This is a genomic window from Pseudoalteromonas sp. S408 (assembly GCF_005886645.1).
Classification (GTDB): Bacteria; Pseudomonadota; Gammaproteobacteria; order Enterobacterales; family Alteromonadaceae; genus Pseudoalteromonas.
Genome location: NZ_PNDY01000011.1, coordinates 115,343 through 214,900, shown reverse-complemented (window position 1 = coordinate 214,900; position 99,558 = coordinate 115,343). Strand labels below are relative to the sequence as shown.

The window sequence follows — 99,558 nt, the reverse complement described above, 5'->3', positions numbered from 1 at the left end:
ACAACATCTTCACACACAATACAGATTCGATTACTGCCAAAGGCAGGTTTTAATATTATGTGGCCGTTGGGAGGGAATAAAAACAGCCCAAACTAGGTCACCACCTAACTTGAACTGTTTTTCACACTGACAACATCTTCACACACAATAAAGATTCGATTACTGCCAAAGGCAGATTTTAATATTATGTGGCCGTTGAAAGGGAATAAAACAGCCCAAATTAAGTCACCACCTAACTTGAACTGTTTTTCACACTGACAACATCTTCACACACAATATAAAGATTCTTTTCTATATTTATATGAGTCATAAAAACTAAATTGGTTTCAAATTTAGTCTCTTTATATAACAACTCATTCGCCATAAATGCTTTCGTTAAACAGACTTTATGTTGTTTCCTAAATTCAAACAAACGATAAAAATAAAACTGATAAGTGAAAAAATTTAAACCATAAAAAAATTAAATAAAAAAGCCAACCTATTGATAATAAGTTAGCTTTTTCATTAATTTTATGTGAATTTTTTATTAATTATACAGCTGAAGAGTAATTATATTTATGCTGAAAAATGATTATTCTTGTGTTTTTCTAAAAGTATCAACTACCCATTTAGCAAACAGATCGAGAGGGTGATTGGCTACATTCGAGTCATGTTGAACCAAGTAATATTTATCTTTTGTTGTTAATGGCTGTTCAAATAACTTATACAACCATTGCTCGTCTAACCAGCTTTGGCTTATTGGTAAAGGTATTAGCGCAATTCCCATACCTTGCTGTGCAGCTCGTGCTACACCAAACATACTATCTATTTGAATAATCTGCGTAGGCGAGAAGTCATCTATGCCTACTTTTTCAGCCCACTGGTGCCAAGCCCAAGGACGCGCTTTATGGAGAATAAGCGGAACTTGGTTTAATGCTTGTAAATCGTTATTTTTCCATTGTTCAAGTAATTTTTTATTACATGCAGGGATGTATTCTAAATTAAACAATTCAGTCACTGCACCCTCCGTTGGCTTACTCGAAGAAAGCACAATAGATAAATCACTATGGCGGGTAAGTTCTTTGCGTGTTTTGAGCGTATCCATTTGTAAATTTATATTTGGATGCTGAGTAGTCCACTCACTTAATTTTGGCATCAGCAATTCGCTGGCAAAAAATTCTGGCAGAGTAATTGTGATATTCGTGTTTTGTTGTAATTGACTAAACTCGTTAATGGTTCCCTCTAGCATGGTAATAATAGGGGAGATCGCATCAAAAAAGTTTTTTCCAGCCGTAGTTAGGCTTATAGAGCGAGTTTTACGATGAAATAGCTCTATACCAAGTTGTTCTTCTAATTGTTTTATTTGGTGGCTTACCGCCGACGGCGTTAAGTACAGCTCATTAGCTGCATGCTTAAAACTTAGGCTTCTTGCTGCAAAGCAAAAAGAACGAAGACCACGAATAGGAGTTTGCATGTGTTCCAGTATTTAATTGTTAGGATTGCCTGTATAGGCAAAAATCGAACCAGATGTTATTTGCCAATATTATCAATAACTTAATTTTATTGATAGAGTAACTTCACAAATTTGGTGCATCACAACGACAAAATAGTGCAATAACTCTAGCCAAATAACACAGTATCTATGCATCTACTATAGATAAAATTTCATTAAACGTGTATTAATTAACCAAAAAAATAACATTGAGGACAAAAAAAATCCCTCTTACGAGGGATTTTGGGTAACTCAGCGCCATTGGCACTGGGAATGAGGTCGGTACAGGGTGAAACTAAATAAGCTAAGCTTATAAAACCATTTCTGGTACTTCACCGTCAACAAGTAATTTACCTGCTGTTTTACTAATGATTTCATCTACAGATACACCTGGTGCACGCTCTATAAGATGGAATGCGCCGTCTTTAACTTCTAAAACGGCTAAATCTGTTACTATCTTTTTCACACAATTAACACCGGTTAGCGGTAAACTGCATGACTCTAGTAACTTAGACTCACCATGCTTGCTAGCATGAGTCATTGTAACTATTATATTTTTTGCGCCAGCAACTAGGTCCATTGCGCCACCCATGCCCTTAATGAGCTTTTTTGGGATCATCCAAGATGCAATGTTTCCATTTTGGTCTACTTCAAATGCACCTAGAACGGTTAAGTCTACATGACCACCCCGTATCATGGCAAAACTATCTGCACTATTAAATATGGCGGCACCTGTGGCTGCTGTCACGGTTTCTTTACCCGCATTAATCATATCAGCATCAAGTTCTGCTTTAGTCGGGTATTGACCCATTCCTAGCAGGCCATTTTCTGACTGTAGCATAACTTCAATATCATCAGGTACATAGTTTGCGACGAGTGTCGGAATTCCTATGCCCAAATTAACGTAGTAGCCATCTTGTAGCTCTTGCGCAACACGCATTGCAACTTGTTCACGTGATAATGCCATTTTTATGCTCCTGCTTAATCTCGTGTTGTTACACGTTCAATGCGTTTTTCAAAGTTGCCTTTGATCACGCGATTTACATAAATACCAGGGGTATGGATTTGGCTTGGTTCAAGCTCACCTGGCTCAACGATTTCTTCCACTTCTGCCACCGTAATTTTACCTGCAGTTGCAGCCATTGGGTTAAAGTTCATTGCGGTATGTCTAAATACTAGGTTTCCATAGCGGTCAGCCTTCCATGCTTTAACAATGGCAAACTCGCCAGTGATCGACTCTTCTAAAATGTATGGGCGGCCATCAAATTCTTTTACGTCTTTGCCCTCAGCTATTGGAGTACCGTAACCGGTGGCGGTGTAAAACGCAGGAATACCCGCGCCGCCGGCTCGCATTTTTTCAGCAAGTGTACCTTGAGGTGTTAGCTCAACATCTATTTCACCACTTAGTAATTGCTGCTCAAATAGGGCGTTTTCGCCTACATACGAGGCAATCACTTTTTTTATTTGTTTGTCTTGCAATAAAATGCCTAAACCAAAATCATCAACACCACAGTTGTTTGATACAACGGTCAACTCTTTTGTGTTCATCTTTTTAATTTGCTTTATTAACCCTTCAGGTATTCCACATAAACCAAAACCACCGGCGATAATGGTATCACCGTCTTTTAATCCTTCCATTGCAGCTTCGTAGCTTGCAACTACCTTATCAAAACCGGCCATGAGTCTCTCCTCATTGTGTGTTATTTGTTGTTAATCATCATCTCATAAGATAGCTATTTAACCTGAACTCTGGTTAAGAGATTTACTAACATATGAATTAGGGTGATATTTAAGTTTATTTTCTCTAGTCAGAGATTTTCAGTGAAAACAAGGCGAATTTACGCGTCAATAGCTGGCCTATTGCAAGTAAATTCAACGCAGTTAGTGCTGAAAATAGCTGCTAGAGATAGATTTATTATCCAGAGCTCAGGTTATTTTGTGTGTAGTGCCACAGATACTTTGCTCACAGGTTGCTTACCAAGTGCTTTAGTTATTTCCCAGCCAGCATCACTTAACCTTTGTAAATCAATTCCGTGTTCAATGCCAAGCCCTTGCAGTAAGTAAACTACATCTTCGGTGGCAACATTTCCTGACGCACCTTTAGCATATGGGCACCCACCAAGGCCCGCAACTGCCGCGTCAACCGTTGAAATGCCTAGGCTTAGTGCTGCGTAAATATTTGTAAGCGCTTGTCCGTAGGTATCATGAAAATGCACTGCAAGCTTGCTGCTATCTATATGCATCAATAGTAATTCTATAAGTTGAGTTACTTTTTTTGCTGTGCCAACACCAATGGTGTCTCCAAGGCTTACCTCGTAACAGCCCAAATCTAATAGCTTTTGTGTTACGTCAAGCACAGCCTTGGGGTCTATGTCTCCTTCGTAAGGACACCCAACTACACAGCTTACGTAACCACGAACACGAATATTGTGCTGTCTTGCAAAATTCATCACTTCACTGAAACGCGTGATACTTTCGTCAATTGAGCAGTTGATATTTTTATTACAAAACGACTCGCTAGCGGCGGTAAAAATTGCAAATTCCTTAATACCAGTACTATGGGCCGCGTGCGCACCTTTTAAATTAGGTGTTAGTGCACTTAAATTAACATTTGGTAAGTCAAGTGCGTTAATAACATCTGCTGAGTCAGCCATTTGTGGCACCCACTTAGGGGATACAAATGCACCGGCCTCTATATCTTTTAAACCAGCTTGTGCAAGTGCATTAATAAGCAAAATTTTATCTTGAGTGGTGACTATGCTCTCGTTTTGTAGGCCGTCACGCGCACCTACCTCAACAATACGAACTGAGTTAGGAAAGGCGCTCATTAGGCACCTTCCTGAACTGTTGTATCCTCAACAATTGCGAGTAGGGCACCGTGTGATACTAATTCACCTTCACCAAAACAATAGCTTTGTAAAATACCATCATGGGGTGCATTGAGTGTGTATTCCATTTTCATGGCCTCAATAATCACAACAGGATCGCCTTTAGTAATAGTACTCCCAACGCTAACTAAGTGTTTAACCACAGTACCATTGAGTGGTGCAGCTAATGGCAGTGCATCACTTTCGTGTGAACTTATATAATGCTTATTCATTAGCTCAAGTTTGGCTTGCAGTGCTTTATTCATAACAGTGATGGCATCATTACTTTGTGATACATGCGCAATATGCTTATCACCATCAATAAATACAGTACAACCCCCATTGACCACAGTACCTTGAAGGCTAAATACCGTGTTGTTATGGGTAATGTCGTACCCTTTTGCGGTTTTAATTGCACTTAAATGTAAATCTTTAAAGGGTACTTTAATTACGCTTGGAGAATTTAATGTAAATCCGCTAAGTTGCTGCCATGGGCTCGCGTTCTTTTCCTCAGCGTGTTTGTTATTTAATGAACACAAATACGCAAATGCGCCAATTAGCTCGCTAGATTGCACAAGCGTATTATTAACAGCAACTAACGAGTCGCCTTGTTCTGCGATAAAGTGTGTACTCGGTGCGCTTTTATTAAAAGTAGGGTGCTGAGCTAAGTTATTTAAAAAACCAATGTTGGTGCTAAAACCAGCTAGGTGAAACTGCTCGAGCGCTTGGCGTAAGCGCCCTAATGCTTGTTCGCGGCTATCATCATGGACTATGAGTTTAGCAATCATCGGGTCGTAATATGGGCTAATTTCATCCCCTTGCGCAATGCCTGTATCAATACGTACAAACTCATTTTGGTTTGGAGTATGCATCGCCTCAATCGTACCTGAGCAAGGTATAAAATCATTAGCAGGATCTTCGGCATAAATTCGCGCTTCAAAACTATGACCCTGTAACTGAATATCTTCTTGGGCTAAAGGAAGTGGAAGTCCGCCAGCAATATTTATTTGCCAGTTTACTAAATCAACGCCCGTAACCATTTCAGTGACAGGGTGCTCAACTTGAAGGCGCGTATTCATTTCCATAAAGAAAAACTCATCGCCACACAATAAAAACTCAACAGTACCAGCGCCGCGGTAATTGATAGCCAGTGCACAACGCACTGCAGCTTCGCCCATTTCTTTTCGTAGTGCACTACTTAAACCCGGGGCAGGGGCTTCTTCAATTACTTTTTGATGACGACGTTGTAAAGAGCAATCTCTATCCCCTAAATAAACGCAGTTACCGTGGTTATCTGCAAATACCTGCACTTCAACGTGGCGAGGTTGGTTAACATAGCGCTCTAGTAGTACTAAGTCGTTACCAAATCCGGCAATGGCTTCACGCTGTGCACCTTCAAGAGCGCTTATAAAGTCACTTGCTTTTTCAACAACGCGCATTCCTTTACCACCGCCACCAAATGCGGCTTTAATAAGTACAGGGTAGCCAATTTTTTCAGCTTCACTTTGCAAAAAACGAGGGTCTTGATTGTCGCCATAATAACCCGGTACTAACGGTACATTGGCTGCTGCCATTATTTCTTTAGCGCGGGTTTTTGACCCCATGGCTTCAATGCTGCTAGCTAAAGGGCCAATAAACGCAATATTGTTTGCTTCGCACGCTTTAGCAAATTCACTGTTTTCTGATAAAAAGCCATAACCAGGGTGAATACAATCGGCGCCACTATTTTTAGCTACTTGCAAAATTTTATCGGTTACAAGGTACGAGTCTTTACTTGGAGCAGGGCCAATGTAGTAGGCCTCATCAGCCATTTTTACGTGTTGAGCATTTTTATCAGCGTCTGAGTAAACAGCAACAGTGGTTAACCCCATCTGCTTTGCACTTCTCATAATGCGACACGCAATTTCTCCACGATTGGCAATGAGTATTTTTTTTAATGCTTGTGTGTTCATAATTAATCCTACAGTTGCCATTGTGGTGGGCGTTTATCAAAAAAGGCACTCAAGCCTTCTTGGCCTTCTTCAGATACGCGTATGTTTGCAATCCGCTCGGCAGTAAGCTCAATAAGCTTGTCATTAATCGGTTTGTTAGCTACATCGTTAATTAAAGCTTTCGCAGCTTTAACTGCAACTGGGCCGTTATCAATGAGTGTTTGAAGCATATTGTCCAGTGCACACTCCAAGTTCCCCGTTACTTGATGAACTAATCCAAGCTGTTTAGCGGTATGCGCGTCAAACACTTCGGCAGTTAAAAAGTATCTGCGTGCAGCACGCTCACCTATGGCTTTTATTACATAAGGGCTAATAACTGCAGGAATAAGTCCAAGCTTCACTTCACTTAAGCAAAATTGTGCATCGTCTTTACTAAGGGCAATATCACAACAGGCTATTAAACCTAATGCGCCACCAAATGCCGCGCCTTGCACAGCACATACCGTAGGGTGTGGGCTTGTAGCTAATACTTGCATTAGTTTTGCAAGTTGCATCGAATCAGCAAGGTTATCAGCATAATCATTGTCAGCCATGGACTTCATCCATGCTAAGTCAGCGCCTGCTGAGAAGTGTTTACCTTCTGTTTTTAAAACTAATGCTCTAATATCAAGCGTATTAGCATGTTCAATACATTGAATTAATTCGTGTATTACTTCGCTATTAAATGCGTTTCTTTTTTCAGGGCGGCTTAAAACAAGTACAGCCACATTAGATTTTGTTATTTGTAGTGTTACTGACATTTACTGCGCTCCGTTACATTCTAAATACGCCAAATTGAGATTCTTTCGCTGGTGCATTTTTAGCAGCCGACAATGCAAGCCCTAGTACGTTACGTGTGTCGGCTGGGTCAATAATGCCATCGTCCCACAAACGCGCGCTGGCATAATAAGGATGGCCTTGCTCTTCGTACTGGTCGATAATTGGCTTTTTAAATTCGCTAATTTGCTCATCGGTCATACTTTGGCCTTTGCGTTCTAAGCCGTCTTGCTTAACTTGGGCCATAACACCAGCTGCTTGCTCGCCGCCCATTACTGAAATACGTGCATTAGGCCACATCCACATCATGGTTGGTTCGAACGCGCGGCCACACATACCGTAGTTACCCGCGCCATAAGAGCCGCCAATTAATACTGTGAATTTTGGAACGTCAGCACACGATACTGCCATAACCATTTTTGCGCCGTGCTTAGCAATACCTTCTGCTTCGTACTTTTTACCCACCATAAAACCAGTAATGTTTTGCAAAAATACCAGTGGGATATTGCGTTGTGCACACAGTTGAATAAAGTGAGCGCCTTTTTGTGCTGACTCACTAAATAAAATGCCATTATTAGCGACTATGCCAACAGGGTTGCCGTAAATGCTAGCAAAGCCCGTTACGAGTGTTTCGCCAAAGTAGCGTTTAAATTCATCAAACGATGAATCATCAACCGTTCGGGCAATGACTTCGCGTACGTCAAATGGTTTTTTAAGATCGGTACCCACAATGCCGTACAGTTCATTTATATCGTACCGAGGCGCTTTTATATCTTTTAATAACGGCGAAGTAGGGCGTGTATAGTTAATACGCTCAATACATTGGCGTGCAATAGACAGCGCATGCTCGTCGTTTTCGGCAAAGTGATCAGCTACCCCTGATGTTTTACAATGAACGTCTGCACCACCAAGTTCTTCAGCCGTTACCTCTTCACCTGTTGCCGCTTTAACAAGCGGGGGACCTGCTAAAAATATCGTGCCTTGCTCTTTAACAATAATGCTTTCATCTGCCATAGCAGGTACGTACGCACCACCTGCGGTACATAATCCCATTACAACAGCAATTTGTGGAATGCCTTTGCCTGACATACGCGCTTGGTTGTAAAAAATACGCCCAAAATGTAACTTATCAGGAAATACATCATCTTGTTCAGGCAGGTTTGCACCACCAGAGTCTACAAGATAAATACATGGCAAATGGCATCGCTCTGCAATATCTTGCGCTCGTAAATGCTTTTTAACTGTAAGCGGAAAGTAGGTGCCGCCTTTAACCGTCGCATCGTTTGCAATGATCATGCATTCAATACCTTTTACACGGCCAATACCAGCTACGACACCTGCACACGGGATAGCTTGCTCATATACGCCAAATGCCGCAAATTGAGAAACTTCTAAAAATGGTGAACCTTCGTCAATTAATGTACTTATACGGTCTCGTACAAATAATTTACCGCGGCCTTCATGGCGCTCTTTTAAAGCAGCGCCACCACCTAAACTAATTGTTGCTACTTTATCGCGTAAATCATCCACCAGCATCGACATGTTTTTATGATTTTGCACAAAAGTAGGATCGTGTGGATTTACGCTCGATTTTAAAATCGTCATAATCTAATCCTTAGCGGCTTTCAGTGAATAGTTCGCGGCCAATTAGCATGCGGCGAATTTCAGACGTGCCGGCACCAATTTCATATAATTTAGCGTCACGTAGTAATCGGCCCGTTGCGTATTCGTTTATGTATCCGTTACCACCAAGAATTTGAATCGCATCAAGCGCCATTTTGGTTGCAAGCTCAGCGGCGTATAAAATGGCACCCGCGGCATCTTTACGCGTTGTTTCGCCGCGGTCACAGGCTTTAGCTACCGTGTAAACGTATGAACGGGCAGCGTTCATTTGTGTGTACATGTCGGCAACTTTGCCTTGAATAAGCTGGAATTGCCCAATAGGGGTATCAAACTGTTTACGCTCATGAATGTAAGGCACTACTATATCCATACACGCTTGCATAATACCAAGCGGGCCCGCGGCAAGTACAACACGCTCGTAATCTAGACCGCTCATAAGTACTTTTACGCCTTCGTTGAGGTTCCCTAAAATATTTTCTTCTGGTACTTCGCAGTTTTCAAATACTAACTCACAGGTGTTTGAACCACGCATCCCCAATTTGTCGAGCTTTTGCGCTGTAGAAAAACCAGGGAATGTTTTTTCCACAATAAATGCTGTTATGCCTTTAGCGCCGGCGTTTAAATCAGTTTTAGCGTAAATAACCAGAGTGTCTGCATCCGGGCCATTAGTGATCCACATTTTGTTACCGTTTAAAATGTACTTATCGCCTTTTTTCTCAGCTTTAAGTTTCATCGATACCACGTCCGAACCCGCATTTGGCTCGCTCATTGCTAGTGCACCAATATGTTCGCCGCTGATAAGCTTTGGCAGGTACTTTTCTTTTTGCGCTTGGTTACCGTTACGATTAATTTGATTTACACACAGGTTTGAATGTGCGCCATAACTTAAGCCTATAGACGCACTTGCACGGCTAATTTCTTCCATTGCAATTACGTGCTCTAAGTAGCCTAAACCAGCACCACCAAACTCTTCAGGCACAGTCATACCTAATACGCCCATTTCGCCCATTTGCGGCCACAGTTGATTTGGAAATGTGTTGTCAATATCGGTCTGTTCAGCAAGCGGCGCAATTTCTTGGCTTGAAAAACTATTTACATGGTCGCGTATCATATCGGCGGTTTCGCCAAGACCAAAGTTCATCTCTTTATAAAGTGAAATAGTGCTCATGATTCATTCCTGTGTGAGTGTGTGTTATCAGTGTGTTTTTGTTTTTAAAATAAACTACTCGTCTATTTTATTAAGTGTGTCTCTGCAGCGTCTTTCCGCGGTAACGAGTTCCATTAAAACAACTTTAATGTCGTCCATTTGTTGCGAAAGGTCGGCCTTTTTCTCTGAAATCAGATCAAGCATTGTGACTAGCTGTTTAGCGCTTGATTTATCAGCGTCATACAATTCAAACAAACGGCCTGTTTCGGCAAGCGTAAAGCCTAAACGTTTACCACGTAATATAAGCTTTAGGCGTACTTTGTCGCGCTTAGAATAAATACGGGTTTGGCCATTACGATCGGGTGATAAAAGCCCTTGGTCTTCGTAAAAGCGTATAGAGCGCGTTGTAATGTCAAACTCTTTAGCTAAATCGCTAATGCTAAAAGTTTGTTCATTACTGGTTGGTATAGTGGCAGAACTTGCAAAGTTTGTTTGATTATCTGGTTTCATAGTTGAATTTACCTCATTCGAATAACTCCAATATAAGTGAAGTTTACGTAAAGGTAAAGTGCTGGCTGATATGAAATAAATACAAATGCGGTGGTTAACAGTAAATGCAATTTAAATAGTTAAATTACAAACATTTATTGTGCGTGGGGGCTGCATTAACTAAAAGTGGCAAAGAAACCTTACAGTTTAAAAAGTATAATTTTAACTGTTTTTAGTTGACGTTAGCGTAAACGTTAGTATTGTGTATGCTTATTAAATAATAATTTAAAACACAATTAATAGAGTAAATATTCTAACAACTATTTACCTTTAAATACAATGGAGTTAGCAATGTCTTTAGAATCAGTGGTAATTGTAGCTGCAAAACGCACGCCTATGGGTGGTTTTATGGGCGCGCTAAGCGATGCTCAGTCTACTGAATTAGGTGCAACGGCTATTGCAAGTGCATTAGCGCAAACCGGATTAAATAGCGACGCAATTGACGAAGTGATTATGGGCTGTGTACTTCCCGCTGGTTTAGGCCAAGCGCCAGCTCGTCAAGCCATGCTTAAAGCAGGTCTCGCACTAAGTACGGGTGCGACTACAATTAACAAAGTTTGCGGTTCAGGACTAAAAGCAGCCATGCTGGCTAACGACTTAATAAAAGCCGGCTCTATACAAACAGCTATTGCTGGTGGTATGGAAAGCATGACCAACGCCCCTTACTTTATTCCAAAAGCGCGTGGCGGTATGCGCATGGGCCACGGTGAAATTAAAGACCATATGATGAGCGATGGCCTCGAAGACGCTTACGATAACAAAGCAATGGGGTGTTTTGCACAAGGCACCGCCGACGAGTATGGCATTGGCCGTGAACAAATGGATAATTTTGCATTAAGTTCGTTAAGTAAAGCGAATGCTGCAATTGAAAACGGCAGCTTTGAAAACGAAATAGCGCCACACATATTACAAACACGAAAAGGCGATGTAACCGTATCGGTTGATGAGCAACCGGGTAATGCACGTCCTGAAAAAATCCCAAGCTTACGTGCCGCATTTAAAAAAGACGGCACAATCACTGCGGCTAACTCATCATCTATTTCAGATGGTGGTGCCGCACTCATACTCATGAGCGAATCAAAAGCCAAGGCTGAGGGCCTAACACCCCTTTGTAGAATTGTTGCTCACAGCACACATTCTCAAAAACCTAGCGAATTTACCGTAGCACCTGTAGGCGCAATGAATAGTGTGCTTGATAAAGCCGGTTGGACAACGGATGACGTTGACCTTTGGGAAATTAATGAAGCGTTTGCCATGGTAACAATGCTTGCTATTAACGAGCTTAAGCTTGACGAAAGCAAAGTGAATGTAAACGGTGGAGCGTGTGCACTTGGCCACCCAATTGGTGCCAGTGGCGCACGTATTTTAGTTACGCTTATTCATGCACTTAAAAATCGTGGCCTTAAAAAAGGGGTTGCTTCTTTATGTATTGGTGGCGGTGAAGCCGTTGCAATGGCAGTAGAAGCTTTCTAAGTACCAATCACATTAAAAATACGCAGCAACATAACAATAATAAAGCTGCGTTATTTTTAAAACTAACACACTAATATAATAGGATTTACCCATGCACCAAGTTCCACTATTAATAGATGGCGAATTTATTAAATCAACTTCCAAAGAGCTAATCGATGTTATAAACCCAGCAAACCAAGAGGTTTTAGCACAGGTTCCTTGTACCACCGATGCAGAAATGGATGCAGCCATTGCTTCAGCCTCTGAAACATTTAAAACATGGAAAGATGTTCCAATCACAGAACGCGCACGCATCATGATGAAATACGCTGCGCTTTTAAAAGAACACCATGACGAGCTAGCCACTATTATTTGTCACGAATTAGGCAAAACCTTTGAAGATGCAAAAGGCGATGTATGGCGTGGTATAGAAGTTGTAGAACAAGCTGCAAATGCGCCTTCGCTGATGATGGGCGAAACAATGGAAAACGTAGCGCGTAAAATCGATACGTATTCATACATGCAACCATTAGGTGTGTGTGCGGGTGTTACGCCATTTAACTTTCCGGCGATGATCCCACTTTGGATGTTTCCGCTGGCAATTGTGTGTGGTAACACATTTATATTAAAACCATCAGAGCAAGACCCTCTAACACCAATGCGCTTAGCTGAACTATTTATTGAAGCGGGTGCACCTAAAGGCGTACTGCAAATTGTTCATGGTACAAAACCACAAGTAGACCGCTTATTAGAAGATAAAGCCGTTCGTGCTATTTCGTTTGTAGGTTCGTGTGGTGTAGGTGCGTACATTTACTCTAAAGGCACACAAAACCTTAAACGTGTACAAGCGTGTGTGGGCGCAAAAAACCATATGGTTATTATGCCTGATGCGAGTAAGTCGCATGTTGTCAATAACTTGGTTGGTGCATCTGTTGGTGCTGCAGGGCAACGTTGTATGGGAATTTCGGTTGCTGTATTTGTTGGTCAAGCGAGTGAATGGGTAGATGAAATAAAAGCAGGCTTTAAAAAAGTACGCCCAGGTTTATGGGACGACAAAGACGCTGCCTACGGACCGCAGACATCAAAAGCGGCAAAAGAGCGCATTTTATCACTTATCGAAAGCGGTAAAGAACAAGGTGCAACCTGTTTAATAGATGGCTCTCACTTTACAGTAGAAGGTTACGAGCAAGGTAACTGGGTTGGCCCAACTTTATTTACAGACGTTACAAAAGAAATGGACTTATATAAAGAAGAGATTTTTGGTCCTGTTTTAGCGTGTATGTTTGTAGACACATTAGAAGAAGCCATCGCCCTAATTAACGAAAGCCCATATGGCAATGGTACTTCACTATTTACTTCAAGCGGTGCAGTTGCACGTAAATTTCAGCACGAAATTGAAGTTGGCCAAGTGGGTATTAATGTGCCAATTCCGGTGCCACTGCCGTTTTTCTCATTTACGGGTTGGAAAGGCTCTTTTTATGGCGATACTCATACATATGGTAAGCAAGGTATTCGTTTTTACACAGAAACAAAAACCATTACCTCACGTTGGTTTGAAGACGATATCGCTTCAGGGCCTAATATGAGCATTAACTTAAAATAATTAATAATCACACACTAAAAATAATAACAAAGACGGGCGCGAAGGTTTTTCACACACACATAAATAAGCCTTCGCCGCTCTTCACTCACAATCCCGTTACGGGAAAACTGACAACACACAACTAAAGAGGTCTACCATGGACTTTAACTTATCAGAAGACCAACAAGCCTTTGCACAAACTGCTCGCCAATTTTCCGAGTCAGAGCTTGCACCTCATGCGGCTAAATGGGATCGCGAGCATATTTTTCCTAAAGACACAATTAAAGCAGCCGGAGAATTAGGCTTTTGTGGTTTATACACACCAGAAGAAGCCGGTGGCCTTGGTTTATCACGTTTAGACTCAAGCATTATTTTTGAGCAGCTTGCGCTAGGCTGTACGGCAACTACCGCCATGCTTACTATTCATAATATGGCTACGTGGATGGTTGCCAGTTTTGGTACCGACGCAATAAAAGATCAATACGTAGAACAATTAGTAATGGGTGAGTTATTAGCATCATACTGTTTAACCGAGCCAGGGTCAGGCTCAGACGCTGCATCACTTAAAACCAAAGCAGTACGCGATGGCGACGAGTACGTTATTAACGGCTCTAAAATGTTTATATCGGGCGCGGGCGAAACAGAAGTGCTCGTTGTAATGGCGCGTACTGGTGGCGAAGGCGCTGCGGGTATTTCTGCGTTTGTAGTACCTGCTGATGCAAAAGGTGTTGAATATGGCAAAGCAGAAGAAAAAATGGGTTGGAATGCACAGCCTACACGCTTAATTAGCTTTGAAGATGTGCGTATTCCCGCACATAACTTACTAGGGGCTGAAGGCGAAGGTTTTAAGTTTGCAATGCAAGGCCTTGATGGCGGGCGAATTAACATTGCCACCTGCTCAATTGGTACAGCACAGGCCGCTTTAAATACAGCACGCGAATATTTAAAAGAACGCTCACAATTTGGTAAACCGCTGGCTGCTTTTCAAGCGTTACAATTTAAAATTGCTGATATGAATACAGAGCTTGTAGCTGCTCGCCAAATGGTAAGGCTTGCGGCATTTAAACTTGATACGGGCGACAGCGAAAAAACCACCTATTGTGCCATGGCAAAACGGTTTGCAACCGATGTTGGCTTTACAGTTTGTAATGAAGCGCTTCAAATACATGGTGGTTACGGTTACATAAAAGAATACCCATTAGAGCGCCACGTACGTGACGTGCGCGTACATCAAATACTGGAAGGCACAAACGAAATAATGCGTGTGATTATAGCGCGCCGAATTTTAGCTGAGTCTGCAAGCGAAATTTTATAAGGAGCACGGTATGTCTGAATCAAAACCAAGTATTGAGTTAACCACCCAAGGCCATGTTGCTATTTTAACTATGTCTAACCCGCCAGCGAATACCTGGACAAAAGACACGTTAATTGATTTAAAAAATAAAGTTACTGCGCTTAATAATGATAAAAATATTTATGCGTTAGTACTAACCGGTGAAGGCGAGAAGTTTTTTAGCGCAGGCGCCGACCTTAATGTATTTGCCAGTGGCGATAAAGGCATCGCTGCAGACATGTCACGTGTATTTGGCGAAGCATTTGAAGCATTGACTAACTTTAGAGGTGTGTCGGTTGCAGCAATAAACGGGTATGCCATGGGCGGCGGTTTAGAGGTCGCTTTAGCGTGTGATATACGCATTGCTGAACAACAAGCACAAATGGCACTCCCTGAAGCAAAAGTCGGTTTATTACCGTGTGCGGGTGGCACCCAAAATCTCGCTTGGTTAGTTGGCGAAGGCTGGGCAAAGCGTATGATTTTATGTGGCGAGCGATTAAAAGCTGATAAAGCATTACACATTGGTTTAGTCGAAGAGGTTGTTGGCCAAGGTGAGAGTTTTTCTGCTGCGCTTAATCTTGCAAACCTAGTGAGTGAGCAAAGCCCTAGCTCGGTTGCGGCATGTAAAACATTGATTCAAAAAGGGCGCCACCAACCCATGGCGAGCGTTTTACCATTTGAGCGCGAACTGTTTGTTGGTTTATTTGATACTGACGATCAAAAAGAAGGCGTTAATGCCTTTTTAGAAAAACGAAAAGCAAAATGGGTCAATGGCTAATGAGTAATTTAACCTTATTAAATAAAGCGGATGATTCGGTACTTTTTGAGACGGCAACCGCGGCCAATGGCCGTTTAATTGGGCTTATTACACTTAATGCACCTAAGTCGTTAAATGCGCTTAATTTTAACATGATCAAATTGATTACCCCTCAACTAAAGGCATGGGCAAACGACGATGCCATCGCAATGGTCATTTTAAAAGGCGCAGGGGACAAAGCGTTTTGCGCAGGTGGCGATGTAGTCAGCTTATATCATGCAATGGCACAAGGTGAGCCCACAAGTTTAGTTGAAGATTTCTTTACACAAGAATATAAGCTTGACTACCTAATACACACCTACGCTAAACCTATTCTTGTTTGGGGTAACGGCATTGTAATGGGCGGCGGATTAGGGCTAATGGCTGGCGCAAGCCACCGTGTTGTTACCGAAACTTCACGTATAGCCATGCCTGAACAAACAATAGGGTTATACCCCGATGTTGGCGGTAGCCATTTTTTGCACAACATGCCTAAATGTGTTGGCTTGTTTTTAGGATTAACGTCAGCGTCTATTAATTGCGATGATGCATGTTTTGTATCGCTTGCCGATCACTTTATCGACAGCAGTCTATATAACACTATGCTAAATACTATTTTAGCTACCAGCTGGGCTACTACTGCAAGCGACAACCACACGGTATTAACTAATTTATTAAATCAGTTAAATGCGCAGTCTGCAGATATGCCAAAAGGCAACGTTAAGGCTAATTTAGACACCATTCAACAGTTAGGTGATTTAAGTACTTTACAACAACAAGTAGATTACTTATTAAATTTAAACACCGACGATAAGTGGTTGCAACGTGCACAAAAATCGTTAAAACATGGTTGCCCACTAAGTTGTGCGTTAGTCAGTGAGCAACTAAAAGCAAGTAAAGATAAAAGCCTTTTAGATTGTTTTAAAATGGAACTAGGTATGTCGGTTAGAGCCGGTGAAGTTGGCGAATTTCAAGAAGGCGTAAGAGCGCTATTAATAGATAAAGACGGCGCGCCTAATTGGCAATACAAAACACTTAGTGATGTACCACAAACAATAATAGAGAGCTTTTTTGCTAACAGATTTGGCGAAAACCACCCACTTGATGACCTAGACACGGCAACACAAAAATAAAGGAAAGACGATGAGTAAACTTAACATTGGTTTTATCGGTTTAGGAAATATGGGCGGCCCAATGGCGGCTAACTTAATTAAAGCCAGCCACAGTGTTACGGCATTCGATTTAAACCAGTCGGTCTTAAATGAACTTGCAAGCAAAGGTGCACACGTAGCTGAAAATGCAAAAGCATGCGCAACCAATGCCGATATACTTATTAGTATGTTGCCAGCGGGCAAGCATGTTAAATCGCTTTATTTAGGCAATAACGACGATAGCGGCTTGATTAATGTGCTTAGTAAAAACACCTTAGTGATTGATTGCTCCACAATAGATGCAGAGTCGGCCCGTGTGGTTGGCAGCGCACTTGGCGAGCAGGGCATTAGCTTTGTAGATGCACCAGTATCAGGCGGTGTTGCAGGTGCAGCGGCTGGCACGTTGACCTTTATTGTTGGTGGTGAACAAACAGCATTTGAAAAAGCACACACCGTATTGGTAGATATGGGTAAAAACATATTTCATGCAGGCGATATTGGTGCAGGCCAAGTTGCTAAAATATGCAACAACATGCTGCTTAGCATATTAATGGCAGGCACAAGTGAAGCAATTCAAATGGGTATTAACAATGGGTTAGATCCAAAAGTACTTAGCGACATTATGACCGCAAGTTCTGGTCGTAACTGGACGCTTGAGCTTTATAATCCGTGTCCTGATGTAATGGAAACAGCACCGGCTAGTAATAATTATAAGCCAGGCTTTATGGTCGATTTAATGGCAAAAGACTTAGGCCTTGCCATGGAAGCCGCACAGCAAAGTAATTCATCAACCCCTATGGGTTCTATGGCAAAAAACTTGTACACCATGCTCCAGCACCAAGGTGCAGGCAGTGATGATTTTAGTGCCATATTTAAATTGTTTTCAAAGTAGGAAAGTATTGTGGAAATCAAAAATAATACCGTCGTTATTACCGGTGGCGCACAAGGTTTAGGTTTTGCAATGGCGCAAAAGTTTGCCTTAATGGGCGCTAACATTGCGTTAATTGATATGGCGCAAGATCTATTAAATACAGCGTGCGAGCAGCTAACACAGCTTGAAGGTGTATCTGGCACTATAAAAGGCTACGCTGCAAACGTAACCGCAGAGAGCGAAGTAGAAAACGTATTTAATACCATCAACAACGACTTTGGCTACATTGGTGTACTTATTAACAACGCCGGCATTTTACGCGATGGCATGTTTATAAAAGCCAAAGACGGCAAAGTGGTTAAAAAAATGTCGCTTGATCAATTTCAATCAGTGATTGATGTAAACCTCACTGGCGTATTTTTGGCAGGGCGCGAAGCTGCAAGCCACATGATAGAATCAGGTAAAGGCGGGGTAATTGTAAACATGTCGAGCGTAGCGCGTGCGGGTAACATAGGCCAAACAAACTACGCTGCTTCAAAAGCGGGTGTTGTGGCACTCACCACCACATGGGCAAAAGAGCTTGGTCGCTTTGGTATACGCGTGGGCGCAATTGCACCGGGTGTTATTAGCACCGCTATGACCGACGTAATGAAGCCAGAAGCCAAACAACGCATGCTAGCAGTAACACCCGTAGGACGTTTAGGTGAAACAACTGAGATAGCTCATACTGCTCAGTATATTATCGAAAACGACTTTTTCACTGGTCGTGTAGTAGAGATAGACGGCGGTATTCGTTTGTAAACTAATGTTTATAAACGTATGCGTGTTAGGTGATTAAAAAGCACAGCCTTTTGGGTTGTGCTTTTTTTATTTTAAGTTTGGACCTTTATAATCTTAAAAAAAGGGCTAACAACCCGGTTAGCACCTTGTTGTCGTACATGGTATATATTTGCGTAGTCCGCACATCGCTTTGACCTAGTTGTGTTTGTACTGTGTTTATATCAGAGCCCCTTTGCAGCAAATGTGTAGCGAATGAGTGGTGTAAAGTATGGGGGGCAACGTGTTTACTTATATGTGCATCAAAAGCAGCTTTTTTAACCGCGGGTTGTATTTGCTTTTCATCAATATGATGGCGCCTTAATTGCTTACTCTCTGGATCAAGGCTCAGGGCCTGTTTATCTTTCGAAGTTAAATTTGCAGCAGTGTGTTTGGTATTTAGGCAAGGCAGAGTCTATGTAGTGTGGTTATTCCCCATAAATAGGCGATAACGTGGAATAAATGCCAAACATGCGCTGCCCGGAGGGTTCTGCCTAGGGGCAATTTACTATTTATTGCTCAGTTTTTACTTAGCCCACTAGGTTACAAACCTCTCGCCGCTATTAAATAGCCCTAGATTGAACAAATTTTAATCCTGAAAGGTCAACAGGCCCTAGTTTTATAACATGAGAATAAATATTGCCAGCCCAGCTGTTTATTTTGGTTTGGCTATTTTTTCGTAACAAATGCGGCATATACGCACCGCTATACAAAGGGTTTCTAAGATCTAATTGTAGGTAACTATCAACTAATTGTATTTGAGAACGTAATTGCGGTATGAGTTCTGCGGCAAGCGTTACAACACGATTTTTACCTCCTTTTCCATCCCAAATTCGAATGCAGTTATAGTCAATGTCAATATCGTGTACTCGTAAACGCAGTACTTCCATTAAGCGCATACCACTGCCATAAAGTAGTCCACAGGGTAAATAATGCTTTGCTACACAGTGTTTAAATAGTTCTGAAACTTCTGTTTGAGTAAGCACAACAGGTAGCTTTCTTGGGCGTTCACTTTTTACAAAGTTTAATGATAATGAGAGGGGGGTCTTGATTATTTCTTTATATAGGAAGCTTAGCGCATTTAGTGCCTGCGCTTGTGTGCCTTGCGCTACGTTTTGCGAGTTTACTAAATGGTTTAAATATAATTCAACTTGAGTGTCCCCCATAGAGGTTGGGTGCTGCATATTATTAAAGCGGATATAGCCACCTATCCAAAAAAGATAAGCTTCAATAGTGCTCTTTGCATACCGCTTTTTATACATAAGGTCTTTAATCATGGTTAGAAAGGGAGATTTCATAAATGATACTCAACTTTTAAAGCGTACTGTATATATAGACAGTTATTTGTATTATGTCCAATAACATTATTAAAAGTCGTTTTGGTGTATTTTAACGACAATAACTTTACAATATACGTAATCACTTGTTTACATTGAAGTTGTTTAGTGGAATTATTAAGAAATGTAATATACGCCGTTTTGGGGTGTTATAAACCCCCAAAGTGGTGTTCAATAAGCTGTTATATACAAAGGAAGTTTCGGTGTATTTAAAGGGTTTTATATTTACTTGCCTTACGTTCATGTCATTCTCATCTTTTGCGTGTAAGTGCGAGGGACTTGAATTAAATGAGGCTTTTGAAAACTCAAAATCTGTCATGTTAGTCGAAGTTATAAGTCTATCTCTTAAAGAGGCAGAAGATGATAGAGGCGTAGATATTTTCAAAAGAAAACTCATCGAAGCAAAGTTTAATGTAATCGAAAGTTTTAAAAACAATGAACAGGTTAGTTCTGTTGTAACTTCTTCTGGTAATTGCGGTATTCACCTATATCCTGGTCAAAAGTTTGTTTTGTTTGTTCCAAATTCCAGTTACTTTAAAAATTATGTTTCAACTTGCACTGGCTCTTATGGCTACAGAGGAGAGTTAAGCTTTGATGACAAAAGGTTTCGAAAGCTCAAAGAGTTTGTATATAACAACACGTTAAAGCAGGACAAATAACAGTTGGCTTTTGCTCCTGCGTCGCTTATTTTAGCCAACATATTATTTGCCTCTTAACGAGGCGTTATATGTCAAGGAGTGTCTGCCGCAATGTCAGGTTATAAATTTTCAGGTTACGACTTTTGTGGTGGCTATGATGATGGAAGCACCATCTTTATGTTTGTTGATCCAGAGGATGAATCAAAAGGTTTTACTTTATCGTTGAGAGACCATGAAGGATTTGATGATCATGATGAGTTACTTTATGAAGATGAGGGTGATGTGCCAGAAGAGTTAAAAGGTTTAATCCTATCTGAACTTAATCAAGTACTAACCGAGCATAAAGATAATACAGAGGCATGTGGAATTGTTAGTCGTTGCATTGCAGCTATTGGCATATAACACATATGAGCCTTAACTCTGTCAATAGGCATTAGTGTTCTTTTTGACCGTTTTTATAAATTGACGGTCAATTCTAAACCAATAAACAAATTCGTTTACTTCGTCTGTCGATACGGCTGTTAAGCAAGTAGCTTACGGCAAACACAAATAGGGTGCGTTACGCAGTAATCTCTTATTGCGATCTCATCGCAGCCAGGTTTTTCCCATATCCTTTTGGGGTTGCTGGGGCACTAGACATTCATCGGTTAACCTCATCATGGCACTATTCAAGGCGGCTGGTTTCATCATTATGATCCAGTTAGATTAAGGTGCGTAACGCAGTTATCAAGTCAGGTGTAAGCGACTTTGTTTATTGTATTAATGCACGCGTACTGAGCGTCTAATCAAGACAAGTGGCTTAGGTTTGTAGGCATATAATCAGGTTAAACGTTGTTGGTTATTAACTCACCCAATTGATTGATGCTCAGCCTTATATCCAGTTAGATGTTCAGCTCACTCAGTACCGTGACTAACTCTTTAAGAATTTTACTTCATCGAATACCGTCTCTTTTTTAAGCATATAATAAACACAGCGACCAAGCTTATGCGCAAGCGCTGACAGTGCTTTGGCTTTGCTCATTCGTTTTGTAGTTTTTCGAGGTATTTGTTGGCGTTGTGATTGTGACGCAGCAGCAATACAGCGGCTTCGGAGAACGCCCATTTTAGATGTGCGTTGCCAATTTTGTTGCCTTGGGTGCCATAGGTTTTACCGGCAGACTCTGCTTTACATTTGACTAACCGACTATATGAAGCGAACTTTTGTACGCTTGAAAAGCGATTGATGTCACCAATTTCATAAATAATGGTAAGTGCGAGAATGCGGCCTATCCCATTAATTGTTTGCAAGATATTAAGGGGGACAGGATTGTGTTGCTTGGCCATTTGTTCAATATAATGCTCTAAAGGCTTAAGCTCATTGTGGTAGCAATCGAGTATGGCCATGTTTAAATTAATAGAGCGTTGAACAACGGGATCAGGAAAGTAATAACGCATCTTTTCTCTGTCGCAGACGTTCTTTAAATTCACGTTGTGGGCAGGTAAATTGTACTGGCTGGCGGTATTGGCGACATGGGCTTTTAAATCAGCCCCGTGGCGAACAATTTTAGTTCTTCGGCGTAATAAGTCGCGCGTAGCACGCATATCTTTGTCATAGACATAAGCAAGCGGAAAGTTCCCCCCACGGATGAGTTTGGCAATTTTATATGAATCTATTTTATCGTTTTTGGCTTTACCGCCATGAATTGCTTTCATATACAAAGCATGACCGAGGATAAAGTCGATAGTGTGTTCTTTACAAAAATCAGCGACCCAATACCAACAGTGCATGCATTCTACGCCAACCACAATGTCACCGATATACGGTTTTAGTAGTTTTAATAGTGCTTCTGGGTCATCTTTAATTTTCTTGTGAACAAGGATAAGTCCTGTATTATCAATGATACAGACGTAAAGTAATCGGGCGTGTAAATCGATTCCACAATAATATGGATGCATGTTATTGTAAAAGTTCATTGAGCTTTCTCCTGTAAGGTTGGTTGCCTTTTCAGCGTAGCGAATAATCGCGATGCTGGGGAGGAGGCTCAATGAGTATCAAGCTAATTAATAAGGACTAAAAACAGTTTGCTGTTTTCGTTCCTCAACATTTTTGCAAACAATTTTTAGCCCCTTATTGGGGCGTTGAGGCTGTAGAATTACTCTTTTTAGAAACATATCCTACTATACAAAACTGATTGTTTTTCAACCTTGAAACCACAGGGTTGCTGTGATCTAATAGATATTATTCACCTACGGTAAATTGTTATGGCCAACTACAAGCCTGACTTATCCTGCCAAAATAAATTCATTCCCATCAATTTCGCTGAGCAAATTTTGCCAGGTACCTTTGAGTATGCGCTTTGTTATATTGTTGAAAATAAACTCGATTTAACGGGGTTTGATGCATGGTACAACAACGATAAAACGTGTGCTGCGGCGTATCCGCCCACGGTCATGTTAAAGATTATTTTACTCGGTTATGCGCATGGGTTAATAAGTAGCCGCCGAATAGCCAAGGCCTGTGAGAACAATATTCTGTTCATGAGTGTGACAGGGATATTCAGCCGCATTACACATCAATAGCGGGTTTCGTAGCCAAAATGCACGAACAGATTGAGCTACTATTTACGCAAGTATTGATGATATGTGATGAAGAAGGCTTGATAGGCCGTAACCTATTTGCCATTGATGGGTGTAAATTGAAATCGAATGCGAGCAAAGAGTGGAGCGGCACATTTGATGAACTAGGCCGCAAACAAGAAAAACTAGAGCGCGCAAGTAAACGCATCATTGAACGCCATCAAGCCCAAGATGGCCTAGGTGAAGAGCTTGTCACTCACGACTTAAAGCAAAAAGAAAAACTCGAAAAAAGCGCCGCTAAAATCACGGCGTTTCTAGCCACCCATCAAGAGAAAACAGGCAGTAAAGGCAAGCCAGTTAAAAGTAATATCACCGACCCAGACAGCGCAAAAATGACGACCTCCAAAGGCACCATTCAAGGCTACAATGGCATTGCGATAAATGACGACAAGCACCAAATTATACTGCAAGCACACGCATGGGGCTCAGTGGGCGAGCAACAAACACTCCAGCCAGCCGTTGAGCAATTAAAACAACAACTTGATAAATTAAACACCGATAAAATCACAGACGAACGGACAATTAAGTTCACCGCAGACAGTGGATTTAACAGCGAAGCAAACCTAGAGTTTATGGCGCAAAGTGGCTTTGATACATACATAGCCGATAATCAGTTTAGAAAACGAAATCCGCGATTTAAAGCCAGCGAAACCTATGAAACAGAGCAAGAAAAACGCCGATTAAAACGCAGAAAAGGCAAGCCTCGGTTATTTACCTCAAACGACTTCCACTATGATGAAGTAACCCAAACCTGCCGCTGCCCCGCAGGCAAAGATATGTGGCGAAGCGGAGTTAATGTAAACAGCCACAACCAACAATACACCCGATTCTGCGGTTACTTAAGAGACTGTAAAGTATGCCCACTGCAACAGCAGTGCATGCGAAAGCCACCGATAAAAACGGGGCGACAAGTTCAGTTTATAAATAATGAATCGCGTAAAAAGCTAAGCTACATCGACAAAATGAAGGTCAAAATAGACAGCCCGATGTGGCGACGACAGCTTTTTATTGAAGGAATGGCAAATGACTAGGTTGTATAGAGCCTGCTTTCCTTTAAATAAAAGGCGGAATATTACAGTGAATAAAGGCATGAATAAACTGACCTTACGGGGTCAAACGAAAGTGAATGCGCAATGGCAACTGTACTGCCTTGTTCATAACATAGAAAAGCTGCAAAACAGGCTGCATTAAAAAAGGGGAGCCCTTTTAAGCCAAAATGTGCCAATCAAGCACCTGTAACTCCCTCTAAAATAGCCATTAAAATAACCGTACATTCTCTTTTTCTATTTTACGTAAAATAGCGATAACTGATTGAATCAAAATAGGAACTCGGCTATGGTTGATTCATCAATAAAAATAACTTTAAAACGAGTTAACCTACAGGCTCGTTATGTATCAATCGTAGTGAGGATGTCTCCATCAAATTATCTATAAGAATTGCAGTTGTTCTATTCGCTCTGATTGGCTTTTCTGGTTCTGCTGCTCTGGGGTATTTTCTGCTAACTGGACACAAATCTACTGAGTTAGTTTCGAGTAACGAAATCAACCGTTTCAACGATAAATTGAGTGTGGACCGTAAGCACCCAATCAACGTTGCGATCCACTTTATCCAGTTTAGTGAAAGTAATCCTACCTCGGACTATGTCGATAACGTAGACACTGAGATCTCTATGTTGTCTGAAGCTGAGCGCTTCGAAGTTGCTGAAGTAGAGGTAGAACAAAGTGGTTTTTTAGATGACAGCCTATTCTATCGCGCTCACACCTTCACAATGACCAAAAGAAATGAGAAGTGGTACATTGGAAGTGTTAAAGTTACCTCTAAGTATTCGCATTAGAACATAACAAACTAATCCAGCCGACTCCACAACGTCGCCCTTTTTTTGCCAAAAAAACACAGCAAAAACGGGCCACATTACTCCGCGGCTGATTGGGGCGTTAGGCGACCATAATGTCTGGTTGTCGTCGACAAAACTATAAATGTCGCTATTTCGTCGTGTTTATTCTCTTGTAAGTTTGCCATAAATTGGTATCAAACAGCAAAAGAAAAAGTGATGAGTATTCAACAGCGTCGTTTAGATAAAGGATGGACTCAAGAAGAGCTTGCTCTTCATTCAGGCTTAAGTGCTCGTACTATTCAACGAGTCGAGAGTGGACAAAGTGTTGGTTCGGAATCTTTAAAGTGTCTTGCTGCTGTGTTTGAAACGTCAATTAACAATATAATTCAGGAGAAGAATATGAGCACAGTAAAGCATGAAGAAAAATTGGAACAGTTACAACTTAATGCAATGGAAATATCTGCAATTAAATATGGTAAGTCTTTATTTCAATCACCTAGAAAAGGTCATTCAGATCCTTTAACTAAAATTGAGCGTAAGGCTGTAGATTACGGGAAAAGTTTACTTAATAAATTTCACCAGTAGTAGGTTCGCCTAACAAACGCATCAACGCATGGACTAATAAAGCTTGGCTTGGTTCGTGCGTCACCAATTTTAGCCAAGCTCTATTAGCCTGCTATGCGGGCGATAACTTGCATAGGATAGCATGTACCAATTATCTGAAATTAGAGCCAAAGTCGAAGAGTTAGGAAAATTAATTGGGGCAAACCAGGATCAATTACCAACATACGGCAAAAGTCGTGATCTTGGTTACTCACATGTTGAGGTAGATAAACTCTCATATCATTTGGTTACCGTTGAGCGTGGGCAAGAGTTAGCAAGAAGATCAATGGCTGAATTTGATGAACTTTTGTTTTACATTTTCTTTGATGCTACTAGCGATATTGCGGGCAACTTCGAACTAAAAAATAGAATTGAAGGTCAAGATAGCAGGCGAATAGCTTTTTCAAAGCAAATTGAGTTAATGCATACTTTAAGCCCTGACTTCGGTAAAAAGGCAGAGCGATATCTTTCAAATGTGCTAGAAAAGTCCCCATACGACGATGAGCTTATACAGCTGCTTAAGGCAACTTAACAAGCAATCAGTTTGACGAATACAGTTTACTTTTTTACGTTATTCAACTTTTTAGATAGCAATTATGCCCAGTACAAAGGGATAATGTTTCAAGGATAAAATATGAGTATTGATTTTTCTAAATACAGTATTAAAGAGCTTCATGAGGCGTGGATATCGATTGATGATCGTGCATATCCAGATAGAGCTATAGAGATATATCAGCTATTGAAAGATCACGGGGAAGAAGCTCATATTGAGGTGGGGGATAGTACTTTGGATGAGATTGCCCATCACTTTTTTGGCCTTAATATTTCAGGAGGGATTTTTGGTGCGGAAGTGATGCTTGGAAATGACCTTGCTCGAATGAAAGAGCAAAGGGTGTTGTCACTCATTAAGGCCTCAGCTAGGAGGGAAGTCGAACAAGCCAATAACGAACTTTATTTTTAATTGGGTCTTTGTTTTTAAACACACTTACCGTTAAATTGCTCAAAGGCCTTATTTAGAACGCTTTATATTTATCTTGCGTATTTAGTATTATTAACGTCCTTATAAACTTTATTTGTTTTGTGAGTGCTTAAAGATTTTTATTTGCATAATTTTTTATTATGTCGCATAAACAAATTACCAAAAACAGGCCCGCGTTCTTATTTAGTTACTAAATATTAATAATACTATTAGGGTATCTATGCTCTGTTCATTTTTGTTTGGCTAAGCTGTTGTAACTAACTTCATAATAATAAAGTGCATTTGGTACTTATAAAGCAGGCAAATGAACAAATTAAAATCCTTGATTACACAATTTATTAATGCAATGCAAAAACGCCCGGGGTTATTGGCTGTTTTAGCTTTTTTATCGGGCGTTGCAAGTTATGTGCTTGTTGATAGAAAGGAGTCGTTTGCGCAGGTTGTTGCTGTTGTCTTACTTATAAGCTGGTTGTGGTTAATTGTAGATAATTGGCTGCGTGATAAAGTTGAAGAACGATTTGGTGTAAGCGTTTCACCCAATGTAACGCGTTTTGCATTACAAATGATTCAGCAAGAGAGTTTGTTTTTTGCACTGCCATTTTTTTTAGTTGTGACCCAGTGGGACCACCCTCAAGCAGTATTTACATCGCTGATTATATTGTGTGCGGTTGCATCAGTTATTGACCCGTTTTACTACAAAAAATTAGCTAAAAATAGAACGCTATTTACGGTGTATCATAATTTTGCTTTGTTTGTAGTTTTACTTGTTACATTGCCTATTTTGTTTAGCTTAACAACCAGCCAAAGTTTAGCTGCTGCGCTAGTTATAGCCGTGGTGTTAACATTACCTAGTCTTACTAATTTAATGCCTAATGCGCCGTGGTGGCGTTTACCTATCTTAGCGATTATTTTATTTAGTTTGAGTGCAGGCGTATGGCAATTAAAAAGCTTTGTACCACCGGCTGCTCTGCACTTAACAAGCATTGCATTAGCGCATGAGGTAAATGAGCAAAGTAAAAAACCGATAGGAAATATTAACACGTTAGATGTACGCTCCTTACATGCAAAAGGGCTTTATACATGGACAGCGGTTAAAGCACCACGAGGGCTAAACGAAAAGATATTTCATGTGTGGACACACAATAAAAAGCAGGTAGACAAAATAGCGCTTAATATCAGTGGAGGGCGTAAAAGTGGTTATAGAGCCTGGACACACAAAGTAAATTTTCCACATAACGCGGTAGGAAAGTGGCAAGTTAAGGTTATGACTGAATCAGGCCAGTTAATTGGTTTAACTAAATTTAGGGTGACGCCTTAAACCAAGTTAAATAAAAATGGGCTAAAGCATAAATAATTAATTGAGTCAGTGTGTATTAAAAAATTATTGTTAACTATCAAAGGGGTTGATAGGCTGTAGTGGTAAATTTATTATATTTATTAAGCAAGGAAGATCGATGAACAGTGATGTTTTAATACCTCATTTACCCGAACCAACAATTTCTGCTTTAGTTACAAAAATATATGTGACTGAGGGGCAACACGTAAAAAAAGATGACACATTACTTGATGTGGAAACGGACAAGATAGTACTCGAAATTGTTGCCACGGCTAACGGAGTTGTCACTAAGATAAATATAAATGAAGGTGAACAGGTTAGCTCAAATCAAGTGGTGATGCTGTTTGAATATGACGAAATATACGAGGTGTTAATACAAGCCCCTTTAAATGACAAACCAGAATTTCAAAATAACACCAGCAACACAGACCAAGTTAGCACCCATGATATTCAGAGCTTGGTCACTGAAACACCCATTCATAATGAAATAAAAAGTCTAGAGCCAACTATTGATGAACCCAAACAGGCTTGCTTGGTTAAACACAATGATACAACACAGACAAAATCTTCAATAGATGCAGGTGCAGAGCTATCTAACATAGCCAGCCCTAGTGATGAGAGTAAGGGAGTGTTTTATACGGTTGCTGTACTAGTGATAGGTATTGTTATTGGTGTAACAGCGAGCCGGTTTTTATTTAATTAGTGGAGTAAACGCCAAAAGCATGGACTTTTGGCGTTTTGATACAATTAGTTAGCTAATAACCATTCGCTTAACAAGCGTACACCATAGCCTGTACCGCCTGGTGATAGTTCGCCTTTGCCTTTTTTAACTAATGCATTTCCGGCAATATCAATATGAACCCAACGCGTTTCCCCTGCAAAATGCTCTAAAAATGTTGCTGCAGTGGTTGCGCCTGGCCCGCCAGAGCCTACGTTTGTTATGTCGGCTATGTCTGATTTAAGCATATCCTTGTAACCTAGTGGTAAACGCCATAGGTTTTCGTTTACCTGCTTACCAGCAAGTGTTAACTGATTTACGAGTGTGTCGTCTTTTGAGAACACGGCCGCATACTCGTTACCAACCGCACGAATTTTAGAACCGGTAAGCGTGGCTACATCAATCATTATGCTAGGGTTAAAGTGCTTACGTGCATACCACATTGCATCACTTAAAACTAAACGGCCTTCGGCGTCTGTGTTGAGTATTTCAACACTTAAACCTTCTGCGGTGCGAACAACATCGCCAGGGGCTACTGCAAACTGCGAAACCATATTTGCCGCCATGCCCATTACTGCTACAACGTTTTTGTCGGCTTTGGCCATGGCCATTGCTTTAACTGTTCCAAGCACTGCAGCAGCGCCTGCCATGTCCGATTTCATACGTGCGATAGACGCACCTGTTTTAATGCTATATCCGCCCGAGTCGAATGTTATTCCTTTACCTACCAGTGCAATAGGGTCGTCGTTAGAGCCTTTATAATGAGCAACTACCAAACGAGCACCCTGATCGCTTCCGCGGCCAACGGCCTCTAGTGCGCCCATACCAAGCTCTTTAAGTTGCTCTGGTTTTAAAATTGTAATGGTAACACCTAACGATTCAAGTTCTTTTGCGGCATTTGCAAAATCAACAGGCGTCATTTCGGTGGCGACTTCAGAGGTAAGGTCGCGTGCCAAAAATACACCTGCTTGAATACTTTCTAACTGTTTATACGTTGCAGTTGTTTTTTTTGTGCTGTCGACATCAAACGTGTAAGTCACTGTTTGTGTGTTGGGAGTTTGTTTGTATTTTTCAAAGCGATGATCTCGCAGGTTTGCACCGTGTGCAAAGTTTGCCGCAAGTAAATGGTTTGCATCTACACCCGTTACATCGTCAAATAGTACATTGGCGGTATCGGCTTTGTATTTAACTAACTGAGCGTGAATGTTTCCGCCTAGTTTAGCTATGCGAGCTTTGTTTAAGTCGTCTTGTTTGCCTGTGCCAACAACTAATATACGTTTGTAGTTACTGTTTAGTGGGGCAATAAGCTGTGCTGTTTTAGCGTATTTACCTTCAAAATTTTCAACGTCAATGATGCGTTGTAGCTGACCATTGAATTGTTTGTCGAGATTTTTAAATTGGTTGTTTTTTCCATCTTGGCTATAAAACACAATTAATGTGTGTGCGTCGCTGTCTACTTTAGAAGAAAACGAAAACTGTGCTGCTTGTGTATTTAAACTAGCGCTTAGCGCCAGTGTTAAGAGAGAGGCCTTAATTATGTGTTTCATTGTTCACCTAAGATTAATTTAAAACTGTTTTTTACCTATTTTTGCCTGTTTAGTTAAGTGAGATAAGCTGAAACGGCAATTAAGAGCGACGTATAACGGCATCAAAAATACGTTATAAATATGTTTGCATGTGAATGATACTAGGCTTAATGTAAAACATAGTGTTTACATGGAGTTATATTATGAAGTTTTTATTGTTCTTGGGTACTGTGCGTGAGAGCTCACCACCTAAACCAGTGCGTCTTGGAAATAGAGTAAGTAAAGCATGTTTATTTTGTTTCCAGTCACACTTTAGTGAACATGAATTTGAAATAATTGATGCGTTAGATTACCCAAACGATCCTGTATTCAAACCTCACTTTGCATATACACAGCAAAATGCACCGGCTAAACTTAACAATTTGGCCGATAAAATTAAATCTGCTGATGGCTACATAATGATCAGTCCAGAATATAATCACTCGATGAGCCCTGCATTAGCTGATCTACTCAATCATTTTGGTAGTTCACTGTTTTCATATAAACCCAGTGCTATTGTTTCTTATTCTGCTGGGCAGTGGGGTGGGGTTCGAGCTGCGATTAGTATGCGCACTTTTTTATCAGAACTTGGGGGTTTGCCAGTATCGTCGATGATTCATGTTCCAAAGGCACAGGATGTGTTTAACGAACTTGGTGAGTTTGCTACTGAAGATGACCAGACATCGTGGTTTAACTATTTTTCTCGTACATTTAATCAATTAATATGGTGGGCTGAAGCCGCTAAAATACAGGCTGAATGTAAAAACCCCCATAAATGATTGAAAGCTTTAAATCAGATCCCGCGCATCGAAATGCGCCTAAAGCAACTACTAATTAAGTTGTTGTAATTTCAATTGTTATATTTTTACTGTTAGGTTCATCAAAGAGTAGAGAAGCCGGTTAGGCGTAATGTAGCAAATAAGACCCCAATTTTACCGGTACTATATTTATATACAGTACCGGTGTAGCGTTAATAAATACTAGAACAATAAACTGAGTGTTAATCGCGTTGTTCTAGGTTCTATTGGGTGAAAGTGATTATCTTCAACGCCTTGTGCGGGCTCACCGGGTAAACGCGATGCGTAATAATAGTCTATATCGTGGTCGGTACTGTTGAAAAGATTAAGTAATTCAAAGTCTACTTTCCAATGGGTTTGCTTATAGCTTACTGAGCTATTAACAACCGTTAAAGGGTTTGATCGTTTATCTCCGTCGTCAGTTAATGTACGCTTGCCAATATGACGGACTCTAATTGATGATTGCCATTGTTCAGTTAAGTGCCAATTTAAACCAGCACTTGCTACAACAGGTACAGCGCCTTCTATATAATTATTATTGTCATTTATATCTAAGCGCGAATGTGTAAACGAGGCTTCTAAATCAATACTAAATTGGTCGTTAACCCAGTAATACGCACTCATTTCTAAGCCATAGCGTTTAGACGCATCACTGGGTTCTGTGTTACCAGCATCACCTACAAATAATAATTCTGAGTCGAGTGTTAGCCACCATAAAGCGGCGGATAAATTAAAGTTGCGATCATCGGCAAAACGCAAACCTACTTCAGCACCTTCACTTTTTACCAATAAATCTACTTGCTCAGCCAGCTCACCTGTAACTGGGTCAACATTAATTGTAGAGCCACGCGCATCATTTGAATGAAAAGATTGCCCCCAATTAGCATATGCGGCTAGTAAATCAGTAAAGCGATAATTTACACTCCCTTTAAAACTGACTAAATCATCGTTTGCTTTACCTGAGTTTGCACCAGTATTACTGGTCACGTTTGTATCAAAATAGTCGTACCTCACACCAGCAGTGGCCTCTAATTTTGGGGTAAATAAAAATTTAGATTCCCAAAAGCTTGAGTAGCTTGTTTGTTTTAGTGCGTCTTGCCTTACCGTGCTAAGTCGCTCTCTTGCTTGCGTGTTATAAAGTCCTACGTTATCTATGTTGTCGTGTCGAACCTCAATCCCTGTGGTGTGTTGCATGTTTATATCTGATGTTTTAGTTTCAAACTGATAGCTTATATTGGTGCCATAAATATTGCGGCTATCTTGCTGATTAAACTGATCGCCATTAATGGGATCATTTAAAAAATAGCTAAAATTTGAGTACAGGTTTAAATCGTAATTAATTACATATGCGCTGGCTTTAACATGTTCTCCTTGCCAATTACTTGATAGGCTATAACGGCTAGAGTTGCCCCCTAGTGTGGTATCAAGAGAACCTAATTGTGTTATTAAACTTTGCGAGACGGCACGCTGTGGAATTTGGTCTGCAGAATTCCATGTATTGTCGTATGCCATAGCACTTAGTGATAGGTCACCATTAAGGGCTGTACCAACATAGCGTAGCAGGGCATTTTTTTTATTTACGTCTTCGTTTATGTCATCCCACGGGCCGTCGTAGCCTTGCCATTCTGCTGCTGCAATAATTTTGCCTTTTGTTAAGTTAGTAGAGCCCAAGACAACAGCACGTTTATAGTTGTCATCTCCTATGCTGAGTTCTATTTGTTGATGCTTTAGATTGTCAGTCAATTTAAACTGTGCACTACCTGCGGATGAAAAGTCACCTTGGCTTGCGCTATAGGAGCCTTTTTTATAATTAATTGTGGAAATAGACTCAGGAATTATAAAGTTTAGGTCGGTATAGCCTTGGCCGTGGCCATGGCTTCGCATATTTATGGGTATACCGTCTATGCTGGTGGCAAAGTCGGTGCCATGGTCTAAATTAAACCCTCTAATAAAGTATTGGTTTGCCTTACCTGAACCACTGTGCTGAGTTACCGCCATACCGGGTATTAGCTCTAACATTTCGGCGCTTCTTAACATCGGCCGTTGGTCAATTTCACCTTGGCCAATAATACCGCTTGATGCACTGATGGCTTCGCCTATTAAGCCGTCTCGGTGGCCATATACAGTTAACTTTTCTATGTTTGCATGACCATAGCCGCTATATAATGTGCCGACAGTTAAAATTGCTAATGTTTTCATCCTTAAAGTTCCTATTTATTATGTTTGCTATTTAGTGCAGTAGAATTAAATACGGCTAAGTAAATCTATTGGATGCAACATTTAGTGTTTTAATTATTTAAATAAGGGCTTAAGTTTGTAATTTGAAAAACTACGTTGGCGCTATTGTAATATCGTTATATAAAACTAATAATCAGCGTGTTTTAAAAAATTCACCACACATCACTCTATTAGCGAGCCTGTATTGAAAGCCAAAGAAATTCGCAATTTTTACATTAACGAAGAGCAATCTGTGTATTTGCTGTCGCACCGCGATGCTAAAAAGCACCGTCAATGGCTTAACATTTGTATTAAACAATTAACGCTGCTTGGTTATAAAAATGTAGAAATGATAGGCTCTGGAGCCTTTGGCTTTGTATTTGCCGGTGAGGACGACAAAGGCTTACCTTGGGTTTTTAAGTTTTCACGTATTACACTTGCCCAAAGTGTACGTGATCGCCTTGAAGACGAGGCGTACATGCTGTCACAAATTGACAACCCACTGGTGCCTAAATTTTATGCCTTTGAGCGTATTAAAAAACAAGGTATTTTAATGATGGCGCGCGCCATGGGAGAAGACCTTGAAAAAGTGTCGCTTAAAGAGGGGCGATTTAGCGCGGCAAAAATAATGGCATTAGCCGTTAGGCTTCGAAATGTGTTACTTGATTTAAGTAACCATAAAAATGGTTTAAGCGCACAGCCCATAGTGCATGGTGATATAAAGCCTTCAAACTTGGTGTGGGATGCACAAACAGATGCTTTATCCTTAGTTGATTGGGGGAGTTCGGTGTATGCCCAGTTAGATAGTAAAGGTGAGCCTGTTGCCAGTAATTTTATGGATCTAATGTCGGGGGATTTAAGCACGACTAATGCGCGAATGGGGGATGTGTATTTTATAGGTGAAGCGCAAATGTCGGGTGAGCAATCGTCTCCAAGGTTTGATGAGCAGGGGGTTGCGGCTACTTTATATGCGTTAGCGTCTGCACAGTCTTGCCGATTTGGGGCGCAGGCGATTCCTGCAAGTTCTTTAGGGTTACCTAGAGAACTTGCTAAAGTTATAGACGGCATGCTCAGTAAATCTAAGGCAGTTCGTGATGCTGCTGGCGATTACTTTATGCGCAATATAACCACAATGGCTAAAGCTTACTTACCAGAGCTAAATTTAAAACAGCCCAAAGCTGCTATTCCATTTTGGTACGGTAGTGATGAAGCTCCAGATACGGTTGTATATAGCTCGCGCAAACAGTTTTTACGCCAAGCTGACCATAACCAGCAGCTCCTAGATGTAAACGATGCCCAGTTAGACCGATACTACAAAGAATTTTTATTTGATACTGGCGACACTGAAAAAGCATTTTTAGCCTCTATAAGCCGACTTGCAAAATATCCAGCCGTAGGCGGGCTTAGTTTTCATTGGAAAGATGAATCGTTATTTATTGAGTCTTCATTAATAATGCATGATGAGTCACTAGGCGATGCCTTCAGTGATGCAATAAATAATACCGTTATGTTAGCGCAAGCTATTAATCAAAAAGGGCTGTTTAAATGTTGTTTGTTTGACGCGCGTAAAACGATTCAATTAGAGCGAGACGGCACCGGCGCATTTAAGTTTGACAGCCTACCAGAACTTGATTATGAAGTGGTTAGCGTTAAAGCCAACGAAATAACACGACCTCACTCTTATTTTGAAGATGGGAAAGACCCTGATGAACAATTACAGTTACCTAAAAAAGTGATTAAATGTGTATTTGAGTTAAACCAAATACACCATACTGGGTGTATTATTTTTGAAGCCTTACCCGATAGAATGAAGATTCACCACTACTACAGGCTACTCGACTCTTCAAAAGAAGCTGATTTTAAACGTCTCTTAAACAAATTAATGCAATATGCTGTAAATATCACTGATGTAGGTGTTGCGGGCTTTATGAAACTTCCATACAAAAATACCCGCGAGTTTGAATTGTGTGCACAACAAGCAGAGCAATACTTTCCTAAAAACCCCAAACTTGTTTAAATGTAACTAAAATAATTTAATGTAAGGAGATAGCGGTTTTAGCTCAAATTGATGAACAAGTTGTTGCTGTTTATTGCTTGCTGTAATTTTATATGTTTGCTTAGTTTCGTCATGACTAAATAAATTAATATTAAATTTTATCTCTTCAAGTACTCTTGGTGTGTATCTACCCGTAATAGTAATTTGATCAACAATTTTGCTATTTACCGAATGCGCTAATTCTGGATTTAATAGTAAGCCGTCAATATTAAAACGATATTGCTGATCAGACATGTACACGTGCTGTTTAACTTGTTTACTAATGTGTTTACGGTATTTTGTAAACTCAGCGAGTGACATTAATCCATCGGTGTTATCGTCTGCTCCTTTTATTGATGACGCAGGGATAGAGAGCACTACAAATACATGGTTGTTTACTATGTTAAGTGTGCCATGCTGAGCAACCATTAAATGGGCATGTGCATTTTGCGATGCACTAAATAATAAACTAATTAAGCCGATGCTTTTGATTGATTTTAAAAGTCGCATAGTTCACAACGCACCTTTTACACATCGTTGAAAGAACGGGTAAGTGTCGGTTGCATAATAGTGATATATACCATCAGGGAATTCAGGGGTTACGCCAAAACGGCCATTACATTCATCTAGATCTCCAGAGCCTGCAACATATTCCCAGTCTTGCGCAAATGTACCTAGTGGGTAAATGTCGGTAGAGGGTCTATTAGCACTGACAGAGGTAACATGTTGATAACTACCAGTCATTACAACTAGGTTAGAGTTTGCATCAGTTGAATTTGAATAGCCATAACGTGCATAAATAGGAAAACCATCGGCCGCCCAACCTATTAAGGTCATTGTTGTTGCATTGCCGCCTAGCATGGTTATAAAGCCCTCTGGCATCCCATGGTAATGGTAGGTACCGTCCGGCTGAACATGCGCATTGTTACTATCTGTTCCAAAGCTAAACGTGGTTTGGCTTAAAGCTTCTATATTCCAGTTTCCGCTGTTATTGGCTAAATCGCAATTGTCACCTGAATCATCACAACTGCCACCTGTGCCCGCATCAATTTTAACGCCATTTAATACAAGTCCGGTTATACCGCGAGGACCGCCCATCAATGTGGCTGTTGAGGTTTGTATGGGTGTTAATGTAAAGCTTTCATTCACTGATTACTCAGCAATGGTGTTGGGGTTTGCAGGACTGGGAAAGGTGCCTACATCGTGGTCTGGTATCCCATTTGCAATTATGTCGCGTGTTGTTCCTGTGCATGTCCAATCAGCCGAGCTGGTAGTTTGTATAGAGTCACTATCATTATATTCACTATAAAAGTAATCGCATAAAACATTTTGTGTAGAACCATTTGTTTCTACATTACTATTGTCGCCAGTGGAATTGTCGGTTGCTATTTCCGTTTGCGTGCCGCTCTGCTCAGAACCACCACATGCAATCAACGTGGTAGTTATAATAAAACAGGTAATAATCTTTAACTGTTTAACCAAATTATTAGCGCTTAGGTTTAAATTTAACGTGTGCATTTTTTAATCTCACTATCTAAGATATTAAAATAATATTCTGAAATTGTGCAAACAGTGTGCAAATATAAATGAAGAATATGTAATTGAAGGGTATGTATAAAATGTTTTTACAACGTTTTATAATAAAAAGCAGTTAAAAGTAAGCAAGGGCAGGTGTGTTATATGGCTAAGTCAAAACCCATTGTTACATTACAAAGCTATGGTATTTATTCAACATGGGACAGTAGTAGCAAAGCGCTGCCACAAATTGAGCAATTTACTACCGATGTAATAGCTAAAATAGACGTAGAATTTGGGCTAATAATTAATATAAAAAAAGCAAAAGGTGAGAAATTACATTTTTGTATTTATCATCCGGATATACCTAATGAAGAGGGTGAGATAATGCCACCCTTCGAAGGTGTTGAATACGTAAAGGATAACGACTGGCAGTTTTATTTAGGCGACACGTTGTGGGAACCCATTCACAATAAACTCGGCCCTTGGCGCATGACCTTAACGCTTAATAATAAAATAATTGCAGATAAGACATTTAATGTTGAAATGGAAGCACAAAAAACAGAAATTGATTTTTGGAAAACCCGAGGTTACTAAATAGATTAGCTAACCGTGTTTAAAATAAATAACCCCTAGCTAGAGTTAGTGCATTTAATACCGCGGTTAGGTACTTTTCACAATAAAAACCAAGCAACGCTTGCTTACAAAAAAAAGCCAATGTAGATTGGCTTTTTGTGAAAGTATTTAACTAGGGCATGTTTATCTTTGATGGTTGAATTTGCAGCAGTGTGTTTGGTTTTTAGGCAAGGCAGAGCCTATGTAGTGTGTTACTTCCCATAAATAGGCGATAACGTAGCATAAATGCCAAACATGCGCTGCCCGTTGGGTTCTTTCTAGGGACGATAAACTCTTTGTTGCTCGGTTTTTACTTAGCCCACTAAGTTACAAACCTCGCGCCGCAATTTAATCGCCCCTAGATTGAACAAATTTTAATCCGCAAAGGTCAACACGCCCTAGAATTTAGTTACCCCAAGGGTTGCTTGCATTAGAACGTTGCTTACGATCACGGGCACGTTGTTTAGTTTCTTTCTTTTCTTTGATACGTTTTGCATCACTAAAACTTAGCTCACAGGGTTCACCTGGTTTATGATCCTCTGGGATCACTCTATCACGAGGAGGAAGCTCGTACTGAACATCGTCTGGCTTAGGTAAGTTTTTAAGGCGGTAAAGGTAAAAGTTGTCTACTTTTTCTTGAGCCCATTGGGTTTTACGCAAAAATTTTACTGCGGATTTAATATCTGGATTATTTTTAAAACAATTAAGCTGCAGGTATGCGTGTAGGAGTTCCCACCCATATTGCTCAACCAGCTCTTCAACCACTTGTTCTAATTTTACGCCTTGCAGTGGGTTATTACTGAAAAGTTCTTGGTTGCTCATAGGTGTTGCCTCGTTATTTAAATACAAACTGTATTATAAATTTAATAACGAGGCTTTAATAGGGGAAATAGCTTAACGTTGGCAATTAACTACAACACGGCCTCTAATTTTGCCTTCCATTAATAAGTTAGCGTTATCGATTACATTTTCTAAACTTATCTCAGTTGAAATTTTATCTAAATAGTCGGCTTTTACTAAAGTGGCTAATCTATTCCATGCTTCAACTCTATCCGCTTTTGGTCGCATTACACTATCAATACCAATTAACGATACACCACGTAATATAAATGGCGCAACTGATGCGGGTAAGTCCATACCTTGGGCAAGGCCACATGCGGTTACAACGCCTCCATATTTGAGTGATGCGCAAATATTAGCAAGCGTATGGCTGCCAACAGAATCAATAGCGGCAGCAAAGCGCTCTTTTTGTAATGGTTTGCCTGGGTTTGAAAGCTCATCTCTGTTAATTATTTCTGTTGCGCCGAGTTCTTTTAAATATTCGCTTTGATCAACTCGACCCGTGGCTGCGGTGACTTGATAACCAAGTTGATTAAGTAAATATATAGCAAAGCTACCAACGCCGCCGTTTGCCCCTGTAACTAAAATTTCACCAGCGTCTGGTGTAATGCCTTGCTTTTCAAGTGCTATAACGCTGAGCATAGCGGTATAACCCGCAGTACCAATTTGCATTGCTTGTTTTGGGCTAATAGCAGCAGGTAAAGGAATTAACCAGTCACTATTTAGCGCTGCTTTTTGTGCAAGGCCGCCCCAATGTTTTTCGCCAACACCAAAACCGTTTAAAATAACGTTATCGCCATTTTTAAATTCATTGCTGGTGGAGGTTGTAACAGTACCGACTAAATCTATACCTGGCACCATAGGAAAGCTTCTTACTACTGGCCCTTTACCTGTAATTGCTAAGCCGTCTTTATAGTTTAATGTGCTGTATAGGACATCTATTTGGGTGTTCTCTTCAGGTAAGTCATTTTCGTTAAGCTGCGATAAAGAAGCGCTATAATTATTATCTTCTTTATTAATAACAATGGCTTTAATTGGGTTATTCATAATATATCCTTTTAGACCGATCGTCTTTTAATTGGTAAATAAAAGTGCATTAAGTTAATAATGCACGTAAAAACATTTCAGTGTACAACGTAAGCGGTGTGCTTGATTTAGTGAGCTTTGCTCGCATTACTGCGCCTTCCCAACCAATCCAAAAGTACTCACTCATTAATTGTGTATTAACCGTTTTAGCAATTGTGCCTTGCTGTTTAGCTTGGTTTAAACATTTTTCAATTTGTATTTGCCAAGAGGTGTAGCTTTTCATTAATCGATCTTTAAATTCATCGCTTAAGTGATTTAGTTCTTGGTTTAAATTGCCAACTAAGCAACCGCGTTTGTAGTCGTACTTGCTCATGCCTTTAATGGCACTTTGAGTAAAATTGACTATTCGTTCAAGCGGTGGAGTATTTTGTTGCTCAAGGTAATGGCTTAGCTTTGCAATAAAGTAACTGTCGTAGGCATCGACTAAAGCAATGCCATAAGCTTCTTTACTTTTAAAGTAATGGTAAAAAGAACCTTTAGGTACCGAGGCTTTTTTTAATATTGTATCGAGTCCTGTAGCACTAAAGCCAAACTCAGTTAACGTTTCTAACCCCGTGCGTATAAGTAACGCTTTAGTATCGGCGTTATCTCTGGCTATTTTGGGTGGACGGCCACGTCTTACGGTTGTTGTATTTTTGTTCATTAAACTATATTAGACCGATCGGCTTTTAATGTGCAAGTATTAAATTCGTTTGTTTAAAAATAATAACGACTTTGTCTGATTATGTAACGCCTACTATTTGTGAAATTACATTTATATTTGAACTTCACTTATTTTTACTAGTCAATAATTGAGGTTAATACACAAATTGTGCGACTTAGTTAGTTATGATTTTAAATCGATGAGTAGGTTACATATCAGCGTGGTATGACCAGGTGAATTGTTTAAATGTTAATTCATTTTTGCATCAGCAGCTTAGTTAATGTCAAACAATTTAATTGCTTTTGTTATTTGAACTTTACATTTTTATTAACTATTCATTAATTGTAGATTTCACTTATGCTACAAAATATATAATTAAAAAAGGTGAGGATAATACCGATGAAGAGACAGAAAAGAGATCGTTTAGAAAGAGCTCATTCTCAAGGTTTCAAAGCAGGTTTAGCAGGTCGTTCTAAAGAGCTATGCCCTTATCAACAAATAGATCCAAAATCAGAGTGGTTAGGTGGATGGCGAGAAGCGATAGAAAATCGCAATATGTATAAAACCTAATTTATAAACAAATTAAAGCAAAAAGGCCTCCATATTGGAGGCCTTTTTGTATGCAGTTTCTGAAAGTAAAACTGTATATAAGTAGATTAAAAAGACGTGGTGTCTTGAAATAACCCTACTTTTAAATCTTTAGCTTCGTATATTACGCGACCATCGACTTCTACTGTACCGTCTGCAACGCCCATAAAGAGTTTACGTTTAATTACGCGTTTCATTTCAAGGCGGTACGTTACTTTTTTAGATGTTGGGAGTATTTGGCCTGTAAACTTAACTTCACCTACACCTAAAGCACGGCCAAGACCAGGACCACCTGACCAGCCAAGATAAAAACCGACAAGCTGCCACATCGCGTCAAGGCCTAAACATCCAGGCATCACCGGGTCACCCTTAAAGTGGCAATCAAAAAACCAAAGGCTCGGGTCAATATCAAGCTCAGCGATTATTTCGCCTTTACCGTGGCTTCCACCATCAGCATTTATAGAGGTAATGCGGTCCATCATTAACATGTTATCGCTAGGTAAACGACAATTGCCTTCACCAAACATTTCACCTTGACCACATAAGATCAGTTCTTCTTTTGTATAGCTGTTTTTAGGTTCCATAACTCATTATCTTCGCTTAGAAATTGCCAGTACTTTAGCGTACACTTGTACGCTAAACAACTCGGAGCAGTTAAATATCCACTATATTGCGTATTAAATCATCAATCAAACAATGGCTTGGCTTTTTGCTTTATAAAACCGCGCAATTACAATCAAAAATCATTATAATTACCGCTGTCTTATAACTAGTCTAAAGGAAGTTTATGATCCTTTTTGTTAATTCACTTACTGTGATAGATTTTTCTTACTTATGTAACGAACGCGGCGCCGTTGGCGAAAGCTGGATTGTTGATTTAACTTTGCACGGTAAACTTAATGATGAGTCGATGGTGTTGGACTTTGGATTAGTTAAAAAACAAATTAAAGGTATTATTGATGAATGTATTGATCACCGTTTAGCTATTCCTAATAGCATAAATGGTTCAGTGACAGAATTTGATGAGTATAAAACACTTGATTGTACCTTCGGTGAAAACCACCATTTAGCAATGAGTGCACCACATCAAGCCTATTGCATGATTGATGCTAATGAAATTAATGTAGAGTCGGTAACTGCATTTTTAGTTGATACTATTTTGCCTAAACTGCCTTCAAATATTGAAAAAATAGAGTTGGTACTAAAACCAGAACATAGCCAAAGCTTTTATTACCATTATAGCCATGGTCTTAAAAAGCACGATGGTAACTGCCAACGGATAATTCATGGTCATCGCTCTCAAATAGGTATTAGCCTAGATGGTATTTCTATGCCTCGTTTACAAAAAGAATGGGCTATGCAGTGGGAAGACATATACCTAGCAACAAGTGAAGACCAAATAACATCGGAAAGTTTAAAATATATTACTGCAAAAGCCGATGATGTTTGTTTTGCTTACACATCAGCTCAAGGTTATTTTGAAATGGCAATTAGTGAAGCACGCTGTGATATTTTACCTATTGATACAACCGTTGAATGTATTGCTGATTATATTGCTGGGCAAGTTAAAGCCAAATACCCTGAACAAAATGTAAAAATAACAGCGTATGAAGGGGTTGGCAAAGGAGCAATCAGTTATGCTTAAGTCACTTTTATCTACGTTGGTTGTCGCTTTAGTGAGTGTAAATTCGTTTGCTGTTGAACTAAAAGGGCACCTTACTCAAGGCGGTTTAGTGACCGGGAAGCTGAGTGATGTACAGTCTGTTAGTTTAAACGATACACAGTTAAAGCTGTCAGAAAATGGTGACTTTGTATTTGGTTTTGGTCGCGACGCAAAAGCAAATCATACACTTAGCTGGGTTGATGCAAATGGAAAAAAACATACTCAGGAATTAGTGATTACTAAACGTGATTACAACATTGACAAAATTACGGGCGTTGCAAAAAAGTATGTTTCTCCGCCTAAATCTGTAAGTGAGCGTATAAGCAGAGAAGCGGTTGCTGTGAGAAAAGCGCGTGCTGTGAATTCAGATCTTACCTTCTTTTTAGACCCTGTATTAAAACCAGCGCAAGGTAGAATATCTGGTGTTTATGGTAGCCAGCGATACTTTAATGGTGAACCACGTCGCCCTCATTTTGGCTTAGATATAGCAAACAAAACAGGTTCTCCGGTGTATGCACCCATTGGTGGCACCGTTGTATTTGCAGAACCTGATTTATATTATTCAGGCGGTACGCTTATTTTAGATCATGGCCATGGAATTACCTCTACTTACATTCATTTAAGTAAGCTAGATGTAAACGTAGGTGATAAAGTTAAACAAGGTAATAAAGTTGCTGAAATTGGTGCAACCGGCCGTGTAACTGGCCCGCATTTAGACTGGCGTTTTAACTGGAAGGGTGAACGCTTAGATCCGGGTTTATTAATGCAAGATACGTTAGCAAACAAAAAGTAGAGACTATGACAGACGTAAATCGCGATGCAATTATTGCTCAGCGTATAAAAGATTCAACTACATCAGTTACAAAAACAGTGTTTCCAGGGCGCACTAATCACCACAATACATTGTTTGGTGGTGATGCATTGGCATGGATGGACGAAGTTGCATTTATTGCTGCTACTCGTTTTTGCCGCAAGCCTTTGGTTACTATTTCGTCTGATAGGGTAGACTTTAAAGAAGCCATTCCTGCAGGTACATTTGCTGAACTAATAGCTAAAGTAGTGCATGTTGGTAATACGAGTTTAAAAGTAGACGTAGATATACTGTTAGAAACAATGCATAAAGATGATAAACACTCAGCAATAAGTGGTAGTTTTACGTTTGTTGCTGTAGATGATAATCATAGGCCAACCCCCGTAGTATGCGATAAAATGATTAACGGGTTTAAGTAAAAGCTATAAATAAAGATAAGCATCTATTAAGGTGCTTATTATTTTACACACAAAGAACACATCATACTAAATTTTGTTTTAAAGTTATCTTTGCATTAGCTATATTGATAAAGTAACTAATAACCAGGTAAGAGGGCTTATTAAGAAATAAACCCTATATGAATGATTTATAATGATTAAAGTACCATTGCTGCAATCCAGCCGAATATTAATAATGGAATATTAAAGTGTAAAAAGGTTGGCACAACCGAATCCCAAATATGTTCATGCAGACCATCAGCGTTTAAACCAGAGGTGGGTCCAAGTGTTGAGTCAGAAGCAGGGGAGCCTGCATCGCCTAAAGCGCCAGCAGTCCCTACAAGTGCAGCAGTTGCCATCACTGAAAAGCCAAGTTCTAAACACAAGGGAACAAATAAAGTTGCAATAATTGGTACCGTTGAAAAAGAACTACCGATTCCCATTGTGATTAGCAAACCTACTAATAAAATTACCGCCGCGGCAATGGGTTTATTTCCATCAAATAAATTTGCGCCGCTGTTAACTAAGCTTTGTACATCACCCGTCGCTTGCATAACCGATGCAAAGCCTTGGGCCGATATCATAATAAAACCAATCATGGCCATCATGGCAACGCCTTTGCTAAATACGTCGCCATTTTCTTCCCATTTAACAATACCAAATAGGCTAAATATCATGACACCTACCAAGCCGCCAAGTATCATTGAACCACTAATATTTTGTGCAATTAATGAAGTGAGCACAGCGAATAATCCAACCACCATTACTTTTTTAGGATTTTTGATAGGCTCAGCTTTGCTCTGATTATTCATCGTGCTCGCTGTATAATGTCGTTTCTTTTTATACGTGACAAACACAGCAATCAGTAGGCCAATAAACATACCTAACGCGGGAATAAGCATTGCGATGGGTACACTGGTATTTACAATTTCAAGTCCATTATCTATAAGGTTTTTATGTAAAATCGAGTATAAATATATCCCACCAAAGCCATATGGCAACACCATGTAAGACGTTGCTAAACCAAATGTTAAAATGCATGCAATAGCGCGTCTATCCAGTTTTAATTTATTAAATACAACTAATAAAGGCGGAATTAAAATAGGGATAAATGCTATGTGAACAGGCACTAAGTTTTGTGAAGAGATAGCGCAGGCTAAAATAATCATCAAAATAAAATAACTCAATAATGTTTGGCTTCCTTCACTCTTGGCATCAACCTTGGCTAAGAGTTTTTCAGCCAATATGCGAGTTAGTCCAGACTTTGATATTGCCACTGCAAACGCGCCTAACATGGCATAGCTCAGTGCAATTTCTGCGCCTGCGGATAAACCTGAATTAAACGCATCTAAACTTTGTTTTATTCCTAAGCCAGCAGTTAATCCTGCCACTATAGCGGATAAAGTCATTGCCACAATCACATTGACACGAACTAAGGTAAGCGCAAGCATTAAAATAACGCCAACAACAACAGCATTCATAGTTTTCTCTATTTTGAACTTTTAATTAATTTTATCAGATCTTTAGCTTGGGTTTTGCGCTCTTTGGTAAATGGTTTGTTAGCATAGCGACTGTTTTCAAACAAATGTTTAAATTCTATTAGCTCTTTAGAGGCGCTTGGCTTTTTCTTTGCCATAAACTCAAGTTGTTGTGATGGACTGAGAGAGTCGGTCGATGTAATATTTTTTTTATTTCCCCAATGCAAAATCTCGTTATACGCTTTAACAATGGGTGGCAGTTTAGCCGTTTTTGTTTTTGGCCAGTTTAAGTAAATAAAATAAACAGCAAAACAGAGTGCTGCGGTTATTAATACAAACAACGGAACCAACCAACTTGTTTTATTACCGAATAGCGACTTTAAAAAATCATTTTGTTTTTCTTGATCAAAACCAAGTACCCAGCTTGACCATTGATAATCTAATTGCTCGAGTTCCAGCCTTAACCAGTTTATTGCGGCAAAGTTACTTAAGCTGACTAAGCCAAAGTCTAAATTATTTTTAAACTCTTCGTTTAACTCTTGGTTTTGAGAAAGCGATCCATTTAATCGCTCTGGAGCAACAACCGCCGTGGCATCAAAAATAGTCCAGCCTTTATTTTGTAAATAAACTTCTACCCAAGCATGGGCGTCGTATTGGCGAACAGTGAGCGTATTGTTGTCGTTATTATATTCACCACCTAAATAACCACTCACTACACGAGCAGGAATACCTGCAGATCTAAATATATACGCAGCAGCACTGGCATAATGACCGCAAAAGCCACGTTTATTTTCAAATAAAAATTGATCAAGAGTGTTATTGCCCGACATTGGGGTAGGGGTTAACGTATAGGTGAAATTTTGCTCTACGAAGTAATTAAGTAACGCGTTATAAAATGTTTGTTCATTACTTACTTGCTCTTTTAACTGCATGGCAAGTTTATTAGTTTTAATATTTTGCTTAAAGCCTAAATAAGTGTACCTGTTTTGCTCAAACTCATTGAGGGGATTCACTGAAAATTGATAGCTTGCTACATTGTATTGCAGGCTTTTGGCTTGATAACTTTGTTTTCTGAGCAAACCAAGCGCATTAGCGTCTACATTTTTACTGTTACTAGTTGAGTAGGTTAATCCATAAAGCCACTTTTGTGTTGCAGGCTCTGCAATGACTGAGTAGTTGGCAATAAGCGTGTTTTGCTCGGTTGCTAAATTTTGATTTGATTGTTGATTATTATATTTTAAAAAGTCAGACGTAAGCCATGCATTACCATTAAATTCATCATGAATAATTGCACGCCAATAGTAAGGCGTTAGAGGAGGTTGTTTACTAAACGTTGCTCTAAAAACAAGTTCATCTGAGTTAGATAATTTAGCAATATCAAAAGGGTCGACTTGTTCAGAAAGTCCAGTTTTAGCTAGTTTTGGGCCGGGCAACTGCCAAAAAGCAGGCATTTTTGGTAAAAACAAAAGTAGAAATATGGCCAGCGGTAATGCCATTAATAACAATTTTGAGCTTTGTTTAGCGCTTATTTTTAGATTATGTTTAGACTCAAGTAGTCCAAGAACAGCAAAGTTTAATATATATAAGCCACTTACCGTTAACGTAGTTACTATTGTTTGGCTAAATAAATAAACAGAAGACAAAGAGAAAAACGTCAGTGTGGTTATAACATGATAGTGCTTTTTGTTTTTTGCTTGTAGTAATTTAAATAAACTTGATAACAAAAGCATAGCAACAAACAGTATTACAGTATCGGACATTCCGATTGTAAATACCATTAAGCCCAATGCGCCTGCGGCAAGTATATTTGCCAGCCATGCATTAGGCTTTGCTATGTTTTTTCCTGTTATAAATGCATTCCAAAGGCATAACCCAGCCAACACACTAATAAATGGAAGCGGCAAGTGGGATGTAAAAAATATAACTAAGCAGGCGTAAATAAAACATAACGATAAATTAATTACTTTTTCGTTTTTAAGTTCAATCATTATTATCACCAGCAAAAGAACTTAAGCTTTCTAAACATTGTTGCTTATGTGCTTGCCCAGTGTTGATGTTAATTAATGTGTTTGGCAATTTTAACATGAAAGGGGTGTTGTGTTCAGTGGCTTCACACACTAAATAACATAGCTGACTTAAACGTTGCTCAGTGGCGCCAGTCATTAGATTAAAATCAAATAATGCATTCGTTGTTTTAAAATCAACAAAGTCTTTTACTAATAATTGTTTGGTTTTGGCATAGTGCTTCCAAGATATTCTGTTTAAGCCCATTTCAGGCTGATGAATTAATAGGTTTTCGAATTCTTCTGTACCAGGCTTTTTTGCCATTCCATTTTGTGCGTATTCGTCTTGCGAAGAAATATGCGCATCACTAAGCACATATTCGTGGGCTGGGTAAACATAGGTTTTAGTTTGTATTTGTAAGTAGCTCCACACAGATACCAAACCAAAAGGATAATTACTGGCTATTTTTATTCGTTGGAGTTCATAACTGCCTCGGTTTTCATAAGGAAGTGGCAAACTACTACTAATCGACTTATTTGAAATTGTGTCGTAATGAGTATGTGCTTTTAGGTCATTGTTGTAGGTAATAGAAACCGACTGACATATAGAGTTACTTTGTAAACTCAATTTTAAAATTGGCTTTTGCGGAGAAAAGCTCGGCAATACTTTATCAAAAGTAACTGTTAACCCTTTTGCGTTGCTGTACCCCATAAAAACAGCCAGTACAATGACTACAAACATTAAATAAGACATTACCAAAATTAAATTATTTTGATAGTTAATACCCATTACAAAATTTAAAATAGCAACAATAACAAAATACCACCCTAAGGAAGACGGCAGTACATAAATTGTATTGTGTTCAAGCGTAATAGAATTTTTAAGGTGTTTGTTTTTTAGAAACTTTTCAAAAATTATCCGTTTAAAAGATGTAAATAAACTAACTCGTTTTGCTTTTTTAGCTGGCATAAAGGCTATACCGGAACCGGCACTGCTTGTAACAGCTCTCTTACTTGAGCTTCGCCCGAGTCGCTATGCAATCCCAAACGGTGTAGGCAAACACTTGAAAACACCGCCTGCACATCTTCAGGAATTACAAAGTCGCGGCCATCTATATATGCCCATGATTTAGCGGCTTTGGCTAATGCAATACTTGCACGAGGTGATAATGAAGCTGCAAATGAATGACTGTTTCTCGTAAAGTTTACCAATTCAATAATGTAATCAACAATCGGTATACTCAGTGTTACACCGTTAATTTGTGTTTGAATTTGTTTTAATTGTTGCTCATCAATTCGCTTAGGTAATTGGCTATAGTCACGTTTTTGTAAATTTAAAATTAAACGTTTTTCTGCATCTTTTGTTGGAAAGCCCAAGCTAATACGCATCATAAAACGATCTAATTGTGATTCTGGTAGCGGGTATGTACCTGACTGATAAAGTGGATTTTGGGTAGCAATAACAAAAAATGGATCGGGGAGGTTATACTTTTTACCATCAACCGTGACTTGTTGTTCTTCCATCGCTTCGAGTAAAGCACTTTGTGTTTTAGGACCGGCACGATTTATTTCATCAGCTAATACAACTTGGCTAAAAATAGGGCCTTTATGAAAAGTAAAACTATGTTCATTACTATTAAAAACATTTGTTCCAAGTATATCTGCAGGTAACAGGTCGCTGGTAAATTGAATACGTTGGTAAGATAAGCCAAGTACAGTAGCTAACCCATGCGACAATGTTGTTTTGCCCATACCGGGTAAATCTTCAATTAATAAGTGGCCTTGACTAAACAGGCAAGTAAGCGCTAATTTTATCTGCTTTTGTTTTCCAAAAATAACATTTGATAAGTCGTCTATGATCGCGGTAACGGTGCTTTGCATGCTAACCTTTTATTATTTTATGAGTTCGAGACGTTTCATTACTGTGTCTACTTTTTTGGCATTAAAAGGTTTTGCTATAAATCCTTTAGCCCCTAGCTCCCATGTATTCTGTACATTTTCCAAACTGTTATGTCCAGAGCACATAACTACATGAGCGTGAGGGTAGGTTATATTAATAAATTCTAAAATATCAGTCCCATCAGAGTCGGGTAAATCCACATCTAAAAATATAACATTAGGGGATTTTTTATCGATAACCGGTTTTGCAGAGCTAAAATCAGTGCTTTCTAAAATGTCTTCATAACCCAGTTCGGTTAAAATTTGATTTAGATAATCTCGAATTTCTTTTACATCGTCAATGATGAGGATAGGCTCTAGTGGGCGAACAAATTCCATATGTAAGTTACTTCTTTTAATACTTCTCAAGTATTTTAATATTAAGCTAAGGCTTACATAACCTCAAGAATGTTGCACAAAAAATCACTCTATAACACTACTTTAATCAAACTATATGTGTTTAATAATGAGGGTCTGTTGATCTTTCAAGATTTAATCTCATCAGTCTATTTGGTATTCAGGCAAGTTAGAGTCTAAAAAGTGTGGGGATTACCCATAAATTGACCATAACACAGAAGTAGTTATCGAGCCCACTTGGTTACAAAGCTCGCGCCGCCATTAAATAGCCCCAGTTTGAACGATTTTTAATCCGCAAAAAACAACAGACCCTAGGCCCTGCATATAAAAAGTATTAACAACCCGTATAAAATCAACACTATATTCCTACCTTTATCGTCATTAAATTTAAAAACATGTTTAATCATACTTTTTTCACTTATTAATTTGATTACACAAACTATTGATATAAATACATTTAATTAACAATTTTAAATTTGTAAATGTTTTGTAATAAAAAACCGTTGACCTATCAAATTCATTCTGTGATTATGCTCATCAGTTGAGCTTATGCCCATTAATGAAATTTGTTACAGTAATTCAACTTAATGCTCGCATAGCTTTTCTACACACTCACACTAAACACTACACAAAACGAAGAGCTTATTATGTTAAAAAACAAAAATACAAAATTCGCAATTTCACTTTTAACTGCCGCTATGGCTTCATCTATGCCCGCACACGCTGACATGTCTGACTATTTAGACCGCATTGATGTTGATTTTCTATTAATGCAAAACTTTCAGTCTATTCAAGCTAAAGACGGTGCATTTCGTCCAGATGATGAAGTACAAGAGTCTGGTTTTGGGCGTATAAGAGCAAATTTACAGCTTAAATTTCACATTAATGAATTTATCACGGCAGATATAGATATAGCTGAAGAACCAAATGATTTTGGTGGCGGCGATCGAGACTTTTCATTTCATAATGACTTTGCTGGTGTAGAGTTTGACTTACTTGGCTTATATGGCACACCAAAAGATGATGAAAACCTAACGCTTAGATTAGGCAATATTGGTGCAGCGCCATTTCAGTTTAAAGGCTTTCAAGATGGTGCAGATAACCAAGGTAATGCACTTATTGGTAACGGCATAACCGATTACGCAACTGCGGAGAACGGCGCGCAGCTTAGTTACACTAAAACATACGATAGCGGTATGCTTCGTTCATATAATGTTGCTGGTCATATAACAACCTCTAGCTTTGGCGAAGCGTTTCAGCAAGACCGTGGTTATAATTATCGTTTTCAAGGTACTTTGGAATTTGAAGGTGGCTTCAAAGCTGGTTTAAATCTTTTCAAAGCCAATCAAGGCGACCAATTGAATTTTGAAAATGGCGTAGCTAGTTTAGATGGAGTAACTACAACAAACTATCGTTTTGGCGATGGTGAAAACTATAACTTTTCTGCCTCACCATCAAATGAGCGTGACACGCATGTAGGCGCAATGCCTGGACTTGAGCAGTCAATAATACAGCTAAACCTAGCATACCAACCATCTGATGAAACAAGCCTAGTGTTTATGGTTGGTAAATCATCAGATGATTACACATTTGCAGATGCAGCGGGTAATGCAGTAGCAGGTATCACTTACTTTGGTACCGATGGCGTAGCCGACGCTAATGGCACAACGTACGATTCAAACAGTGTAATAAAAGGTGATACATCAGTAGAATATTTTGTGTTTGAAGCACAACAATACCTTATCCCTAAACAGTTATATGTAGCGGCTCGTTATTCGGATGCAGAAAATACATCTGATTTAATTGAGCAAACAGACAATACAGTAGAGCGTATTCAAGTTGCTGCAGGGTACTGGTTTAACGATAAGACGTTATTAAAAGTTGAATATGTAAATCAAGAAGAGGGTGTTAATTCTGCAGGCCAAATAGGCGCAGGTTTTGACGGTTTCACATCTGAGATTTCAGTTAAGTTTTAACTTTTATTCAGTGGCTTTGTACTTAATTCAACTAGTTTAATCTGTTAATTAGGTACAAGCACACTATTTAACGTGACAAATAAGGTATTTACGATGAAAAACAAATTATTAATGCTTGCCTGCGGCATCATGGCAATTAGCAACGCGTACGCTAAAGAAACTATTACAATAGCTACTGTGAATAATGGTGACATGATCACCATGAAAGAACTGAGTAGCGAGTTCACAAGCCAACACCCTGATATCGACTTAAAGTGGGTAACACTTGAAGAAAATATACTTCGCCAGCGAGTAACAACCGACGTTGCCACAAAAGGGGGTCAGTACGATGTTATGACCATCGGTACTTATGAAGTACCAATTTGGGGCAAACAAAACTGGTTAACAGAGTTAGATAACCTAGGTAAAAATTACGATTTAGATGATTTAATACCCGCTATTCGAAGTGGGCTTACCGTAAACGATAAGTTATACGCTGCTCCTTTTTATGGTGAAAGCTCAATGGTAATGTATCGCACTGATTTGATGGAAAAAGCCGGTTTAACAATGCCGAAAGCACCGTCTTGGGATTTTATCCGCAAATCGGCTAAAGCCATGACAAACAAAGAAGACGGTGTTTATGGATTGTGTTTAAGAGGTAAAGCAGGATGGGGTGAAAACATAGCTCTTATTACTTCAATGGCAAACTCTTTTGGTGCACGTTGGTTTGATGAAAACTGGAAGCCTCAATTAAATACTCCAGAGTGGGAAGCAACACTGCAATACTATGTTGATGTTATGAATGAATCCGGTCCAGCGGGTTCATCAGCGAATGGATTTAACGAAAACCTAGCGTTATTTCAAACTGGTAAGTGTGGTATTTGGATTGATGCGACCGTAGCCGGTGCTTTTGTAACGAATAAAAAAGACTCTGAAGTAGCGGATAAAGTAGGATTTGCACTCGCACCAGATAACGGCTTAGGTAAACGCGGTAATTGGTTATGGTCGTGGACACTTGCTATTCCTTCAAGCAGTAAAAAACAGAATGCAGCAATGAAATTTATCAGCTGGGCAACATCTAAAGAATACACACAACTTGTAGCCGATAAGAAAGGCTGGGCAAAAGTACCGCCAGGTACACGTAAATCTCTATATAACAATCAGCAGTATATTGAAGCCGCACCATTTGCACAAATTACGCTTGATTCTATTCAAACTGCCGATCCGAAAAACCCAACCGTAAAACCAGTTCCTTATGTTGGTATTCAGTTTGTTGCTATTCCTGAGTTTCAAGGGATAGGAACAGCAGTAGGGCAACAATTTTCAGCCGCTTTAACTGAGCAAATGACCGTTAAACAAGCGTTAAACTCGTCTCAGCGTTTAGTAGAAAGAGCAATGCGTAAAGCACGCTACCCTAAGTAATATCACATATGGTGGGCAAGCTCTCAACTTGCCCTATATTTTATGCCAATTCTACTTATGTTCTTAAATATATTATTAAGGGTTTATGATTTTCACTTAATAGTTAGTAAATAGAACTGGCTTTTTTAAGGTCACCGTTATGGCAACAACTAACTCGCGTACGCTTGCTCGGTTCATGCTTCTTCCTAGCGTAATATTGTTACTCGCTTGGATGATTGTTCCGCTGTGTATGACATTGTATTTTTCATTCATTGATTACAATTTATTAGTTCCGGGTGATAAAGAATTTGTAGGATTTTTAAACTATGAGTTTTTTCTTACCGACCCGGCATTTTTTGAATCTTTCTTTAACACGCTGTATTTAGTAACCGGCGTTCTGTTAATTACCATTTGCGGTGGCATAGGTTTGGCTATTTTATTAGATCAAGCAATATGGGGCCGTAATTATGTTCGCATTATGGTACTTGCGCCATTTTTTGTAATGCCTACGGTATCTGCATTAGTCTGGAAAAATATGCTTATGAACCCTGTAAATGGTTTATTTGCTCACTTTGCTATTTGGTTAGGGTTTGAGCCAATAGACTTTTTTGCCCAAATGCCGCTGTTCTCAATCATTATCATTGTCTCTTGGCAGTGGTTACCTTTTGCTGCACTTATTTTGCTTACGGCGATTCAATCACTTGACCGCGAACAATTAGAAGCCGCAGATTTAGATGGCGCAGGTCCTTTTAGCAAATTTTTCTATATTGTTTTACCACATTTATCACGCGCTGTTACAGCGGTTATATTAATAGAAACTATATTTTTACTTTCTATATTTGCTGAAATATTGGTTACAACAAGCGGTGGCCCAGGTTACTCATCGACAAACATTACCTATTTAATTTATACCCAATCATTACTGCAGTTTGATGTAGGCGGTGGTTCGGCAGGTGGCATTGTTGCCGTGATCATTGCAAATATAGTCGCCATATTTTTAATGCGCTTAATTGGCAAAAACTTGGAGGGGTAAGAATGAGTATTAAAAATAACACACGTTCAACACTTATTTATACCATAGCTGCATGGACTGTTAGCTCAATGATTTTCTTCCCAATTTTATGGACGTTAATCACTAGTTTTAAAACAGAATCTGAAGCTATTTCAGCCACACCCACTCTATTTGCATTCGAGTGGACGCTTGTAAACTACTCAGATGTTCTGTCGAGATCACCATACTTTACTCATTTTTGGAACTCGGTTGTGATTTCATTAGGGTCAAGTTTAGTCGGTTTATTAATTGCTGTGCCAGCAGCATGGTCTATGGCTTTTGTACAAAGTAAAAAAACGAAAAACCTTTTAATGTGGATGCTTTCTACCAAAATGCTTCCGCCGGTAGGGGTGTTAATACCTATTTACCTTTTATTCAGAGACTTTGGTTTGCTCGATACAAAATTAGGTTTAGTTATTGTGATGACCCTAATAAATTTACCCATTATGGTGTGGATGCTTTATACCTATTTTAGAGAAATACCCGGTGAAATTTTAGAAGCATCACGCATGGATGGTGCAACTATTGGCGAAGAAATATTCCACGTGCTATTACCTATAGCCTTGCCTGGGATTGCCTCAACACTATTATTAAACGTTATTTTATCGTGGAACGAAGCATTTTGGACCCTGATTTTAACAGCAGCAAATGCTTCACCTTTAACCGCATTTATTGCCAGTTATTCAAGCCCAGAAGGGTTATTTTACGCCAAATTATCGGCAGCATCTGCTATGGCCATTGTGCCAATTTTAATTCTTGGTTGGTTTAGTCAAAAACAATTAGTACGTGGCTTAAGCTTCGGCGCAGTAAAGTAGGAGAACACACATGGGCAGCATCACACTAAAACAAGTAACTAAAAACTTTGATGACGTAAACGTTATTAAACCGTTAGATTTAGAAATTAAAGATGGTGAATTTATTGTATTTGTTGGGCCATCTGGTTGTGGTAAATCAACATTACTACGCATGATTGCTGGGCTTGAAGACACTACAAGCGGCAATATAGAGATAGACGGGCAAGATGCAACACATACACCGCCAGCCAAAAGTGGCTTGGCGATGGTATTTCAATCTTATGCGTTATACCCGCATATGAGCGTGCGTAATAACATTGCTTTTCCACTAAAACGTGCAAAAGTGAGTCCAGCTGAAATAGAGTCTAAAATTGCAAATGCCGCTAAAATTCTTAATTTAACAGATTATTTAGACCGTAAACCGGGCCAGTTATCGGGGGGACAGCGTCAACGTGTAGCAATAGGGCGTGCAATAGTTAGACAACCATCGGCATTTTTATTTGATGAACCACTATCAAATCTTGACGCTTCATTGCGTGTAAATATGCGCTTAGAAATATCTGAGCTACATAAAAGCTTAGCTACTACAATGATTTATGTAACACATGATCAAGTTGAAGCGATGACAATGGCCGACAGAATTGCTGTATTTAATGGTGGCATTATTGAGCAAGTCGGCACTCCATTAGAGCTTTATCAACACCCAGTAAATAAATTTGTTGCAGGTTTTATTGGTTCACCAAAAATGAATTTTATTGAGGTTCCAAATACCGAGACTAACGAAACAACAAGCTTAGGTGTTCGACCAGAGCACTTTATAATTTCACAAGATGCAGGCACATGGGCAGGTAAAGTTGGAGTAATTGAGCACTTAGGATCAGAAAGTTTCTTACACGTAACACTGACAAATGGCACCACTGTAACAGTTAAAGCCGATGGTGATTGTCCGCTAGAATACGGCGATTCGGTATTTTTAACTGCACAAAAAAATAAAGTGCACACGTTTGATACTAATGGGAATACTATTAAAGTTAACAACTAAATTGTAGGCTTACCAATGCCTTGTACTATGAATATAGTATAAGGCATCCGTTATTTCATATTATTGACTTCGGCATTATATAAATAAATGATATATTTATATTAAAGTTGTAGGTTTAAGCCTTTAAATTATATAAATAAATGTTATTCCTTAAATAAAAGAGGTTTAAGTGGCAAAGTTATCGAACACAGAAATTAGAAAGCTCGATGATGCAGCAAGAGCAGGGTGGTTGTATTACGTTGCGGGAAAAACCCAAGATGAAATAGCAAAAAAGCTTAATGTATCGCGTCAATCAGCACAACGAATGGTGGCTTTATCAGTTAGCCAAGGATTAATAAAAGTAAGACTTGATCATCCCATTGCCAAATGCATGGATTTAGCGCAAAAATTAAAAAGTCGATTTGGTTTAGTTTCGTGTGAAGTTGTACCAAGCGATCCTTCAGAGCCTTCGTCGACAGTCGGCTTGGCACAAGCTGGCGCAGCAGAAATACAACGCCATTTGAAATCAGAAACACCTAAAGTATTAGCGATGGGAACCGGCAGAGTTTTGCGAGCTGTTGTTGATGAACTACCAACACTTGATTGCCCACAACATAAAATAGTTGCTATGTTAGGTAACATGGCGTTAGATGGTTCAGCTTCGCCTTATGATGTTGTGGTAAGAATGGCCGAACACACTAATGCAAAACATTATCCGATGCCACTACCAGTTTTACCGCGTAGTATTGAAGAAAAAAACCAACTCCATGCACAACATAATATAACAGCCAATTTAAAACTCGCTAAAAATGCAGACGTAACCTTTGTTGGCATTGGTAGCTTAGGTGAAAAGTCACCATTACATATAGATGGGTTTGTTGACGCAGAAGAATTAAAAGAACTGCAAGGCTTAGGTGCCGTTGGGGAAATGATAAGTTGGGTTTACGATAAAAATGGTCAATTATTAGATTGCACTGTAAACCAACGCGTTGCCAGCACGCCATTAGTAACTAATGAAAACAAACAAATTTATGCTATAGCTGCAGGTGAAGAAAAAGTGTTGGCAATATTAGGTGCAGTGAGATCTAATATGATTAGTGGTTTAATAACGAACGAATACACAGCAGAACGCTTACTTAGTATTGATTAAACAATTAATACATAGGCTATTTATTTAAAAAGATTTAAGTTAAATAAAACCATGTAATGTCCGATACCGTCTAGTATTGGACATAGTAAGAGTGCAATTATGCGCTCTTGCTATTTAATACATTACTACCTATAATTTATATTATGTTAAATAGGTTAATTTACTTAGTTAGTAAGGTAAAGTACTTACCTATTTAACGTATATAACGCTCTATTTAACTATAATTTGGTTTCAAGTGGTAATTAGCGGTATCCAATATACCGCTAACCTTAATGAGTTTTTAGTTACACCCTAGCTCGTTTGATAAACCAAATAAAGATGACTCTATCGTTTGCGCCTGATTACTCGTTAAATTAGGTAATACATTAATTCCAGTTCTACTCTCAACTTCATCAATACTGACTTGGGTGTTACAGAAATTGTCTCTGCGGCCTGCAGTTTGCTGCATAATAAATGCTGATACTTTAATAGTGCTACCAGATTGCTTCATTACGATTTTAAAATAACCACTGGGTATTGTGTGGTTTTCGTTAGCACGCGGTAAATCTGCAAAGTAATATTCGTACATTGGGCCTGTTACTACATAAAGGTTATTACCATCCTCAACATGATTTCTTACAGCAGTTTCAAGCCTAACCCATGGACCTTGGTTTAATGCAGAAGATTGAGGTGTAATATTAGAAAGCAAATTTGTTAAACGCCAATCGGCTGTATTACTAAAAGATGCTAATGGTACTTGATGCCCTCGGTCGGTATTAATTGTTGCGTATGCATCTGTGTAATCACTGGGTTCAAGCGTGTAATGTGAATATAAATCTGGGTCTGCTTTCCAACTTCTTGATCTTGATGGGCCACTCATTGTATCGGGTGTAACTTGGTATGCTACCCAGTCTGCAAATTTGGTATAACGATTATTTTTTAGGGTATAAATACTACGTTCAATCGTTTTGCCGTTATTTAATCCTGTTGGACAACCTTCTAAGCAATTTGCTGCATTGGCTGTTGAAGCGATAAATAAGCTTGATACGGTTAATGATATTTTTAATAATGCTTTCATTGTTGTTTTATCCTGTATAAATGAGGATAAAAAACTAACAAGCCTTTGTTACAGATATATGTAAATTTATAAATATATTCAATAAGTTAAATAGAAATCATGCATTTAAGACTTAATCATTATGTTTTAATGTTAAAACTTTAGCTCTATTTAATCGCTTAATAAAAATACGCTAAGCCCCCTATTATATTTATTAACGCGTTTGACTTAGACCTTAATTTACAAACAAAAAAACGCAGGCAAATGCCTGCGTTTTGTCATTACATAAAATATAGTTAATGCAGTGCGGCTGTAAATGGGATGCTTTTACAAATTTCAGCTTCAGCAATTAGTAATTCTTCCAAGCGTACGTCTACTTCTTCTTTATCAAAGTATTCGTAAGCTAATTCAACAAAAAGGTTTTTATGTTTTTCTTCTGATTTAGCAATGGCCACATAAAAATCTTTTTCTTTACCAGCTGGTAATGCTTGGGCAACTAATGAAAAACGCTCATGCCCACGAGCTTCAATTACGCCGCCCACTAATAACCTATCCATTAAAAAACCATCACGACCGTGTCTAAATAAAGCGCGAATTTGTTTTATGTACGGGTCTTTTTGGTCATCACCTAGCGTTGTATCGCGTTCAGTTAATAGTTTAAGTACTTGTTTAAAATGTATTAGTTCTTCAAGCGCTAGGTCTGTCATCGCTTTAACAAGTTTACGCTTGTCTGGATAGTGCGAAAGCATAGAAATAGCCATGCCCGATGCTTTTTTTTCTGCAGCAGCGTGATCTTGTAAAAAGGTATTAAAGTCGGCAAGTACCGCTTCGGTCCATTCAAATGGAGTATGGTATTTTAATTCAAACATAATAAGTACTACTTAAAAAATAATGCGAGGATTTTAGCGTATTTTGTATTAAAAATCTTGATGGAGTCGCTAAAATTAAATCTGATAAGGCAAATGTTTATCTATACGCCCTTTCGCTGTCGACTCTATTTTTAAGGCGTGCTTTATATCATTCCACGCAGTGACTTTTCCGCCCATATTCATTTTTTCAAAACCTGTTTTATCGCTTGTTAATTCTAAAAAATCACACAGTGCTTTATAACTTGCAGGTTTAGCTATATCAATAGATAAAAAATCTTGCGGGCGGTGTTTAAAGTAGCGCTTGGCTGATTCAAAATGGCTGGTGTAACAATTTACTAAATAACTATCATCGTTAATATTTTCAAGCGACATTTCACTAAAGGTATTTAAATAACAGCGCTTTATATGAATATTAAAACCACCATCGCCGCGCGTTAAATTAGTATGCATACGCGTTAAAAGCTGTTTAATAGAAGGTAACCATGCACTTAGTTCGCGCTCTAGGTAAATAAATTTAGAATCTGGGTAGTGCTTATCAAGTACTTGGTAGTCGTTAAATATGGGGGTGTCGGCGATCGCCATTGCATTTTTAAAACAAGCCTGTGTGTAGGCAGTATGCGCCGTTGCAATACTCAGTTCTAAAAACGCATGGCACACACTTGTTGTGCCAGTACGCGGAAGGCCGATTATAAATAGTTTACTCATTTAGCTATTACGGGTAACAAGCAATATAAATGCGCTAATAACCATGACTAAAAATGTGGCTACAGCACCTATTTGACGATACTTTAATTTTGCCTCTACTATGCCTAAATTATGAAACACGCGCCCTATTAACAGCGCGGCACCCAATATGTTGCAGTAATGGCTAGCGAGGCCTTGGTATTCAGCTAAAAAAAGCAAAATAATTGTAAAAGGTACATATTCCATAAAATTTGCATGAGCGCGAACTGCACGCTGTAGTTTAACATTACCGTTATCACCGAGTGATATTTGCTCTTTTTTACGCACTTTAATTACATTAAAGCTCAGGTAAATGTAATAAAACGCAAGTAAAGCAGCATAAGTTGAAATGATCACAGTGTATTCCTGTCATTTATTATTTGAATATTACATTAGCCGTTAGGCACGTAATTTTAATTTGGAATAATAACATATATTTTGATAAGCATTATCAGAAGTTTAGTGCTCAACTATGCTAATGTAGTTAAATAGATTTTAAGCTCACATAAGGATTTTATGTTTGTACCTCGTAAAGTAGCCGATAGTTATCGTGAAATGATAAACAGTATTGGTTTTTATCCCTCGTTATTTTCTATTGGGTTTTTACTGTTTGCCATTATTACTATGTCGCTTGAATATGTAGCGCCGGTTGAACAAATAAAATCATTTATTTCAGTGGTTTTAGTTGATAGTGCTGAAAACGCACGTACCATTTTAAGTACCCTTGCGGGCAGTATTATATCGCTTACCGTGTTTAGTTTTTCTATGGTTATGGTGGTTTTAAACTCCGCTAGTGCAAGTTTATCGCCACGTGTTGTGCCTGGACTTATTACTCGTAAGTCTCACCAAATGGTGCTTGGCTTTTATTTAGGTAGCATAATTTACTCAATTATTATGCTTATAAATATTAATAAGCTTGAAGGTGGCGATACAGCTATCCCCTCTTTGGGGGTTTTATTTGCGCTGGTATTTGGTTTGATATCGCTGGGGTTGTTTGTATTTTTTATTCACTCTATTTCTAAAGCAATACAGGTTGATAACGTATTAAATGGCTTGTTTAGACAAACAAAAGCAGAAATAAAAAGCATACAAACTAGACAAGCAGAGTGTCCTTTTAATGACTTTCCAGATTTTACGCAGTGGCATTCAATTAAAAGTACAACAGAGGGTTATTACAAAGGCGTTCACACCGACAAGCTGTGTGCGCTTTTAGAGCAAGAAAACATCCGTATTTATATCTCTGTAAATCAAGGTTACTTTACAGTTAAAGGGTATCCGTTTTTAAAATGCGATAAAGACATATCAGCCGATGAAGCGCTAATAGCTAAAATTTTAGACTGCTTTATTTTTTATATAGAAGAGTATATTAGCGATCATTATCGTTATGGCTTAACGCAAATTTCTGAAATAGCGGTCAAAGCAATGAGCCCAGGGATAAACGATCCGGGTACTGCGGTCAAATCTATTGATATGCTGAGTATTTTACTTATTAAGCGCCTTGAAATAAGCGACACAAATTACTCGTTTAAGCACACCGATAACGAACCGCTGTTATTTATACACGAGACAAGTTTTGATGAGCTATTACACGATAATTTTACGCCACTGCGTAATTACGCTAAAAGCGATGCTTATGTAATGACTAACGTACTTGAAGCGTTTAAAAACATTTTGTTTGTGGCTCATGACGATGAAGATGCGCGCAATAGTTTGTTTAACTACTTAAACGCCATAGTCGATGACATTAATGAGCAAGTGACGAATGAGTACGACAGGCGCGAAATTAAAAATATGCTTAATTCAATTGCGCGAATTAGTGAGCAACAAGGTGAGGAATTAGTGGCACGTTTTGAGCGCCACCAAGATTAATCACAATTTTAGCGACCGTTAATATAGTTACTCTATAAAGTATACTGCATAGCTTGAAGCAGTCACTTTTATTTCTCCGGCATGGTAGGCATCGGGTACAAAGTTACCTGGTGCAGTATCTGCTTTCATCATTGTTTGCTCGGCGCGCATATAAGGCTGAGATGGTACATTCATTGGGCTAAGCGAAGCTGTATAAAGCCCTTTAAGTTCCACCCCGTAATCTTCACTAAACTCTTTTGCTGCATCGCGGGCATCTTTAATAGCAAGCTTTTGCGCTTTTTTATGAAGCTCGTTGTAATTACTTGCTAAAAATTGTGTGTGATTAATTTCGTTAATACCGTTGTTTACTAAGCTTTGTAATAGCTCTGGGTATTTTTTTATATCACTTAGTTTTAAGGTAAGTGTGCGCGACACTCTGAAGCCTTTGAATTCTTGCGACCCCGATGTGCGGTTATACTGGCTTTCACGATTTATTGAAATATGGCCTGCATTAATATCCCCTTCCTTTACACCCACTTCTTTAACTAGCTTAATTGCTTTAGCCATTACGGTATCTGTTCTGTTTTTAGCTGCAATTAGGTTTTTATCAATTTCACTAATACCAACACTTAGTTGAACATAGTCAGGCATTGTTGTTAAGGTTGCTTCCCCTTTAACATAAATATGAGGGGCGTTTGGTGTTGATGCCGCAAACGTATTAAAGCTAACAGCTGTTAAAGCAAATGCGCTGCCTAAAAAGAGTGTGAGTGATTTCATAGCGTTATCCATTGTATTTAATTAACTCTATTAAAGAGCCTACTTGGTTAATAAAAAATGAACAAGCACAAAAAAACAGGCAATTGCCTGTTTTTTGTTATTAGCTGTAACTTAACGTACAGCCTGAGTTACTTTAAATTACGACTACCGTAATTAAACACTGCAACGTTTGTAGTTGCGGTATTTTGGCAACCAGTAATTTTTATCTATTGCTGCCCAAAGAGCATCGTCAGAAATTTCTAATGCTACGCCCTCTTCTATCGCTTTTTTAGCAATAGCAAATGCAATGCGTTTACTTAGCGTTTCAATTTCTGTTAGCGCAGGTAGTAAACTACCTTTTCCGCTGTTTGCACGCGGTGAAGACTCAGCAAGCATTTCACTCGACACGCTAAGCATAGCATCGGTAATACGTGTCGCTTTAGCAGCAATAACGCCTAAACCAATACCAGGGAAAATATAACTATTGTTACACTGTGGAATAGGGTAAGTTTCACCATTGTATTGAACAGGATCAAACGGGCTTCCTGTTGCAACTAATGCTTTACCATCGGTCCATTTAATTACATCTTCCGGGTATGCTTCTACCTGCTTAGACGGATTACTTAATGGGAAAATTATAGGTTGTTCACACGTTGAATGCATTGCGCGTATTACTTGCTCTGTAAACAAACCTGGCTGACCCGATACACCAATCAATATATCTGGTTTTGCACAGTGCATTACATCCAGTAGCGACGCATATTCACCGCTGTAAGTCCAATCACTTAACGCATTAGTTGGCTGTGCTAAAGCTTGCTGGAAATCTCGCAAACCTTCCATTCCATTCGTTAATAAACCAAAACGGTCCACCATAAATACTTGGCTACGTGCTTGCTCTTCAGAGATACCTTCAAACACCATTTGGCTAATAATTTGCTCAGCAATACCACAACCGGCAGAGCCAGCCCCAACAAACACCACTTTTTGTTGGCTTAATGTTGAGCCTTTAACACGACAGGCGGCTAATAAAGAGCCAACCGTGACTGACGCTGTGCCTTGAATGTCGTCATTGAAGCTACAAATTTCTTCACGGTAGCGCTTAAGAAGTGGCATTGCATTAGGCTGTGCAAAATCTTCAAACTGAAGTAAAACACTTGGCCAACGGCGCTTAACCGCTTTGATGAATAGATCTAAAAACTCATCGTACTCGTCTTGCGCAATACGCTTATGGCGTGCGCCCATGTACATTGGGTCGTTTAACAGTTTTTCGTTATTGGTACCTACATCAAGCATTACAGGTAAGGTGTATGCTGGGCTAATACCCCCACATGCGGTGTAAAGCGATAATTTACCAATAGGAATACCCATGCCACCAATACCCTGATCGCCTAAGCCTAAAATACGCTCACCATCAGTTACCACTATTACTTTTACTTTACCTTTTGTCGCATTACGTAAAATATCGTCAATTTGGTAACGATCTTCATACGAAATAAACAAACCGCGTGCGCTACGATAAATATCGGAGAACTTTTCACAGGCATCGCCCACCGTTGGGGTGTAAATAATTGGCATCATTTCTTCAAGGTGATCGCGCACTAGGCGGTAATAAAGCGTTTCGTTGTTATCTTGAATTGCACGTAAATATATGTGCTTATTAAGATTGTCGGTAAAGCTTGAATATTGTTGATAACAACGCTCAACTTGCTCTTCAATTGTTTCAAAGCGTGGAGGAAGTAAACCTGCAAGGTTAAAGTTTTCGCGCTCTTTTTTACTAAATGCACTGCCCTTATTCAGTAAAGGCGTTTCAATAAGGCCAGGGCCAGAGTGATGAATATATAGGTAATTAGGATCAGTATTTGTTGTCATATTTCCAGGCTTTAATGGAGTCTTAAGTTATGATCTGTCATTATCAATGCTCAGAATTTAAATGCAATGAACATAGTACTTGTCAGACCATTGAGAATATAAACACGCACATAGGTCGTGTTTGTATTATACATAATTTAAAATTTGAAAGTGGCGTTATTATCAGATAAATCAGAGAGCGCAACGCCTTCGCGGCGCGGATCTGCTGCACCATACAGCTTATTATTTTTTACTTCTACGCCATGCAAACCCGAGTTTAGATCTAACACACGTACTTTATGACCTCGAGCAGAAAGTGCTGGTTCAAGTGATTCAAGAGCGGTGCCTTTTTCAAGACTGGTGTAGTCATTACGATTAGTCGTACGCGGCAGGTTTATTGCCTCTTGCACAGATAAGTTCCAATCTAAAACGCCAACAACGACTTGAGCAACGTAATCAATAATACGGCTGCCACCGGGAGACCCTACAACTAAACGTAAGCTGCCATCTTCATTAAACACCATAACAGGTGACATAGAACTACGCGGTCGTTTGCCTGGCTCTACACGGTTAGCAACTAATTTGCCGTTTTTACGAGGTGAAAGTGAGAAGTCAGTGAGTTGGTTATTTAAAATATATCCATTAACCATCACCGTTGAGCCAAATGCCATTTCAATTGAGCTGGTCATTGATACCGCATTACCAAAGCTATCAACAATAGATACATGAGATGTAGAAGGCAGTTCATACGAATCATCTTGTGCGTAACTTAAAAAATTAACAGGGTTGCCAGCAACCGCTTGCTGATCTTTTTCGGTTATGAGTTTTGCACGTGATTTAATGTAGTTTTTGTTTAATAATTCTTGTGTAGGTACCTGAGTAAAATCTGGGTCACCCATATATACATTCCTATCGGCAAACGCAATGCGTGACGCTTGGCTAAAGTAATGAACAGCCTGTTCGCTATTAGGTGTTAGAGCCGAAATATTTGTATGCTCTAGTAAACCTAACATTTGCAAAACAGCCACACCACCACTACTAGGTGGTGCCATAGAACACACATTGTATACGCGGTATTTTATACATACCGCGTCACGCTCTTTGCTTTTATAATGTGCTAGGTCTTGCTGCGTTAATGTGCCGGGTGCAATTTTTGATTTTTGCACTGCTTTAACTATTTGTTTAGCATTTTCGCCTTTATAAAACGCATCTATTCCTTTATGAGCGATGGCTTTGTATAAATCAGCAAGCGGCTGGTTTTTTTTAATGCTACCCGCTTCAATGAGTTTACCTTTTGGGTAAAAATATTCATGTATCACCGGCATACTAATAACACCTGGATTTAATTGACGCGCTAATAAACCATGCAATCGAGGCGATACCACAAAACCTTCTTGGGCAAGTTTAATAGCGGGTTTAAATAGCTCATCCCAAGGCAATACACCATATTGCTTATGCGCATTAGCAAAGGCATGTAACACGCCTGGCACACCTACAGAACGTCCGCCAACAACGGCTTCAATCCATTTAACCGCTTTACGATGTTTATTTAAAAATAAGTTTTCATCAGCATTTTTAGGGGCCGTTTCTCGTCCATCAAAGCTGGTTAACTTATTATTTGATTTGTTGTAGTACATCATAAATGTACCGCCACCAATACCCGATGATTGTGGCTCAACAAGCGTTAAAATAAGTTGAGTGGCGATTGCTGCATCAACGGCACTGCCGCCTTTTGCTAATATTTGCCTCCCCGCTTGTGACGCATACGGATTGGCTGCTGCCACCATATATTTATCACCTTTAACAATTTGCTTAGCATTGATTGAGGTAGTGGCTTCTGGTTCACGAACTTCTATTTTTGTGGGTTCTTTTGACAGTACCGGCAAAGACAAAACACCTAAGCCAATAGCAAATAATGAGTTAAGTTTAAAATGCATAAAAAATACTAAAAACACTTAATTACAATGGGTAATTGGCATCTTAAAGTTAAACAGGCACAATATGCAAAAATTAATACTAAAAAATACAATAAAATGCTTAATTTACCTATTCAGCCTCGTTATATTTTACCGCCCCTTTGCCTGATACTTTTTAGCACTATTTTTGCTGCATTTGATTTAAATTATTTACTTGAATTTAACCGCAACTTTGTTGAACAAGGTGAAGTATGGCGAGTGTTCACCAGCCAGTTTGTGCACGCTAATTGGGCACATTTAGGTTTAAATTGCGGGGGGATATTTCTAATTTGGCTATTGCACGGCGAATATACGACACCTACACATTATACAACTAATATATGTTTGCTTGCTCTTTGGTGTGGACTCGGTGTTTATTGGTTTTGCCCTAATATACATATTTATACAGGGCTCAGCGCCCTACTACACGGTGTAATTATTTGGGGGGCAGTGAAAGATGTCACGTTGGGGCTAAAGTCGGGTTATTTGTTGTTTATAGGTGTATGGGTAAAAATAGCGTTTGAGCAATTTAGCGGTCCAAATGCCGACATAGGTAAGTTAATAAACTCTACTGTTGCAATAGATGCACATTTAATAGGTGCTATAGGTGGCACACTGCTTGGCATACCTTTGGCAATTGCATACTTAAAAAATAACGATTAAGCTTTCCAATATTAATAAAAACGCCGCGTTAGTAAACGCGGCGTTTTTTTATACTTAAATTTAAAAATTTAAGATTAAAGCGTTTCTTTAAATAGCTTATAAATACGGCGGTATTCATCTAACCAACTTGAAGGCTGCACAAAACCATGCGGTTCAACAGGGAAGATAGCCGTTTCAAAGTTTTCTTTTTCAAGCTCAATTAAGCGCTGTACTAAACGCACTGAGTCTTGAAAAAATACGTTATCGTCTACCATTGGTGCATTTATTAATAACGGCTTATTTAACCCTTCAGCAAAGTAAATAGGTGAGCTGCGCTCGTATGCAATGGGATCCACATCTGGGTGGTTTAATATATTACCCGTATATGCTGTATTATAGTGTGCCCAATCGGTTACCGGGCGAAGCGCTGCACCTGATTGAAATAACTCTGGTGCCGTAAATAACGCCATAAAGGTCATAAAGCCACCATAAGACCCGCCATACGTGGCTACTGCCTTAGTATCCACGTTAGCATTTTCAGCCATCCATTTAACACCATCCGCTAAATCTTGTGTTTCTGGCGTGCCCATTTGGCGATAAATTGCTGCACGCCAGTCGCGTCCATACCCTTTAGATGCGCGATAATCCATATCCATTACCACGTAACCTTCATCAGCCAATAATGAATGAAACATAAACTCTCTAAAGTAAACAGACCAACCCATGTGTGAGTTTTGTAAATACCCTGCACCGTGATTAAAAATCACCGCTTTACGGGTTTTACCACTTTCGCCTTCTACGTAATCAGCTGGGTAGTATACCTTGGCGTATATTGGCTGATCTGTATGGCTTGATGGCACTGCAACTATTTTAGGTGCCGTTAATTTTTTAGCTAAAAACGCGTTAGATACCGTATTAGTTAAACGTGTTGCCGTCGCATTAGCTTTAGCATCTGTTACATATAGCTCAGCAGGCATGGTAATTTTAGAGTGTACTAGCAATAATTTACTTTCATCTGGGCTTAACGTGTAGTCGGTCATGCCATTTAAATCAGTAATTTTTTCACTTACAGCTGTTTGTGGATTTACACGAAAAATTTCGTATAAGCCTGGGTGTTCAACATTTGCTTTGTAATAAATAGCAGAATCGTCACTTGTAACTGTTGGGTTTGATACCTCAAACTGACCTTGAGTTAACGCAATGGCTTTACCGTTTAATGGTTTTTTATAAAGTTGGCTGTAACCTGACTCTTCTGAAAGGTAATAAAGAGTATTTGTGTTATTTAACCAGCCAAAATTATTAAATGCATAAGCAATCCATGCATCGTCATGTAAACGATGCTGCGACTCGAGTGTATTATTTTCAAAGTCTACGGTTGCAATCCAGCGATCTTTGTTGTCCCACGCTTCAAGCATAATAGCAACTTGCGAACCATCGTTGTTCCACACTATTGGGCTTTGACCTAATCCCCACCCAGTGATCAAATTAATAGCGCGGGATGATTTTTTTGATTCATAGGTTTTGCCTAGTCGTGCATAATTTTCTTTTTTGACACTGGCTAATACATCTTCATCAAAACCTGGCAGCGTATCAAACGCTAGCGTGTTTTGTGTTTTATCATTTAAATTTATGTATATAAGTTGTGATGTTTCTTCTGTTGCATCAGCAATACGACGACGAACTTTTTTAGGGGCTATGGTTGCGTCATCAGTCACATAATGTGGCATTATATCGGTGTCACTGCGCCAGCTAGATTGCTTTTTCACAACCACCAATAACGCATCACCGTTTGGAGAAAGTTCTACTTTATCAACTTTATTGCCTTTGCCTAAATAGTAACTTGTATCCGCTATAGAGGTATTTTGCTCGTTTATTTGTGTATTACGCGCGTGCTGATCTTTTTTATTTTTGTGTTCAAGGGCAATATATTCAATAAGTTTGTGTTGTTCTTTTGCAATGTACGAACTCGGCTCGCTAATTCCTTTTGGTTTATCAGCAAGCTTTAAGTTAGCAATTTCTTGCGTTAACCCCGTCACTAAATCGACTTTAAAAAACACATTCCCTTGACGATAAGCCAATGCGCCATCATTTAAAAACTGTGGATTGGATTCATTAACCGAGCTATGGGTTACTTGGCGAATTGTGTCAGTTTTTACATTTTTAACAAACACATTGCCTTTAAACACGTAGGCTTGCATTGCTTTATTGTTTGAAAAAACTGCGTTTCTAGCGCCCAGTGTATGTAGCTTACTCAATGCGACTTGTTCAGCTGTTTGAGACGTTAATGACTGGCTAAATAAATCATGTAAGGTGTTACCTTGTTGCTTTTGAGCATAAATAATTGTTGCTGAATCAGTACCCCAAAAAGCATTTTGAGGTTGGTTACCTATCCAATCAGGATCAGCCATTGCTTGCTTTAATGTAATTTTTTCAGAGCCAACATCGGCAGGTGTACTTACAACCGCCTCAACTTTATTTGTTGCCGAAATATTATTTTTAGATGATGTGTTTGCAGTTGCACTACAACCCGCAAGCATAACACTTGAGGCAACAGCCAATGCGACTAACGTTTTAGATGAGGAAAAATTAAAGATCATAGTGCTTCTATACCGTTATTATAATTAACGCGTATTTAAGCAGAAGCACCAAAGTTAATGCAATTTTTTAAGATAAATAGCCAATTAACAGGGTAAAGCTCTGTTTACTCATTCCTTAATTATTTAATTGCTAAATCAAGCCACACTAAACGATGATCGCTTGATGCCGTTCTATCTTTAATTAACCGATATTGCTCGCTTGATTCAACTGGCCAAAATACCCCGCCATCTTTTATTTCTAACCCATAAGTCGATGGTAATACATAATCAACACGTGCCTGCCAATTGGCAGTAAAGCGTTTTGCATAGGAAAACTCGTATTGCTGCTTAGCACCTTCACTTTGAGGTAAAAAGCGAGCATTGATTAATGGATTATTAAGTAATTGATCGGTTGTTTCTAAACGCGCTTTGTCACCTTCGGGTGCTGCATTTAAATCACCCAAAATAACAAAACGAGACTGCGTCTCTAGCCCGCCTTTTTGTCCATTATCGTCGTATAAATAGTTAGCATTTGCTACGTAGTCGGCAATTAATCTAATTTCGTCATGGTTACGTTTGCCATTTCTATCTTCTTCGCCATCAAACACCGGAGGCGTAGGATGCGACGCTAATATATGCACTGCTTTGTTATTAATAACAACCGGGACATCCCAAAACGATTTAGAACTTAACCTAAGAGCTTGCCACTCTTGAGCGCTATACCAATTTTCACCTGTTTTTGGCATTAACGGCATGTGGGCATTAGGCATATCTTTGTATTTAAAGGTTTGAAGAGTTCTAATTTTGTCAAAATCGATTGGGTACTTAGATAGTATGGCCATCCCATAATGCCCTTCAAAAAAGCCAAAGCCTTGGGCATCACCCATTACTTTACTTTTTTTACCATCGTTATCTAGGTCAAACTCTGTAGCAAGACCCGTATTAACGGGTGCTATATAAGAATAAGGGTAATCAATGGCGGTTTGATGGTTTTGGCTTACGTTTAAGTAATGTGTTTTAAAGTAATCAATACCTTGTTCTTTAGGAACAAAGTCATACTCGTTCAGTAAAATAATATCTGGGCGAACGCGCTGGATAATTTCTGCAATATTTTTAATCTGTTGTGTGTTTGAGGTAAGAGCTTTGACTAAGGCATCACTTTTAATAAGCTCGCCTTTGGCAGTGTAATTTGTAGCATCCATACTGACATTGAATGTGGCAACACGAATAGACTCTGTCGCATGAATATTGACACTCAAAAACGTGGCGACTAACGCGCCATAAATTAGTTTAGATTTCATTTAAACACTCACCTTGAAATAATTAGTTTTATTATTTCATAATGTAGTGCGTTTTTGTTTTTTTACAGACAAAAAATGCCGAGTAAACTCAGCATTTTTTAATTAAGGTGCAATTTAATTTTGGCTCGAGGTATTTCACCTACAGTTCTGAGTAAATGCGGCATAAAGCGTCTTGCTTATTTAACTGAGAAAAGGCTCATCCGTCTTGCTCAAGGCCCCTAGCCTAAAATTAGTTTTTCTGCCGTTTTTAAAATACCCGGGTAATCGTGCTCTGGTAAATAATCAGTTAATTGACTTAACTTGTCTGACAGGTCATTCATATTGTGAGCCGATACATTAATATGACCCATTTTACGACCTGGCTTCGCCGCTTTACCGTACCAATGGCTTGTTACGTCAGGTAATGTAAGTACCTCAGCAGGGATGCTTGCTTGTCCAAGCACATTGATCATAGCCGTAATATGTTTTAGCTCAGTATTTCCAAGTGGTAAACCTGCAACGGCACGCATATGATTTTCAAATTGCGAACAATGACAACCTTGCTGAGTCCAATGACCTGAATTATGGACTCGTGGTGCAATTTCATTAACTAATAGTGTGCCCATTACATCAAAAAACTCTATGGCCAATACACCCACATAGTTAAGTTCGTTAGCAATTTTAGTAAATGCGTCGTTTGCTTGTGCTTCTACCTGTTTATTATTTTTACCAGCAACAGAAAGCGTTAGCACACCGTTGGTATGCTCGTTTTCTGTTAACGGATAAATAGCAACATTACCGTGTTTATCTCGCGCACCAATAATAGAGACTTCTCGATCAAACGGGATCATTTTTTCTGCAATAATTGTGTGCGGCGCATCCTGTGACCCTGATGCTATAAAATCAGCCATTTCTGACCAAATTTGTTCTATTTGATCATCTGATTTTAATCGCCATTGCCCTTTACCGTCGTAGCCTGCTTGGCAGGTTTTTATTACAAGTGGCTTACCTAGGTTTTTAGCAGCAAGTTCTAAATGTGCTTTTTCAGTAATTAGCTGATAGGGCGCACATTCAACCCCTGTTTTATTAAGTAACGCTTTTTCTAGTGCTCTATCACCACCTGTTTTAATTGCGGCTTTACCCGGATAAAACTTGTTGCTATTACAGCATAGCGTTAAAACATCATCAGGAATGTGCTCAAATTCAGCCGTGATTGCATCAGCTGATTCAATAGCTTGTTCAAGCGTTGTTGTATACACTTCGCCCGTTAGCGGGTGAACAATTTTTTGGCTGCCAACATCGTAAGCAACTACATTCAAATTAAGTGGTGCGCCTGCAAGGCTCATCATACGTGCAAGTTGTCCTGCACCTAAAATTAAAATATTCATCGTTACTCAGCAGGATTTGGGTTAGCTAATATTGTGTCGGTTTGATTTTTACGAAATGCTTCGATTTTTTCAAAAATTTCAGGGTTATAGCACCCTAAAATTTGCGCAGCTAACAAACCTGCGTTTGCAGCGCCAGGCTCACCAATGGCCAAAGTCCCTACTGCAACGCCTTTAGGCATTTGACAAATCGAAAGTAGCGAGTCAACGCCATTAAGCGCTTTAGACTTTACTGGCACGCCTAAAACAGGAACCGATGTAAAAGCAGCCGCCATACCCGGTAGATGAGCAGCGCCACCTGCGCCTGCAATAATAACCTTGATGCCGCGTTCTGCAGCTGAGCTTGCATAATCAGCAAGTAATTGAGGAGTGCGATGTGCAGATACAACTTTGGTTTCGTACTTAATACCAAACTGCTCTAGCATAAGCGCAGCGTGTTCCATGGTTGGCCAATCTGATTTAGAACCCATAATAATGCCAACAGTCATAAATACTCCTCAGTAATGTATTTTAAAATAGCGGACTTATGTCCGGTTTTAGGCGGGTATTATACCCAAACACGTTTAATTTGCGAGGTTCGAATGATATTAAATGAAGATTAACGGCTAATTTTTTATAAATAATAAACATAAAACAAAAACAAAAAAAGCCATGTTATACATGGCTTTTTAAATTCTGTAATTACAAAGTAACTAGGCTTCTTTACTTGCTAGGTACTCTGAGTAATTACCTCTAAAGTCGATTATCTTACCGTCTTTAATTTCCCATATGCGGGTAGCAACAGAAGATACAAATTGGCGGTCATGCGATACAAACAACAACGTGCCTTCGTAAGCTTCAAGGGCTAAGTTAAGCGCTTCAATCGATTCCATATCCATGTGGTTGGTTGGCTCATCCATTAATAATATGTTTGGTTTATGCATCATGATTTTGCCAAACAACATACGGCCTTGCTCACCACCAGATATTACTTTTACTGACTTTTTAATGTCGTTTTGCGAAAACAACATTCGACCTAAAAAGCTACGAACAACTTGCTCATCGTCGCCTTCTTGCTGCCATTGCTCCATCCACTCAAACAAGTTCATGTCTTTTTCAAATTCGTCGGCATGATCTTGTGCGTAGTAGCCAATGTTAGCGTTTTCAGACCACTTAAATTCACCCGCTTTTGGCGCAAGCTTTCCTGCCAACGTATTAAGTAGCGTTGTTTTACCCACGCCGTTTTCACCAATTATGGCAATGCGCTCGCCTACTTCTACTAAACCTTCTAGGCCTGTGAATAACGTATTGTCTTCAAAACCTTGGCTAAGGCTTGTCATTTCTAGTGCGTTACGAAACAGTTGTTTTTCTTGGTCAAAACGAATAAATGGTGTTTGACGAGACGAGGCTTTTACTTCGTCTAGCTGAATTTTGTCAATACGCTTAGCACGCGATGTAGCTTGCTTAGCTTTAGAGGCATTAGCCGAGAAACGTGATACAAATTGTTGTAGCTCTGCAATTTGGCTTTTCTTTTTAGCATTTTCGCTTAATAAACGTTCGCGTGCCTGCGTTGCTGCAAACATGTACTCGTCGTAGTTGCCTGGATAAATACGAAGCTCGCCGTAATCTATGTCAGCCATGTGCGTACACACAGAGTTTAAAAAGTGGCGGTCATGCGAGATGATGATCATAGTACAATCGCGCTGGTTCAATACATCTTCTAACCACTTGATCGTGTAAATATCCAAGTTATTGGTGGGCTCATCAAGTAGCATTATATCTGGGTCAGAAAACAACACCTGAGCAAGTAGTACTCGCAATTTAAAACCAGGCGCAATTTCAGACATAGGACCATAGTGCTGCTCAGTAGCAATACCAACACCTAATAAAAGCTCACCGGCTTTAGATTCGGCAGAGTAACCGTCCATTTCAGCAAATTCTGTTTCAAGGTCGGCTACTTTCATACCATCTTCTTCACTCATTTCTGGTAAAGAATAAATACGATCCCGCTCTTGTTTAATATCCCATAACTCTTTGTGACCCATTATTACTGTATCGATTACAGAGTATTCTTCGTAAGCAAACTGGTCTTGGTTTAGTTTAGCAACGCGCTCATTTGGATCTGTGCTTACATTACCTGAAGATGGTTCAAGCTCACCGCTTAAAATTTTCATAAACGTTGACTTACCACAACCATTTGCACCGATTAAACCGTAGCGGTTTCCATCGCCAAATTTTGCTGAGATATTTTCAAATAATGGTTTAGCACCAAATTGCATGGTGATATTAGCTGTACTAATAATAGCGCTACCCTCCAAAGGAGTTTGTGATGTATTTAATTTGCGCGCAGTTTATATCAAAAAGGGCATTTTTTCTATCAAAAATCGAACTTACCAAGCACTGAAACTTTATTATTAAGGGTATGCATTTCTTATTTTATTTTTATATTTAACTTATGATTTGAAGTGAATTTAAAACCCAATAAAACTTGATTACGCAGATTTTAGAATACTCAGCAAGGTGATGCTATTCCACTGAAAAACAACAAGATTAGAGCTTTTACACTAAAAATTAATTTATAGCTAACGTGAAAAAACATCATAATAATTAATTATTTTTAAGGTTGTAAATTTGCAGACTGCTTATGTATTTACTATAAAAACACACTTTAATAACAACTTAAAAACACAATTAACCCTCCGTGAATGTCTACATAATATATGAATAATTTCGATGATGTTTTTTCACTTTTTACCAATAAAGGTGTTTGTTAGTGTGCCTTGCACTTACCATTTTACCGACGTACACAAGGCAGTACACAATGAAATTGAAATTAACATCAATGCTGATAGCAACAATTATTAGCCCTTCGGTATTCTCTGAAGTAAACGTATACAAGGACGAGCGTAATTCAATGAGCGTGGGTGGTTTTATTGACGTAAGGATTATAAATACACAAAATCAAACAGAAATTGTTAACGGTACATCGCGTATAAACTTTAAATTTGATCGCGAACTTAAGCAAGGCTGGACAGCATTAGGGCGTGTAGAATGGGGTGTAAACCCTGTAGGTAGCAGCGATATTGTTTACAACAACCGCTTTGAATCAATTCAAGATGAGTTTTTATATAATCGCTTAGGTTATGCCGGCATTTCGCACGAAAAATATGGCCAAATTACTATTGGTAAGCAATGGGGGGCATGGTACGACGTTGTTTATGGCACCAACAACAGCTTTGTATGGGATGGTAATGCTGCTGGTGTTTATACCTACAACAAAGACGATGGCGCAGTAAACGGCACCGGCCGTGGCGATAAACTTATTCAATATCGTAACAGCTACAACGATTTAAGTTTGACACTGCAAGCACAGCTTAAAAACAGCGAATTTTACACCTGTGATGTAAGCGATATAACTGAATATGAATGCGAGACATTGTGGAACACTGGCGATAGCGCTGCACAGGAAGTTGAGTTTAACTACACCTTTGGTGCCTCGGTTACTTACACCCCTACAGACATGTTAACGCTTACAGCCGGTGTAAACCGAGGTGAGTTTGATTTAACTTACGGCGATAGCTCTACACAAAATGTTGAAGATTTAATATACGGTGCAGGTATTATGTGGGGCAGCGTAGATCAAAAAGGTCTTTATGTTGCCGCTAATATTAATAAAAACAAAAATCACGATACCGATAACCTTGGTCGCTTAATTAAAGACGCAATGGGTGTAGAAACATTTGCATCGTACCGCTTTGATAACGATTTTCGCCCTATTATCGCCTACAACGTATTTGATGCAGGTGATGGTTACGTAATTCAACCTAACTTTAATGCCGACCCGAACGATGTATTTAAACGCCAATTTGCTGTTATTGGCCTTCATTATTTATTTGACGAAGACACAATTGCGTATGTAGAGGCCCGTAAAGATTTTAGTGACTTTGAAAGCAACAATAAAGATCAGCAAGCCCAAATGGAACAGTCGGAAGATGACGGAATCGCATTTGGATTTAGATACCAATTATAAAATTATAATTTGCCCTTTCATGCCCTACTAAGCTAGGGCGTTTTACTTGTGACACCACCTACTCTTTGACAATAATCATATTTTTTAAACTCTTAGTTAAGATTAACCTTTAACCAATATAGTATGATGTGTTCTTTAATAATATTAAAAAGGAATAGCCTTAATCAAAAGAGCTATTTCGTCAATTACTTACTACTTTAAGTTGAGCGACATGCTAAGGTGTTTTATTTAAAAACCTTTGATATCCGCCTAGCGCATCAGCAACACTCAATAGTGGATTGTCGCTATGTTCGGCATTGGGGTTAATAATAGATTCCCACAGTAAGTTGTTATTATGGTTGGTTTTAAATGTCTGCTCTAAATTATTATATGCCTCTAACATTAACGGGTGCTCATCCCCACCTACCGACAAAAACAAATAGGTTGGCTGCTTAAACGCCTCCTTCTTTGATTTTAAAAACGTATCAACCTTACTTACTACTGTCATATCGTCGTACCAAGCTGCAGGGCTAAACGCAAAATAGCCATTAAATAATTCGTTTTTTGTATGAAATACATACAACACAAAACTTCCACCAGCAGAAAACCCACTTAGCACACGGTTATTGTTTAGCTTAAATTTACTCGATAAATAAGGCAGAAGCTCTACTTCAATAAACTGTAAAAACTTATCAGCCTCACCATTAGGCTGCGTTCCATCATCTAATCTAGCTTCAGTATTAACCTCTTGGCGTGCGTAAGGCGGCACTAGGTCGCGATTACGAGAAGATACAAAAAATAAGTTTGGAATAGCCACTAATATTGCTTGCTTACCACCTTGCTTTTTAGCAAGCATAGTTAAAGACTCATCCCATTTATCTAGATTAAAATTACCATCTGTTTTAATAATTAACGAATACGTTTTATTAGCATCGTAATTACTCGGTAACCTAATAAAAATTTTACGCGTTTCATTTAATACTTTCGAATCGATTGTTACATCTGTATAGGCCGAAACATAATGGTTATAATAACGGCTGCCTAAAATAATTAAGCTCAATGCAATCACAGCAAATACTAAGTTTACTAAGTAATTTTTATTTATGTGTATAGCCATATTTTTCTCTATGTATTCAAATGTATTAAAAATGACAAAACCAAACGCTGCTTTTACTTTCGCTAAGTTGAAACCCTAGCCCATTTAGCAAATTACACGAGGCTATATTACGACTGTCTACCTCGGCATAAATAGTTTTTAACTTAAAAATCATCACTAATTCAGGTATTAACGCTACAAGCGCCTCTTTCATGTAACCCTTACCCCAAAAATCCGGCGCCAGCTCAAAGCCTAAAAAAGCACAGCTTACTTGTTCATTAATTTTATATAGGCCACAACTACCAATCACTTTGTTTAGAGTATTATGCGTAATCGCTAAACGTATAACTTCCCCTTCATAGTAGCCGCTAATATCATCTTGTATTAATTGCTTTACATCACTTTTAGATAGCGGGGTTAAATAGTCATTAAATTTACTAACCAACGGGTTGTTTAAAATGGCATGTAAACTAGTTACATCTTTATGAGATATTAAACGCAGCGATATACGAGGCGTATTTATTTTTTCAAACATGATTTAAATACAGGGCAAATAGCACTTTATGAACCTGCATTATTAACTTACCATAGTGCATTAACAAGCATTATATAACGAGCACACAAGTATGAGTGACGAATTTAAAGTAATACAACCTACCACAACTGTGTATTGTCCTAAGCGCGGCGAGGGCTGGACCCTAACCGGCATTACTAATATAAATGAGTTTACCTCAGTCATGTTTGATGGCACACGTTACACTTTACCCGCACGTGAAATAGTGGAAGAGCTACTCCCTAACCAGCTAGCTCGAGAACAAAATAACTAACGCCCCATCAATAAAAAAAGCTGCAGTTATGCAGCCTTTTTTATAATTTACGCCAATTTAAAATGTATCGTCTTCACTGTATACATTTACTTTTAGCTCATCGTCGTCTTCAAATACAACAAACGAAATAGGCTTACAGCATACTTGGCAGTCTTCTATGTATTGCTCATCAATATCTGCAGCATCTAGTAATACCTCTATAACTTCACCGCAATACGGGCAGCTAATTGATTCCTCAGTTAATTGGTTCATCTAACACCAGGTAAATTACATCATCAATGAATTAACCTTAATCAACACGGTTAAACTTTTCAACTGCGTTTTTAGTGGCATACATAGTATTAAAATATAAATTAGACACTTTTGACCAAAACCAAATTTGTTATCTAAAAATATGAAATACCTTTTGTACTTGATAGGTCTAATTAAACGTATAGTTAAATTAATTCTAAAGGTGGATATTTTTATGAAAAAAACACTCTCATTAACGTTAGCGTCTACCCTCGTTTTATTTAGCACACTCTCTTACGCAGAAGAGACAAAAAAAGCAGTGCTTGCAGGAGGTTGCTTTTGGTGTATGGAATCAGACTTTGAGAAACTTGAAGGCGTAACCGACGTAATATCTGGCTTTACGGGGGGTAAAATTAAAAACCCTACATATAACGGTAATCATAAAGGACACTATGAAGCGGTTGAAATCACCTATAAACCTAGCATTGTAAGCTATCAAGAAATACTCAATCATTATTGGGTTAATATTGACCCTTTTGATCCGAAAGGCCAATTTTGCGACAAAGGCCCCAGTTATCGCAGTGCTATATTTGTTGCTAATGATGAAGAACGTAAATTAGCAGAGCAATCCAAACAACGTGTTATTAAAGAGTTTCCTAATCAAACCGTTGTTACGCCAATTTTAAATACAACGGTGTTCTACCCTATCAAAGGAAAAGAAAGTTACCATCAAGATTACTACAAAAATAACCCTATCCGTTATAACACTTATCGCTGGCGATGCGGACGAGACAGTCGCCTAGAAGATATTTGGGGCGACAGAGTTACGCATTAAAATAAAAGGCTGCATTTAATGCAGCTTTTTAACGCTTAAAAAGGCATTAAACGATGCTATTATTAATTTTTTATTAATACTGTTTATTTTATTGTCCAGTTTATTAATAATTAACTCTACAATAAACTTAACTCCTAGATTGTTAAACCTGTATTAAATAACTGGAGTTACATCGTATGAAAACCAAACAATTACAATTAGCCCGTGCTCTAGATTTACCAACACGCCAAGAAATGTTAAACCATGATCACTCGGTACAACAGTTTTGGGCAAGCAACGACGAACTAATTTCAGACGCTTGGAAAGAATGGGAAGCAAGCGAAGTTGACGCTTCTACCTTTACGCTAGACGATTCGTTACTCGATAAAAATTTACGCGAAGCCGTACAACAAGCATGGGAAAATCCATCTAAAGAGCATTTAGTAAAAGCGCTTTTAGAGGAAGTGGCACCTGATGTGTTTCAGTTTCAATTTTTTGATCCTGAGCGCCTAACCGTTTTACGTGGCTACCTTGAACAAGTATGGAACTCTAATATTCCTATGCGCCCACCTTACGGTATTGTATTAAACCGCAGCGGCGTTATGCTCGATAAACGATCAGAGGGCTATTTAGCAGCGCCAAGTTTTCAAGCATTTTATAACGAAATGCTAAACACTTATATGCGCCCTATTTCGCGTTTATTATTTCCTGAAATTACAGGTTACGACACGCAAACATTTGGTTTTTCTATTTACTATGACCCAAGTACAGATGCGTCTATTCGCCCACATACTGATGCATCAGCGGTAACGTTAAATATTAATTTAAATTTACCGGGTGAGGAGTTTACCGGTTCTGAGCTTGATTTTTACGACCAAGTTACAGGTAAAGTAACTCAACTTAGTTTTACGCCAGGTTTCGCGATGATCCACAGAGGAAGTGTGGCACATGCTGCTAAACCCATAACCAGTGGCGATAGAACCAACTTTGTACTGTGGTTGTTTGGCGACAGCGGGCGTTTACCAGCTCAAGGCGCACAACGCCCAGTAATAGAGGCTACAAAGCGCTGGACTACGCCAGTAACAACACCCGATGGCTACGCACCATTTTAAATACCCCGGTATAAAACTGATATCAATCAGCCCATCAAAGCTAATTAAAGCTAATTAAAGCTAATTAATAATTAGTTTAATGGGCTTTTTACTTGTTGCTTTACACGTTAATAACTATCTTTTAAACATTAATAGTTAATTTATTACAGTAGAAATGACGTTAAACAGCATTTTAATAGCCGCATTGTTATTATCACCCATCGTTAATGCATCAATCACTGAGCAAACGCTCGTAGTAGGTTTTGGTGAAAAACTTCCCCCTTTCGTATTCCCTGATTCAAATAGTGGTCTAACAGTAGATATTATTACAGCGGCTTTAACACCTTTAGGCTACACAATTGAGTCTCGATATTATCCTTACACTCGGCGTGTAAAAGAGTATAAAAAAGGAAATATCGATGTAGTAGCAGATATTAATTTAAATACTGCAAACGGAAACAGCCTAAAAGGTTATTTATCATATGCGTCTTATACATACGAAAATCTAGCTTTTGCTTTAAGTAAAAACAACTTTAAATTGAGTGAAATAGCCGATTTGAAAAATTATAGTCTATTGTCATGGCCAAGTGCTGCCATTCACTTAGGAGATGAGTATGCAAATATGGCTAAAGCTAATCCATTGTATAACGAAATACACGATCAATCGCTTCAAGTTAAATTTTTGTACTTAGACAAGGTAGATGTTATACAAATGGATAAACAAAGCTTTGACTACTTTCGCGCAAATATAAAAGATATTGATACAACACAAAAAATTGATAGGTTCCCTTTATTCGGAAAAAGCCCTAATGGATATTTATTTAAGTCTAAAAAAGTACGCAATGACTTTAATTTACAACTGCAAAAACTCAAAGAATCCGGCAAGTACAAGCAAATTTTTGATGGATACTTAAAATAATTAATTTAAAAACAAATAGGCTGCCTATATAAGCAGCCTATTTGTTTATATCGTTTTCATGGATACGTTTAAAACTTATAGGATGCAGAAAACTTAACGTTTCTTGGTGTACCAGGTTGTACCCATGCATCGGCAAACGAGTTTGTGTAATACGTTTCATCAAACAGGTTATTTACCTCAGCCGTAATACCAATGGCGTCTGTTACATCGTAATTTACAAAAGCACGGGCTGTTGTGTAGCTTGGTAGTTCAAAGTCGGTACCAAAAAAGCCGTTACGCTTGCCCACATGTAATAAACCACCACCAAACTTAATGGCTTTACCGTAAAGCGCTGTTGATTGCACTAACTGTAAGCTAAGCTGTTGCACTGGCACATTTAATAGTGATGCGCCCGCTTCTACTGTGTAACCAAAATTCGCTGTGATAAAAACCCACCTCAAACAACATTAGATGTGAGTGTAAAGTCGGATACAAAACGGTTTGGTTTCACTGCTTATTTGTAAGGTTAACTGACCAAAGACAAACCAACCGAAGTCCCCAGCAAGAACAATTAGTAGAAGTAATTTTACATGACGTGACCGAACGCGCAGAGCGCGAGTTTCAAACCCAATTTGAAGCCGATCACGATCCACTCACTGATCTATTTAATCGCCGTGCAGGCGAAAAGCGCCTAAAAAAAGCACTACGTGAATGCGCTAAACATGGTCAACATCTTGTGCTTATTATGATTGATTTAGACAAATTTAAACCCATTAATGACACCTATGGTCACGAAGCCGGTGATAAAGTGTTGATAGAGATAGCAAACCGCTTTAAAAAACGATTCAATAACAATACTGACATATGTATCCGCCTAGGCGGTGACGAATTCATTGTTGCGCAGCAAATTAATAATTACGATAAAAGCGCAACACAAAACCAAGCCATAGCCCTGCTCGATGAGCTACAGCAGGACATTAGTATTTCTCAAACTAAAAAATGCGCAGTCGGTGCAAGCATAGGTATTGCAGTAGCCCCTAACGATGGCAATGAACTACTTGTATTGATGTTCAACGCTGACAAAATGCTCTACCACGTAAAAGAAAAAGGCCGCGGAAATGTTGCATTTTATGACGAGTTAAAAAAATAAGATGCTCTTAAGTATATTGAACAATTAAGTTTTCAATTGCTAAAATGCCAACCTATTTTCCTATCAAGATATACAATGGCAAACTTCAATACTCATCTTAATACTGCTGTTATCATCACCGGCTTAAGTTCAGCCGCTCTTTTATCGGCAGGCCACATTGATTTAAACAGCGCACTTTGGTTATGGTTTTTAGGCTCTATTGGCGGCCTATTACCAGACATAGATTCTGATAACTCCTCATCACTCGATACTATTTTTAACTTATTTGCTCTTTGTGCTGTATTAATAGTAATGCATTACATAACCACCGAGCTAATCATCCAAATTAGTTTTGTCGAGTTAGTTGTAGTGCCGTTATTAGTGTACGGATTTATGAAATATATTATCAGGCCCATTTTTGAGTGGATCACAGTACACAGAGGTAGCTGCCACTCTTTATTATTTATACTGTTATGCGCCTTGTTAACAACACAACTAACCTGGCAGCTGAATGACCAAACAACCATATATTCAGCCACCTTTGCCTGGTTACAGGTGGCTTTATTGTACTCGGCGGGTTAATACATTTATTACTCGATGAAATTTACAGTGTCGATTTAAGTAATGTAGAAATTAAACGCTCTTTCGGAACCGCTTTAAAAATAGCTAATTTCGATAATAAATTAATTACGTTGGCGTCTGTTATTGCCATTGCAGGTTTAATCTATGCAGCCCCACCTACAATGCAAACTATCACTTTGTTAAGTGATTGGTCTCGTTTTAAGCTTATATCTTAGTCAGTTTAATCTTGGGCTCCTTTAGTGCCTTGGTAACTCAAACTGACTACAACATTGCTAAAATGCTTGCCACTCTTTGGTACAAAATATTTTTATAATTTTAAACGAAATAATTAAATAGTTTCACCTGTCTTATACCTGCAAGTTCGAAAGTTTTGCATCACTTAAAGCGTCAAACATAAAATTATAAGAGGTCCATAATGGAATTTACGAATAAACGCACCCCACTAATTGCAGCATCTTTATTATTGGCATTAGCGATAACACAGGCTATTTTTACAGCGCTTTACAGTGGCGGAATTAGCTTTTCAAGACAGTATGCATGGGGTTTAGAAGCGGTGCTTTTCACTGTACTTGTTGCCTTTGTAAGTGCTGCTATGGTGCAAGCAAAAAACGCTCAATTAGGCTGGTCGGCAATCACATTTAGCGCAGTTCTTAACATAATACAAGTAAGTATTGGCCTAACTTTATTTTCAACATTTGGCAAAGTTGCAGGTGCAGTAGAAGGCGCACAACCTTTAATTGGTGGTGTAGTGTCTTTATCATTCATGATTTACTACGCAGCTAAATTATTATTAGGCTTAGCAGCACTTGTATTTGGCCTCTCTTTTGCTGCCAAAGGCGGCAAAGCCATTGGTAGCCTTACAGCCCTTGCTGGCGGTGTTGCAATGCTTGCCAATGCTATATTAATTATATTTGGCCGTGATGGATTTCTGCCATCAGGCGTTGCCGGTGCTTCGGGCATGATTGCAACATTACTTTTAGCAATTTGTTTATTGAGTCTTAACCGTAAAGCAGATTAAGGCTCAATATCACACGAGTGATAATCTGTTTATAAAGGATCTATCAACATCGGCGAATATACTCTATCCGCCGATTTTTTTACGTTTAAAGCATTCGCCGTACATATTCCAACTAACAAGTTCAAACGCTATTTACGTAATCATAAAATATAAAACCGACCCCATTTTTATTTAATTTGTTTGTAAAATAAGAGCTTCAATCTATTAAATATAAAGAGCGAGTGAACAAAGCAGCCCTTCCACAGGCTTCAAATGGGTAACAATACTTATTCATTATGACTTAGCCTTTTATACCCACCTTGTTAATATGTTAGAGTATTTTAAAAAGACTAAGTTTGATGATTTAGCTTACCCTACTACACTAATAAATTAATAATAAAGAGAAAAAATGACAAAATCTAACACCGGTGTTGTTGTATTAAGTGCTGTAAGAACAGCAATTGGTAGTTTTGGCGGAACCCTAAAAAACTTTTCCCCTGCAGAGCTTGGTACCCTTTGCGCTACAGAAGCAATCAAAAGAGCAAATATTCCTTTAAACCAAATAGGTTCAACCGTTATTGGTAAGGTAATACATAATGGCCCAAAAGATGCCTACCTATCACGGGTTATAGGCATAGATGCCGGGCTGCCTATAAACAGCCATGCAGTTACACTAAATCGCTTATGTGGTTCAGGCCTTGAAGCCATAATACAAGCAGCGCAACAAATTCAATTAGGTGATGTAGATGCAGCCCTTGCTGGTGGAACAGAAAGTATGAGCACATCAGCTTATACACTTCAAAGTAACCGCTGGGGGCAAAAAATGGGCAATAGCGTAATGCTTGACGAGCTCACAACAACATTACAAGATCCGTGGGATAACAACCCTATGGGGATAACCGCAGAGAACGTTGCAGAAAAATATGCAATTAGCCGCAAACAACAAGATGATTACGCAGCGCAAAGTCACCTTAAAGCAGCCAGAGCAATTGAACAAGGTCACTTTAAGTCGCAAATAGTGCCAATAGAAATTACATCACGTAAGGGCACGCACCTTTTTGATACCGACGAACATGTTCGTGCCGATACTACAGCCGAAAAACTTGCCACTTTAAAGCCCTACTTTAAAAAAGATGGCTCCGTTACCGCAGCAAGCTCATCAGGTATAAACGATGGCGCAGCCATACTTGTACTTATGTCTGAACAAAAAGCCCAAGAACAAGGGCTTCAACCTATTGGACGACTCATTGACTATGCTCGTGCTGGTGTTGAACCCTCATTAATGGGAACCGGACCTATTCCTGCTGTGCAGCAAGTATTTGAAAAAACCGGCCTAACAATCAAAGATATGGATATAATTGAATCTAATGAGGCTTTTGCAGCCCAAGCCTTATGCGTAGCAAATGAGTTAAACTTTCCTGCACACAAGGTGAACCCAAATGGCGGCGCCATTGCCTTAGGCCACCCGGTTGGCGCAACAGGCGCTATATTAACTACAAAATGCCTTCACGAGCTGAAGCGTATAAATGGTCAGTACGGTTTAGTCACAATGTGTATTGGCGACGGGCAAGGAATAGCAGCCATTTTTGAAGCGCTTTAATTTTAGGCCTCATTAGGTTTAACTATAAAAGTTTATTCACAAAGAGAGTTTAGAAGCGCTTTGCTTATAGAGGAGGTAAAAACGTATGGGCTATATTTTGCGTATACCACCTATTGCATATCTGTTTGTGAAAACCGCTTTTAACCTTTTTTTACAAAGAAAATAAGCGCTGTTTCAACATATAAGTTAGCTATAAAACATGAGCCAATCTCATCTACAAAACATGTTTTAAAGTTAACTTTCTAACCCCAAAAAAAATACCGCCAAATGAGACTATAAATAAAATCGGTAAAAACAGTAATGCATTGGTGTTGTCTATATTTATAGCTGGGCATCCAATAACTGCCAGCGTATTAATTAGTAGCAATATTAAACTTGATTGCAGATAGCCTTTGTAGCCTATCCCCCCTGCAAACAACAGCATAATAAATGAACCTGATATTGCAGGCGTAAAAGGTGCGGCGGCGAGTAACATGCAAACAACCGAAAATATAACAGCACATCCAATTATTACTTTAAACATAACAACCTCCATGGTGAATGGCTTTTAATACAAGAAGTTTTAACTTTTAAATTGATAACTTTTAGACCTGCTAAGTGACCTAGGGCTGTAATTTCCTAAAATATAGATAAGTCACCTAGATAAAAAGCCTATAATTTAACAACATAACAGTGACTAAAGACCCTAAAAACAGCAAAACTAGCGTTCTTTCAGGTATTGCGTGAATCACAATAGATGGCATTTTTTTTAATACCGATAAAGGCGGCAAAAACAGCATAGAGTAACGCTCAAAACGCTTAAATTTATTAATTAACTTGAATATAAAAAGTTTAATCACTGACGTGTAAACCAACACAAAGGTAGAAGCCCCTAAAAACTCAACCATCGCCATCATTTCAAGCCCTAACATAATTTCTGGGCCTGCAATAAAAAACACAATGACTAAAGCTAACGACTGCCAAACTCCTTTGGCAATAATGTTTTTTAACTTAACAAGCATGTATTTCCTTATTATTTCTTTTTATATCAATCTGTTATTGATATTTAAACTCAGTTTTTAACAACCCAAAGCATTTAAGATCGTGAAATTGGTTTTTCCAATAACCGCTATGGCGCCTTATACCCTCTTCTTTAAAGCCTACTTTTAATAATACAGCTTCAGACGCGGCATTACCCAAAACAGTATCGGCTTGTATTCTGTGTATGTTACACGCCAATTTACCTGCAAAAGCTGCTTTTACAATACAATTTACAGCGTCTGTTACATACCCTTTACCCCAATAATCCGGGTGCAGGTCATAGCCAATAACAGCACTTTGCATTTTGGCGTTCCATGAATTAAATCCACACGTACCAATTAGTTTATTAGATTTTTTTAACCGAATAGCCCAGCGAATTCCTTTATTTTCATTAAAACGAGAATTAAATAACGTAATTAAATTGCTAGCTTGGGTTAAGTCAGTCATTGCTTCTAAATCGTAATATTTTATAACCGACTGGTTTGAAAAAAGCTCAAACAGAGCCATAGAGTCTGCTGCGGTTACTTGGTCAAGCAAAATGCGGGGGGTCTCTAATATTGGAAAATCCATTTCATTCCTATTCAGTATCCATTATTTTACGTTTGCTAATACAAACCTTAACTTAAATTCGTAATATGCCAAAATGATTACAAACCCGGCCTCGAGTACTATAAACATAATGCCAATTAAACTGGCTGTTTGTACATAATATAAAACTATAGCAATGCATATAAAGGCCCATACAACGTTACCTATTGCTAATACAGTGATTGTGTAAACAGGCTTAGCAACTAAAAAAGCAAGGTTTAAAGCGTTAATTCCATAAATAACATTGGCACTTGCAAGTAAAACAACAATATTTACAGGTAGATTATACAAAACCGAAACCCACTCTAATAAAGCAAATAACAATACACCCACGCTAAAACCTGCCGCGCCATCCACGTGTAATATGTTTATAGCTGAATCCTCTCCTTGCTAATTAATAGCAAGTAATAAAGCAAACTTATTAGCTAAAAACATACTATTGTATCTAACAGTAAACTTCATATAATCACTTTGGCCTTAATTTTTAAGATGGGTTTTAAGTAATTTTTAATATCCCGTTTTTATAAAAACAACCTCAAGGCAAATCCAAATGCGCATAGCAATACACTTGAAAACATAAGCCATTGCTGTACTTTGGCATTTCCTATAGTTGGTTGATCTGTTGATTTAAAAATATCTGCAAAAGGTGAGAAAAATATTTTCGGCATTAACGATAAACTAAGCAGCATTAAAAAGGCCCCAATACTCATCATTAGATCTTCGGCTTTAAATTCGATAATCAAAAAGTCGTAAATACCGCTAATTAATAGCAAAAAAGCAAAGCTAATACATAGCGTAAACGCTACTTTTTCTCTTGTAGATAAATTATTCATACAAAATCCTTCTTACATAAAACTTTAATCAATAAATTAAACGAGTTACGGTAATAAAACCAACTGTAATTTGTAACTACTTATTAATTAACCTTAATATTTGACCTAAAGCGATTGCCTTATTTACTCTTTTTTGTCTAACTACGGCTAAAACATTAATTGCAAACATAATGAAGTGTTTAGCTTACCTATATTGTTTAATAACAGGTGTGGCTAAACAAAAACAAATATAAAAACATGTACTCGCCCTAATAAAGTTTGCTTTGTAAATCATTAGCACAAATGTATTTTTCACTTAATTTAGCGAGCCCAATCATTTTCTCGTTAAAAACACGTGAATAAGCAATAGCATGTTCTTCCAGCTCAATGTATGCAGAACAATTACTGGTGTCTGAACCAACCCACAAAACGTCCCATTTAGTTTTTAATATAATACAAGCAGACATGTGGATATGTTCAAACCCCGGACGTGCAGGAGCTAAACCATTAGCGACGGCAATAAAAGAAACGCCTTTAGCCTTAAAACTTTGTTTTGCATCAGCGCCGGCACGTTCAATAACAAAGTCATTGCGTAGATGTTCAAAAGAGCAATCACTAGCTAAAACAAGAGGAGAAAAAAGAGAAATAAAAGGTATAACTATCTTCATGAAACCCCTTAATAATTACCACTCAAAATGGGTGAGGAACATTGTCTTGCTACAATTAGTTGTTATATGCCAATTAGCACAATTGGTTCTTCGTTATCCATGAGCAAGTTTAGTTCTTCGATTTTCCAGATACCTGCAGATTTGTACATTGCAACATATGCGAGTCCTGATTTATCATTACCTACTATTTTGATAGCAAAATTTGCTTCACCCTTAACTCCACTATCGGAAATTTCAAATCCATTTGCGTAATCAAATGAAAAATCTGGGGATTGGCCAAAGTTAGCTTGAACAATAGGATTAGTAGATAGTTTACTTACTGTCATCTTGAATGCGCGGCTGTCAGTAAATTTAGCTATTACGGAAGCCATTATTATTGTAAATATGGTGATAAAAACACAAAAGAACATTACTCGTTTATGGAATTTACTTTTACTATTCCACCATGCGAATCCTACATAAATAACTGACATTTAACTCTATACTCCCTTGGCACATAACGGCCCAATATGCCGACGAAACGAGCTCAGCGAATTGAGATCGGAATAATTGGGTTGATATGTGATTACAATTTAACAACCAGTGCTTTTGTTTTTAGACTTAAACAAACCTTTACCAGTTAATAGCGACAAATAAACACCCACGACAATTATCATTAACATTGAGCCAATAAAAATCTCTCTTTGAATTACAAAAGTAACTGGAATTACAGAGGCTATAAATAACATAAAAGTGGATGAGATATTCTTCTTAGTAATATAACTCGCAGTTTTAATTCTAAATAATTTCATTATTAAACTCCTTTTTAGTTTTCAACACAAATCACATAACTTTCCAATAACGGGCGCAGACATGTGGGGCATAATGGCGAAGCCGCCCCGCGTGTTTGCGTCCCAGCGAACGAAGTGAGTGTGTTGATTGGGTTGTTATACCCGTTCTTCAAAATCCCTTACCAACTCAGTTAATAAAGCCCGTTGCTCTTGAGGAATACCATTATCTAATTCACATTCAAGCCCTCTAATTAGATAATATTCTGTCTCACTTTTTATTTTGCCTCGCTTTAAGATAGATTTGTACTTTGACCAATATCTGGTTCTTAGCGTTGATAAAGTAATCGTACCGTTGTCTAACAATTGTTCATCTAATTTACTTACAGTATTTGAGTCCCAGCTAGCAGTATCTTCAAGCGTATCGTTGATAGCCTGTTTGAGGCCTTGGAGAGCTTTTGATTTCCCAAATTTATCGACGATTTCAACCAAACAATTTGAAGGATGGATGGGATCTTCCCTCTGAATGCCAGATACATTTGTTGAATAGAATTCTAAGAATAAAGATAGCTCCTCAAATTCTAATTCTTTTTCTCTAGACATCTTCCGTGGCATCTTTTCCTCCGAGGGTATAACGCCCCAATCAGAGGCTTTTAATTGTTGGCTATGATGTGAAGCGAAGCGGAACTCAGCCAACGGTTAAAAGTCCCTGCCTGCATTGGTTTGTTAGGCGAATTACCATTTAAAAGTTACTCTACCTACAATATTACTCTCAGGTACAAACCCCCAATAACGACTGTCTAGACTATTATCTCTGTTGTCACCCAATACGAAATAATGATTATCTGGTATTAACCATTCATCTTGTTGGGTCCCAACTTGAAAAAAATAACGATTGGCTAGATCTATATGATTACTGTTCAATTTTATATCGTATGACACTTTGCCTAAAGATTCTTGATAATACCCGTGTTCAGAATCATCTTCGCTTCGAGTAAATTTATACTCTTTCTCCACTTCCTTAAAACTAGGGCAATTGGCTGATTCATCCAAACACGAAGGTTTAATAAAAATACTTTTGTTGCGGTAGACCACTTTATCGCCAGGCAACCCAATGACTCTTTTAACATAATCAATGCTGGGATTTTGGGGATATTGAAAAACTACCACATCCCCCCTTTGCAGAGCTTCAGATGGTTCTGTTTTATATATTTGTATTCCTAAGTATTTGTAGTTCCCATATCCCCTTTTACTAACTATTAATTGGTCACCGGGATTCAAGGTGGGACTCATTGACTTTGCAGGAATAGAAAATGGTTCAAATAAAAATGTTCTGCCCAAAAACGTTAAAATAAAAACTACTACAAAACATACTAATGTAGCCCACCAGCTAGCGTACCATTTTCTAATCTGAGCTTTATCGTAACGTCGAGATATTAGAAATGCGTGCAAAGGACAAATTAAAAAAATTAGCCACGTGAAGTATACGCTTTGATACCAAGCTTCCTTATTTGGTATTGCATGTAGTTTTGTATCAATCAATGAAACTAATACTGTTAAGATTAAATAAAACCAAAACAGCTTGGCTTTATTGACATACAAAAACGTAAATGGCTGTAATACAAAACCGTATAAAATACTCAGCCAGCCTTTAGGCTTCCATGAATTTTCCAATTTATCTCCTATTCGCCTAACAATTTATTAAACACCACTTTGGGGGGGTATAACACCCCAAAACGGCGTATATTACACTGCTTAATAATTCCATTAAATAACTTTAATGTAAACAAGTAATTACGTAGGCTTTAAAACACCCGTTATTAAAATACACCAAAACGACTTTTAATAATGTTATGGGACAAAACATAAGTGCTGTACAAATAAATAGTATCGGTAAATATTTCATTTCTCGCTTATAAAACACTCAACTCACTGCCTGGTAATTTAGCTAAGTGGTTTTAATTTTTGCCGCTGTTTATTATGATGAACTTTCACCCTGGCTTTTTAAATCCATTAAGGTTTTTTCTCTCATTTTATTAAGGATTAGCGTATGACTCACTATAACGAATCTCCAGAGCAAATTGCACAAGCCACCGAGGGCTATGTGATGCAGCAAACTATGTTGCGTATTAAAGATCCCAAGCCGTCGCTTGCATTTTATGAAAACGTACTGGGTATGAAACTGTTGGGAAAATACGACTTTCCTGGTATGGAGTTTACTTTGTACTTTTTAGGCTACGAGCAAGACATGCCAAAGGGCGATGATAAAGAAAAAACACAATGGGTGTTTCGCCGCCCTGCGCTGATTGAGCTTACCCATAACTGGGGTACTGAAAACGACGACAGCTTTACCGGTTATCACAGTGGTAATGAGGACCCAAAAGGCTTTGGCCATATTGGGATTAGCGTACCCGATGTATACGCTGCCTGTGAGCGCTTTGCTAAATACGATGTAGAGTTTATTAAAAAGCCAGATGGTGGTTCAATGAAAGGTCTTGCCTTTATTAAAGACCCTGACGGTTATTGGATTGAAATACTCTCGCCGGAGGGTATTACTGACATTATTCAATCGCAATAAAAAACATTAAACATAAAAAAGCCTGCAAATGCAGGCTTTTTGTTTACAAGTACTGTGAAAAACTTGAATTTATTAACGACGTAGAGCGTCTATACGCGAGTCAAGCGGCGGGTGCGATGAAAACAACTCAGCCATGCTTTTACCCCCCGCAATACCAAACGCCATCATTGATCCTTGTAACTGCGAAGGATGGTTTTGCTTTAAACGTTCAAGAGCGGAGCGCATTTTGTCGGCGCCAACTAATTTTGCTGCACCGCTATCGGCTGCAAATTCACGCTGCCTGCTGTAATGTGCCACAACTATACTTGCCAACACCCCAAACAGTACTTGGAATAACATGTCGAATAAAATGTAGGTCCAGCTTATTCCGCCCTCTTCTTCATCGCCATTAAGAAAGTTATCTACAATATTTGCCAACACTTTTGCAGCAAAAATCACAAAAGTATTAACCACACCTTGAATAAGCGTAAGCGTTACCATGTCGCCACTGGCAATATGTGACACTTCATGAGCAAGCACGGCTTCGGCTTGATCTCGGGTCATGCTTTGCATTAGCCCTGTACTTACAGCGACTAGTGAGTTGTTTTTACTTGGGCCTGTTGCAAACGCGTTCATTTCGGGGCTGTTGTAAATTGCCACTTCAGGCATTGCAATACCCGCTTTTTTGGCTTGCGCAGCAACAGTGTTTATTAACCACTGCTCGGTTTCGTTACTTGGTTGAGTAATAACCTGCGCACCAGTTGATTTTTTAGCAATCCATTTAGACATAAATAGTGAAATAAACGATCCACCAAATCCAAATACGGCTGCAATAAGTAATATACCACCTAGGCTACGATGGCTTAAGCCCAGCGCACTCATTATAATTGAAAGCACCACACCTAATACCAACATAACCGCGAGGTTAGTTAATAAAAACAAAAATACACGTTTCATTCGAGTTCTCCAAAAATAACATTTATTGCTGAGCGATTTTTCTATAATTTGATCGACTATAAGCAACACGACCCCTATGACACACTATGTCATAGGGGTCGTGTTATTTTGTGACAAACTATGTCGCAACACAAGTAGTATTTATGGATTTATTGATAAATTTTCAAGAAGTGTTTTATAAATTTGTAATTTTGGCGTTTGCTCGCTGTAAGGGCTGATAGCAAGAATAGGAAATGGTAGCCGTGCCTTTAAACTATCAAGGTTTGCTTGGTACTCATCCATATGCTCATCAACTTGGTTGGCTATCCATCCTATACAGTTAATGCCTAAGCTTTGCATATGTGCCGCGGTTAATAGCGCATGATTTAAGCAACCTAACTTCATACCGACGACTAATATAACTGGTAGTTGTTCTGTTTTAACCCAGTCGTATAAATACTCAGTATTATTAATAGGTAAAGCCCAGCCACCCGCTCCTTCTGTAAGTATAAAGTCAGCGCCTTGCTGCTTTACCGTTTTATAAGCTGCGGTAAGCTTGCTAACGTTTATACTTACCCCAGCCTGCTCTGCGGCTATGTGGGGGGCTATAGGTGGTGCAAAAGTAAAGGGATTTACCACATCGTATTTTGCACTCACCGTTGCACTTTCCATCAGCATAAGTGCGTCGGCATTAACAAGTTGATCAAACGCCATTTCAGACCCAGCAGCTAGGGGTTTATACCCTATTGCCTTTTTTTTGTGTTGAGCAAGTAACTTTAACAATAAACTAGTTACATGAGTTTTTCCGGCGTCGGTGTCGGTACCGGTAATAAAAAATTCTTTCATGGCTGTGCCTTTTATACAGACGTTATTTACGCTTTATTTAATGATAACAATACTACATGGTAAGAAACACACGCTTTTTGGTTTATTAAAGGATACGCTGCACACGCTTTTTTTAATGCCGACTTTGTTAATAACCCTTGGCGCGTATTAGCTGTGTTTTGGGTGGTTGCGCCAATAGCCTTTATTGAGCGAATGGCGTGTAATGCAGACGCATATTCGTCTGAATAAATTTTAGAGATTACCCTGTTTACCTGAAAGCCAGAATTTTGGACCGATTGGTTTATATAATCACCGGCATTAAATGTATTAATATGGTTGTGACTATCTACCGCAGCGAACGCTGTTTGTATTTCGTTAAGTGAGCCTTCAACTACAGTGCTAATATAAGCCTGCCCGCCCGGTTTTAACACCCCATAAAGTGACTGTAAAAGCGCCTTAAAATTGGCCGACCATTGCACTGCAAAGTTACTAAAAATTATATCAACACTGTTTGCTTGCAGTGGCAAGTTATCCATATCTGCGCAAATTTTGTAATCACCTTCATTACAGCTTTTGAGCATATCAAAACTTAAATCCATTGATAACACGGTACCGTACAGGCGCTGAAGTTGCTGGGTGTTTACAAGTGGGCCTGCGCCTAAATCAACGCACACCTTATTCTTATTGCAAGCTAGTGGGTTTATTAGTTTGAATAAATCATCGGCTGCTTTTTTTTGAACATGCGCATGTGTATTGTAATTACCTGCCGCTTTTGAAAAGTTAACTTGCGCTCCTTTTTTAAGTGCCGGGTTAAGCCTTTTTAATTGGGTTGTTGCAGCGGCCTTTGTAACCGGCTCAATATCCAGTGCGTGGGCAATCATAGTAGTGCCTTTGCTAAATGTTTAACAAGATAAGTAATATCATCAAAGGTGTGCGCTGCCGTTAAAGTCACTCTTAAGCGCGCAGTATTGTATGCAACCGTGGGCGGTCTAATTGCGGTAAGCCAAATTCCTTGCTGCTTGAGTTTATTGGCCGCTTTTATTGTTTGCTCTGCGCAGCCCAGAACAATGGGTTGAATAGCCGTATCGGACTCCATTACCGCTATATTATGCTGTTGTGCAAGGTGTTTAAATGCCGCTATGTTTTTATTTAATGTTGAGCGTTGCGTATCAGCTGCTTTAATGTGCTTTATACGCGCTAAGGTATTGTTTGCCATTAACGGCGACATAGCTGTTGAGTATGTGTAATCGCGATTATATTGCAGCATGTAGTCTATAAATGAGTGTGAACCCAATACACACGCGCCGCTACTGGCAACCGCTTTACCAAATGTAATGACGAGTATGTCGGGCACAGTATCGCCAATAAGTGTTTCGCAACTACCAAGACCTGTTTTACCCAAAGCGCCAAAGCCGTGCGCATCATCTATCATCAACCAAGCATTATGTTGTTTTGCAAGGAGCAGTAAATCTTTAATGGGGGCCGTATCGCCATCCATCGAAAAAACGCCTTCGCTAATAATTAACTTGTTTTGTGCTTTTGACTTTTCGAGCCGAGACCGTAAATGGTTTAAATCGTTATGATTAAAACGTATTAATGCCGCATTAGAGTGAAGCGCCCCATCTATTAAGCTGGCGTGGTTTAACTTGTCTTGAAAAATAGCACTGCTTTGCGCTGCTGATTTATCCTGAAACAACGCTTTAATTACACTGCTATTAGCACTAAAGCCAGAATTAAAAAGCAGCCCAGCTTGATAACCAAACTGAGTGCATAAGTACTGCTCTAATGCTTGCTGCTGTATTTGATACCCTGTTACTAAAGCAGAGCTGTGGCTACCTAGCGTGTTAACATTTTCACTATGAATAGCTATATCACCAAAGCCCAAATAGTCATTACTAGCAAAATTTAAATACGTTTTATTATCAACCTCAATAGTGCGTGCCGTGGCATTTTGCACCACGTGGCGTTTTCGTAAAAGCGATTGCTCTGCCCGCTCATTAAGGTGTGTACTAATAAATTCAAATGGCATGAGTAAGACTTAATTAGGCTTCGTAAAACAATTCAGATGTGGCTTTATCAGCTACTTGCGATGAAAGCGACGCAGCTACGGCTTCGTCTGAATAATCTTCACGCGTTTCTGGGTTCATACCTAACTTTTTAATAAGGTTCATGTCTGCATCGGCTTCTGGATTTTCTGTAGTAAGTAGTTTATCACCATAAAATATAGAGTTAGCGCCCGCAAAAAAGCACATTGATTGCATTTGCTCATTCATGGCATTACGCCCTGCCGACAAACGTACATAGCTGTGCGGCATCATGATACGGGCTGTGGCTATGGTTCGTATAAATTCAAAATGATCTAAATCGTCCACGTTTTCAAGCGGGGTACCTTTTACTTTTACCAGCATATTAATAGGCACACTTTCTGGCTGCTGTGGTAAGTTAGCTAACTGCATTAGTAAACCATAACGGTCGGCGGCTTGCTCTCCCATACCGACTATACCGCCTGAACACACTTTCATACCTGCATCACGTACGTGATCTATGGTATTTAATCTGTCTTCAAACGTACGGGTTGATATAATTTGCTCGTAGTACTCAGGTGAGGTATCAAGGTTATGATTATAGTAATCAAGCCCTGCACTGCTGAGTTCATGGGCTTTTTCGTTTGTGAGTTTGCCCAGCGTCATGCAGGTTTCAAGGCCAAGCTCTTTTACTTCTTTTACCATTTTTGAAATGTATGGCATGTCTCTGTCTTTTGGATCTGACCAAGCTGCACCCATACAAAAACGTGTAGCGCCTTTTTGTTTAGCAAGGCGTGCTTGCTCTACTACTTTTTCTACTTCTATTAGGCGTTCGCGTTCAAGGTCGGTTTTATAATGCCCAGATTGCGGGCAATATTTACAGTCTTCTGGGCAAGCGCCTGTTTTAATTGATAACAAAGTAGAAATTTGTACTTCATTTGGATTGAAGTTAGCACGGTGAACCGACGCAGCTTTAAACAGTAAATCGTTAAACGGCATTTCAAATAATGCTTTAACTTCGCTATGGGTCCAATCGTGACGAACAGGTGCACGTTCCATAATTCTCTCTTTATTTTTTTCATATTGGTGATGTTGGATTAGTCTAAAACTTCACGTACCATTGTCAACGAAGCCCACCCAGTTAAAGTTTACATATGAATAAAAAACAACCAATTGATTTAAATTTTGATCGTGAACACATTTGGCATCCATACACCTCAATGACTCAGCCTATTCCTGTTTACCCTGTCACCCATGCTAAACACAATATAATTTACCTCGAAACAGGCGAACAACTAATTGATGGGATGGCATCGTGGTGGAGTGCTATTCATGGTTATAACCACCCTGCTATTAACCAGGCAATGGTTGAACAAATTAATGACATGAGCCATGTAATGTTTGGGGGTATTACGCATTCAAGTGCAGTTGAGCTGTGCAAAAAGCTCGTCAAGATTACACCTAGCAGCTTAAACAAAGTATTTTTAGCTGATAGTGGCTCAGTGAGTGTTGAAGTAGCTATTAAGATGGCACTGCAATATTGGTTAAGCCAAGGTATTAGAACAAAACAAAAATTAATGACGCCTTATAAGGGCTATCATGGCGATACGTTTGCTGCTATGAGTGTATGCGATCCTGTTAACTCTATGCATAGCCTATATAAAGGTTTTTTACCTGATCACATATTTGTACCTGCCCCGGCCAGTAAGTTTTCTGGTACTTTTGAAAAAAGTGAAGCGATTGAACTTGAACATTATTTTAAAAATAATCACCAACACGTAGCCGCTTTTATCATTGAGCCTATTGTACAAAACGCAGGTGGTATGAATTTTTACCACCCCGACTATTTAGCCTGTGTAAGGCAGCTATGCACGCAATATAATGTACTTTTAATATGCGACGAAATAGCCACTGGATTTGGCCGAACAGGTAAATTATTTGCGGTTGAACACGCCAATATCGAACCCGATATCTTATGCATAGGTAAAGCACTAACGGGTGGCTCAATGACTTTATCTGCCACACTGACTAGCGATAAAATTGCCAAAGGCATAAGCGAAGGTGAAGCCGGTGTTTTGATGCACGGTCCTACCTTTATGGGTAACCCGCTAGCGTGTGCAGCTGCGTGTGCCAGCATAGATTTATTACTTGAGCAAAACTGGCAACAGCGTGTAGCTGATATAAATGACCAACTCCAGCAATTACATCAATGTATGGAGCTCAAAGATGTTGCTGATGTTAGAACCTTAGGTGCAATAGGCGTTGTAGAATTATCTGATGAAGTGGGAAGCATTGATGTTGCCACTATCCAAGCTTATTTTGTAGAAAAAGGCGTATGGATCCGCCCTTTCGGTAAACTAATTTATCTTATGCCACCGTATATAAGTGACGAAAACAGTATTAAAACGCTTTGCAATGCAATATACAGTGCAATTAAAGGCAAACATTACGCTAAAGCTTGTTAATTATTGTCGGTCTAAAAGTGATGCTAATTAGCCAAGGGCGGATTTAACTTGATGTAGATCATCTACATTAATTAAATTCGTCTTCAAGCCTTCAAATATGTGATTAGCGGTTTTAGTATATTGCTCTTCGTAATATTTACGGATATGATAATACCTATCATTTACAATTACCTTTTGGACGTCTTACATGAACTTATTTTTTAAACCAGCCAAAGCATTAGGTGCCTCTTTTTTAATCGCGTCTGCATTTATTTCACAACCTTTATTTGCTAACGGCCCTATTGGCGAGCATGTAAATCACCTTCAAGCTAACCTTAAAAGTTATAATGAAGAAGTTGAGTGGATGGTAGGTAAAGTGGACACGCTTGTTAGCACCTACGAAAGTAAAGGCGCTAAAGCTGTAAACACCGACGATTTAATTGAATATTGGGAATCGGTAAAATTTCACAGTGCAATTGAAACTAACTTAGTACCTGTTTATGCCTCTATTTGGCAAGGTTTGTACGGTGTAAAAATGGCAATTGATGGTGGTAAATCAGCAGCTGAAGTACGTACACAACAACACGCTATGAATACTGCCTTATGGCAAGGTTTAGGTGCAGTTAAACTAGCGGCTAAATTTCAACAAAAAGGCTTGTTAAAGGCGGTTACAGCCACAGCAAGCAAAGAAATGACACAAAGTGCAACAATAGACGAAATAAAGCACAAACTAGACCGCGTTATCGCAAAACTTGCTGAACGCCTTCAAGACGAAGCAACTGAAATTGTACACGACACCTACCTACACTTATTCGAAGGCGTTGAAGGAACACTTATTGAGCAAGATGCCAATTTAGTGGAGGCACTTGAAAAAGATTTTAACGTAACGCTTCCAAAAACGATTGCAGACAACAAAAGTGTTGATGAAGTGCGTGATGTAGTAACTGACATGCAAACAAAATTAGACCGCGCTAAGGGTTTAATTGAAAAAGCCGAAAAAAATCGTAAGGACGTTTTTTAGTGGAACGCAGAACCTTTATACAAGGGTTGGCTGCATTAGGGGTAATGGGCTCATTGCCATTACCTCTATCGCAGGCTTTTGCCAATACGGTAAATAACCCCGTGTCGGTTGACGATTTACCAAAGCTTAAAGGTGATTTAACCTTATATTTAGGCCGAGGTGAAGGCGGTTTGTACGAAAATGTATTACAAGCTATCCAAAAGAATAACCCTGATTTTAATTTAGCTATTCGCCGCGGACCCACCGCTGCGCTTGCCAACACAATTGTTGCAGAAGCCAAAGCTGGCGTTAAACGCGCTGATTTATTTTGGGCTGTTGACTCTGGTGCTATTGGCCTAGTAACTGATGCAGGACTTGCTAAGCCACTGCCAAACGATTTATCAGCGCAACTGCAGCCACAATTTAAGTACAAAGAGTGGGCACCAGTAACTGGCCGTATACGTACATTGCCTTATAACACATCACGTTTAACGAAAGATCAAATTCCAACGAGTATTATGGAAATTGCTGAAAGCGATTTGAGTATAGGTTGGGCGCCTGCCTATGCGTCTTTTCAATCGTTTGTTACTGCAATGCGTATTTTAGAAGGTGATGATAAAACAGCTAAATGGCTCAAAAAAGTTAAAAAGCGTGCAAAAACCTACGCTGGTGAATTAGGTGTTGTTATGGGTGTAGGACGGGGTGAAGTAGATATCGGCTTTGCCAATCATTACTACACCTTGCGATTGAAGTCAGGCAAGCCTGATGCAAAACTTGATTTAGCGTTTACTCAAAACGACGCAGGCTGTTTGGTAAATGCTTCTGGCATTTTAACGCTTAACAGTGATCCGCTTGCAACTAACTTTATGCGTTATTTACTGAGTAAAGAAGTGCAAGGTTATTTAGCACGTGAAGCATACGAAATACCGCTAGTAAACGGTATTGAGCAGCCAGACGGTTTACCTTCGCTTTCAAGTGTTTTACCACCTAAAATTGATTTAACACAACTTGCAGATTTACGTCCCACTATTGACTTAATGCGCAGCAACGGCGTTTTATAATGCGAATACCTCCATCTTATCCAATGGCGCTGCTTGCAGCGCTCATTACGCTTACTCCTATTTGTATATTAATGGTGCTTGCAAGCGACTCAAGCTCTTATTTTGATAGCCATAACTTGGCCATTTTAGGCAATACACTGGCTTTAATGGGCTTAACTGTTTTGGGTTCTATTTTGATTGGCGTGCCACTGGCATTTATAAGTGCCTATGTTCATTTACCCTTTAAAAAAGCATGGCTTGTATTGTTTGCAGCCCCGC

Annotated in this window: 94 protein-coding genes and 7 pseudogenes (1 of these 101 running past the window's edge); 45 read left to right on the top strand and 56 right to left on the bottom strand. The window is 39.0% G+C overall.

Features of this window, described 5'->3' with window-relative positions; genetic code table 11:
• Positions 1–571: 571 nt before the first annotated feature.
• From CWB62_RS10845 to CWB62_RS10805, 9 genes are all read right to left on the bottom strand, one after another.
• Entirely contained in the window at positions 572–1,453 is an 882-nt protein-coding gene (locus CWB62_RS10845) for a LysR family transcriptional regulator (protein WP_010557395.1), read from the bottom strand.
• 328 nt (positions 1,454–1,781) lie between these two features.
• Positions 1,782–2,438 (bottom strand): CoA transferase subunit B, encoded by a 657-nt coding sequence (locus tag CWB62_RS10840; RefSeq protein WP_058403973.1) that lies wholly within the window; start codon positions 2,436–2,438, stop codon positions 1,782–1,784.
• Between the two features lie 14 nt (positions 2,439–2,452).
• Positions 2,453–3,151: a CoA transferase subunit A gene (locus CWB62_RS10835; protein ID WP_058403974.1), complete on the bottom strand. Its 699-nt coding sequence runs from the start codon at positions 3,149–3,151 to the stop codon at positions 2,453–2,455.
• A gap of 251 nt (positions 3,152–3,402) precedes the next feature.
• On the bottom strand, positions 3,403–4,299 hold the full coding sequence (locus tag CWB62_RS10830; protein ID WP_058403975.1) for a hydroxymethylglutaryl-CoA lyase: 897 nt from the start codon (positions 4,297–4,299) through the stop codon (positions 3,403–3,405).
• The gene (locus tag CWB62_RS10825) at positions 4,299–6,290 is read right to left on the bottom strand and encodes an acetyl/propionyl/methylcrotonyl-CoA carboxylase subunit alpha (protein ID WP_058403976.1); all 1,992 of its coding nucleotides are present in this window, start codon (positions 6,288–6,290) and stop codon (positions 4,299–4,301) included. The genes CWB62_RS10830 and CWB62_RS10825 overlap by 1 nt, the downstream gene beginning before the upstream one ends.
• An 8-nt stretch (positions 6,291–6,298) precedes the next feature.
• Positions 6,299–7,069 (bottom strand): enoyl-CoA hydratase/isomerase family protein, encoded by a 771-nt coding sequence (locus CWB62_RS10820; RefSeq protein WP_058403977.1) that lies wholly within the window; start codon positions 7,067–7,069, stop codon positions 6,299–6,301.
• A 13-nt stretch (positions 7,070–7,082) separates the two neighbouring features.
• On the bottom strand, positions 7,083–8,690 hold the full coding sequence (locus CWB62_RS10815) for a carboxyl transferase domain-containing protein (RefSeq protein WP_138527727.1): 1,608 nt from the start codon (positions 8,688–8,690) through the stop codon (positions 7,083–7,085).
• A gap of 10 nt (positions 8,691–8,700) precedes the next feature.
• Positions 8,701–9,876, bottom strand: a complete 1,176-nt coding sequence (locus CWB62_RS10810) for an isovaleryl-CoA dehydrogenase (protein ID WP_058403978.1) — start codon at positions 9,874–9,876, stop codon at positions 8,701–8,703.
• A gap of 54 nt (positions 9,877–9,930) precedes the next feature.
• On the bottom strand, positions 9,931–10,365 hold the full coding sequence (locus CWB62_RS10805) for a MerR family transcriptional regulator (RefSeq protein WP_010557391.1): 435 nt from the start codon (positions 10,363–10,365) through the stop codon (positions 9,931–9,933).
• A 330-nt stretch (positions 10,366–10,695) separates the two neighbouring features.
• Here CWB62_RS10805 and CWB62_RS10800 point away from each other — a divergent pair, with 330 nt between their 5' ends.
• The 7 genes from CWB62_RS10800 (at position 10,696) to CWB62_RS10770 (ending at position 18,390) form a co-directional block, all read left to right on the top strand.
• Entirely contained in the window at positions 10,696–11,877 is a 1,182-nt protein-coding gene (locus CWB62_RS10800; protein WP_138527725.1) for a thiolase family protein, read from the top strand.
• 91 nt (positions 11,878–11,968) lie between these two features.
• Positions 11,969–13,459, top strand: coding sequence for a CoA-acylating methylmalonate-semialdehyde dehydrogenase (locus tag CWB62_RS10795; RefSeq protein ID WP_138527723.1), 1,491 nt, complete (start codon positions 11,969–11,971; stop codon positions 13,457–13,459).
• Positions 13,460–13,595: 136 nt separating this feature from the next.
• The gene (locus CWB62_RS10790) at positions 13,596–14,753 is read left to right on the top strand and encodes an acyl-CoA dehydrogenase family protein (RefSeq protein WP_138527721.1); all 1,158 of its coding nucleotides are present in this window, start codon (positions 13,596–13,598) and stop codon (positions 14,751–14,753) included.
• Between the two features lie 10 nt (positions 14,754–14,763).
• Positions 14,764–15,549, top strand: a complete 786-nt coding sequence (locus CWB62_RS10785; RefSeq protein WP_138527718.1) for an enoyl-CoA hydratase — start codon at positions 14,764–14,766, stop codon at positions 15,547–15,549.
• A complete protein-coding gene (locus CWB62_RS10780; protein ID WP_138527716.1) occupies positions 15,549–16,700 on the top strand; it encodes an enoyl-CoA hydratase/isomerase family protein in 1,152 nt (383 codons plus the stop codon). The genes CWB62_RS10785 and CWB62_RS10780 overlap by 1 nt, the downstream gene beginning before the upstream one ends.
• Before the next feature lie 10 nt (positions 16,701–16,710).
• Positions 16,711–17,610: a 3-hydroxyisobutyrate dehydrogenase gene (gene mmsB / locus CWB62_RS10775; RefSeq protein ID WP_138527714.1), complete on the top strand. Its 900-nt coding sequence runs from the start codon at positions 16,711–16,713 to the stop codon at positions 17,608–17,610.
• 9 nt (positions 17,611–17,619) lie between these two features.
• Entirely contained in the window at positions 17,620–18,390 is a 771-nt protein-coding gene (locus tag CWB62_RS10770) for an SDR family oxidoreductase (RefSeq protein WP_138527712.1), read from the top strand.
• A 71-nt stretch (positions 18,391–18,461) separates the two neighbouring features.
• Here the strand turns inward: CWB62_RS10770 and CWB62_RS10765 are convergent.
• Together CWB62_RS10765 and CWB62_RS10760 are read right to left on the bottom strand one after the other, a co-directional pair.
• Positions 18,462–18,757, bottom strand: a pseudogene (locus CWB62_RS10765) (tyrosine-type recombinase/integrase); the annotation flags it as partial.
• Positions 18,758–18,968: 211 nt separating this feature from the next.
• The gene (locus CWB62_RS10760; protein ID WP_249310657.1) at positions 18,969–19,703 is read right to left on the bottom strand and encodes an integron integrase; all 735 of its coding nucleotides are present in this window, start codon (positions 19,701–19,703) and stop codon (positions 18,969–18,971) included.
• 281 nt (positions 19,704–19,984) lie between these two features.
• On the opposite strand from CWB62_RS10760, the gene CWB62_RS10750 reads away from it, so the two are divergent.
• Together CWB62_RS10750 and CWB62_RS10745 are read left to right on the top strand one after the other, a co-directional pair.
• Complete coding sequence (locus CWB62_RS10750) at positions 19,985–20,401, top strand: hypothetical protein (RefSeq protein ID WP_138527710.1); 417 nt, start codon at positions 19,985–19,987, stop codon at positions 20,399–20,401.
• Positions 20,402–20,491: 90 nt separating this feature from the next.
• Entirely contained in the window at positions 20,492–20,782 is a 291-nt protein-coding gene (locus CWB62_RS10745) for a hypothetical protein (protein ID WP_138527708.1), read from the top strand.
• Between the two features lie 508 nt (positions 20,783–21,290).
• Here the strand turns inward: CWB62_RS10745 and CWB62_RS10740 are convergent.
• Positions 21,291–22,333: pseudogene (locus CWB62_RS10740) on the bottom strand (IS110 family RNA-guided transposase).
• A gap of 288 nt (positions 22,334–22,621) precedes the next feature.
• Between CWB62_RS10740 and CWB62_RS18855 the strand changes: the two are divergent.
• From CWB62_RS18855 to CWB62_RS10700, 7 genes and pseudogenes are all read left to right on the top strand, one after another.
• A pseudogene (locus CWB62_RS18855) lies at positions 22,622–24,187 on the top strand (transposase).
• A gap of 377 nt (positions 24,188–24,564) precedes the next feature.
• Positions 24,565–24,831 (top strand): hypothetical protein, encoded by a 267-nt coding sequence (locus CWB62_RS10725; RefSeq protein WP_138527704.1) that lies wholly within the window; start codon positions 24,565–24,567, stop codon positions 24,829–24,831.
• A 216-nt stretch (positions 24,832–25,047) separates the two neighbouring features.
• Complete coding sequence (locus CWB62_RS10720; protein WP_138527702.1) at positions 25,048–25,416, top strand: helix-turn-helix domain-containing protein; 369 nt, start codon at positions 25,048–25,050, stop codon at positions 25,414–25,416.
• 121 nt (positions 25,417–25,537) lie between these two features.
• Complete coding sequence (locus tag CWB62_RS10715; RefSeq protein WP_138527700.1) at positions 25,538–25,966, top strand: Imm63 family immunity protein; 429 nt, start codon at positions 25,538–25,540, stop codon at positions 25,964–25,966.
• Between the two features lie 102 nt (positions 25,967–26,068).
• A complete protein-coding gene (locus CWB62_RS10710) occupies positions 26,069–26,395 on the top strand; it encodes a hypothetical protein (RefSeq protein WP_138527698.1) in 327 nt (108 codons plus the stop codon).
• A 322-nt stretch (positions 26,396–26,717) separates the two neighbouring features.
• On the top strand, positions 26,718–27,731 hold the full coding sequence (locus CWB62_RS10705; RefSeq protein ID WP_138527696.1) for a DUF5924 family protein: 1,014 nt from the start codon (positions 26,718–26,720) through the stop codon (positions 27,729–27,731).
• A gap of 136 nt (positions 27,732–27,867) precedes the next feature.
• Entirely contained in the window at positions 27,868–28,452 is a 585-nt protein-coding gene (locus CWB62_RS10700) for a lipoyl domain-containing protein (protein ID WP_138527694.1), read from the top strand.
• 44 nt (positions 28,453–28,496) lie between these two features.
• On the opposite strand, the gene CWB62_RS10695 is transcribed toward CWB62_RS10700, so the two are convergent.
• A complete protein-coding gene (locus tag CWB62_RS10695) occupies positions 28,497–30,014 on the bottom strand; it encodes a leucyl aminopeptidase (RefSeq protein ID WP_138527692.1) in 1,518 nt (505 codons plus the stop codon).
• Positions 30,015–30,196: 182 nt separating this feature from the next.
• Between CWB62_RS10695 and CWB62_RS10690 the strand changes: the two are divergent.
• A pseudogene (locus CWB62_RS10690) lies at positions 30,197–30,870 on the top strand (NADPH-dependent FMN reductase).
• A 142-nt stretch (positions 30,871–31,012) separates the two neighbouring features.
• On the opposite strand, the gene CWB62_RS10685 reads toward CWB62_RS10690, so the two are convergent.
• The gene (locus CWB62_RS10685; protein ID WP_138527690.1) at positions 31,013–33,028 is read right to left on the bottom strand and encodes a TonB-dependent receptor; all 2,016 of its coding nucleotides are present in this window, start codon (positions 33,026–33,028) and stop codon (positions 31,013–31,015) included.
• A gap of 223 nt (positions 33,029–33,251) precedes the next feature.
• Here CWB62_RS10685 and CWB62_RS10680 point away from each other — a divergent pair, with 223 nt between their 5' ends.
• On the top strand, positions 33,252–35,063 hold the full coding sequence (locus CWB62_RS10680; RefSeq protein ID WP_138527688.1) for a protein kinase domain-containing protein: 1,812 nt from the start codon (positions 33,252–33,254) through the stop codon (positions 35,061–35,063).
• Between the two features lie 6 nt (positions 35,064–35,069).
• Here CWB62_RS10680 and CWB62_RS10675 read toward each other — a convergent pair whose 3' ends face one another.
• Together CWB62_RS10675 and CWB62_RS10670 are read right to left on the bottom strand one after the other, a co-directional pair.
• On the bottom strand, positions 35,070–35,591 hold the full coding sequence (locus CWB62_RS10675; RefSeq protein WP_138527686.1) for a hypothetical protein: 522 nt from the start codon (positions 35,589–35,591) through the stop codon (positions 35,070–35,072).
• Between the two features lie 3 nt (positions 35,592–35,594).
• Positions 35,595–36,599: pseudogene (locus tag CWB62_RS10670) on the bottom strand (YHYH protein).
• Positions 36,600–36,761: 162 nt separating this feature from the next.
• Here CWB62_RS10670 and CWB62_RS10665 point away from each other — a divergent pair.
• Complete coding sequence (locus CWB62_RS10665) at positions 36,762–37,193, top strand: DUF3859 domain-containing protein (RefSeq protein ID WP_138527684.1); 432 nt, start codon at positions 36,762–36,764, stop codon at positions 37,191–37,193.
• A gap of 423 nt (positions 37,194–37,616) precedes the next feature.
• Here CWB62_RS10665 and CWB62_RS10660 read toward each other — a convergent pair whose 3' ends face one another.
• The 3 genes from CWB62_RS10660 to acuR form a co-directional block, all read right to left on the bottom strand.
• The gene (locus tag CWB62_RS10660) at positions 37,617–38,033 is read right to left on the bottom strand and encodes a VF530 family protein (RefSeq protein WP_058403995.1); all 417 of its coding nucleotides are present in this window, start codon (positions 38,031–38,033) and stop codon (positions 37,617–37,619) included.
• Positions 38,034–38,105: 72 nt separating this feature from the next.
• Positions 38,106–39,098, bottom strand: a complete 993-nt coding sequence (gene acuI, locus CWB62_RS10655; RefSeq protein WP_138527682.1) for an acrylyl-CoA reductase (NADPH) — start codon at positions 39,096–39,098, stop codon at positions 38,106–38,108.
• 49 nt (positions 39,099–39,147) lie between these two features.
• Positions 39,148–39,780: an acrylate utilization transcriptional regulator AcuR gene (gene acuR, locus CWB62_RS10650; RefSeq protein ID WP_058403997.1), complete on the bottom strand. Its 633-nt coding sequence runs from the start codon at positions 39,778–39,780 to the stop codon at positions 39,148–39,150.
• A 399-nt stretch (positions 39,781–40,179) separates the two neighbouring features.
• Here acuR and rmf point away from each other — a divergent pair, with 399 nt between their 5' ends.
• On the top strand, positions 40,180–40,350 hold the full coding sequence (rmf, locus tag CWB62_RS10645; protein WP_004586522.1) for a ribosome modulation factor: 171 nt from the start codon (positions 40,180–40,182) through the stop codon (positions 40,348–40,350).
• A gap of 86 nt (positions 40,351–40,436) precedes the next feature.
• Here rmf and fabA read toward each other — a convergent pair whose 3' ends face one another.
• The gene (fabA, locus tag CWB62_RS10640; protein WP_058403998.1) at positions 40,437–40,952 is read right to left on the bottom strand and encodes a bifunctional 3-hydroxydecanoyl-ACP dehydratase/trans-2-decenoyl-ACP isomerase; all 516 of its coding nucleotides are present in this window, start codon (positions 40,950–40,952) and stop codon (positions 40,437–40,439) included.
• A gap of 203 nt (positions 40,953–41,155) precedes the next feature.
• On the opposite strand from fabA, the gene CWB62_RS10635 reads away from it, so the two are divergent.
• From CWB62_RS10635 to CWB62_RS10625, 3 genes are read left to right on the top strand one after another with little or no spacing between them, the layout of a single operon-like run.
• Positions 41,156–42,013 carry a 6-carboxytetrahydropterin synthase gene (locus CWB62_RS10635; RefSeq protein ID WP_138527680.1) on the top strand — a complete coding sequence of 286 codons (858 nt, stop codon included), beginning with the start codon at positions 41,156–41,158 and terminating at the stop codon, positions 42,011–42,013.
• Positions 42,006–42,824, top strand: coding sequence for a M23 family metallopeptidase (locus CWB62_RS10630; protein ID WP_138527678.1), 819 nt, complete (start codon positions 42,006–42,008; stop codon positions 42,822–42,824). The genes CWB62_RS10635 and CWB62_RS10630 overlap by 8 nt, the downstream gene beginning before the upstream one ends.
• Before the next feature lie 5 nt (positions 42,825–42,829).
• Entirely contained in the window at positions 42,830–43,261 is a 432-nt protein-coding gene (locus CWB62_RS10625) for an acyl-CoA thioesterase (RefSeq protein ID WP_058404001.1), read from the top strand.
• Positions 43,262–43,437: 176 nt separating this feature from the next.
• Here CWB62_RS10625 and CWB62_RS10620 read toward each other — a convergent pair whose 3' ends face one another.
• From CWB62_RS10620 to CWB62_RS10600, 5 genes are read right to left on the bottom strand one after another with little or no spacing between them, the layout of a single operon-like run.
• On the bottom strand, positions 43,438–44,760 hold the full coding sequence (locus tag CWB62_RS10620; RefSeq protein WP_138527676.1) for a Na+/H+ antiporter family protein: 1,323 nt from the start codon (positions 44,758–44,760) through the stop codon (positions 43,438–43,440).
• An 8-nt stretch (positions 44,761–44,768) separates the two neighbouring features.
• A complete protein-coding gene (locus CWB62_RS10615) occupies positions 44,769–46,745 on the bottom strand; it encodes a transglutaminase TgpA family protein (protein ID WP_138527674.1) in 1,977 nt (658 codons plus the stop codon).
• Entirely contained in the window at positions 46,738–47,730 is a 993-nt protein-coding gene (locus CWB62_RS10610; protein ID WP_138527672.1) for a DUF58 domain-containing protein, read from the bottom strand. Before CWB62_RS10610 ends, CWB62_RS10615 begins: the two co-directional genes overlap by 8 nt.
• Before the next feature lie 5 nt (positions 47,731–47,735).
• A complete protein-coding gene (locus tag CWB62_RS10605) occupies positions 47,736–48,641 on the bottom strand; it encodes an AAA family ATPase (RefSeq protein ID WP_138527670.1) in 906 nt (301 codons plus the stop codon).
• Between the two features lie 12 nt (positions 48,642–48,653).
• The gene (locus CWB62_RS10600) at positions 48,654–49,037 is read right to left on the bottom strand and encodes a response regulator (protein ID WP_138527668.1); all 384 of its coding nucleotides are present in this window, start codon (positions 49,035–49,037) and stop codon (positions 48,654–48,656) included.
• Positions 49,038–49,702: 665 nt separating this feature from the next.
• Between CWB62_RS10600 and CWB62_RS10595 the strand changes: the two genes are divergently transcribed.
• The 6 genes from CWB62_RS10595 to CWB62_RS10570 all read left to right on the top strand — a co-directional run bounded on the left by CWB62_RS10595 (position 49,703) and on the right by CWB62_RS10570 (position 56,427).
• Complete coding sequence (locus tag CWB62_RS10595; RefSeq protein ID WP_138527666.1) at positions 49,703–51,031, top strand: hypothetical protein; 1,329 nt, start codon at positions 49,703–49,705, stop codon at positions 51,029–51,031.
• 93 nt (positions 51,032–51,124) lie between these two features.
• A complete protein-coding gene (locus CWB62_RS10590) occupies positions 51,125–52,432 on the top strand; it encodes an ABC transporter substrate-binding protein (protein WP_138527664.1) in 1,308 nt (435 codons plus the stop codon).
• A 139-nt stretch (positions 52,433–52,571) separates the two neighbouring features.
• The gene (locus CWB62_RS10585; RefSeq protein WP_002960879.1) at positions 52,572–53,444 is read left to right on the top strand and encodes a carbohydrate ABC transporter permease; all 873 of its coding nucleotides are present in this window, start codon (positions 52,572–52,574) and stop codon (positions 53,442–53,444) included.
• A gap of 2 nt (positions 53,445–53,446) precedes the next feature.
• Entirely contained in the window at positions 53,447–54,277 is an 831-nt protein-coding gene (locus CWB62_RS10580) for a carbohydrate ABC transporter permease (protein ID WP_138527662.1), read from the top strand.
• 10 nt (positions 54,278–54,287) lie between these two features.
• Complete coding sequence (locus CWB62_RS10575) at positions 54,288–55,298, top strand: ABC transporter ATP-binding protein (RefSeq protein ID WP_138527660.1); 1,011 nt, start codon at positions 54,288–54,290, stop codon at positions 55,296–55,298.
• 169 nt (positions 55,299–55,467) lie between these two features.
• A complete protein-coding gene (locus CWB62_RS10570; protein WP_058404011.1) occupies positions 55,468–56,427 on the top strand; it encodes a sugar-binding transcriptional regulator in 960 nt (319 codons plus the stop codon).
• A 280-nt stretch (positions 56,428–56,707) separates the two neighbouring features.
• Here CWB62_RS10570 and CWB62_RS10565 read toward each other — a convergent pair whose 3' ends face one another.
• The 4 genes from CWB62_RS10565 to CWB62_RS10550 form a co-directional block, all read right to left on the bottom strand.
• The gene (locus CWB62_RS10565) at positions 56,708–57,484 is read right to left on the bottom strand and encodes a DNA/RNA non-specific endonuclease (RefSeq protein WP_138527658.1); all 777 of its coding nucleotides are present in this window, start codon (positions 57,482–57,484) and stop codon (positions 56,708–56,710) included.
• 275 nt (positions 57,485–57,759) lie between these two features.
• A complete protein-coding gene (locus tag CWB62_RS10560) occupies positions 57,760–58,332 on the bottom strand; it encodes a MiaE family protein (RefSeq protein WP_138527656.1) in 573 nt (190 codons plus the stop codon).
• Between the two features lie 75 nt (positions 58,333–58,407).
• Positions 58,408–59,037, bottom strand: a complete 630-nt coding sequence (locus CWB62_RS10555) for a sulfotransferase (protein WP_138527654.1) — start codon at positions 59,035–59,037, stop codon at positions 58,408–58,410.
• Positions 59,038–59,412, bottom strand: a complete 375-nt coding sequence (locus tag CWB62_RS10550) for an MAPEG family protein (protein ID WP_058551958.1) — start codon at positions 59,410–59,412, stop codon at positions 59,038–59,040.
• A gap of 159 nt (positions 59,413–59,571) precedes the next feature.
• Between CWB62_RS10550 and CWB62_RS10545 the strand changes: the two genes are divergently transcribed.
• Positions 59,572–60,924: a DUF2254 domain-containing protein gene (locus CWB62_RS10545; protein ID WP_138527652.1), complete on the top strand. Its 1,353-nt coding sequence runs from the start codon at positions 59,572–59,574 to the stop codon at positions 60,922–60,924.
• Positions 60,925–60,951: 27 nt separating this feature from the next.
• Here CWB62_RS10545 and CWB62_RS10540 read toward each other — a convergent pair whose 3' ends face one another.
• The 3 genes from CWB62_RS10540 to ggt form a co-directional block, all read right to left on the bottom strand.
• A complete protein-coding gene (locus tag CWB62_RS10540) occupies positions 60,952–61,680 on the bottom strand; it encodes an SIMPL domain-containing protein (RefSeq protein WP_138527650.1) in 729 nt (242 codons plus the stop codon).
• Between the two features lie 153 nt (positions 61,681–61,833).
• The gene (locus tag CWB62_RS10535; RefSeq protein ID WP_138527648.1) at positions 61,834–63,528 is read right to left on the bottom strand and encodes an NAD-dependent malic enzyme; all 1,695 of its coding nucleotides are present in this window, start codon (positions 63,526–63,528) and stop codon (positions 61,834–61,836) included.
• 137 nt (positions 63,529–63,665) lie between these two features.
• Positions 63,666–65,444, bottom strand: a complete 1,779-nt coding sequence (gene ggt / locus CWB62_RS10530) for a gamma-glutamyltransferase (protein WP_138527646.1) — start codon at positions 65,442–65,444, stop codon at positions 63,666–63,668.
• A 96-nt stretch (positions 65,445–65,540) separates the two neighbouring features.
• Between ggt and rrtA the strand changes: the two genes are divergently transcribed.
• Positions 65,541–66,125, top strand: coding sequence for a rhombosortase (rrtA, locus tag CWB62_RS10525; RefSeq protein WP_138527732.1), 585 nt, complete (start codon positions 65,541–65,543; stop codon positions 66,123–66,125).
• 74 nt (positions 66,126–66,199) lie between these two features.
• On the opposite strand, the gene CWB62_RS10520 is transcribed toward rrtA, so the two are convergent.
• The 5 genes from CWB62_RS10520 to CWB62_RS10500 form a co-directional block, all read right to left on the bottom strand.
• Entirely contained in the window at positions 66,200–68,701 is a 2,502-nt protein-coding gene (locus CWB62_RS10520; RefSeq protein WP_138527644.1) for a S9 family peptidase, read from the bottom strand.
• A gap of 119 nt (positions 68,702–68,820) precedes the next feature.
• Positions 68,821–69,981: an endonuclease/exonuclease/phosphatase family protein gene (locus tag CWB62_RS10515; RefSeq protein ID WP_138527641.1), complete on the bottom strand. Its 1,161-nt coding sequence runs from the start codon at positions 69,979–69,981 to the stop codon at positions 68,821–68,823.
• 218 nt (positions 69,982–70,199) lie between these two features.
• A complete protein-coding gene (locus CWB62_RS10510; protein ID WP_058404022.1) occupies positions 70,200–71,348 on the bottom strand; it encodes a 5-(carboxyamino)imidazole ribonucleotide synthase in 1,149 nt (382 codons plus the stop codon).
• A gap of 2 nt (positions 71,349–71,350) precedes the next feature.
• Positions 71,351–71,833 (bottom strand): 5-(carboxyamino)imidazole ribonucleotide mutase, encoded by a 483-nt coding sequence (gene purE, locus CWB62_RS10505; protein ID WP_058404023.1) that lies wholly within the window; start codon positions 71,831–71,833, stop codon positions 71,351–71,353.
• A gap of 204 nt (positions 71,834–72,037) precedes the next feature.
• On the bottom strand, positions 72,038–73,627 hold the full coding sequence (locus CWB62_RS10500; RefSeq protein ID WP_082653593.1) for an ABC-F family ATPase: 1,590 nt from the start codon (positions 73,625–73,627) through the stop codon (positions 72,038–72,040).
• Positions 73,628–74,145: 518 nt separating this feature from the next.
• On the opposite strand from CWB62_RS10500, the gene CWB62_RS10495 reads away from it, so the two are divergent.
• The gene (locus CWB62_RS10495) at positions 74,146–75,354 is read left to right on the top strand and encodes a porin (protein ID WP_138527639.1); all 1,209 of its coding nucleotides are present in this window, start codon (positions 74,146–74,148) and stop codon (positions 75,352–75,354) included.
• Positions 75,355–75,568: 214 nt separating this feature from the next.
• Here the strand turns inward: CWB62_RS10495 and CWB62_RS10490 are convergent, their stop codons facing one another.
• Both CWB62_RS10490 and CWB62_RS10485 read right to left on the bottom strand, forming a co-directional pair.
• A complete protein-coding gene (locus tag CWB62_RS10490) occupies positions 75,569–76,450 on the bottom strand; it encodes an alpha/beta hydrolase (RefSeq protein WP_138527637.1) in 882 nt (293 codons plus the stop codon).
• Between the two features lie 25 nt (positions 76,451–76,475).
• The gene (locus CWB62_RS10485) at positions 76,476–76,964 is read right to left on the bottom strand and encodes a GNAT family N-acetyltransferase (protein WP_138527635.1); all 489 of its coding nucleotides are present in this window, start codon (positions 76,962–76,964) and stop codon (positions 76,476–76,478) included.
• A 91-nt stretch (positions 76,965–77,055) separates the two neighbouring features.
• Between CWB62_RS10485 and CWB62_RS10480 the strand changes: the two genes are divergently transcribed.
• Complete coding sequence (locus CWB62_RS10480; RefSeq protein WP_138527633.1) at positions 77,056–77,256, top strand: hypothetical protein; 201 nt, start codon at positions 77,056–77,058, stop codon at positions 77,254–77,256.
• A 57-nt stretch (positions 77,257–77,313) separates the two neighbouring features.
• Here the strand turns inward: CWB62_RS10480 and CWB62_RS10475 are convergent, their stop codons facing one another.
• Positions 77,314–77,508 (bottom strand): CPXCG motif-containing cysteine-rich protein, encoded by a 195-nt coding sequence (locus CWB62_RS10475; protein WP_138527631.1) that lies wholly within the window; start codon positions 77,506–77,508, stop codon positions 77,314–77,316.
• Between the two features lie 214 nt (positions 77,509–77,722).
• On the opposite strand from CWB62_RS10475, the gene msrA reads away from it, so the two are divergent.
• The 3 genes from msrA (at position 77,723) to CWB62_RS10460 (ending at position 80,311) form a co-directional block, all read left to right on the top strand.
• Positions 77,723–78,322, top strand: a complete 600-nt coding sequence (gene msrA, locus CWB62_RS10470) for a peptide-methionine (S)-S-oxide reductase MsrA (protein ID WP_138527629.1) — start codon at positions 77,723–77,725, stop codon at positions 78,320–78,322.
• A 176-nt stretch (positions 78,323–78,498) separates the two neighbouring features.
• Positions 78,499–79,413 carry a 2OG-Fe(II) oxygenase family protein gene (locus CWB62_RS10465; RefSeq protein WP_138527627.1) on the top strand — a complete coding sequence of 305 codons (915 nt, stop codon included), beginning with the start codon at positions 78,499–78,501 and terminating at the stop codon, positions 79,411–79,413.
• A gap of 154 nt (positions 79,414–79,567) precedes the next feature.
• A complete protein-coding gene (locus CWB62_RS10460; protein WP_138527625.1) occupies positions 79,568–80,311 on the top strand; it encodes a substrate-binding periplasmic protein in 744 nt (247 codons plus the stop codon).
• 68 nt (positions 80,312–80,379) lie between these two features.
• On the opposite strand, the pseudogene CWB62_RS10455 reads toward CWB62_RS10460, so the two are convergent.
• Positions 80,380–80,739, bottom strand: a pseudogene (locus CWB62_RS10455) (TonB-dependent siderophore receptor); the annotation flags it as partial.
• A gap of 146 nt (positions 80,740–80,885) precedes the next feature.
• Here CWB62_RS10455 and CWB62_RS10450 point away from each other — a divergent pair.
• The 4 genes and pseudogenes from CWB62_RS10450 (at position 80,886) to bktB (ending at position 84,598) form a co-directional block, all read left to right on the top strand.
• Positions 80,886–81,440: a GGDEF domain-containing protein gene (locus CWB62_RS10450; RefSeq protein WP_249310650.1), complete on the top strand. Its 555-nt coding sequence runs from the start codon at positions 80,886–80,888 to the stop codon at positions 81,438–81,440.
• Between the two features lie 75 nt (positions 81,441–81,515).
• Positions 81,516–82,216: pseudogene (locus tag CWB62_RS10445) on the top strand (metal-dependent hydrolase).
• 200 nt (positions 82,217–82,416) lie between these two features.
• Positions 82,417–83,019, top strand: coding sequence for a thiamine biosynthesis protein ThiC (locus tag CWB62_RS10440; RefSeq protein ID WP_138527623.1), 603 nt, complete (start codon positions 82,417–82,419; stop codon positions 83,017–83,019).
• Positions 83,020–83,407: 388 nt separating this feature from the next.
• On the top strand, positions 83,408–84,598 hold the full coding sequence (gene bktB / locus CWB62_RS10435; protein WP_138527621.1) for a beta-ketothiolase BktB: 1,191 nt from the start codon (positions 83,408–83,410) through the stop codon (positions 84,596–84,598).
• A gap of 214 nt (positions 84,599–84,812) precedes the next feature.
• On the opposite strand, the gene CWB62_RS10430 is transcribed toward bktB, so the two are convergent.
• The 10 genes from CWB62_RS10430 to lepB all read right to left on the bottom strand — a co-directional run bounded on the left by CWB62_RS10430 (position 84,813) and on the right by lepB (position 90,127).
• Positions 84,813–85,121: a DUF6419 family natural product biosynthesis protein gene (locus CWB62_RS10430; RefSeq protein ID WP_138527619.1), complete on the bottom strand. Its 309-nt coding sequence runs from the start codon at positions 85,119–85,121 to the stop codon at positions 84,813–84,815.
• A 115-nt stretch (positions 85,122–85,236) separates the two neighbouring features.
• Positions 85,237–85,599: a hypothetical protein gene (locus CWB62_RS10425; protein WP_138527616.1), complete on the bottom strand. Its 363-nt coding sequence runs from the start codon at positions 85,597–85,599 to the stop codon at positions 85,237–85,239.
• A gap of 34 nt (positions 85,600–85,633) precedes the next feature.
• Positions 85,634–86,188 (bottom strand): GNAT family N-acetyltransferase, encoded by a 555-nt coding sequence (locus tag CWB62_RS10420; protein WP_138527614.1) that lies wholly within the window; start codon positions 86,186–86,188, stop codon positions 85,634–85,636.
• A gap of 21 nt (positions 86,189–86,209) precedes the next feature.
• On the bottom strand, positions 86,210–86,563 hold the full coding sequence (locus tag CWB62_RS10415) for a hypothetical protein (RefSeq protein ID WP_249310647.1): 354 nt from the start codon (positions 86,561–86,563) through the stop codon (positions 86,210–86,212).
• A gap of 164 nt (positions 86,564–86,727) precedes the next feature.
• Complete coding sequence (locus CWB62_RS10410; protein WP_138527612.1) at positions 86,728–87,039, bottom strand: hypothetical protein; 312 nt, start codon at positions 87,037–87,039, stop codon at positions 86,728–86,730.
• 248 nt (positions 87,040–87,287) lie between these two features.
• On the bottom strand, positions 87,288–87,686 hold the full coding sequence (locus tag CWB62_RS10405) for a hypothetical protein (protein ID WP_138527610.1): 399 nt from the start codon (positions 87,684–87,686) through the stop codon (positions 87,288–87,290).
• A gap of 62 nt (positions 87,687–87,748) precedes the next feature.
• On the bottom strand, positions 87,749–88,159 hold the full coding sequence (locus CWB62_RS10400) for a cytochrome c oxidase assembly factor Coa1 family protein (RefSeq protein ID WP_138527608.1): 411 nt from the start codon (positions 88,157–88,159) through the stop codon (positions 87,749–87,751).
• A 99-nt stretch (positions 88,160–88,258) separates the two neighbouring features.
• Entirely contained in the window at positions 88,259–88,477 is a 219-nt protein-coding gene (locus tag CWB62_RS10395) for a hypothetical protein (RefSeq protein ID WP_138527606.1), read from the bottom strand.
• A gap of 135 nt (positions 88,478–88,612) precedes the next feature.
• Entirely contained in the window at positions 88,613–89,149 is a 537-nt protein-coding gene (locus tag CWB62_RS10390; protein ID WP_138527604.1) for a hypothetical protein, read from the bottom strand.
• Between the two features lie 39 nt (positions 89,150–89,188).
• Positions 89,189–90,127 carry a signal peptidase I gene (gene lepB / locus CWB62_RS10385; protein WP_138527602.1) on the bottom strand — a complete coding sequence of 313 codons (939 nt, stop codon included), beginning with the start codon at positions 90,125–90,127 and terminating at the stop codon, positions 89,189–89,191.
• Between the two features lie 376 nt (positions 90,128–90,503).
• Between lepB and gloA the strand changes: the two genes are divergently transcribed.
• Complete coding sequence (gloA, locus tag CWB62_RS10375; protein WP_138527600.1) at positions 90,504–91,031, top strand: lactoylglutathione lyase; 528 nt, start codon at positions 90,504–90,506, stop codon at positions 91,029–91,031.
• Positions 91,032–91,103: 72 nt separating this feature from the next.
• On the opposite strand, the gene htpX is transcribed toward gloA, so the two are convergent.
• The 5 genes from htpX to bioB form a co-directional block, all read right to left on the bottom strand.
• A complete protein-coding gene (gene htpX / locus CWB62_RS10370; RefSeq protein WP_138527598.1) occupies positions 91,104–91,967 on the bottom strand; it encodes a protease HtpX in 864 nt (287 codons plus the stop codon).
• A gap of 141 nt (positions 91,968–92,108) precedes the next feature.
• Complete coding sequence (gene bioD, locus CWB62_RS10365; RefSeq protein WP_138527596.1) at positions 92,109–92,792, bottom strand: dethiobiotin synthase; 684 nt, start codon at positions 92,790–92,792, stop codon at positions 92,109–92,111.
• A gap of 26 nt (positions 92,793–92,818) precedes the next feature.
• Complete coding sequence (locus tag CWB62_RS10360; protein WP_138527595.1) at positions 92,819–93,652, bottom strand: methyltransferase domain-containing protein; 834 nt, start codon at positions 93,650–93,652, stop codon at positions 92,819–92,821.
• Positions 93,649–94,800, bottom strand: coding sequence for an aminotransferase class I/II-fold pyridoxal phosphate-dependent enzyme (locus CWB62_RS10355; protein ID WP_138527594.1), 1,152 nt, complete (start codon positions 94,798–94,800; stop codon positions 93,649–93,651). Before CWB62_RS10355 ends, CWB62_RS10360 begins: the two co-directional genes overlap by 4 nt.
• A gap of 13 nt (positions 94,801–94,813) precedes the next feature.
• Entirely contained in the window at positions 94,814–95,854 is a 1,041-nt protein-coding gene (gene bioB / locus CWB62_RS10350; protein ID WP_058405598.1) for a biotin synthase BioB, read from the bottom strand.
• 95 nt (positions 95,855–95,949) lie between these two features.
• On the opposite strand from bioB, the gene bioA reads away from it, so the two are divergent.
• The 4 genes from bioA to CWB62_RS10330 all read left to right on the top strand — a co-directional run.
• Positions 95,950–97,260 carry an adenosylmethionine--8-amino-7-oxononanoate transaminase gene (gene bioA / locus CWB62_RS10345; RefSeq protein ID WP_138527593.1) on the top strand — a complete coding sequence of 437 codons (1,311 nt, stop codon included), beginning with the start codon at positions 95,950–95,952 and terminating at the stop codon, positions 97,258–97,260.
• Between the two features lie 187 nt (positions 97,261–97,447).
• Positions 97,448–98,260 carry a hypothetical protein gene (locus CWB62_RS10340; RefSeq protein WP_138527592.1) on the top strand — a complete coding sequence of 271 codons (813 nt, stop codon included), beginning with the start codon at positions 97,448–97,450 and terminating at the stop codon, positions 98,258–98,260.
• Positions 98,260–99,300 carry an extracellular solute-binding protein gene (locus CWB62_RS10335; protein ID WP_138527591.1) on the top strand — a complete coding sequence of 347 codons (1,041 nt, stop codon included), beginning with the start codon at positions 98,260–98,262 and terminating at the stop codon, positions 99,298–99,300. The genes CWB62_RS10340 and CWB62_RS10335 overlap by 1 nt, the downstream gene beginning before the upstream one ends.
• Positions 99,300–99,558: the 5' portion of an ABC transporter permease gene (locus tag CWB62_RS10330; RefSeq protein ID WP_138527590.1), read on the top strand. 1,241 nt of this gene lie beyond the right edge of the window; 259 of the gene's 1,500 nt are visible here — the first part of the coding sequence; the start codon lies at positions 99,300–99,302; its stop codon lies off the right edge, out of view. The genes CWB62_RS10335 and CWB62_RS10330 overlap by 1 nt, the downstream gene beginning before the upstream one ends.

What these genes read in the sequence shown, in the direction of transcription:
- CWB62_RS10845 (WP_010557395.1), bottom strand. Translation starts at nt 1,453, where the DNA reads ATGCAAACTCCTATTCGTGGTCTTCGTTCTTTTTGCTTTGCAGCAAGA.
- CWB62_RS10840 (WP_058403973.1), bottom strand. Translation starts at nt 2,438, where the DNA reads ATGGCATTATCACGTGAACAAGTTGCAATGCGTGTTGCGCAAGAGCTA.
- CWB62_RS10835 (WP_058403974.1), bottom strand. Translation starts at nt 3,151, where the DNA reads ATGGCCGGTTTTGATAAGGTAGTTGCAAGCTACGAAGCTGCAATGGAA.
- CWB62_RS10830 (WP_058403975.1), bottom strand. Translation starts at nt 4,299, where the DNA reads ATGAGCGCCTTTCCTAACTCAGTTCGTATTGTTGAGGTAGGTGCGCGT.
- CWB62_RS10825 (WP_058403976.1), bottom strand. Translation starts at nt 6,290, where the DNA reads ATGAACACACAAGCATTAAAAAAAATACTCATTGCCAATCGTGGAGAA.
- CWB62_RS10820 (WP_058403977.1), bottom strand. Translation starts at nt 7,069, where the DNA reads ATGTCAGTAACACTACAAATAACAAAATCTAATGTGGCTGTACTTGTT.
- CWB62_RS10815 (WP_138527727.1), bottom strand. Translation starts at nt 8,690, where the DNA reads ATGACGATTTTAAAATCGAGCGTAAATCCACACGATCCTACTTTTGTG.
- CWB62_RS10810 (WP_058403978.1), bottom strand. Translation starts at nt 9,876, where the DNA reads ATGAGCACTATTTCACTTTATAAAGAGATGAACTTTGGTCTTGGCGAA.
- CWB62_RS10805 (WP_010557391.1), bottom strand. Translation starts at nt 10,365, where the DNA reads ATGAAACCAGATAATCAAACAAACTTTGCAAGTTCTGCCACTATACCA.
- CWB62_RS10800 (WP_138527725.1), top strand. Translation starts at nt 10,696, where the DNA reads ATGTCTTTAGAATCAGTGGTAATTGTAGCTGCAAAACGCACGCCTATG.
- CWB62_RS10795 (WP_138527723.1), top strand. Translation starts at nt 11,969, where the DNA reads ATGCACCAAGTTCCACTATTAATAGATGGCGAATTTATTAAATCAACT.
- CWB62_RS10790 (WP_138527721.1), top strand. Translation starts at nt 13,596, where the DNA reads ATGGACTTTAACTTATCAGAAGACCAACAAGCCTTTGCACAAACTGCT.
- CWB62_RS10785 (WP_138527718.1), top strand. Translation starts at nt 14,764, where the DNA reads ATGTCTGAATCAAAACCAAGTATTGAGTTAACCACCCAAGGCCATGTT.
- CWB62_RS10780 (WP_138527716.1), top strand. Translation starts at nt 15,549, where the DNA reads ATGAGTAATTTAACCTTATTAAATAAAGCGGATGATTCGGTACTTTTT.
- mmsB (WP_138527714.1), top strand. Translation starts at nt 16,711, where the DNA reads ATGAGTAAACTTAACATTGGTTTTATCGGTTTAGGAAATATGGGCGGC.
- CWB62_RS10760 (WP_249310657.1), bottom strand. Translation starts at nt 19,703, where the DNA reads ATGAAATCTCCCTTTCTAACCATGATTAAAGACCTTATGTATAAAAAG.
- CWB62_RS10750 (WP_138527710.1), top strand. Translation starts at nt 19,985, where the DNA reads ATGTCATTCTCATCTTTTGCGTGTAAGTGCGAGGGACTTGAATTAAAT.
- CWB62_RS10745 (WP_138527708.1), top strand. Translation starts at nt 20,492, where the DNA reads ATGTCAGGTTATAAATTTTCAGGTTACGACTTTTGTGGTGGCTATGAT.
- CWB62_RS10720 (WP_138527702.1), top strand. Translation starts at nt 25,048, where the DNA reads ATGAGTATTCAACAGCGTCGTTTAGATAAAGGATGGACTCAAGAAGAG.
- CWB62_RS10715 (WP_138527700.1), top strand. Translation starts at nt 25,538, where the DNA reads ATGTACCAATTATCTGAAATTAGAGCCAAAGTCGAAGAGTTAGGAAAA.
- CWB62_RS10710 (WP_138527698.1), top strand. Translation starts at nt 26,069, where the DNA reads ATGAGTATTGATTTTTCTAAATACAGTATTAAAGAGCTTCATGAGGCG.
- CWB62_RS10705 (WP_138527696.1), top strand. Translation starts at nt 26,718, where the DNA reads ATGAACAAATTAAAATCCTTGATTACACAATTTATTAATGCAATGCAA.
- CWB62_RS10700 (WP_138527694.1), top strand. Translation starts at nt 27,868, where the DNA reads ATGAACAGTGATGTTTTAATACCTCATTTACCCGAACCAACAATTTCT.
- CWB62_RS10695 (WP_138527692.1), bottom strand. Translation starts at nt 30,014, where the DNA reads ATGAAACACATAATTAAGGCCTCTCTCTTAACACTGGCGCTAAGCGCT.
- CWB62_RS10685 (WP_138527690.1), bottom strand. Translation starts at nt 33,028, where the DNA reads ATGAAAACATTAGCAATTTTAACTGTCGGCACATTATATAGCGGCTAT.
- CWB62_RS10675 (WP_138527686.1), bottom strand. Translation starts at nt 35,591, where the DNA reads ATGCGACTTTTAAAATCAATCAAAAGCATCGGCTTAATTAGTTTATTA.
- CWB62_RS10665 (WP_138527684.1), top strand. Translation starts at nt 36,762, where the DNA reads ATGGCTAAGTCAAAACCCATTGTTACATTACAAAGCTATGGTATTTAT.
- CWB62_RS10660 (WP_058403995.1), bottom strand. Translation starts at nt 38,033, where the DNA reads ATGAGCAACCAAGAACTTTTCAGTAATAACCCACTGCAAGGCGTAAAA.
- acuI (WP_138527682.1), bottom strand. Translation starts at nt 39,098, where the DNA reads ATGAATAACCCAATTAAAGCCATTGTTATTAATAAAGAAGATAATAAT.
- acuR (WP_058403997.1), bottom strand. Translation starts at nt 39,780, where the DNA reads ATGAACAAAAATACAACAACCGTAAGACGTGGCCGTCCACCCAAAATA.
- rmf (WP_004586522.1), top strand. Translation starts at nt 40,180, where the DNA reads ATGAAGAGACAGAAAAGAGATCGTTTAGAAAGAGCTCATTCTCAAGGT.
- fabA (WP_058403998.1), bottom strand. Translation starts at nt 40,952, where the DNA reads ATGGAACCTAAAAACAGCTATACAAAAGAAGAACTGATCTTATGTGGT.
- CWB62_RS10635 (WP_138527680.1), top strand. Translation starts at nt 41,156, where the DNA reads ATGATCCTTTTTGTTAATTCACTTACTGTGATAGATTTTTCTTACTTA.
- CWB62_RS10630 (WP_138527678.1), top strand. Translation starts at nt 42,006, where the DNA reads ATGCTTAAGTCACTTTTATCTACGTTGGTTGTCGCTTTAGTGAGTGTA.
- CWB62_RS10625 (WP_058404001.1), top strand. Translation starts at nt 42,830, where the DNA reads ATGACAGACGTAAATCGCGATGCAATTATTGCTCAGCGTATAAAAGAT.
- CWB62_RS10620 (WP_138527676.1), bottom strand. Translation starts at nt 44,760, where the DNA reads ATGAATGCTGTTGTTGTTGGCGTTATTTTAATGCTTGCGCTTACCTTA.
- CWB62_RS10615 (WP_138527674.1), bottom strand. Translation starts at nt 46,745, where the DNA reads ATGATTGAACTTAAAAACGAAAAAGTAATTAATTTATCGTTATGTTTT.
- CWB62_RS10610 (WP_138527672.1), bottom strand. Translation starts at nt 47,730, where the DNA reads ATGCCAGCTAAAAAAGCAAAACGAGTTAGTTTATTTACATCTTTTAAA.
- CWB62_RS10605 (WP_138527670.1), bottom strand. Translation starts at nt 48,641, where the DNA reads ATGCAAAGCACCGTTACCGCGATCATAGACGACTTATCAAATGTTATT.
- CWB62_RS10600 (WP_138527668.1), bottom strand. Translation starts at nt 49,037, where the DNA reads ATGGAATTTGTTCGCCCACTAGAGCCTATCCTCATCATTGACGATGTA.
- CWB62_RS10595 (WP_138527666.1), top strand. Translation starts at nt 49,703, where the DNA reads ATGTTAAAAAACAAAAATACAAAATTCGCAATTTCACTTTTAACTGCC.
- CWB62_RS10590 (WP_138527664.1), top strand. Translation starts at nt 51,125, where the DNA reads ATGAAAAACAAATTATTAATGCTTGCCTGCGGCATCATGGCAATTAGC.
- CWB62_RS10585 (WP_002960879.1), top strand. Translation starts at nt 52,572, where the DNA reads ATGGCAACAACTAACTCGCGTACGCTTGCTCGGTTCATGCTTCTTCCT.
- CWB62_RS10580 (WP_138527662.1), top strand. Translation starts at nt 53,447, where the DNA reads ATGAGTATTAAAAATAACACACGTTCAACACTTATTTATACCATAGCT.
- CWB62_RS10575 (WP_138527660.1), top strand. Translation starts at nt 54,288, where the DNA reads ATGGGCAGCATCACACTAAAACAAGTAACTAAAAACTTTGATGACGTA.
- CWB62_RS10565 (WP_138527658.1), bottom strand. Translation starts at nt 57,484, where the DNA reads ATGAAAGCATTATTAAAAATATCATTAACCGTATCAAGCTTATTTATC.
- CWB62_RS10560 (WP_138527656.1), bottom strand. Translation starts at nt 58,332, where the DNA reads ATGTTTGAATTAAAATACCATACTCCATTTGAATGGACCGAAGCGGTA.
- CWB62_RS10555 (WP_138527654.1), bottom strand. Translation starts at nt 59,037, where the DNA reads ATGAGTAAACTATTTATAATCGGCCTTCCGCGTACTGGCACAACAAGT.
- CWB62_RS10545 (WP_138527652.1), top strand. Translation starts at nt 59,572, where the DNA reads ATGTTTGTACCTCGTAAAGTAGCCGATAGTTATCGTGAAATGATAAAC.
- CWB62_RS10540 (WP_138527650.1), bottom strand. Translation starts at nt 61,680, where the DNA reads ATGAAATCACTCACACTCTTTTTAGGCAGCGCATTTGCTTTAACAGCT.
- CWB62_RS10535 (WP_138527648.1), bottom strand. Translation starts at nt 63,528, where the DNA reads ATGACAACAAATACTGATCCTAATTACCTATATATTCATCACTCTGGC.
- ggt (WP_138527646.1), bottom strand. Translation starts at nt 65,444, where the DNA reads ATGCATTTTAAACTTAACTCATTATTTGCTATTGGCTTAGGTGTTTTG.
- rrtA (WP_138527732.1), top strand. Translation starts at nt 65,541, where the DNA reads ATGCTTAATTTACCTATTCAGCCTCGTTATATTTTACCGCCCCTTTGC.
- CWB62_RS10520 (WP_138527644.1), bottom strand. Translation starts at nt 68,701, where the DNA reads ATGATCTTTAATTTTTCCTCATCTAAAACGTTAGTCGCATTGGCTGTT.
- CWB62_RS10515 (WP_138527641.1), bottom strand. Translation starts at nt 69,981, where the DNA reads ATGAAATCTAAACTAATTTATGGCGCGTTAGTCGCCACGTTTTTGAGT.
- CWB62_RS10510 (WP_058404022.1), bottom strand. Translation starts at nt 71,348, where the DNA reads ATGAATATTTTAATTTTAGGTGCAGGACAACTTGCACGTATGATGAGC.
- purE (WP_058404023.1), bottom strand. Translation starts at nt 71,833, where the DNA reads ATGACTGTTGGCATTATTATGGGTTCTAAATCAGATTGGCCAACCATG.
- CWB62_RS10495 (WP_138527639.1), top strand. Translation starts at nt 74,146, where the DNA reads ATGAAATTGAAATTAACATCAATGCTGATAGCAACAATTATTAGCCCT.
- CWB62_RS10490 (WP_138527637.1), bottom strand. Translation starts at nt 76,450, where the DNA reads ATGGCTATACACATAAATAAAAATTACTTAGTAAACTTAGTATTTGCT.
- CWB62_RS10485 (WP_138527635.1), bottom strand. Translation starts at nt 76,964, where the DNA reads ATGTTTGAAAAAATAAATACGCCTCGTATATCGCTGCGTTTAATATCT.
- CWB62_RS10480 (WP_138527633.1), top strand. Translation starts at nt 77,056, where the DNA reads ATGAGTGACGAATTTAAAGTAATACAACCTACCACAACTGTGTATTGT.
- CWB62_RS10475 (WP_138527631.1), bottom strand. Translation starts at nt 77,508, where the DNA reads ATGAACCAATTAACTGAGGAATCAATTAGCTGCCCGTATTGCGGTGAA.
- msrA (WP_138527629.1), top strand. Translation starts at nt 77,723, where the DNA reads ATGAAAAAAACACTCTCATTAACGTTAGCGTCTACCCTCGTTTTATTT.
- CWB62_RS10465 (WP_138527627.1), top strand. Translation starts at nt 78,499, where the DNA reads ATGAAAACCAAACAATTACAATTAGCCCGTGCTCTAGATTTACCAACA.
- CWB62_RS10460 (WP_138527625.1), top strand. Translation starts at nt 79,568, where the DNA reads ATGACGTTAAACAGCATTTTAATAGCCGCATTGTTATTATCACCCATC.
- CWB62_RS10440 (WP_138527623.1), top strand. Translation starts at nt 82,417, where the DNA reads ATGGAATTTACGAATAAACGCACCCCACTAATTGCAGCATCTTTATTA.
- bktB (WP_138527621.1), top strand. Translation starts at nt 83,408, where the DNA reads ATGACAAAATCTAACACCGGTGTTGTTGTATTAAGTGCTGTAAGAACA.
- CWB62_RS10430 (WP_138527619.1), bottom strand. Translation starts at nt 85,121, where the DNA reads ATGTTTAAAGTAATAATTGGATGTGCTGTTATATTTTCGGTTGTTTGC.
- CWB62_RS10425 (WP_138527616.1), bottom strand. Translation starts at nt 85,599, where the DNA reads ATGCTTGTTAAGTTAAAAAACATTATTGCCAAAGGAGTTTGGCAGTCG.
- CWB62_RS10420 (WP_138527614.1), bottom strand. Translation starts at nt 86,188, where the DNA reads ATGGATTTTCCAATATTAGAGACCCCCCGCATTTTGCTTGACCAAGTA.
- CWB62_RS10410 (WP_138527612.1), bottom strand. Translation starts at nt 87,039, where the DNA reads ATGAATAATTTATCTACAAGAGAAAAAGTAGCGTTTACGCTATGTATT.
- CWB62_RS10405 (WP_138527610.1), bottom strand. Translation starts at nt 87,686, where the DNA reads ATGAAGATAGTTATACCTTTTATTTCTCTTTTTTCTCCTCTTGTTTTA.
- CWB62_RS10400 (WP_138527608.1), bottom strand. Translation starts at nt 88,159, where the DNA reads ATGTCAGTTATTTATGTAGGATTCGCATGGTGGAATAGTAAAAGTAAA.
- CWB62_RS10395 (WP_138527606.1), bottom strand. Translation starts at nt 88,477, where the DNA reads ATGAAATTATTTAGAATTAAAACTGCGAGTTATATTACTAAGAAGAAT.
- gloA (WP_138527600.1), top strand. Translation starts at nt 90,504, where the DNA reads ATGACTCACTATAACGAATCTCCAGAGCAAATTGCACAAGCCACCGAG.
- htpX (WP_138527598.1), bottom strand. Translation starts at nt 91,967, where the DNA reads ATGAAACGTGTATTTTTGTTTTTATTAACTAACCTCGCGGTTATGTTG.
- bioD (WP_138527596.1), bottom strand. Translation starts at nt 92,792, where the DNA reads ATGAAAGAATTTTTTATTACCGGTACCGACACCGACGCCGGAAAAACT.
- CWB62_RS10360 (WP_138527595.1), bottom strand. Translation starts at nt 93,652, where the DNA reads ATGATTGCCCACGCACTGGATATTGAGCCGGTTACAAAGGCCGCTGCA.
- CWB62_RS10355 (WP_138527594.1), bottom strand. Translation starts at nt 94,800, where the DNA reads ATGCCATTTGAATTTATTAGTACACACCTTAATGAGCGGGCAGAGCAA.
- bioB (WP_058405598.1), bottom strand. Translation starts at nt 95,854, where the DNA reads ATGGAACGTGCACCTGTTCGTCACGATTGGACCCATAGCGAAGTTAAA.
- bioA (WP_138527593.1), top strand. Translation starts at nt 95,950, where the DNA reads ATGAATAAAAAACAACCAATTGATTTAAATTTTGATCGTGAACACATT.
- CWB62_RS10340 (WP_138527592.1), top strand. Translation starts at nt 97,448, where the DNA reads ATGAACTTATTTTTTAAACCAGCCAAAGCATTAGGTGCCTCTTTTTTA.